This is a genomic window from Paracnuella aquatica (assembly GCF_003332885.2).
Lineage (GTDB): Bacteria > Bacteroidota > Bacteroidia > Chitinophagales > Chitinophagaceae > Flavisolibacter > Flavisolibacter aquaticus.
Window position 1 is genome coordinate 461374 of the sequence record NZ_QOWJ01000001.1, and the last position, 115343, is coordinate 576716.

General features: G+C 48.8%; 97 protein-coding genes and 1 tRNA gene (2 of these 98 only partly in view). 46 read left to right on the top strand and 52 right to left on the bottom strand.

Annotated features, from left to right (window positions below; translation table 11 throughout):
• A protein-coding gene (gene purU / locus DRJ53_RS02065) for a formyltetrahydrofolate deformylase (protein ID WP_114233911.1) crosses the window boundary here: on the bottom strand, positions 1-428 show its 5' portion. Its footprint begins 409 nt before the window's first position; 428 of the gene's 837 nt are visible here — the first part of the coding sequence; the start codon lies at positions 426-428; its stop codon lies off the left edge, out of view.
• Between the two features lie 175 nt (positions 429-603).
• On the opposite strand from purU, the gene DRJ53_RS02070 reads away from it, so the two are divergent.
• Entirely contained in the window at positions 604-1779 is a 1176-nt protein-coding gene (locus DRJ53_RS02070; protein ID WP_114233912.1) for an acetyl-CoA C-acyltransferase, read from the top strand.
• A 79-nt stretch (positions 1780-1858) separates the two neighbouring features.
• Here the strand turns inward: DRJ53_RS02070 and DRJ53_RS02075 are convergent, their stop codons facing one another.
• Positions 1859-2128, bottom strand: coding sequence for a SemiSWEET family sugar transporter (locus DRJ53_RS02075; protein WP_114234418.1), 270 nt, complete (start codon positions 2126-2128; stop codon positions 1859-1861).
• A 191-nt stretch (positions 2129-2319) separates the two neighbouring features.
• On the opposite strand from DRJ53_RS02075, the gene DRJ53_RS02080 reads away from it, so the two are divergent.
• Positions 2320-3306 (top strand): pyruvate dehydrogenase complex E1 component subunit beta, encoded by a 987-nt coding sequence (locus DRJ53_RS02080; protein ID WP_114234419.1) that lies wholly within the window; start codon positions 2320-2322, stop codon positions 3304-3306.
• A 9-nt stretch (positions 3307-3315) separates the two neighbouring features.
• Here DRJ53_RS02080 and DRJ53_RS21220 read toward each other — a convergent pair whose 3' ends face one another.
• Positions 3316-3456: a hypothetical protein gene (locus DRJ53_RS21220; RefSeq protein ID WP_155523188.1), complete on the bottom strand. Its 141-nt coding sequence runs from the start codon at positions 3454-3456 to the stop codon at positions 3316-3318.
• Positions 3457-3757: 301 nt separating this feature from the next.
• On the opposite strand from DRJ53_RS21220, the gene DRJ53_RS02085 reads away from it, so the two are divergent.
• Positions 3758-4918 carry a sigma-54-dependent transcriptional regulator gene (locus DRJ53_RS02085; RefSeq protein ID WP_114234420.1) on the top strand — a complete coding sequence of 387 codons (1161 nt, stop codon included), beginning with the start codon at positions 3758-3760 and terminating at the stop codon, positions 4916-4918.
• Between the two features lie 87 nt (positions 4919-5005).
• Here DRJ53_RS02085 and DRJ53_RS02090 read toward each other — a convergent pair whose 3' ends face one another.
• The 4 genes from DRJ53_RS02090 to DRJ53_RS02100 all read right to left on the bottom strand — a co-directional run bounded on the left by DRJ53_RS02090 (position 5006) and on the right by DRJ53_RS02100 (position 8873).
• Positions 5006-6577 (bottom strand): OstA-like protein, encoded by a 1572-nt coding sequence (locus DRJ53_RS02090; protein ID WP_114233913.1) that lies wholly within the window; start codon positions 6575-6577, stop codon positions 5006-5008.
• Entirely contained in the window at positions 6577-7584 is a 1008-nt protein-coding gene (locus DRJ53_RS02095; RefSeq protein WP_114233914.1) for an MlaD family protein, read from the bottom strand. Before DRJ53_RS02095 ends, DRJ53_RS02090 begins: the two co-directional genes overlap by 1 nt.
• 5 nt (positions 7585-7589) lie before the next feature.
• Positions 7590-7742 (bottom strand): hypothetical protein, encoded by a 153-nt coding sequence (locus tag DRJ53_RS21225; protein ID WP_155523189.1) that lies wholly within the window; start codon positions 7740-7742, stop codon positions 7590-7592.
• A gap of 132 nt (positions 7743-7874) precedes the next feature.
• Positions 7875-8873, bottom strand: coding sequence for an N-acetylmuramoyl-L-alanine amidase family protein (locus DRJ53_RS02100; protein WP_114233915.1), 999 nt, complete (start codon positions 8871-8873; stop codon positions 7875-7877).
• Between the two features lie 142 nt (positions 8874-9015).
• On the opposite strand from DRJ53_RS02100, the gene DRJ53_RS02105 reads away from it, so the two are divergent.
• On the top strand, positions 9016-11676 hold the full coding sequence (locus tag DRJ53_RS02105; protein WP_114233916.1) for a putative LPS assembly protein LptD: 2661 nt from the start codon (positions 9016-9018) through the stop codon (positions 11674-11676).
• Between the two features lie 268 nt (positions 11677-11944).
• Here the strand turns inward: DRJ53_RS02105 and DRJ53_RS02110 are convergent, their stop codons facing one another.
• Complete coding sequence (locus tag DRJ53_RS02110; protein WP_114233917.1) at positions 11945-12682, bottom strand: lysophospholipid acyltransferase family protein; 738 nt, start codon at positions 12680-12682, stop codon at positions 11945-11947.
• A gap of 9 nt (positions 12683-12691) precedes the next feature.
• A complete protein-coding gene (gene ung / locus DRJ53_RS02115) occupies positions 12692-13369 on the bottom strand; it encodes a uracil-DNA glycosylase (protein WP_114233918.1) in 678 nt (225 codons plus the stop codon).
• 391 nt (positions 13370-13760) lie between these two features.
• On the opposite strand from ung, the gene DRJ53_RS02120 reads away from it, so the two are divergent.
• The 4 genes from DRJ53_RS02120 to DRJ53_RS02135 all read left to right on the top strand — a co-directional run bounded on the left by DRJ53_RS02120 (position 13761) and on the right by DRJ53_RS02135 (position 19637).
• Positions 13761-16616 (top strand): glycosyl hydrolase, encoded by a 2856-nt coding sequence (locus DRJ53_RS02120; protein ID WP_114233919.1) that lies wholly within the window; start codon positions 13761-13763, stop codon positions 16614-16616.
• A 77-nt stretch (positions 16617-16693) separates the two neighbouring features.
• Positions 16694-17644, top strand: coding sequence for a glycoside hydrolase family 43 protein (locus DRJ53_RS02125; RefSeq protein WP_114233920.1), 951 nt, complete (start codon positions 16694-16696; stop codon positions 17642-17644).
• 26 nt (positions 17645-17670) lie between these two features.
• The gene (locus tag DRJ53_RS02130; RefSeq protein ID WP_114233921.1) at positions 17671-18456 is read left to right on the top strand and encodes a rhamnogalacturonan acetylesterase; all 786 of its coding nucleotides are present in this window, start codon (positions 17671-17673) and stop codon (positions 18454-18456) included.
• Between the two features lie 83 nt (positions 18457-18539).
• Positions 18540-19637, top strand: a complete 1098-nt coding sequence (locus DRJ53_RS02135; protein ID WP_241558431.1) for a glycoside hydrolase family 88/105 protein — start codon at positions 18540-18542, stop codon at positions 19635-19637.
• A 62-nt stretch (positions 19638-19699) separates the two neighbouring features.
• On the opposite strand, the gene DRJ53_RS02140 is transcribed toward DRJ53_RS02135, so the two are convergent.
• Together DRJ53_RS02140 and DRJ53_RS02145 are read right to left on the bottom strand one after the other, a co-directional pair.
• Complete coding sequence (locus DRJ53_RS02140; protein ID WP_123893303.1) at positions 19700-20437, bottom strand: GLPGLI family protein; 738 nt, start codon at positions 20435-20437, stop codon at positions 19700-19702.
• A 102-nt stretch (positions 20438-20539) separates the two neighbouring features.
• Positions 20540-23284 carry a TonB-dependent receptor gene (locus DRJ53_RS02145; RefSeq protein ID WP_114233924.1) on the bottom strand — a complete coding sequence of 915 codons (2745 nt, stop codon included), beginning with the start codon at positions 23282-23284 and terminating at the stop codon, positions 20540-20542.
• Positions 23285-23493: 209 nt separating this feature from the next.
• Between DRJ53_RS02145 and glgB the strand changes: the two genes are divergently transcribed.
• The gene (glgB, locus tag DRJ53_RS02150) at positions 23494-25473 is read left to right on the top strand and encodes a 1,4-alpha-glucan branching protein GlgB (RefSeq protein WP_175580728.1); all 1980 of its coding nucleotides are present in this window, start codon (positions 23494-23496) and stop codon (positions 25471-25473) included.
• A 99-nt stretch (positions 25474-25572) separates the two neighbouring features.
• On the top strand, positions 25573-26595 hold the full coding sequence (locus tag DRJ53_RS02155) for a tetratricopeptide repeat protein (protein WP_114233925.1): 1023 nt from the start codon (positions 25573-25575) through the stop codon (positions 26593-26595).
• A gap of 629 nt (positions 26596-27224) precedes the next feature.
• Here DRJ53_RS02155 and argS read toward each other — a convergent pair.
• The gene (gene argS / locus DRJ53_RS02160; RefSeq protein WP_114233926.1) at positions 27225-29000 is read right to left on the bottom strand and encodes an arginine--tRNA ligase; all 1776 of its coding nucleotides are present in this window, start codon (positions 28998-29000) and stop codon (positions 27225-27227) included.
• 133 nt (positions 29001-29133) lie between these two features.
• On the opposite strand from argS, the gene DRJ53_RS02165 reads away from it, so the two are divergent.
• Positions 29134-29655 (top strand): GtrA family protein, encoded by a 522-nt coding sequence (locus DRJ53_RS02165; protein ID WP_241558432.1) that lies wholly within the window; start codon positions 29134-29136, stop codon positions 29653-29655.
• A 5-nt stretch (positions 29656-29660) separates the two neighbouring features.
• On the opposite strand, the gene DRJ53_RS02170 is transcribed toward DRJ53_RS02165, so the two are convergent.
• The gene (locus DRJ53_RS02170) at positions 29661-30323 is read right to left on the bottom strand and encodes a DUF4403 family protein (RefSeq protein ID WP_162303784.1); all 663 of its coding nucleotides are present in this window, start codon (positions 30321-30323) and stop codon (positions 29661-29663) included.
• Between the two features lie 199 nt (positions 30324-30522).
• On the opposite strand from DRJ53_RS02170, the gene dnaK reads away from it, so the two are divergent.
• From dnaK to pncB, 3 genes are all read left to right on the top strand, one after another.
• On the top strand, positions 30523-32430 hold the full coding sequence (gene dnaK, locus DRJ53_RS02175) for a molecular chaperone DnaK (RefSeq protein ID WP_114233929.1): 1908 nt from the start codon (positions 30523-30525) through the stop codon (positions 32428-32430).
• Between the two features lie 105 nt (positions 32431-32535).
• Entirely contained in the window at positions 32536-32808 is a 273-nt protein-coding gene (locus DRJ53_RS02180) for a type II toxin-antitoxin system Phd/YefM family antitoxin (RefSeq protein ID WP_114233930.1), read from the top strand.
• 125 nt (positions 32809-32933) lie between these two features.
• Positions 32934-34112, top strand: coding sequence for a nicotinate phosphoribosyltransferase (pncB, locus tag DRJ53_RS02185; protein ID WP_114233931.1), 1179 nt, complete (start codon positions 32934-32936; stop codon positions 34110-34112).
• Positions 34113-34115: 3 nt separating this feature from the next.
• Here the strand turns inward: pncB and DRJ53_RS02190 are convergent, their stop codons facing one another.
• Together DRJ53_RS02190 and DRJ53_RS02195 are read right to left on the bottom strand one after the other, a co-directional pair.
• Positions 34116-35591: a gluconokinase gene (locus tag DRJ53_RS02190; protein ID WP_114233932.1), complete on the bottom strand. Its 1476-nt coding sequence runs from the start codon at positions 35589-35591 to the stop codon at positions 34116-34118.
• Between the two features lie 80 nt (positions 35592-35671).
• A complete protein-coding gene (locus tag DRJ53_RS02195; protein ID WP_114233933.1) occupies positions 35672-36100 on the bottom strand; it encodes a GNAT family N-acetyltransferase in 429 nt (142 codons plus the stop codon).
• Positions 36101-36135: 35 nt separating this feature from the next.
• Here DRJ53_RS02195 and DRJ53_RS02200 point away from each other — a divergent pair, with 35 nt between their 5' ends.
• Both DRJ53_RS02200 and DRJ53_RS02205 read left to right on the top strand, forming a co-directional pair.
• Entirely contained in the window at positions 36136-36486 is a 351-nt protein-coding gene (locus tag DRJ53_RS02200; protein WP_114233934.1) for a YciI family protein, read from the top strand.
• A gap of 287 nt (positions 36487-36773) precedes the next feature.
• Positions 36774-37928: an acyl-CoA dehydrogenase family protein gene (locus tag DRJ53_RS02205; RefSeq protein ID WP_114233935.1), complete on the top strand. Its 1155-nt coding sequence runs from the start codon at positions 36774-36776 to the stop codon at positions 37926-37928.
• Positions 37929-38101: 173 nt separating this feature from the next.
• Here the strand turns inward: DRJ53_RS02205 and DRJ53_RS02210 are convergent, their stop codons facing one another.
• The 3 genes from DRJ53_RS02210 to DRJ53_RS02220 form a co-directional block, all read right to left on the bottom strand.
• Positions 38102-39157 carry an endonuclease/exonuclease/phosphatase family protein gene (locus DRJ53_RS02210; RefSeq protein WP_114233936.1) on the bottom strand — a complete coding sequence of 352 codons (1056 nt, stop codon included), beginning with the start codon at positions 39155-39157 and terminating at the stop codon, positions 38102-38104.
• Between the two features lie 104 nt (positions 39158-39261).
• Positions 39262-39627: a LysM peptidoglycan-binding domain-containing protein gene (locus DRJ53_RS02215; RefSeq protein ID WP_114233937.1), complete on the bottom strand. Its 366-nt coding sequence runs from the start codon at positions 39625-39627 to the stop codon at positions 39262-39264.
• 42 nt (positions 39628-39669) lie between these two features.
• Positions 39670-40446, bottom strand: coding sequence for a TerB family tellurite resistance protein (locus tag DRJ53_RS02220; protein WP_114233938.1), 777 nt, complete (start codon positions 40444-40446; stop codon positions 39670-39672).
• A 234-nt stretch (positions 40447-40680) separates the two neighbouring features.
• Between DRJ53_RS02220 and DRJ53_RS02225 the strand changes: the two genes are divergently transcribed.
• On the top strand, positions 40681-40950 hold the full coding sequence (locus tag DRJ53_RS02225; protein WP_114234421.1) for an acylphosphatase: 270 nt from the start codon (positions 40681-40683) through the stop codon (positions 40948-40950).
• 34 nt (positions 40951-40984) lie between these two features.
• On the opposite strand, the gene DRJ53_RS02230 is transcribed toward DRJ53_RS02225, so the two are convergent.
• From DRJ53_RS02230 to DRJ53_RS02250, 5 genes are all read right to left on the bottom strand, one after another.
• A complete protein-coding gene (locus DRJ53_RS02230) occupies positions 40985-41194 on the bottom strand; it encodes a hypothetical protein (RefSeq protein ID WP_162303785.1) in 210 nt (69 codons plus the stop codon).
• A gap of 457 nt (positions 41195-41651) precedes the next feature.
• Positions 41652-42131: an NUDIX hydrolase gene (locus DRJ53_RS02235; protein WP_114233940.1), complete on the bottom strand. Its 480-nt coding sequence runs from the start codon at positions 42129-42131 to the stop codon at positions 41652-41654.
• 3 nt (positions 42132-42134) lie between these two features.
• On the bottom strand, positions 42135-43073 hold the full coding sequence (locus DRJ53_RS02240) for a magnesium transporter CorA family protein (protein WP_114233941.1): 939 nt from the start codon (positions 43071-43073) through the stop codon (positions 42135-42137).
• Between the two features lie 24 nt (positions 43074-43097).
• Positions 43098-43880 carry a diaminopimelate epimerase gene (gene dapF, locus DRJ53_RS02245; RefSeq protein ID WP_114233942.1) on the bottom strand — a complete coding sequence of 261 codons (783 nt, stop codon included), beginning with the start codon at positions 43878-43880 and terminating at the stop codon, positions 43098-43100.
• 4 nt (positions 43881-43884) lie between these two features.
• The gene (locus tag DRJ53_RS02250; protein ID WP_114234422.1) at positions 43885-44760 is read right to left on the bottom strand and encodes a nucleoside phosphorylase; all 876 of its coding nucleotides are present in this window, start codon (positions 44758-44760) and stop codon (positions 43885-43887) included.
• 100 nt (positions 44761-44860) lie between these two features.
• Here DRJ53_RS02250 and DRJ53_RS02255 point away from each other — a divergent pair.
• From DRJ53_RS02255 to DRJ53_RS02270, 4 genes are all read left to right on the top strand, one after another.
• Positions 44861-44931 (top strand) — tRNA-Cys (locus DRJ53_RS02255).
• 62 nt (positions 44932-44993) lie between these two features.
• Complete coding sequence (locus DRJ53_RS02260) at positions 44994-45326, top strand: hypothetical protein (protein WP_114233943.1); 333 nt, start codon at positions 44994-44996, stop codon at positions 45324-45326.
• A gap of 33 nt (positions 45327-45359) precedes the next feature.
• Positions 45360-45869 (top strand): FKBP-type peptidyl-prolyl cis-trans isomerase, encoded by a 510-nt coding sequence (locus DRJ53_RS02265; RefSeq protein ID WP_114233944.1) that lies wholly within the window; start codon positions 45360-45362, stop codon positions 45867-45869.
• A gap of 205 nt (positions 45870-46074) precedes the next feature.
• Positions 46075-47502: an L-serine ammonia-lyase gene (locus DRJ53_RS02270; protein WP_114233945.1), complete on the top strand. Its 1428-nt coding sequence runs from the start codon at positions 46075-46077 to the stop codon at positions 47500-47502.
• A gap of 205 nt (positions 47503-47707) precedes the next feature.
• Here the strand turns inward: DRJ53_RS02270 and pncA are convergent, their stop codons facing one another.
• Positions 47708-48313 (bottom strand): bifunctional nicotinamidase/pyrazinamidase, encoded by a 606-nt coding sequence (gene pncA / locus DRJ53_RS02275; protein ID WP_114233946.1) that lies wholly within the window; start codon positions 48311-48313, stop codon positions 47708-47710.
• A 72-nt stretch (positions 48314-48385) separates the two neighbouring features.
• Positions 48386-48628 carry a hypothetical protein gene (locus tag DRJ53_RS02280; protein ID WP_114234423.1) on the bottom strand — a complete coding sequence of 81 codons (243 nt, stop codon included), beginning with the start codon at positions 48626-48628 and terminating at the stop codon, positions 48386-48388.
• Positions 48629-49094: 466 nt separating this feature from the next.
• On the opposite strand from DRJ53_RS02280, the gene DRJ53_RS02285 reads away from it, so the two are divergent.
• The 4 genes from DRJ53_RS02285 to DRJ53_RS02300 all read left to right on the top strand — a co-directional run bounded on the left by DRJ53_RS02285 (position 49095) and on the right by DRJ53_RS02300 (position 55469).
• Positions 49095-49550: a hypothetical protein gene (locus tag DRJ53_RS02285; protein WP_114233947.1), complete on the top strand. Its 456-nt coding sequence runs from the start codon at positions 49095-49097 to the stop codon at positions 49548-49550.
• Positions 49551-49693: 143 nt separating this feature from the next.
• Positions 49694-50779, top strand: a complete 1086-nt coding sequence (locus DRJ53_RS02290; protein ID WP_114233948.1) for an efflux RND transporter periplasmic adaptor subunit — start codon at positions 49694-49696, stop codon at positions 50777-50779.
• Positions 50780-50803: 24 nt separating this feature from the next.
• A complete protein-coding gene (locus DRJ53_RS02295; RefSeq protein ID WP_114233949.1) occupies positions 50804-54049 on the top strand; it encodes an efflux RND transporter permease subunit in 3246 nt (1081 codons plus the stop codon).
• The gene (locus tag DRJ53_RS02300) at positions 54039-55469 is read left to right on the top strand and encodes a TolC family protein (protein WP_114233950.1); all 1431 of its coding nucleotides are present in this window, start codon (positions 54039-54041) and stop codon (positions 55467-55469) included. The genes DRJ53_RS02295 and DRJ53_RS02300 overlap by 11 nt, the downstream gene beginning before the upstream one ends.
• 161 nt (positions 55470-55630) lie before the next feature.
• On the opposite strand, the gene DRJ53_RS02305 is transcribed toward DRJ53_RS02300, so the two are convergent.
• A complete protein-coding gene (locus tag DRJ53_RS02305) occupies positions 55631-55993 on the bottom strand; it encodes a cupin domain-containing protein (RefSeq protein ID WP_114233951.1) in 363 nt (120 codons plus the stop codon).
• Between the two features lie 243 nt (positions 55994-56236).
• Here DRJ53_RS02305 and DRJ53_RS02310 point away from each other — a divergent pair, with 243 nt between their 5' ends.
• Positions 56237-56929 (top strand): SIR2 family NAD-dependent protein deacylase, encoded by a 693-nt coding sequence (locus DRJ53_RS02310; RefSeq protein ID WP_114233952.1) that lies wholly within the window; start codon positions 56237-56239, stop codon positions 56927-56929.
• A 34-nt stretch (positions 56930-56963) separates the two neighbouring features.
• Here the strand turns inward: DRJ53_RS02310 and DRJ53_RS02315 are convergent, their stop codons facing one another.
• Positions 56964-58388: a saccharopine dehydrogenase C-terminal domain-containing protein gene (locus tag DRJ53_RS02315; RefSeq protein ID WP_114233953.1), complete on the bottom strand. Its 1425-nt coding sequence runs from the start codon at positions 58386-58388 to the stop codon at positions 56964-56966.
• A gap of 183 nt (positions 58389-58571) precedes the next feature.
• Positions 58572-59414 (bottom strand): hypothetical protein, encoded by an 843-nt coding sequence (locus DRJ53_RS02320; RefSeq protein ID WP_114233954.1) that lies wholly within the window; start codon positions 59412-59414, stop codon positions 58572-58574.
• 211 nt (positions 59415-59625) lie between these two features.
• Here DRJ53_RS02320 and gyrA point away from each other — a divergent pair, with 211 nt between their 5' ends.
• Together gyrA and DRJ53_RS02330 are read left to right on the top strand one after the other, a co-directional pair.
• Positions 59626-62211 carry a DNA gyrase subunit A gene (gyrA, locus tag DRJ53_RS02325; RefSeq protein WP_114233955.1) on the top strand — a complete coding sequence of 862 codons (2586 nt, stop codon included), beginning with the start codon at positions 59626-59628 and terminating at the stop codon, positions 62209-62211.
• Positions 62212-62234: 23 nt separating this feature from the next.
• Positions 62235-63488, top strand: coding sequence for a hypothetical protein (locus tag DRJ53_RS02330; RefSeq protein ID WP_123893308.1), 1254 nt, complete (start codon positions 62235-62237; stop codon positions 63486-63488).
• A gap of 56 nt (positions 63489-63544) precedes the next feature.
• Here DRJ53_RS02330 and DRJ53_RS02335 read toward each other — a convergent pair whose 3' ends face one another.
• Positions 63545-64669, bottom strand: a complete 1125-nt coding sequence (locus DRJ53_RS02335) for a serine hydrolase domain-containing protein (protein WP_114233957.1) — start codon at positions 64667-64669, stop codon at positions 63545-63547.
• A gap of 188 nt (positions 64670-64857) precedes the next feature.
• Here DRJ53_RS02335 and DRJ53_RS02340 point away from each other — a divergent pair, with 188 nt between their 5' ends.
• From DRJ53_RS02340 to DRJ53_RS02355, 5 genes are all read left to right on the top strand, one after another.
• Positions 64858-65889, top strand: coding sequence for a sensor histidine kinase (locus DRJ53_RS02340; RefSeq protein ID WP_114233958.1), 1032 nt, complete (start codon positions 64858-64860; stop codon positions 65887-65889).
• Complete coding sequence (locus tag DRJ53_RS02345; RefSeq protein ID WP_114233959.1) at positions 65886-66653, top strand: LytR/AlgR family response regulator transcription factor; 768 nt, start codon at positions 65886-65888, stop codon at positions 66651-66653. Before DRJ53_RS02340 ends, DRJ53_RS02345 begins: the two co-directional genes overlap by 4 nt.
• Before the next feature lie 106 nt (positions 66654-66759).
• Positions 66760-67071, top strand: coding sequence for an RNA polymerase sigma factor (locus DRJ53_RS21505; protein WP_206609703.1), 312 nt, complete (start codon positions 66760-66762; stop codon positions 67069-67071).
• A 12-nt stretch (positions 67072-67083) separates the two neighbouring features.
• Positions 67084-67263 carry an RNA polymerase sigma factor gene (locus DRJ53_RS21510; RefSeq protein WP_206609704.1) on the top strand — a complete coding sequence of 60 codons (180 nt, stop codon included), beginning with the start codon at positions 67084-67086 and terminating at the stop codon, positions 67261-67263.
• A gap of 2 nt (positions 67264-67265) precedes the next feature.
• Positions 67266-67859 carry a hypothetical protein gene (locus tag DRJ53_RS02355; RefSeq protein WP_114233960.1) on the top strand — a complete coding sequence of 198 codons (594 nt, stop codon included), beginning with the start codon at positions 67266-67268 and terminating at the stop codon, positions 67857-67859.
• A 301-nt stretch (positions 67860-68160) separates the two neighbouring features.
• Here the strand turns inward: DRJ53_RS02355 and DRJ53_RS02360 are convergent, their stop codons facing one another.
• Positions 68161-68415 carry a hypothetical protein gene (locus DRJ53_RS02360; protein WP_114233961.1) on the bottom strand — a complete coding sequence of 85 codons (255 nt, stop codon included), beginning with the start codon at positions 68413-68415 and terminating at the stop codon, positions 68161-68163.
• Between the two features lie 317 nt (positions 68416-68732).
• Here DRJ53_RS02360 and DRJ53_RS02365 point away from each other — a divergent pair, with 317 nt between their 5' ends.
• On the top strand, positions 68733-70391 hold the full coding sequence (locus DRJ53_RS02365; protein WP_114233962.1) for a glycosyltransferase family 39 protein: 1659 nt from the start codon (positions 68733-68735) through the stop codon (positions 70389-70391).
• A 63-nt stretch (positions 70392-70454) separates the two neighbouring features.
• On the opposite strand, the gene DRJ53_RS02370 is transcribed toward DRJ53_RS02365, so the two are convergent.
• Positions 70455-70892: a hypothetical protein gene (locus tag DRJ53_RS02370; RefSeq protein WP_114233963.1), complete on the bottom strand. Its 438-nt coding sequence runs from the start codon at positions 70890-70892 to the stop codon at positions 70455-70457.
• A 127-nt stretch (positions 70893-71019) separates the two neighbouring features.
• Entirely contained in the window at positions 71020-72255 is a 1236-nt protein-coding gene (gene serA / locus DRJ53_RS02375) for a phosphoglycerate dehydrogenase (protein ID WP_114233964.1), read from the bottom strand.
• 123 nt (positions 72256-72378) lie between these two features.
• Here serA and DRJ53_RS02380 point away from each other — a divergent pair, with 123 nt between their 5' ends.
• Both DRJ53_RS02380 and DRJ53_RS02385 read left to right on the top strand, forming a co-directional pair.
• Entirely contained in the window at positions 72379-73536 is a 1158-nt protein-coding gene (locus DRJ53_RS02380) for a serine hydrolase domain-containing protein (RefSeq protein WP_162303786.1), read from the top strand.
• Between the two features lie 84 nt (positions 73537-73620).
• Entirely contained in the window at positions 73621-75120 is a 1500-nt protein-coding gene (locus tag DRJ53_RS02385) for an NAD(P)H-hydrate dehydratase (RefSeq protein WP_114233966.1), read from the top strand.
• On the opposite strand, the gene DRJ53_RS02390 is transcribed toward DRJ53_RS02385, so the two are convergent.
• The 5 genes from DRJ53_RS02390 to DRJ53_RS02410 form a co-directional block, all read right to left on the bottom strand.
• A complete protein-coding gene (locus DRJ53_RS02390; protein WP_114234424.1) occupies positions 75121-76176 on the bottom strand; it encodes a UDP-glucose--hexose-1-phosphate uridylyltransferase in 1056 nt (351 codons plus the stop codon).
• Between the two features lie 90 nt (positions 76177-76266).
• The gene (locus tag DRJ53_RS02395; RefSeq protein WP_206609705.1) at positions 76267-77532 is read right to left on the bottom strand and encodes a BNR repeat-containing protein; all 1266 of its coding nucleotides are present in this window, start codon (positions 77530-77532) and stop codon (positions 76267-76269) included.
• Between the two features lie 352 nt (positions 77533-77884).
• Positions 77885-81178 (bottom strand): two-component regulator propeller domain-containing protein, encoded by a 3294-nt coding sequence (locus tag DRJ53_RS02400; protein ID WP_162303787.1) that lies wholly within the window; start codon positions 81176-81178, stop codon positions 77885-77887.
• A 92-nt stretch (positions 81179-81270) separates the two neighbouring features.
• Positions 81271-81687, bottom strand: coding sequence for a response regulator (locus DRJ53_RS02405; protein WP_114233969.1), 417 nt, complete (start codon positions 81685-81687; stop codon positions 81271-81273).
• 29 nt (positions 81688-81716) lie between these two features.
• Complete coding sequence (locus DRJ53_RS02410) at positions 81717-83153, bottom strand: response regulator (protein WP_114233970.1); 1437 nt, start codon at positions 83151-83153, stop codon at positions 81717-81719.
• 532 nt (positions 83154-83685) lie between these two features.
• Here DRJ53_RS02410 and DRJ53_RS02415 point away from each other — a divergent pair.
• The 5 genes from DRJ53_RS02415 to DRJ53_RS02435 all read left to right on the top strand — a co-directional run bounded on the left by DRJ53_RS02415 (position 83686) and on the right by DRJ53_RS02435 (position 91400).
• Positions 83686-84546, top strand: coding sequence for a formate/nitrite transporter family protein (locus DRJ53_RS02415; RefSeq protein WP_114233971.1), 861 nt, complete (start codon positions 83686-83688; stop codon positions 84544-84546).
• 5 nt (positions 84547-84551) lie between these two features.
• The gene (gene pflB, locus DRJ53_RS02420; RefSeq protein WP_114233972.1) at positions 84552-86789 is read left to right on the top strand and encodes a formate C-acetyltransferase; all 2238 of its coding nucleotides are present in this window, start codon (positions 84552-84554) and stop codon (positions 86787-86789) included.
• Between the two features lie 111 nt (positions 86790-86900).
• Positions 86901-87698: a pyruvate formate-lyase-activating protein gene (gene pflA, locus DRJ53_RS02425; RefSeq protein ID WP_114233973.1), complete on the top strand. Its 798-nt coding sequence runs from the start codon at positions 86901-86903 to the stop codon at positions 87696-87698.
• Between the two features lie 310 nt (positions 87699-88008).
• Positions 88009-90108, top strand: a complete 2100-nt coding sequence (gene pta / locus DRJ53_RS02430) for a phosphate acetyltransferase (RefSeq protein ID WP_114233974.1) — start codon at positions 88009-88011, stop codon at positions 90106-90108.
• Between the two features lie 80 nt (positions 90109-90188).
• Complete coding sequence (locus DRJ53_RS02435; protein WP_114233975.1) at positions 90189-91400, top strand: acetate/propionate family kinase; 1212 nt, start codon at positions 90189-90191, stop codon at positions 91398-91400.
• Between the two features lie 417 nt (positions 91401-91817).
• On the opposite strand, the gene lolA1 is transcribed toward DRJ53_RS02435, so the two are convergent.
• The 5 genes from lolA1 to DRJ53_RS02460 form a co-directional block, all read right to left on the bottom strand.
• Positions 91818-92483: an outer membrane lipoprotein periplasmic chaperone LolA1 gene (gene lolA1 / locus DRJ53_RS02440; protein WP_114233976.1), complete on the bottom strand. Its 666-nt coding sequence runs from the start codon at positions 92481-92483 to the stop codon at positions 91818-91820.
• A 164-nt stretch (positions 92484-92647) separates the two neighbouring features.
• On the bottom strand, positions 92648-95386 hold the full coding sequence (locus DRJ53_RS02445) for a DNA translocase FtsK (RefSeq protein WP_114233977.1): 2739 nt from the start codon (positions 95384-95386) through the stop codon (positions 92648-92650).
• Positions 95387-95528: 142 nt separating this feature from the next.
• Complete coding sequence (locus DRJ53_RS02450) at positions 95529-95927, bottom strand: DUF423 domain-containing protein (protein WP_114233978.1); 399 nt, start codon at positions 95925-95927, stop codon at positions 95529-95531.
• A complete protein-coding gene (locus DRJ53_RS02455) occupies positions 95927-96445 on the bottom strand; it encodes a shikimate kinase (protein ID WP_114233979.1) in 519 nt (172 codons plus the stop codon). The genes DRJ53_RS02450 and DRJ53_RS02455 overlap by 1 nt, the downstream gene beginning before the upstream one ends.
• A gap of 135 nt (positions 96446-96580) precedes the next feature.
• Positions 96581-97759 (bottom strand): acyl-CoA dehydrogenase family protein, encoded by a 1179-nt coding sequence (locus tag DRJ53_RS02460; protein WP_114233980.1) that lies wholly within the window; start codon positions 97757-97759, stop codon positions 96581-96583.
• 188 nt (positions 97760-97947) lie between these two features.
• Between DRJ53_RS02460 and DRJ53_RS02465 the strand changes: the two genes are divergently transcribed.
• Complete coding sequence (locus tag DRJ53_RS02465) at positions 97948-98367, top strand: YciI family protein (RefSeq protein ID WP_114233981.1); 420 nt, start codon at positions 97948-97950, stop codon at positions 98365-98367.
• 96 nt (positions 98368-98463) lie between these two features.
• On the opposite strand, the gene DRJ53_RS02470 is transcribed toward DRJ53_RS02465, so the two are convergent.
• The 9 genes from DRJ53_RS02470 to DRJ53_RS02510 all read right to left on the bottom strand — a co-directional run bounded on the left by DRJ53_RS02470 (position 98464) and on the right by DRJ53_RS02510 (position 111471).
• Complete coding sequence (locus DRJ53_RS02470; protein ID WP_114233982.1) at positions 98464-100476, bottom strand: protein kinase domain-containing protein; 2013 nt, start codon at positions 100474-100476, stop codon at positions 98464-98466.
• Between the two features lie 61 nt (positions 100477-100537).
• Complete coding sequence (locus tag DRJ53_RS02475) at positions 100538-101320, bottom strand: FHA domain-containing protein (RefSeq protein ID WP_114233983.1); 783 nt, start codon at positions 101318-101320, stop codon at positions 100538-100540.
• Positions 101321-101372: 52 nt separating this feature from the next.
• A complete protein-coding gene (locus tag DRJ53_RS02480) occupies positions 101373-105437 on the bottom strand; it encodes an FtsW/RodA/SpoVE family cell cycle protein (protein ID WP_114233984.1) in 4065 nt (1354 codons plus the stop codon).
• A gap of 5 nt (positions 105438-105442) precedes the next feature.
• Entirely contained in the window at positions 105443-106858 is a 1416-nt protein-coding gene (locus tag DRJ53_RS02485; RefSeq protein ID WP_114233985.1) for a PP2C family protein-serine/threonine phosphatase, read from the bottom strand.
• A gap of 132 nt (positions 106859-106990) precedes the next feature.
• Positions 106991-107944, bottom strand: coding sequence for a hypothetical protein (locus tag DRJ53_RS02490; RefSeq protein WP_114233986.1), 954 nt, complete (start codon positions 107942-107944; stop codon positions 106991-106993).
• 75 nt (positions 107945-108019) lie between these two features.
• Positions 108020-108520, bottom strand: a complete 501-nt coding sequence (locus tag DRJ53_RS02495; protein WP_114233987.1) for a hypothetical protein — start codon at positions 108518-108520, stop codon at positions 108020-108022.
• A 206-nt stretch (positions 108521-108726) separates the two neighbouring features.
• A complete protein-coding gene (locus DRJ53_RS02500; protein ID WP_114234425.1) occupies positions 108727-109467 on the bottom strand; it encodes a metallophosphoesterase family protein in 741 nt (246 codons plus the stop codon).
• A gap of 88 nt (positions 109468-109555) precedes the next feature.
• Positions 109556-110302, bottom strand: coding sequence for a nucleotidyltransferase (locus DRJ53_RS02505; protein ID WP_240040606.1), 747 nt, complete (start codon positions 110300-110302; stop codon positions 109556-109558).
• A gap of 188 nt (positions 110303-110490) precedes the next feature.
• Positions 110491-111471, bottom strand: a complete 981-nt coding sequence (locus DRJ53_RS02510) for a phenylacetate--CoA ligase family protein (RefSeq protein WP_114233988.1) — start codon at positions 111469-111471, stop codon at positions 110491-110493.
• Between the two features lie 171 nt (positions 111472-111642).
• On the opposite strand from DRJ53_RS02510, the gene DRJ53_RS02515 reads away from it, so the two are divergent.
• The 4 genes from DRJ53_RS02515 (at position 111643) to DRJ53_RS02530 (ending at position 114666) form a co-directional block, all read left to right on the top strand.
• Positions 111643-112101, top strand: a complete 459-nt coding sequence (locus DRJ53_RS02515; protein ID WP_114233989.1) for a hypothetical protein — start codon at positions 111643-111645, stop codon at positions 112099-112101.
• Between the two features lie 3 nt (positions 112102-112104).
• Positions 112105-112971, top strand: coding sequence for a UbiA prenyltransferase family protein (locus DRJ53_RS02520; protein ID WP_114233990.1), 867 nt, complete (start codon positions 112105-112107; stop codon positions 112969-112971).
• Between the two features lie 74 nt (positions 112972-113045).
• Positions 113046-114173, top strand: a complete 1128-nt coding sequence (locus DRJ53_RS02525; RefSeq protein WP_114233991.1) for a M42 family metallopeptidase — start codon at positions 113046-113048, stop codon at positions 114171-114173.
• Positions 114174-114291: 118 nt separating this feature from the next.
• Positions 114292-114666 carry a hypothetical protein gene (locus DRJ53_RS02530; protein ID WP_123893310.1) on the top strand — a complete coding sequence of 125 codons (375 nt, stop codon included), beginning with the start codon at positions 114292-114294 and terminating at the stop codon, positions 114664-114666.
• A gap of 67 nt (positions 114667-114733) precedes the next feature.
• Here DRJ53_RS02530 and lon read toward each other — a convergent pair whose 3' ends face one another.
• A protein-coding gene (gene lon / locus DRJ53_RS02535; RefSeq protein ID WP_241558433.1) for an endopeptidase La crosses the window boundary here: on the bottom strand, positions 114734-115343 show its final stretch. 1787 nt of this gene lie beyond the right edge of the window; 610 of the gene's 2397 nt are visible here — the last part of the coding sequence; its start codon lies beyond the right edge, outside the window; the stop codon is at positions 114734-114736.

Below are 115343 nucleotides of genomic sequence, written 5' to 3' on the forward strand. Positions count from 1 at the left end.
TCGCGGCTTGGCCCCTCATGCGGCACGTAGTGAAATGGCAGATCGAATTTTTGCACCAGGGGCTGCAATGATTCGTGGTTGGCAATCACCGCCAGTATTTCTGCACCCAGTTCGTTGTAATGATGGCGCACCAGCAGGTCGGCCAGACAATGATGTTCTTTCGATGCCAGCACCACAATTTTCTTATTGCCACCAGCACAAAACTGAATAACCGCTTCTGCAGGCAAAGCTTCCCTCAATTCCTGCAAAATTGGCTCCGGCACAGTGTTTCCCGAAAATTCGGTGCGCATAAAAAACCAATTGCCTTTGCGCTCCACAAATTCATCGTTGCTGATGATGTTGAGTTGGTGCTGAAAAAGAATACCGGTAATGGTGGCAATAAGCCCGGGCCGGTCGGGACATTGAATCAATAAAACATGAGTGGCCATAGCCCAACAAGTTAGGACAGGCAGCTGAATTTTAAAGACACCATGCGATTCCTTGTGGGTAAAGCGGTGCCGTTTTGTCAAAATAATAGACCAAAGACGCCACAGCGTCCGCACTCAGCTTCACCAATTTTTAAGGTATGCCTCTTTACATTTGCACTATAAATACGATTGCTTTATGACATCATCCGTTTACATTGTTAGTACAGCCCGCACCCCCATTGGCAGCTTCAATGGTGCGCTGGCAGCAGTGCCCGCACCCAAACTGGGCGCTACGGCCATCCAGGCGGCCATTGAAAGAGCCGGCATTACTCCCGACCAGATTCAGGAAGTTTATATGGGCAACGTGGTAAGTGCCAACATCGGCCAGGCGCCTGCGCAGCAAGCCAGCATCATGGCCGGCGTGCCCACAACAGTTAATTGCACCACTGTAAATAAAGTTTGCGCCAGCGGCATGAAAGCCATCATGCTGGGCGCACAAAGCATCATGTGCGGCGACAATGACATTGTGGTGGCCGGCGGTATGGAAAGCATGAGCAACATTCCATATTATTTAGAAAAAGCTAGAAATGGTTATCGCCTAGGTCACGATAAAATTATTGACGGAATTATTCGTGATGGACTGTGGGATCCGTACCAGGATTACCATATGGGCAATGCCGGCGAATTGTGCAGCACTACCTACAACATTACCCGCGAGGACCAAGACGATTTTGCGAAAGAAAGCTACCAGCGGGCACAGCAGGCATGGAGCCAGCAAAATTTTGCTGATGAAATTGTGCCGGTGACCATTGAAGGCAGAACGACTACAACCGTTGCCGAAGATGAAGAATACAAAAAGGCCAACTTCGAAAAGATGGGTGCGCTGAAGCCTGCATTTACAAAAGATGGCGCCATTACGGCAGCCAACGCTTCTAAAATAAATGACGGCGCTGCCGCAGTGGTATTGGTCAGCGAAGCAAAAATGAAGGAACTGGGACTAAAGCCACTGGCCCGCATCGTGTCCTTTGCCGATGCATCGCAGGCGCCTGAATGGTTTACCACAACGCCTATAAAAGCCATGCAAAAAGCTTTGGACAAAAGCGGCTTGAGCGTTGCCGACATTGATGCATTTGAAGTAAACGAAGCTTTTAGCTGCGTGGCCATCATCAATGCAAAGGAGTTGAATATAGACACCGCAAAATTAAATAAATGGGGTGGGGCAGTGGCACTCGGTCATCCTATTGGTTGCAGCGGTGCCCGCATTGTAGTAACCCTTGCATCCATCTTGCAAAAAGATGGCGGCCACTACGGCATGGCTGGCATTTGCAATGGCGGCGGCGGTGCCAGTGCCATGATCATTGAGCGGGTGTAGAAAAGTGTTGAGCAGTTTAGGGTTTAGGAGTTTAGTATTAAAATATCACATCACATTTTTAGTCTAAACTTCTAAACCTTTAAACTATTTTCTTTCTACTGTATTTGATTCTAAAAAATACAAGCGCTGAATTCACCGCCACCGAAAACATGTTGGTATAAATCAGCGGCGCATCGTTGCGCATAAACCCGTACACCACCCACAGGCCCAATCCCGCAATCAAAATCAGCAGCATCATTACCGAAAGGTCTTCCACATGTTTTTCCTTGATTACCTTAATCAATTGCGGCAACATTGATGCTGCCGTAAGCACACCTGCAGCAATCCCGATCCACTCCATTGTTTTCATAAATAATGTTGGTTGTATGTTTTGATCTGCGCTGATACATGGTTTGTTTTCTTCATTTTCACCATGAAAACAAGCCATATTCAATAGCTACAAAACAATCGTTCCATTTTTCACGGCACTGTTTTTTTGTTTAGGTAATGTGGCCCTGCTCCGCTAATTTTGCCCCCGTTCAGAAAAAAATTTTTTGCTGCATGAGACAGATTCCATTACGTGAAGCCTTGCGTGAAGCCATGTCCGAAGAAATGCGCCGTGATGAACGTGTATTTCTGATGGGCGAGGAAGTGGCCGAGTATAACGGTGCCTACAAGGTAAGCCAGGGTATGTTGGCCGAATTTGGCCCCCGCCGGATTTTAGATACGCCCATTGCCGAACTCGGTTTTACAGCCGTTGCCGTGGGTGCCGCACAAAACGGCCTGCGCCCCATCGTAGAATTCATGACCTGGAACTTTGCCGTGCTGGCGCTGGACCAAATCCTGAACACTGCTTCCAAAATGCTGGCCATGAGTGGTGGACAAATTTCCTGCCCCATTGTTTTCCGCGGACCAAATGGTTCTGCCGGCCAATTGGGTGCACAGCACTCAACAGCGTTTGAAGCCCTGTATGCCAACATCCCGGGCCTGAAAGTAGTGTCGCCTTCCAATGGCTATGATGCCAAAGGTTTGCTGAAGCAGGCCATTCGTTACGAAGAAGACCCGGTTTGCTTTATGGAAGCCGAATTGATGTACGGCGAAAAGTCGGATATCCCCGATGAAGAATATTACATTCCACTGGGCAAGGCTGATGTTAAAAAACAAGGCACCGATGTGACCATCGTTTCGTTCAACAAAATGATGAAAGTGGCCCTAGGTGCAGCAGCCGAGCTGGAGAAAGAAGGCATATCGGCCGAGGTGATTGACCTGCGTACCATCCGCCCGCTGGATTGGATGACCATCCTGGAAAGCGTGAAAAAAACCAACCGCCTGGTGATTGTAGAAGAGCAGTGGCCATTTGCCTCCGTTTCATCCGAGATCACTTACCGCATTCAAAAAGAAGGCTTTGATTACCTGGATGCACCCATCCGCCGCATCACCGCTGCCGATGCGCCGCTGCACTATGCACCTAACCTGGTTTCACTCGCCCTGCCCGATGTAGGCCGCACTGTGCAACTGGTAAAGGAAGTAATGTACCTGAAGAAATAACCGACTGCCTTAAACGGCATCATTGTACGAAGAAAAAGTTGCACCATTGTGTGCAACTTTTTCATTTTCAGGAAGTATCGCTCCTAAAATAATTTGAAAATATTTTTTGAAATCTGGAATAAAGCGCCCATCTTTGTTACGGTTTTTCATAGGATATTGGATTTTACACGAGGCTGGATTTCTATCCGGCCTTTATTTTTTATCCATCGTCCTGTGCACACCGCCTTCTTGCTTACAGATTTATGCCGGCTCCGGCGCCAGCACACCAAACACAATTTTATTTCGTTTTGACTTTAATGTCATCCATTGGATTTAAACCGGTGAGATGCAAGCGAACAACATTTCTAGCAGAAAATAATTGCTGAAGTGGCTTGTCATTTGGTTTGCAGCTAAACTTAAAAACGCTTGCCCCGGAACGCTTACTTTTGCCCTCCAAATCACCTTTGTACCGATGCCCACGCTACTCATTATTGACGACGAAAAAGCCATCCGCAAAACGCTGAACGAGATTCTTTCTTTTGAAGGCTACACCATCGATGAAGCCGGCGATGGGGAAGAAGGCCTGCAGAAATTTAAAGCGAAAACTTACGACGTAGTGTTGTGTGATATCAAGATGCCGAAGATTGACGGGCTTGAGTTTTTGCAAAAAGCGGTAGAGATCAATGCCGATGTTCCCATCATCATGATCTCGGGACATGGCAATATTGAAACAGCCGTAGAAGCGGTGAAAAAAGGCGCTTACGATTTTATTCAAAAGCCGCCAGATCTCAACCGCATGCTTATTACCATCCGCAATGCGCAGGAACGCAAATCGCTGGTCAGCGAAACAAAAGTGCTGCGGCGCCGGGTAACAAAAGTGCAGGAAATGATCGGCGATTCGCCGGGCATAAAAAAGATCAAAGACACCATTGAAAAAGTGGCACCCACCGATGCCCGCATTTTGGTGACCGGCGAAAACGGCGTGGGTAAAGAATTGGTGGCACGTTGGATCCATGAAAAAAGCAACCGCGCCGACGGTCCGCTGGTGGAGGTAAACTGTGCCGCCATTCCCAGCGAGCTCATCGAAAGCGAATTGTTTGGCCACGAAAAAGGCTCGTTTACTTCAGCCATCAAACAACGCATTGGCAAGTTTGAACAGGCTAATGGCGGTACGCTTTTCCTTGATGAAATTGGCGACATGAGTTTGAGCGCCCAAGCCAAAGTGCTGCGGGCATTGCAGGAAGGAAAAATTACCCGGGTGGGTGGCGATAAAGAAATTCCGGTGGATGTGCGGGTAGTGGCCGCTACCAATAAAGACCTGATGAAAGAGGTGGAAGGAAAAGCATTCCGGCTCGACTTGTATCACCGCCTGAGTGTGATCCTCATTCATGTGCCATCGCTCAACGAACGGCGCGATGATATTCCGCTCTTGGTATCGCGTTTCCTCGATGACATTTGCGGCGATTATGGCATGCCGAAAAAAAGCATTTCGGACGAAGCATTGAAAGCTTTACATCAATACAACTGGACCGGCAACATCCGCGAACTGCGCAATGTTGTTGAACGCCTGGTGATCCTTTCTGGTAAAACAATTTCAAGGGAAGATGTGAAGAGTTACGTGTTCCCGAAGTAGATTAAATGTTTAAGGTCTAAAGTTTAAGGTTGGTCGCTACTGTAGCATCACCTTAAACATTAGACCTTAAACATTAACCCCCAGGTTTTAAAATCCAAACAGCTCGTACTTCGTTTTCGGTCGCCTCGTTTCCAGCCAGCGGAAATTTTCCAGCCGCATTTCTGCCGGCGACTTTTGCTGAATCGGCCACAAGGTTCCATCCACATCGCTGCGGAACACCACTTTATTCAGGTCGCCTTTTTTAAAGTACACATCCATAATTTCCGACTTCGACTGGTTGATGCCCGTGTATGCACTGTCATCGTCCTGCATATAATAAATGGATTGTGCCTGCCCGCGGGCCCGCACCGAATCAATCACGCCTTCAATAAAATACGAATCCATGCGCCGCGAACTCACCTGGTTGTAATAACCCGGTTCTACCTGTTTTACTAAAAACGAGTTGTTGAACACATGCACTTTTTCAGCTTGTTTGTTCCGGGTAAACAAGTGAATGGTATCGCCGGTGATCTGGCTCCCTTGACTCCAGACAATCGGGTTTTGAAACAGCTTGAAAGTCGAGTCGCGGAAATTATAAAAAAGACTGTCGCTCACTGCCTGCACCGAATCGGTAAAAATGCGCACATTCCGGAATGCTTCAAAATAGCGGTTGGTGCTATCACCGGCTTTCAATGTATCAAAACGATTGAGCGAATCGTGCAACCTTGTAAGATCGGAAAGGCGTGCCGAGAACAGCGTATCGGCGGTGATGTAAATCGAATCCTTTTCCTGCTTTACAATCATCAACGGCTTTTCGGTAGCCAGGAACGCTTCTGTTTTTTTGTTGACAAAGATTTCATTTGCCAAAATCGAAAGTCCTTTTGCGGTGTCCTTCAACACACCACGTCCCCTAATCTGTACCACACCGGCTGCATCGTCGTTGGCAATCTGGTCACCAGTTACGGTAAGCGCCCCGTCTTCAATAGTAGTGCGTTGGGTAAAATTAGCATTGCCACCACGCAAGTCGTAAAAACCTTCGGTGGTGCGGATCACCCGGCCACTGGAATCTTTGATAAATGTGGGCGAAATAAAACGGGTGGTTTGTAAACCAGTGTTGTACAAAAGCGAATCGGCTTTCAGGTCGTAAGCCGGGTCTTTGAGCACTACATTTTTTTTAAAATAAACATCCCGCGTATCGGCAAAGTAAGTGCCCTCGCGGCTGGTGAGCACCGACTTTTTATTGACCAGTTTCCCGCCATTGCGATAATCGCCGATGCGGGTGTTCATGTCGTAATCAAGTTCGGCCGTAGTAAGTGTTGCCTGCCCGTCGGACATGCGCACAGCACCCCTGAAATACGCAATGCGCCGGTCGATGAGGTAGCGTAAAGTATTGGAATAAATATGCGCCGTATCGCTGTCGTTGATGTGCACCCGGCCATAAGCCTCAAACACGTTGGCCGCTTGGTTGATGACGCAGCTATCACAATCAAATAAAACAGTGCCTTGCCGGAGCTTTACATTGCCGGATAAAATCTGCAGTGTTTGCCCGCCAGGCGTTTTTTTCAGCGCCAGTTTCCTTGCGTCGATAATTTGCACCAGGCGTGCTGTATCACCTGCAGGCAACTGGGCGCTACACCAAAAAGAAAGGAGTAATAAAATAGGGGTAAGAAGTCGGTTCATCAATCGCCTTCGGTTATAATCACCGTGTCTTTAGCTGAAGGCGAAGTTAGCGGCTCGGCCCCTTTGCGGCCACCGAACAAGGAAATATTAACGTAGCGTTTCGGATGCACCCGCACATCGTCCAGCAGGATTTCCAGGCTCAGTGCCGACTTCTGCAATTGGTTGTACAACTGCTGGTCGTTGAGCAGGCGGCCCACGGTGCCGTTGGGGTTATTTACATTGGCATCCAAAGCGGTGATGGTATTTTTCAACTGGTCAACCGTTGCCTGCAAACCTGCAATGGTTTGCTTGATGGGCGCATTGGCCAGGTTGGCCGTAGTAAGTTCAATATTGCGGATGGAGGAAGTGATCTGCTCGTTGTTGCGGGCAAGGTTGCCGGTAACGTTATTGAGGTTGCCCACTGCCTGCGATACCAAACCGCTTTCTGCATTGAGCAGGCGCTGCAGGTGTGCCGATGAAACCGCCAGGCTTGCGATCATGTCCTGCAGGTTGTGGTTGGTGTTGGGGTCAAAAATCTGGTTCACCGAACCCAATACCATCTTAAGTGAATCGGCTACATCATTTACCCGGGTGATGGTGGGCGTCAGCTGTGTTTTCAGATCGGCAATGATGCCGCCGCTCAAACTGGTGTTGAGTGTATCGCCGGGTTGCAGGTAAGTATTGGATGGCCCTTTTTCAATTTTGATATAAGAAGCTCCTACCAGCGAAGCATCAATAAAAGCAACCGAATTGTCGGGGATGGCTACATCACGGTTGAGGTGAATTTCTACAATAATGCCGTCCACTTCTTTATTGGTTGGGGTAAAGTTGTACACCGTTCCAATAGGGAGGCCATTGATTTTTACAACGTTTGATTTTTCGAGTGAACCAAGGTCTTTGAACACTGCATACAACGCAGGCTGTTTATTAAAAACTTTTGCACCTTTTAAAAAATTAAAACCCAACACCAGCAGCACAATAGCAACTACGGCAAGTATGCCAACCTTGGTTTCGTTATTGATCTTCATGAACTTTATATTTTTCCTGCGGCAGGAACCAGTTGAAGCTTCAAAAATAGCAACAATTTCATCGAAGCTTTTTCCATTTTATTCCCACCTTGTTCAGGTGGGTAAAAAACCATACCACAGGGGAGGGAGGATTTCGGATTGACGATTTCGGATTCCATTCTGGCGGAAAGGACTTTGTGAATCTATGCTTGCAATTTGCACCGAAGGCGATCGTAAATCGTCAATCCCAAATCGTCAATAAAAAAAGCCCCTTGCGGGGCTTCTAAGCGATCGTTTAAGGGAGGCAAGAACTACCGGACGGTTTGCCGCCGGCGTTCCTGTGCATCAATGCTGTTCAAAAATGCTTCGGCGTCTTTTTGTTTTTGCACGCCAGTGGTCAAACCCTGCTGAGCAGAGATTTGGTTTTTCTCCAGCCAGCCCATATAATTTTTCACTGCACTGGTGATGCAGTTCGCAATTTCTTCTTGTCCTTTATCGGAGTTCAGGTAATCTTCCTCAGCGCGGTTGGTGATGTAGCCAGTTTCCACCAGCACACTCGGCATGGCAGTAGCCTGCAGCACCCAAATGCCCACCTGGCGCTGGCGCTGTCCGCGGCTTACACGGCCCACTTTAGCAAACTCTTCTTCCACCAGGCCGGCCAGCGTAGCACTGCGTTTAAAAAACTGTTTGGTTTTCAAAAGCGACAGCGCAATAAAATCAGCAGAGTTTACATCCACGTCGCCGTAGTTCTGCTGGAAATTTTCTTCGGCAAGCATGGGTGCATTTTCACGCATTGCAATTTCCTTGTCTTCATTTTTATGTGCACCCCAAATGTATGTTTCGGTGCCTTTAGCAGGGTTGGGGGTAGAGTAGTAGCGGTATTGCGGCACCTGGCGGGTAACTTTTTTACGCTTCTTGCCTTTACCTACATAGCTCACCACGGTTTTGTTGCCGGTAAATTCTTTGTGCTGCACCGGGGGCGCCGCATTTACGTGGATAGAAATAAACAGGTCGCCTTTGTTTTGATTGGCCATGCGGGCACGGGTATGCAACTCGGGGTACGAGTCGTCGGTGCGGGTAAACAGCAATTTTACATCGGGTGCTGTGCGTGCCAGTTGTTCGCCCAGGCGTGTGGCCACACCCAGGCAAATATCTTTCTCATAGGAAAATGCACCGCGGGCACCTACGTCTTTGCCGCCGTGGCCTGCATCAATAATAATGGTGCGCAGAACTTTTGGTTTTTCCTGGAAAGAAAACAACAATGTGCCCACTAAAAAAAGGGAAACCAGTGCAAGCGTTTTCTTTAGCATAGAGGATTATTTATTTATCTGTTAACAGTATGCTCTATCAGTGTGTAACCACCTAATCAGTTACTTTTGTTGCCGGCTTATGACGGGACTGCACAAATTTACATTTAAAATTTTCTCCTCGGCTCTTCTTCTATTGGCAGCCATGTGTTTCTTAACGCAAACAGGGCATGCCCGTAATATTATTGCCGGTAAATTTGAGGGCAGTTTACCAGTTTGGCAACGTGACACGGTGCCGGTTAAAAAGGCCACCGATACATTACGGAAAATTACAGACAGTACGCGGGCCGTGCGGGATAGTTTGCCCACTACAGATACATTTTCGCTGAAGCTGTCAAAAGATACGTTGAGCGGACCGGTTAATTACAAGGCGCAGGATAGCGCCGTGATCCTGATGCAGGAGAAAAAAATCATCCTGTATGGTAAAACCGAAACCAGGTATCAGGATGTAAACCTGCAGGCGCCAACGGTTATTTTGGACCAGGGCACCAACATCCTTACCGCCATTGCCGACCGCGACAGCCTGGGCGAAATAGCGACCAGGGCTCGTTTCGAACAGGGCGAAAACAAATTCCAGTCGGATACGATCCAGTTTAATTTTAAAACGCAGCGCGGCATTACCCGCAACACCTTTACCCAACAAGGCGAAATGTGGGTGCAGGGCGAAAAGATTAAAAAAGTAGATTCCGCAACGGTGTTTGTCAGTGGCGGCCGCCTCACCACCTGTTCGTTCGATGATCCGCATTTTGCCTTTCGCACCAACAAGCTGAAGGTGGTGAATAATAAAATCGCGGTAACCGGTCCCACGCATCCCGAGTTTGAAGGTATTCCCATTCCCATCTATTTGCCGTTTGGCTTTTTCCCCATGAGCCAGGGCCGCCATTCCGGTTTTTTGCCGCCCACCTTTGCCACCAACGAAGCGTTTGGCCTGGGCCTGGAAGGGCTGGGTTATTATAAAGTATTGAACGAATATCTGGATGTTACTTTCCGTGGTAACATTTATTCCTACGGTGGTTGGAACGCCGTGTTGACGCCCACTTATCGCAAAAGGTATCGGTACAATGGTTCGATGAACATCAGTGTGCAACGTACCAAAATTGCATTTAAAGGCGACCCGGATTACAACCTGACTAAATCCTTTATGGTTAACTGGAACCATACGGTGGACGGGAAAGCAAGACCGGGAACAACTTTTTCTGCTAACGTAAATGTTGGCTCTACAAGATTCAACCGTTTTTTGCCTAATAATCCAAGAGCCAATTTCAACAACAACCTTTCCTCTTCTATTGCCTATTCGAAAATGTGGGCGGGCAAACCTTATAACCTGACGCTGAGTGCCAACCACAACCAGAACAACAACACGAGGTTAATGTCAATTACATTGCCTGATGCTAGTTTTACTGTAAATACTTTGTACCCTTTTCAACGGAAAGAGGCTGTTGGTGCCAAACGCTGGTACGAAAACCTGGGCATTGGATATAATGGCGTAGCACGCAACCAGCTTAATTTTTACGACTCAGCTTTCACCAGTATCACCCGCCTGCTTGACACCATGCAATGGGGCGCACAACACCGTTTTCCCATCACCATGTCGCTGCCCGCAGTTGGGCCCATCATTTTTTCACCGGGCATTTCATATCAACAGGTGTGGTTGCAAAACAAGTATGACCGTAAATGGAATGATGTAACTAAGCGGGTTGATAATAACCGGCAAAAAGGTTTGTACGTCGATCACGAAGTTTCGTTCAGTATGAGCGCCAGTACAAACATTTTTGGTACGCTTCGTTTTCAGCGGTCGCGGGTGCAGGCAATACGCCATGTCATCCGGCCCCAGATAAGTTTCAACTACCGTCCCGATCTGTCGGCCGGCAATTACCAAAATGTGCGGCTGGATAGTGCAGGCAAAGTATGGGATCGTATTTCAGTGTATGAAGGCAACCTGTTTCCTGGCTTTAGTGAAGGACGTTTCGGCGGCATTTCGTTTGGTGTAGATAATAACCTGGAAATGAAATGGCGGTCGAAAAAAGACACCGGAGACAACGCTATTAAAAAGATCCGGCTGATCGATGGTTTTGGATTTACCAGCGGATACAACTTTTTACGCGACACCCAACGCCTCGAACCGTTCAACCTTTCGCTGCGCAGTACCCTGCTCGAAAAGATCAACATCACTGCAAGTGGACAGTTGATTCCCTACAAGCTCGATTCGTTTGGCCGCCGCACCAACGACTATGCGTGGGCCAACGGTTTTAACCTCGGTACCCTGCAATACGCAAGCCTTGCAGTGAGCACTTCTTTTCAAAGTAAATCCAAAGACGGAAAAGAAGCGCCAACGCAAACCACCCCGGGTGATGAGTTGCTGATGCCCGGCCAGCGCCGAATAACCGATCCAACGCTGATGGGCGACCAGCAGATGCTGCTCGATTATATGCGGCGCAACCCTGCTGAGTTCGTGGATTTTAATATTCAATGGCAACTGTCGCTTTCGCTGTCGGTAAATATGACGCGGCGGCGCAGGGCGGATTTTACTGGCTTTGAAAACGATGTGAATGCCAACGTTTCGTTCAACAACAGTTTTAACCTTACGCCAAAGTGGAACTTCAGCACCAATGGTTATTATGATTTTCAAACCATGAAGCTCCAGACCTTTTCCATGTCCATTAGCCGCGACATGCACTGCTGGCAAATGTCGATACAGGTAACGCCGGTGGGCCCGTGGCGGTCATTTTCTTTCACCATTAACCCCAAAGCTTCGCTGCTGCAGGATTTAAAAGTAAACCGCAGCAGGACGTTTTCGAATTTTTAGAATTGCTGTTGATGTTTGTCCGCAAATGCAATTTGAGGACTGGTGCTTTTCGTTCGTGAACACCCTGCCTGATGTCATTGCGAGGCGCAGCAGAAGTTTTGGAACTTGGTAATTCACAGCGCCGAAGCAATCTCCTGCAACGTCTTTTTTTAAATCACTTACGATTGTAAATGGTTTCTTGATAAAAAAGGAGATTGCTTCGGCGCAGGAACTTTATCAGGATATAAAGTCGCCGCCGCGCCTCGCAATGACAGCCGCCCATTAACCATCACTTCCTATTCGCCAAATAATAATCCCGCATCACACCAAACGCTTCCTCTTTCAATTCACTTGCAATTTTGCCTGCCACGGTTATTGGTGCTAAAAAATGCATTTCTACTTTATGTGGCCAGATGTAAAAAATCTTGTTGCGCGGCATTACTTTACCTGTATTAAAAATAACTGTGGGGATAATATCCTTGCCCGATTCAACGGCCAGCCGGAATGCGCCATCATGAAATTTCTGCAACGGTTCCTTTCCTTTGTTGCGGGTGCCCTCCGGGTATATGCACATATGTAATCCCATTTGCAACACCTGGTGCATGGCCACATAGCTTTGCTTGCGGCTTTGCTCACTCTTCCGGTCCACCAGCACCGATCCGCCGCGATAAATGGTTCCAAACAAGGGAATGCTGGCCATTTCGACTTTTGCAATAGTTTTATTGGCACCGGGAATGCCGGGAGAAGAAAGCGGCACATCCATAAACGAATTATGGTTGCAGATCACCACGTAGTTTTCACCTTTTTTAAAGTGGTGGCGGCCCACAAAACGGCGACGGATACCCGAAAGCACAAAGAACACGTTCATCCACGGGTTGAATACACGGAACACATTTTTGGTACGGCGTGGTTCGGGTTGTTTGGAAATGATCCACACCGGGATCAGCACCAGAAATAGGGTAACGACAAACACCAGCAGGGCCCACAGCGCAAACACCCTCCCTAGGATATTCTTCAACCAGTTCATGCAGCAAAGTTACAGCGCCCAGTCGATGGGATCGATGCCATGTTGCATCAGGTAATGGTTGGCTTTGGAAAAATGGCGGTTGCCAAAAAAACCGCTGTTGGCAGAAAGGGGCGAAGGGTGCGCCGATTTCAGCAGGTAATGTTTTTTGCCGTCAATGAGTTCTGCTTTTTGCTGCGCAAACTTGCCCCACAACATAAACACCACGTGCTCTTTGCCTTCCGACACCTTCTGTATCACCGCATTGGTAAATTTTTCCCAGCCAATTTTGCTGTGGCTCATCGGCTCGTTTGCCCGAACGGTGAGGGATGCATTGAGCAACAAAACCCCTTGCCGTGCCCATTTTTCTAGATATCCATGATTGGGAATGGGCATGCCTACATCCTCGTGCAGCTCTTTAAAAATATTGATCAGCGATGGCGGTGGCGCCACGCCAGGCTGCACGGAAAAAGAAAGACCATGGGCCTGCTTTGGATTGTGGTAGGGATCTTGTCCCAGTATCACCACTTTCACCATATCAAATGGTGTGGTCTCAAATGCATGAAAAATATTAGGTCCCGCTGGATAAATGGTTTTACCCTGTGCCTTTTCCGTTTTCAGGTGTTCAATGATTTGTTTGAAATACGGCTTGTTGAATTCATCCTGCAACACAGCTTTCCAGGACTCTTCTATCTTGACTTGCGTGGCCATGTGGGTTTGGGGTTTGACTGCATCAAAAGTATTGAAACGGGAAGTAGCGCTGCATTTGTTTCAATAAATTTTGCACCATGTGGGGTTTACAGTTGTGACGACGTAGCCAATTGCGGGCTGTTTTAATTAATTTAGCCAACTACGCATCGGCAGCGATGCGTTTATCTGAGACAATGCTTGCTCACCATATGAACCAACCCGCTACTTTGCGGACCGCTACTGGCGCCGCAATAAACTCAATATTTTATAAATACAGTTTTGGTAATGTCGCAGTCTTTTCTCTGCATTTGGGTAAGGCGTCGTTGAAGCACTTGGCTGAATTAAAATATACACTTGCAATATCACCAATCAATCTTCCAACTTCGACTTTTTACTATCAAATGCGCTGCGCATGCTATTAAAAAAGTGCTTCTTTGCTATTGCTTGCTTGCTGGCAGCAACTGTCCATGCGCAGGTGGAGTGGCCAGCAATTACGCAACAATCAAAACCCTGGGCCCGGTGGTGGTGGCAGGGCAGCGCAGTTAACCGGGCAGGCTTGGAAAAAAACATGAAGGATTATGCCGCGGCGGGTCTTGGCGGACTGGAGATCACGCCAATCTATGGTGTGCAAGGAGCCGAACAACAGTTCATTCCATTTTTGTCGAACCGGTGGATGGATATGTTGCAGGCCACACTGGCAATGGCAAAGAACTTAGGGCTTGGCATTGATATGGCCAATGGAACTGGCTGGCCTTTTGGCGGGCCCACCATTAAGGACAGCCATGCCAGCAAAACGCTTTTTCACAAAACCTGGCAGTTGAATGGTGTCGAAATAGTAGGAGAGCCGGTCACATTTGCGCAGCAAAGTTTTGTACGTACTGCCAACAACCAAAAGGTAATTGCAGATACAATTCTACAGGACATTGCGCAAAATAAAGACCTGCAGGCACTGGCACTCGACCAGGTACAGTTTAGCAAAACATTGCGGCCTTTTTTGCTGATGGCTTACCCCGAAAAAGGCCAGCCGGTTGATGTTACCAGTAAAGTAGATGCAAATGGTAATCTTGTCTGGACTGCGCCTGCCGCCAAATGGCAATTAGTTGGTTTGTATGAGGGTCTGCACGGAAAAATGGTGGAACGTGCGGCACCGGGTGGCGAAGGATATGCTATTGACCATTTTTCTGCCGCAGCTTTGGATCATTATCTGAGCCGCTTTGATACTGCATTTGCCGGCCGCGATCTAACTGGTATCCGCGCATTTTTTAATGACTCCTATGAAGTGGATGATGCCCGTGGACAAAGTAATTGGACGCCTAATTTTTTAGCTGCTTTCCGCCAGCGCCGTGGTTACGACCTGGCGCAACACCTTCCGGCTTTGCTGCAACAGGATGCAACTGACAAAAACCGCAGGGTGCTGTACGACTACCGGGCAACCATAGACGAAATGATCCTCAAACATTTTACTAAAAGGTGGAAAGGGTGGGGCAGTAAACACGGTAAATCGATCCGCAATCAAAGTCATGGTTCGCCTGCCAACCTGCTCGACCTGTATGCCGCCATTGATATTCCCGAAACGGAAGGGTCCGATATTTTGCGGTTCAAGTTTGCCACTTCGGCGGCACATGTTGCAGGTAAAAAACTCGCTTCGGCTGAGGCTGCCACTTGGCTCAATGAGCACTTCCTGTCGGGCTGGGGCGACGTGAAAAAGGCGCTTGATCTTTTTATGCTGGCTGGCGTCAACCATATTTTTTACCATGGTGTTAATTATTCGCCGCCCGAAGCTGCCTGGCCCGGTTGGCTGTTTTACGCAGCCGTACATTTCAACCAGGCCAACCCTCAATGGAAAGATTTTGGTGCGCTGAACAAGTATGTGGCGCGGTGCCAGTCGTTTTTGCAAATGGGCAATGCGGCCAACGATGTGCTCCTATATTTTCCGTTGCCCGACCGGTACATGGAACCGGGGAAAGAATTGCTGCAACATTTCGACGGGTTGGAAAAAAACTTCGAAGGATCGCATTTTGAGCATGCAGCCAAGCGGATGCAGGAAGCCGGCTATCTATTTGATTTTATTTCTGACCGGCAACTCGCAGCAACAAGTTTTCAGAACGGAATCAAGACAAGCGGCATCCATACATACAAAACCATTTTGCTGCCCGCAAATAAATATATTTCCGACACGACTTTTCAACATTTGGTGCAACTAACAAAGCAAGGCGCCACTATTTTGTTGTATAAGAATGCACCGGAGGATGTGCCCGGTTTTTATCAATTGGAACAACGCAGAAAATTGTTACAAACTGCACTCAGCCAATTGAAATTTGCTCAAGCAGATGGTGCCGGTGTTCGTGCGGCTATTGTTGGAAAGGGTAAATTCCTGATGGCCGATGACATCGATGCATTACTGGCAGCCGGCGGAATTAAAAAGGAGGAGGCAGCAGGCGGCGGCATACAACTGCATCGGCGGAACTATGAAGGCGGTAGCATTTACTTTTTGCGCAATGATTCTTCCAAAGCTTTCAATGGCTGGCTAACGTTGCGAATACCCGGAGCTACAACAAGGTCGGTCGCCTTGTTTAACCCGATGACGGGGCAAAAAGGTTTGGCCGAAACACGGAAAGGCGACGCTGGTGCCATGCAGGTTTATGTGCAATTAAAACCTTACGAAACATGTATTGTGCAAACATTCGACGGCGAGCAAAAAGGCGAACTGTTTCCTTATCGTTTTGCCACCGGCCAGCCACAGGAAATAATCGGAACCTGGCGCATTAGTTTTGAAAAGGGCGGTCCTGAGCTACCGCAACCGGTGAGCAAACAAACCCTTAGTTCATGGGCGCATTGGGGCGATATTACAGCCTCCAATTTTTCAGGTACAGCCCGTTATTCTATTAATTTTTCCAAACCACAGACCCCGTCAAAAACCTGGTGGCTCGACCTGGGCCAAGTTGATGAAACCGCCGAAGTGTTTTTAAATGGAACAAAGCTGGCTACACTCATTGGTCCGCAGTATGGTGTGGAGATAGCTGGGGTACAACTGCAACCCACCAACAAATTGGAAGTGCTGGTTTCGAACCTGATGGCGAATCGCATTCGATACATGGAGCGGCACGGCCTGCAGTGGAAAAAGTTCTATAACATCAACATGTCGGCAAGGAATCGAAGCAACCTGAAAAACGGGGTGTTTGACGCCAGCCATTGGGAACCGCAATCATCGGGATTATTAGGCCCAGTGACGCTTACACCAACCACTGGCGTATTCCCGAAACAGTAAATGCGAACGGTTCGATTATACTGTGCACCGGCACCGATTTGCAAAACAAAAAACATCGTAAATTCTAAATCATACGAATGAGATCATTTGCTTTTGTTTTTTTCTTTTTAGCAGCCATAAATTTCAGTGCGGCTGCGCAGAACGACGATAGCGTTTTCCTGTTTAGTTATTTTAAAGGCAACGGCGACGGACTGCACTATGCGTATAGTAAAGATGGCTTTAAATGGAAGGCGATGTTCAACGACAGCGTTGTGCTGAAGCCTGCTGTGGGGGTGGATAAATTGATGCGTGACCCGTGCATCATTCGTGGTGGTGATGGGGCATTTCATATGGTGTGGACGGTTAGCTGGAATGAGCGGGGCATTGGATATGCCCGCTCTACCGACCTGGTAAACTGGAGCCGCCAGCAATACCTGCCGGTGATGGAGCATGAGCCCGGTGCACGCAACAGTTGGGCACCTGAGCTGACTTATGATGCACGTAGCGGGCAGTATTATATTTATTGGGCAACCACCATTGATGGCCGTTTCCCGCAAAACGATACGGCAGCTGAAAGTAAGTACAACCACCGCATGTATTACACGACTACCAAAGATTTTAAAACGCTGGAGCCAACAAAGCTTTTGTGGGATCCGGGCTTCAACATTATCGACCTGTCCATTGTGCCTAACGGCGATGGTTACGTGTTATTTTTAAAAAATGAGACACGGGCTCCGGAAGAAAAAAACCTCCGGGTTTCGTTTGCTTCCGAAATTACCGGTCCCTTTACAATACCGTCAGAGCCCATACACGGAAAGTACTGGGCCGAAGGTCCATCTGCCGTGCAGATCGGCGGGCAGTGGGTAGTGTATTTTGATAAATACCGGGACCATAAATACGGCGCTGTAACGTCGTCCGACTTGCGAAACTGGACCGATGTCTCGGACCGTTTGCAAATGCCGAAGGGTATGCGGCATGGTACTGTGTTGACTATTTCTGCAGCCGAGTTTGCCCGCATGCAAAAAGCTTTTAGAAAAAAGAAAAAATGATTGTTAAACACTTTTGATAAACCAATATGAAAAAACAATTGCTGGCGTATGCCTGTTTGTTGTTGGCTGTAGTTGTGACCGCTTTTGCTGTTGCACCAAAAAAGCCGGTGCTCTATATCATCGGCGACTCAACGGTGCGCAATGGCGACGGCACCGGCAGCAACAACCAATGGGGTTGGGGTTCGTTTGTGCACCTGCATTTTGATACAACAAAAATCGAGATACAAAATCATGCAATCGGTGGCCGCAGCAGCCGCACTTTTCAAACTGAAGGCCGTTGGGATAAAATAATTGCCACTTTGCAACAGGGCGATTATGTGCTGATGCAGTTTGGTCACAATGATGCGGGGCCGATTGACGACACTGCCAGGGCAAGAGGTGTGTTGCGTGGAATTGGCGCGGAGTCGAAGGAAATATGGAACCCGATCACTAAAAAAAATGAAGTGGTGTACACATTCGGGCACTACCTCAGTAAGTTCGTTGCGGATGCAAAAAGCAAAGGTGCCCATCCAATTGTTTGTGCACAAATTCCACGCAACAGGTGGCAGAACGGGCGGATTGAACGATCGGACAGCACTTGGTCGCTGTGGGCGGAACAAGTGGCGAAAGCGGAAGGTGTTCCATTCATTGACCTAAACGACCTGGTTGCTGAACGCTACGAGGGTATCGGTAGCGATAATGTGGTGAAATTATTTGCGCCGGACCTTACGCATACACTTCGCGAAGGTGCCATGATGAATGCTAAAATCCTGGCTGACGCCATCAGGCAGCAAAAGCCTTCCGGTTTACACCAGTTTTTAAAAAGCAGGTGAGCATGGCTGTTGGTTTACCAAAATAATATTGTCTACTTATGCTGTTATCAAGACGATTTTTGGCCAAAATATGCTTTGTCCTATTGCTAGCTATTTCAGCTGTAGAAATGCAGGCGCAAAAGCTGCCACCCAAAAAGGAAACTTTGGACGCCATGCGCAGGGCCAATGCCTATTTTATGAAGAAATGGCCCGACGCCGGCAAAAGCATCATTACCAATAAAGAACGGCCGTCCAATATTTGGACCCGCGCCGTTTATTACGAAGGGTTGATGGCACTGAACGCCATCGATGCACAAAAGGAATACACCGACTACGCTTTGCAATGGGGTGAAAAACACCGTTGGAGCTTGCGCAGCGGCCCAAGCACCCGCAATGCCGACGACCAGTGCTGCGGCCAAACTTACCTCGACCTGTATGCGATGGATGCACAACCCGAACGCATCCGCGACATCAAAGCCAGTATCGATGCAATGGTAGCCAGCGAAAAAAAAGACGATTGGAACTGGATCGACGCATTGCAAATGGCCATGCCGGTGTTTGTACGGCTCGGCGTTTTATATAACGACACCGCTTACTTCCGAAAAATGTACGACTTGTATGCCCATACCAAATACCGCGAAGGCGGTAACGGGCTGTTTAATAAGCGGGACGGACTTTGGTGGCGCGATAAGGATTTTGTGCCGCCTTACAAAGAACCGAATGGCGCCGATTGTTATTGGAGCCGCGGTAATGGCTGGGTGGTTGCCGCATTGGTGCGCACTTTAGAGGTGTTGCCCAAGACTGACCCGCATTACAACGAATACCTGGACGATTACAAAACGATGTGCGCTGCACTCATCATGCTGCAACGGCCCGATGGATTTTGGAATGTAAGCCTGCATGATCCAACGCATTTTGGCGGCAAGGAAACGACCGGCACTGCGCTGTTCACCTATGGTTTTGCCTGGGGCGTAAACAAGGGTATTTTGCCGGCCCGCATTTGCCAACCCGTCATTGCCAAAGCATGGAATGGCATGCTGCAACATTCGCTTCACTCGAATGGATTTTTGGGCTGGGTGCAGGGCACCGGCAAGGAACCAAAAGACGGTCAGCCCGTAACGGCGAGCTCCATGCCGGATTTCGAAGACTATGGACTGGGTTGTTTTTTGCTGGCAGGTTCCGAAGTTTACCGGATGCAGTAGTTTGTAAACAAAAAAAGCCGAATGCATTAGCTGCATCCGGCTCAATACAATTGCAATGGAAGCTAAATAATAAAATTAATCACCATCTTTTCGCCTTCCTTTCCCCAGTTTTTCAACACCCTTTGTAATTGTTGCTGCAATGTTGCCTTGGTTACTTTTTTTCCTTTGCCTGCCGGGGCTTTCACCTGGCTCATATTCACACCATTCACTTCCACTTTTGTAGCAAACCAGGTAGTATGCAGGCGTGGAATGCTCAAGCCAAGGATTAAACCTGGTAGGCCATGCACACTTTCAGGGCCGGCGGGCATCATCAATTCGTCGGCATAAAATGCAAACACGCCGATCGTATCATTCATGATACCAATTGCCTTGCGGCACTCAAAACCGGCAATGGTTCGCGTATCGGCTGTTAACTTCCATTGAATGCGGCTCAGGCTGTCTTCCACAATAAATGTTTCTTCAAAAACTGGCTTCTGACTGGTGCTTAAGCCACTGCTGAAATTGGTGTACACGGTGTTCTTGGTATCGGCAAGGTCGAAAGCACCGCGGCGGGTTTTATTCACTTCACGTCCGGGCCGAAACAAGGACTGCCCCGAATCTGCTATCAGGTCAAAATACCGGAGTTGTATGGGCTCTGTTTTATCCTTGGTCCATTCAAACCACTCAGGGTCAATTTCTTTAATGAGTTGGTGCACATAAGTTGTTTTTTCATACTCCACTTTTACAGTTTGGAAAAAAGGTTGCTGTGCTTTTGTAGCAAGAGATATAATGATGAATGCAAAGAGAGTGATCGTTTTCATTGCGTTTAAATTTTTATAAACCGATTGAAATATTGTGGCATACACTTCCACGGCTTGAAATGATCTGGGATAAATTTTTACGACGCTGCTTCACCATCCGGTTTAATTGCCGGGTGTTTTATTTAACGTGTACTCCAGTTTCAGCATCACGTAGCGTGCCACTCGGTCGTAGCGCTGGTCGGTAATGGCGTAGCTGTTGATGGTGCGCTGAAAGCCGCGGTTCTGGTCCAGTATATCGTTTGCCTGCAAAATGATCTTTGCTTTTTTGTCTTTAAAAAACGAGCGGGCCAACGATGCGTTCCAGTAAATGATATTGGTGTTTTGGGCAAAGCCGTCCAGCTTTTGCCGCAGGTCGAAATTGCATTCGGACCGCAGTTCCAGTTTACCTGGCAACATCAGCATACCATCAATATTGCCACCATAAGTGTAATAGTTTACTTTCTGATCGGGGCGGAGCGAGTTATTACTCCAGTTGTAGCCAACTTCCGGCGATAGGTAGATCATGTATTTATCGGTTGCCTGGTAGCGCAATCCAAAGCCGCCGATTACATTTCGATAATCGGTGCGGTTGGTAAATCCATTTACAAAGTTGTTGTTGCGGCCACCGTTACCGTTGGTGCGTAGCGAGTAGATCCAACGCTTTTCACCTTCGCCTAAATTCCATTCCAAATAGTAATAATAGTTGTGGTTGCCCGAGATATTCACCGGCTGTATCAGGCTGCGACCTTTATCATCGACAGTTACCCGGTTGGTGATCGCATTTTGCATAAAGTTCACGCCCACATTTGCCCAGATGCCGCGTTGCTTCAGCATTTTGTAAGAGTTGTAAAAGCCGCTGATGTTGTGGTTAAAACCAACTTTCAGGTCGGGATTGCCAACAAACACGTTTAGGGGATCGCTGTTGTTGCGCAATGGCTGCAATTGGTTGAGCGATGGCTGCCGTGTGTTACCGCGGTAGTTGAAAGACAGGGTGGACTGTGCTTTTGGCGAATAGCGGAACGCAGCTTGTGGCGTAAAGTTCAGGAAATGATACAAACGCTTATCACGGTTGTCCAGGTTCAGCAGGTCCAGCGTTGTGTTGGAAATTCCGGAACCTACAGAAATATTCATTTTCTTGGACATGTACCGCGCAATAAGGCTGCCGCTGTGTGATTGCACATCCATTTCAAAATTGTTGGAAAACAGCGGGTTCAGGTTTTCGTATTTGCCGTTGGTGCTTTTGTCGTACGTATTAAACCGGCTGTTCGCGGTATTCAGGTTGTAGCCATAATCAGCAATCACCGAAAGGTGTTCGGTAATGGGCTCCTTATAAGTAACCTTGCCGCCCAGCGTGGTGCTGTTGCCCACGTTGGTTTTTTGCTGGTCGATGGTTTCTACTTCATCAAGCAGCCCGCTTTTGTAAAACCGGTTGGTGGCTTTTAAATAATTGGTGTGATCGTCGCCAACAAAACCATGGCGTAAAACGGCCATGAGTAGCCGATCTTTTTTCTTGAACTTTTGGTTGTAGGTAAGCACGTTCGACATTTGCTGCCGCGTGGCATCGGTCAGGTTGGTGCGGTCGCTTTGGTTCACCGGTGCACGCTCCTCCGAAAGCGATTCACTGTAGGTTACGTTGTCAGATATGTTCGTTTTAAGCGATGCTCCGGACACAAACTTGATCGACCGCAAGGAATCGAGTTTCCACTCGTATTTAAAGTTTGCCGTGTGCTGCCGCACCATTACATCTGAGTTGGTGTATTGATTGGTAAAAAACGAGGTATCGGGTAAAATGGTTTGCGCAAGGGTAGAAGCCCTGTTCACGGTGGCCAGTTGGTTAAACAGGTACGACCCGTTTACTGCATGCCTGTCCTCGTTCCATTTATTAATGAACAATGCACCGGCAGTATAAGCTGTGGGCAAGCCGCGCAGGTTCCAGTTGTCAAATTCGCCGCTTTCGCCAAACGAGTAGTAAAAGCCGCTGATTTCGTCGTATTCATAGTCGTTTTCAATACCCAGTCGTTGCCGGTCTTGCCAGCCCAGGCTACCGGTTGAAGTATTGCTTCGGGTACCGAATGCAGAAAATTTCTTTTTGCCCACAAACCGGTTGTACAGCAGCTTTGCATCGTGCAGGCGGTTAAAATTGGAGCCCAGTTCGGCTTTGCCAAATGCGCCTTTCTTGCTGTCTTCTTTCAGCTTGATGTTTACCGTTTTTCCTTCGGAGCCCGAGGTCATGCCGGTGATTTGCTGTTGTTCAGTTTTATTGTCAAATACCTGCACCTTGTCCACCGCTTTGGCTGCAATATTTTGCGTAGCCATGGTGGGATCATTGCCAAAAAACTCCTCGCCATCCACCAGCACCTTTTGTACCCGCTGGCCTTGCGCCGTTATTTCGCCTTTGCTGTTTACCTGGAAACCCGGTAGCTTTTTCAGTAGTTCTTCCACGGTTGCGCCTTCCCTTACCACAAACGAGTCGGCTACAAATTCAGTGGTATCGCCTTTAATGCGAATGGCGCCGGCACTGCGCACCACCACCTCCTGGAGCAGTTTGCTTTTTAGCGTTAGCGCAATCGTTCCCATTTCCACTGCACCGCCTTCTTTCACGGTAACGTCTTCCACGAAATCGGCGAAGCGGGGAAATGAAACAAGGATTTTGTAAGCACCGGGCTTTGCGTTGCGGATGGCAAAAGCGCCATCGCTACCCGTTCGGGTAAATTGGTGCAAAACGCTGTCGGTGCCAACCAGGGCCACCACTGCGTTGCGAAGCGGTTTGTTTTCGATGGTGTCGCGAACAGTACCGCGAATAGAGGTTTGGGCATTGGCTGTACCTATGACAGCCATGCAAAAAAAGAGCAGCAGGTATTTACTCATTGTGCAGGTTTCGTTGGTGCCGATGGTGTGCCGGCTATTGGTTTTGGAAGCTTATTAAAACAAATAAAAGGATTATAAGATGCAGGAATTGTTAATTTCCATAAGTGGTTTTACCTTCCCCGGAATGGGCCCCGGCGTATGGTTTGAAATAGGTTGATGCTGGCCGGGATTTTTATACACCTTTTGTACGATTACCAAATACAACAACCATGACGGGCAATAAAGCAGCAGCACCGGGCGGCACAAATGCAGGGCGCTTTGAAGACCAGAATTTTGTGAACACCGCACTTCCGGTTTGGAACTACTCGCTGCTGTACGACGATGATGTGCAGACCTTCCAGGCAGGTACCAACTACCAGTTGTATAAAAAGTTTGGCTCCAAACGCCTGACGGTGCTGGAAAAGGAAGGTTACTACTTTTGCGTGTGGGCGCCCAATGCCACCGAGGTTTCGGTGATCGGCAACTTCAACGAATGGAACCCGGCGGCACACCTGCTCCATCCGCGCTGGGATAAAAGCGGTATTTGGGAAGGTTTTATTCCGGGTGTGCCTAAAGGTGAATTGTACAAATACCACATCATCGGCTACCAGGGCCGCATTACCCAAAAAGGCGACCCGCTTGCCAATTATTGGGAACTGCGCCCCAATACGGCCACCATCACCTGGGAGTTTGATTATGAATGGCGTGATGCCGAATGGATGGACAACCGTAAAAAACACAACGCACTGGATGCGCCGTGGAGTGTTTATGAGGTGCATCTGGCCAGCTGGATGCGCCCCGATGCCGGCAACGAAGAATCGTACAACGATTACCATTACCTGGCCGACCGGCTGGTGCCATATGTAAAAGAAATGGGCTATACCCATGTGGAGTTTATGCCCGTGATGGAATACCCGTTCGATGGCAGCTGGGGTTACCAGCTCACCGGCTACTTTGCACCCACATCCCGCTTTGGCCAACCCGAAGGTTTGATGCACCTCATAGACAGCTTTCACCAGGCGGGCATTGGCGTTATTCTCGATTGGGTGCCCTCGCATTTCCCTGCCGATGCACATGGCTTGTACATGTTCGATGGGACACATACCTATGAGTACGCCGATATGCGCAAGGGCTTTCACCCGGATTGGAATTCTTACATCTTCAATTATAAAAGGGGAGAGGTTAAATCGTTTTTAATTTCCAATGCACGGTTTTGGTTCGACCTGTTTCACATTGATGGCATGCGTGTAGATGCCGTATCAAGTATGTTGAAGCTGGATTACAGCCGCAGCCATGGCCAGTGGGAGCCAAACGAATATGGCGGTAACGGCAACCTTGAAGCCATTGCGTTTATTAAAGACCTTAATGAAACGATTTACCGCGATTTTCCCGACGTGCAAACCATTGCCGAGGAAGCCACCGACTGGCCCGGCGTATCGCAGCCTACTTTTACCGGCGGCCTTGGTTTTGGCATGAAATGGATGATGGGCTGGATGCATGATACACTAGATTATTTCAAGTTCCACCCTTACCACCGCGAACACCACCAGAACAAGTTTTCGTTCTCGATGATGTATTTCTTCGACGAAAATTTTATGCTGCCGCTCAGTCACGACGAAGTGGTGCATGGCAAAAGCCCGATGATATTTAAAATGCCGGGCGACGACTGGCAAAAATTTGCCAACCTGCGGGCCCTGTACACTTATATGTGGACACACCCCGGCGGAAGGTTGCTGTTTATGGGCAACGAGTTTGGCCAAACCAGTGAATGGAATTACAAAAGCGAGTTGCAATGGCACCTTTTGAAATATGCATCGCATGAAGGGCTGCGGCAATGCGTAGCCGATTTAAACGCCGTATTGCGTGCACAACCTGCGTTGTACCAGAACCAATTCAATGTGCAAGGTTTTGAATGGATTGACCTGAACCACCGCAGCGATTGTGTGCTGGTGTACCGTCGCAAAGGCCTCTTGCCCGAAGATGACCTCCTGATTGTGCTGAACCTGAAGCCGGAAGTGCGGTGGAACTGGCCCATTGAACTAACCGGCCATACTTACAAAGAGGAGTTATTTAACTCCGACGCTGCAAAATATTGGGGCTCGGGCAACGTTTACAATACCGACATACAAACAGAGCTGCTGGATGAGGATGAAGACCGCTACCGCATGAAGGTGCATTTGCCGCCGCTGGCCGGCATCATCCTCAGGTAAAACACTTATTGCTGTTAAAACGCTGGTAAGCCCGGTCCCTGTTTGTATCAAAAATTAGTTTTACGCATTAAATTTGGGCTTCCAAAAACGCAATATCCTATGTTGAAGATCCTGTTCTCCGTGGCGCTGGCCGGCGCTGCTGTAGCTGCCGGTGCACAATCCGACAGCGCTGCTGTTTACCTCCAAAAAGCTACCGAAGAAAAGGCCAAGGGCCGCACCATGGAAAGCTTTAAGGCTTTGGAAAAAGCTTACGGCTACAATAAAAAAGACACTGCCATTACACGCGAAATGGCCGATGCGTTGATGGCCCTCCGCCGTTATCCGCAAGCCCGCCTTAAATACCAGGAACTGGAAAGCATGGGTGTGGCCAATGCTGGCCTGTACAAAAGCCTTATGGATCTTTCCTTCAACATGCGCCAGTTTGATGATGCGATTAAATATGCAGGCTTCGTAAAAAAATACGACGCTGCGCAAAAGGTTTCGTACATCATCGGCAAGGCGCATTACGACAGTGAGAACTATGGCGAAGCCATAAAGTTCCTGAACGAAGCCATGAAGGAAGATGCAGCCAATGCGGAGGCGCCTTACCTCATTGCCCGTGCATACAGCGACATGAGTAACTTTAAACAGGCGATGCCTTATTTTGAAAAAGCATTGGCGCTGGACCCTGCTAACAACCGCATGATGTACGAGATTGGCCTGATGTACTACGCCAACCACGATGACAAGAACAGCCTGAAATACCTGTTGATGGCCGCAGAAAAAGGCTATAAGCGTGACAATGAATACCTTGAAAACCTGGCCATTGCCTACCTCAATAACAAGCAGTTTGATGACGGCCTGAAGATTATGAAAGAGTCACTGCAGCGTCGCCCGAGTGATGTGGCGTTAATCAACACGGTGGCCGAGGCTTGTTATGATGCGAAAAAATACGACGAAGCCATTGGCTATTGGGACCAGCTGCTGGGCATGGATAAAACCAATGCATCGGCGCTGTATATGATTGGCATGAGCTACCAAAAGAAAGGGGAGAAAGGCAAAGGACAGGCCCTTTGTGATAAAGCCATTGAAATGGACCCGAGCCTTGCGAGCAAACGCAAGAAAATGGAGGCGCCGTTTTAAGACGATCATTTTTATTTGATCAATTTTACTTTACCGTTGTTCCGACATTTTATAAAACACTTTTTATTTATAAAAAGTCACAAGGAATTTATTCCTTGTGGCTTTTTGTTTCCAAGTTTTGGGCTGTTCATTCTATTGCAAGCATTTGCCATTTGTCATGCTGAGCGCAGCGAAGATCTGCGTGTAATAGTTGCAAAATATAATGCTGACAGAGGTTTACTTCTTCTTTGAAAGTGGTGATGAAGCAGGCTCAGATCCTTCGCTGCGCTCAGGATGACAAGCAAAAAGCGTGATTAGTGAGGAAAGAGTACAATTTCAGGCGTGGTGTATGACACTTATTACAATCAGTGTTTGTCATGCCGAACTTGTTTCGGCATCTCCTACACCTCGCGGAGTTTACAAGAGCACAAGGAGATGCCGAAACAAGTTCGGCATGACAGCTAATGAGGGGCAATCGTTTACTAAAGGAGCATAGGATAGGACATCAGAAAAACAGAACGTGCAAGTGTGCGACGCAACAGCAGCTTAATAGGCTTACAAAAGCTGACTACATAAAAAAGGTTCCATCTTTTAAAAAGATGGAACCTTTCAATATTAAAGCATTAAATCTTACCGCTATTGGAAAAGCGTTACATCCTTTCCGGCACCCTAATACCCAGCAATCCCATGGCCGATTTAATCGTATTGGCGGTTAGCTGGCACAAGCGCAAACGCAATTGCTTTTTCTCGTCGCTTTCCGCATTGAGCACCGAATATTCGGTGTAAAAAGTGTTATAGGTTTTGGCCACGTTGAATGCATAGATCGCAATCACCGATGGATTGTGTTCGGCTGCAGCCTGGGCTACAACGCTTGGATATTGCTCCAGCAGAACCAGCAGGTTCTTTTCCAGTTTTTCCAGTCCATTGAACGTTACTTGTGCGCTTTCATCGATCGGCTGCCGGCGCAGAATGGACTTGATCCGTGCATGCGTGTATTGGATAAACGGACCCGTGAAGCCATGAAAATCAATCGACTCTTCGGGGTTGAAGATCATTTTCTTTTTTGGATCAACGCGCAGCAGGAAAAACTTCAGTGCGCCCAATCCGATGGTATCATAGAGTTCGGCCAGCTCCGCTTCTGTAAAATCCTGCACCTTGCCGCTTTCCTGCGTGTGCCTTGCGGCAATTGCCACCATTTCGGCCACCAGGTCGTCGGCATCTACCACGGTGCCTTCGCGGCTTTTCATGCGGCCCGAAGGCAGCTCCACCATGCCGTAGCTCAGGTGAAAAATACCATCGGCGTATGGCTTGCCCATCTTTTTCAAGATCAGCTGCAACACTTTCATGTGATAATTCTGCTCGTCGGCAATCACATAAATGCTTTGGTCGTATGCAAACTCGTCGTACTTCTGCTGCGCCAGGCCCATGTCCTGCGTGATGTATACCGAAGTGCCGTCTTTGCGCAGCACCAGTTTTTCATCCAGCCCTTCCGAGGTCAGGTCGATCCAAACACTACCATCATCCTTGCGGTAAAAAACTCCGGACTCCAAACCCTGTTCTACAAACTGGCGGCCCAGGAGGTAGGTCTGGCTTTCGTAATAAACCTTGTCAAAATCAGCACCGATGCGTTTGTATGTTTCGTCAAAACCGGCGTACACCCAGCTGTTCATGCGCTGCCACAGTTCCATCACTTCGGGTTTGCCAGCTTCCCAATCCACCAGCATTTGCTGCGTTTGCTGCATCAGCGGCGACTTGCGTTCGGCTTCGTCTTTCGGCAAGCCGGTAGCTTCCAGTTCCTTGGTTTGCGCTTTTAATGCGTCGGAAAATTTTACATAGTAGTCGCCCACAAAATGGTCGCCTTTAGCGCCGGTGCTTTCCGGTGTGGCGCCGTTGGCAAACTGTTCCCAGGCAATCATGCTTTTGCAGATGTGGATGCCGCGGTCATTGACGATACAGGTTTTCATCACCTCGTTGCCCAGTACTTTCGAAATTTCGGCGATGCTCCAACCCAAAAATATATTGCGCAGGTGGCCGAGGTGCAGCGGTTTGTTGGTATTAGGCGATGAATATTCCACCATTATTTTCTCGCCCTTGCCGGAAGCCAAGTTTGGCATAGTGGCATACTGGCCACCTAAATGATCAAGAAAAACTTGGTCGGAAACCGAAAGGTTTAAAAAACCTTTGATGACGTTGAAGCCCGTAAACAATTCCGGGTTTTGTGCAACCAGGTACTGACCCAGCGTTTGGCCCAGTGCATCCGGCGCCGCTTTTAATATTTTTACATAAGCAAAAAGCACCACGGTATAATCGCCCTCAAATTCTGGTTTGGTTTCGTTTACCAATACATCGGAGGCAGACACTTTGTGTCCAAAACTGGCTTCGATGGCGGCCGCGGTTGCTTCTTTGATCCTGCTTACTATGGTCATGCTCGTTCTTTTCTTTGCGGCGCAAATTAAGGAAAATGAGGCCAGCGGCAGGCGGCAAGAATTTGGGCACCCTTAACGAAAAACTGCTGCCGCTTTTATTTTTAGCAATTACCTTCGCAAACCGATGCGCAGGATGCACCATTTTTTACGTTCCCTTATTTTAGACGTGGTAGATTTTTTCTATCCCATTTTCCGGCGCATCATGCCATTGCAAACGTACCGCTATGCGGCCTGCGGCGGTGGCAATACCACGCTGAACATTTTCCTGTATTTCGTTATTTACAATTTTGTGCTCGATAAGTCGGTGTTGCATTTGGGGCCCATTGCTATTTCACCGCACATTGCAGCATTTTTGCTGGCGTTCCCCGTCACGTTTGTGTTGGGCTTTTACATGAGCATGTACGTGGTGTTTGCAGGCTCTTACCTGCGGCGCCGGGTGCAGTTTATCCGCTACTTCATCGTGGCGTTGGGTTGCATCGTGCTCAATTATGTACTGCTTAAATTATTTGTAGAAGGCTTTGGCTGGTATCCCACACCTTCCATGATTTTGACCACCGTGTTTGTGGTCCTGTTCAGCTACCTGTCACAGCGGCATTTTTCTTTTAAAACAAAAAAGATCACGCTGGCCAAAGACGAAGTGCTGATCGAAAGCTGAGCTTTTTATAGGTTTATTTCCACTACTACATTTCCGGTGCAAGCCAGTTCCACCACCAAAGCTTCTTTAGTTGCACTGACCGATTGTACGAAAACTTCCTGCACTTTCCCGGTACTCTTTACGGTGGGCGACCATTGTTTTTCCAATGATGAATTGATCGCCGCAGTAGCTTTTTCAAAATAAGGCTGCAGCGGAAAAACGGACCGCGTCATCAACTCTTCACCAATTTTATTGGCCAAAAGCGATTTGCCCAGCCGCAGCAGCAAACTGCTTGATTGAATGTCATAGGTCAGATCGGCCAGGCGAACGGCCTGCAACACCGCATCGTACTGCGGCTTTCCTTTTATATAAATGCTTCCGTAAAACGACCCGCCAAAATGCGCCTGTATCAGCAGGTTGCCCGCACTGTCTGCTTCCACCATTCCTTTTTCAATAATAATATGCGTGCTGATGAGGCCTTCGGAAAGGTCAAAGCGTTTGCCCACAATGGCTGCTTTGAATATTTTATTCATTAACAAATAGGGCAGGGAAGCGGTGGCCTGCAGGTAAAATCCGTCGCTGCCGCCGGTGCTGGCAGGCCCTTCCGGCTTATTAAATTGTAAGGCCGGCGCTGCCGTAAGCCGCAGTTTGATCTCCATTTCTTTTTCCATTGGTTTGTTCTGTTCCATCCCGTTCATTTTATTAATAGCAACAAATCTCCGGCCGGGCTTTCTGCCATCGGGCCTGCCGAAACTGACAAACGGCCGTTCGGTTTAATGCCAACAACGCCATCATTTTCACCCATTTATCCCTAAACTGTCAAAATTGCACATTTCTCCCGGCGGCACGGTCATTGATAAATAGGAGTGAACTTTAAACTTTCAACCAATGGGAAAAATAATCGGTATTGACTTAGGTACTACCAACAGTTGCGTGGCAGTAATGGAGGGAAACGAGCCGGTGGTGATTGCCAACGATGAAGGCCGTCGCACAACGCCTTCAGTGGTGGCTTTTTTGAAAAATGGCGAACGCAAAGTGGGCGACCCCGCCAAGCGCCAGGCCATCACCAACCCGCACAACACCATTATGAGTGTGAAGCGCTTTATGGGCCGTCGTTTCGACGAGATCACTGAAGAGAAAAGCCACTGGAGCTATAACGTAGCCAAAGGCGATAATAATACCGTTCGTATAGATATTGATGGCCGCCTGTACACCCCGCAGGAAATTTCTGCGATGGTGCTGCAAAAGATGAAAAAAACGGCTGAAGACTACCTGGGCCAGGAAGTAACCGACGCGGTAATTACCGTGCCCGCTTATTTCAACGACGCCCAGCGCCAGGCTACTAAAGAAGCCGGTGAAATTGCCGGCCTCAATGTGCGCCGTATTGTAAACGAACCTACCGCTGCAGCCCTGGCCTATGGCCTGGATAAAGGCGGAAAAGACCACCATATTGCCGTGTTTGACTTAGGTGGTGGTACATTCGATATTTCCATCCTCGAGTTGGGCGATGGCGTATTTGAAGTAAAATCAACTAACGGTGATACCCACCTTGGTGGTGATGACTTTGATAAAGTGATCATGGACTGGCTGGCTGAGGAATTCCGCAGCGAAGAAAACGTGGACCTGCGCAAAGACCCGATGGCCCTGCAGCGCCTGAAAGAAGCGTCTGAAAAAGCAAAGGTGGAACTGTCTTCGTCCAGCGAAACAGAGATCAACCTGCCTTATATCACCGCAGTGGATGGCGTGCCCAAACACCTGGTGAAAAAACTGACCCGCGCCAAATTTGAGGCCCTGGCCGACAACTTGTTTGAGCGTTGCCTGAAGCCTTGCGAACAAGCACTTAAAGATGCAGGATACAGCACATCGCAAATCGATGAAGTGATCCTGGTGGGTGGTTCTACTCGCATTCCAAAAGTGCAGGAAATTGTAGAGCGCTTCTTTGGCAAAAAGCCGCACCGTGGTGTTAACCCCGATGAGGTCGTAGCCATTGGTGCTGCTATCCAGGGTGCCGTTTTGACCGGTGAGGTGAAAGACGTGCTGCTCCTCGACGTGACCCCGCTGTCGCTGGGTATCGAAACAATGGGTGGTGTAATGACCCGCCTGATCGAGTCGAACACAACCATTCCTACCCGCAAATCGGAAACGTTCTCTACGGCTTCCGATAACCAGCCCGGTGTGCAAATTCATGTGCTGCAGGGTGAGCGCCCCATGGCTACGCAAAACAAGAGCTTGGGTATGTTCAACCTCGATGGCATTCCGCCGGCTCCGCGTGGTGTACCCCAGATAGAAGTGATCTTCGATATTGATGCCAACGGTATTTTGCATGTAACAGCAAAAGACAAAGGCACTGGTAAAGAACAAAAGATCCGCATTGAAGCTGGCTCTGGTTTGACCAAAGACGAGATCGAAAAAATGAAGGCCGAAGCGAAAGCAAATGAAGCTACCGACAAAGCCGAGAAAGAAAGAGTGGAAAAAGTAAACCAGGCAGATTCGCTGATCTTCCAGACCGAAAAACAACTGAAGGAATACGGCGATAAAATTCCGGCTGATAAAAAAGCGCCCATCGAGTCGGCATTGAACGACCTGCGTGAAGCGCACAAATCTCAGGACCTGGGCCGCATCGATACAGCAGTAACTGCCGTGAATGCCGCTTGGACCGCAGCTTCGGAAGATATGTACAAAGCAACACAGGACGCTGGTGGCGCACAGCCCGGTGCTGATGCAGGACAACAGCAACAACCCGGTGGTGGCGGTGCAGAAAATGTAACCGACGCTGAGTACGAGGAAGTGAAGTAGGAGAACTAGGATTTATTAGATTTAAGAGAATTTAGTTTGATAGAACAGCCCTGCAGTGATGCGGGGCTGTTTGCTATATAGGCCAGTAAAAATTTAAATTGCAATATGAAAACAAAAACAATCGAAACTACAATAGGTAAGTTTTGTAAAGATCCTGATCCTTTACTTGATCTTGTTTGCGATCAAAACCATGAGGTGGTTATTCGTCGTGGCGCGGGAAAGGACGTTGTTTTAGTTTCATTAAAAGAATACATCAGTATAATGGAAACCGGCTATTTAATGTCAACCGAAGCTAACCGTATGCACTTAGCAAAAAGCATCCTTGATGTCAAGGAGGGCCGGGTCAGAACGATCAATCCTGATGAGCTGTGGAAATAAAATGCGCTGTTTTGTCCATGCAAATAAAGAAATGATTTATCGACCTTGGTAGGCTTTTGCCATTTAGTACCCTGTTAGGAACATTTTATCTTGGGTAAGCCTAAAATTTGCAATTACATTTAACCATGCAGCACGCCCAACTACCTTCGATTCTCGACAATGATTTTTACAAGTTCACCATGCAGCAAGGCGTGGTAAAATTGTTTCCACGTGCCCGTGCCCGTTATACCTTCATCAACCGCGGCAAGCACCAAATGCCAGCGAGTTTCGATGAGGCTTTGCAGGCTTCGGTAAATGCGATGGCGGGCTTACAATTAAGCCGCGCCGAGAAAGCTTTTTTGCAAAAAGCTTGTCCGTACCTGGATCCCGTGTACCTCGATTTCCTGGAAGGTTACCGGTATGATCCATCGGAAGTTCATATTGAACAAAATGGCAGCGACGTATCGGTGACGGTGGAAGGCTATTGGTATCGCACCATCCTTTGGGAAGTGCCGTTGCTGTGCCTGATCTCCGAAAATTTTTACCTGCTCAACAACAGTGTGAAAGCTTCCGACGAAGCCGTTGTACAAACAGCGGAAAACAAGCTGGCGCAATACCGGGAACTGGGCGTGACCATCGCTGATTTTGGCACACGCCGCAGGCATTCGTATGCCGTTCAGGATTTGGTGGTAGAAACGATGATGAACAACGCCGGCAGCACTTTTGTGGGCACATCGAACGTACACCTGGCACACAAGCATAACACAAAGCCCATCGGCACCCATGCGCATGAATGGTTTATGTTCCATGCGGCAAAATTTGGCGCTAAAATGGCCAACACAATGGCGCTGGAAAATTGGGTGGAAGTGTTTCGCGGCGACTTGGGCATTGCGCTTTCCGACACGTTTACCACAACTGAATTCTTCGAGATTTTCGATAAAAAATTTGCGAAGCTTTTTGACGGCGTTCGCCACGACAGCGGCGACCCGGTGGCATTTGCGGAGCAAACCATTGCGCATTACCAAAAGCTCGGCATCGACCCACGCACCAAGACCATCATCTTCTCCGACGGCCTGAATTACGAAAAAGTGGCCCGCATTACCGAAGCCTGTCGCGGCCGCATCGGCATGTCGTTTGGCATTGGCACCAACCTTACCAACGACGTGGGTTTGCAGCCGATGAACATCGTGATGAAGATGACCGAGGCCTGCCCGGAAGGCGAGGAGTGGACACCGGTAGTTAAACTTTCCGACGAACGGGGCAAATACACGGGCCCGGCCGAATCAATCAACCTGGTGAAAGCGGTGCTGCAAATAAAAGAATAAGGACTACCCCAACTGGTGCAGCCGGTGCATGGTTTGGCGGAGCAAGGGGTGCAGGTCCTGGTAAATGGAAAAAAGCCCGTTGTATAACTGGTGCCTGCGTCCGTCGGGCAAAAAGCGGCTATCCGCAACCGGTAGTGGCAGTTTGTCAAAATCGGTAAGCCAACCCAAAGCCTTAAAACCAAGATAAGCAGCACCCATCGCCGACGCATCGGCTGTCTGCAACCGGACTACTTCTTTGCCGGTGCAATCGGCAAACAGTTGCAAGGCTGTTTCCGATTTTGCAAAACCGCCGCTCAGGTGCAGTTTGTGCACCAGCCCGGTTGCTTTTTCCAGCGGCTCCAGCACCGACCGCAGGGCAAAGCAAACGCCTTCCAGCACTGCCTTGATTAAGTGTTGTTTGTTATGATGTTGCTGCAGCCCAATAAACGCTGCACTGCTGGCACTGTCCCAAATGGGTGCCCGTTCGCCCATTAAGTAGGGCAAAAACATCAGGCCCTTCGCACCGGGTTCAATATGGCTTAAGGCATCAAATGGCACGTCATCAATCCCGTTTGCGAACAACAAATCCGCAGCCCACGAAATAGCAGCGCCGCCGTTGTTGATGGCACCCCCGGTAATCCACCAGCCTTCGTCGAGGTAATAGTTAAACAATTGCTCGGGCCACTGCGGGCAAGGTTTAGTTGCAGCCACCCGCACCGCGCCACTGGTGCCAACGGTGGTAGCACCGATGCCTTGTTGCAAGGCACCAGTTCCCAGGTTGGCGAGGCACCCGTCCGAAGCGCCAATGTAAAACGGCACATTGGCTGGCAAATCGAGCAACGAAGCTGCATGTGGCGTAAGCTCATTTCGCTGAAAAGTAGTGGGCACCAATTGCGACAGTCGATCGGCATCTAAACTTGCAAATTCCAATGCCGGGCTGTGCCAGACAAACGATGCTAACTCCATCATACCAGTGGCGGCCCCAAGCGAAAAGTCGATTTCAAAAAAACCAAAAAGCCGGTGCCAGATCCATTCTTTAATGCCAATAAACTTATGCGCAGACTGGAACAGGGCAGTATCGTTTTCCCGCCACCAAACAATTTTACACAACGGCGAAAGTGCATGAATAGGCGTGCCGCAAGCTTCGTAAAGTTCTTTACCTAAAGGCTGTGCATACAGGTTCAATGCAATATCGGAAGCCCTTGGATCGGCCCAGGTAATGAGCGGCGAAAGGGGGGTAGCCTGGCTATTTACCGCCATGATGCTGTGCATCGCGCTGCTTAAAACAATGGCGTCCGGCGGGTAGCCCATTTGGCCCACCACTTTATTGATACAGGCAACAAATGCATCCCAAACTACAACCGGGTTTTGTAGCGAGTGGCCTTCATTCTCCGGGTAAAAAACCTGGTGGTCACCAAGCACGTCTCCGCTTTTTGCTACCGCTACTGCTTTGGTACTGCCCGTGCCTACGTCGATGCCGATGATATAAACCTGCTGCATGTGCAAAAGATAGTGGATAGCGGTAAAAGGCTTGCTCTATCAACCATTTTTTTTAAAAAAAGCGCAGCAAATGGAATGGTCTATAAAACCTTCTCCATCCGGTGGTGTGCAATGCCCACTTCGAAAAACTCATCGCCGGCCACAGTGTAGCCGCTTTTTTGGTAAAAAGCCATCACCGGGTTGCGGGCATGTAAAAACAGCGTATAAAATCCTTTGTCGCGGGCCACTGTTTCCGCAAATTGCACAATGGCAGCGCCTAATCCTTTACCCTGGAAAGTAGGATCCACAGCCATTTGCCGCAATTGCACCTGCCCGTTTCCCCGGTTGGTGAGCACGCAACAGCCGATAATTTTTTCACCTTCAAAAGCACCAAGATGAATGTCGGTTGCTTCTGCATGTGGCTGGATATAACTGGACGGAATGCCGCTGGGCTGCAACAAAACGTTGATGCGGAGCTGCAACATCTCGTTGTACGCTTCAGAAAGATGCGGGATAATTTTGAGGTCCATGCAACCCGTGTTATTTTGGTGCAAAAGTAAACGGTATGACCCAACAACCTTTATCGGCCGAGGCAGTGATGCAAAAAGTTGCCACTGGTAAACCCTATACTTTGCTGCACCTGCTTGCTGCCAAAGCCATGCCCCAAGATGAAGCTGTTGCCAACCAGTTGCAGGTGGCCCACCTGGCGCATTTGTTTACGCTGGAACAGCAGGGGAATATTTCGGTGTATGGGCCGGTTGCCCATCAAAAGCTGCGCGGCATCATCATTTTCAACACCAACGACCACGAGGCCATCGCCATGTTGATGGCTACCGACCCGTACATTCAGGGTGGTTACTTACGCTATGAGTTATTTAATTTCTTCAGCATTCCCGGGCAGACATTGGCAGGGTAGGGCGCTTATTTTACCATACAAAAAGTAGCACTCGAGGGTTAGCCAGATTGATTTGAAACGGGCTTATTTTGATGATGAAAAGCGACCGAATTTGCTCGAGCAAATAATCCATTCTTTTCACTTCTGTTTACCCTGAAACCAAAGTGCCTGCTTCCACATATTATCCATTCAAAACCGCCGCTCGTTTTTCGAAAATCATTCAGCTTTTTCAGGTGGAAATACAACGCTTTCTAATTTGAAAGCCGGGCAGTACGGACCCGTTATATTTGTGGAAACATTGCTTGTTTATGCATTTTCAACTCTCAGAAGAACACCTGATGATTCAGCAGGCGGCGCGGGATTTTGCCCAAACCGAATGCCTGCCCGGCGTTATTGAACGCGACGAACTTCAAAAATTTCCCAAAGAACAAATATCGAAGCTGGCCGATCTAGGTTTTATGGGCATGATGGTGCCGCAGGAATATGGTGGCGCCGGCCTCGATACCTTGAGCTATGTGCTGGCTATGGAAGAGATCAGCAAGATAGATGCCTCGGTTAGCGTGTGCATGAGTGTGAACAACAGCCTCGTGTGTTACGGCATTGAAGCGTTTGGCAGCGAAGAACAAAAACAAAAATACCTGGCGCCACTGGCGCAAGGCAAAAAAGACGGCGAGTTGTACCTGGGCGCTTTTTTGCTCAGTGAGCCAGAAGCCGGTTCCGACGCCACATCGCAACGCACCACTGCCGAAGACAAAGGCGATCATTACCTGCTCAATGGCACTAAAAACTGGATCACCAATGGCGGCACTGCATCAGTGTACCTCGTTATTGCGCAGACCGATCCGTCGAAAGGTTCGCACGGCATTAATGTGCTGATCGTAGAAAAATCCTGGCCTGGCGTAGTAGTGGGTGGTAAGGAAAATAAGCTCGGCATCCGTGCCTCTGATACCCACACCATCATGTTCAACGATGTAAAAGTGCCCAAAGAAAACCGAATCGGCGCCGATGGTTTTGGATTTTCGTTTGCCATGAAAACTTTGGCTGGCGGCCGTATTGGTATTGCGTCACAAGCATTGGGCATTGCATCCGGCGCCTACGAGTTATCGCTGGCGTATAGCAAAACCCGCAAGGCATTTGGCACCGAGATCATGAACCATCAGGCCATTGCATTTAAGCTGGCCGATATGGCCACCCGCATTGAAGCGGCACGGATGCTATGCCTTAAAGCGGCCTGGTTAAAAGACCAAAAACAGGATTATACTTTGGCTTCATCTATGGCGAAAGTGTTTGCATCAGAAACGGCCATGTGGACCGCAACGGAAGCCGTGCAAATACACGGTGGCTATGGCTTTGTAAAAGAATATCATGTAGAGCGGCTGATGCGTGATGCCAAGATCACCCAGATCTATGAAGGCACCAGCGAAGTGCAACGCATTGTGATCAGCAGGACGATTCTGAAGTAAGTCGGAAGTCGGACGTCCGCAGTCCGAAGATGTGTTCTAGAGCTACTCAATTAAACCATTGTGCGCATGTTTTCTGTTTATTCAATAATTGAGTAAACAGAAAACATTTTTTCCATAACATGATCTTCTCGTCTTCGGCCCTCGGACCTCGGACTTCCGTCTTCCGACTTTCCCTACTCCACCACCTCCTGCGTTGCCATTTCCTTTGCTTCTTTAATATTTTCCTTTGTCGCTTCCGGTGCCGATTGCTCGGGTTCCAAGCGTGGCTGGTATGCCAGGTGTACAAATGTGGCAAAATGATCAGAGCCGTTTTTGGGCATGCGCTTCATGTGGACAAGGCCAAAATCTGTGGAGCAAAAAATATAGTCCAGCGGAAAGCGCATCCACCAATGGTGTGCGTTGAAAGTAGAATAAAAACCACGTCCAATGCGGGGATCGAGCAGGCCGCTGGTCTTGCGAAACAGCTTGGTGGTATGGCTCCATGCCACGTCGTTCAGGTCGCCGAATACCACGCAGGGCAAGGGCTCTTTACGGGCCAGCAGCGCCACTTTCATCAACTCTTTGTCTTTGGCAGTGGAATATAAATTCTCACCCGGCACGGGCGGCTCGGGGTGCAATCCCCATATTTTTACCTCCTGCCCGTTGCTCATTTTCAGCACCGCTTCTATAGATGGAATATCTTCTTTCACCCGCTGTTTTATCGTGCCCGAAATCATTTTTATGCGGGTGTAAAACAATAAGCCGTAAGTGTTGTCCTGCGGCTGCAACAGGTGGTGTGAGTATTTCTGTAGTAACGGCCGCATCGCTTGTTCCCAACCGTCATCTGTTTCCAGTAGAAAAACAATGTCGGGATCGGTTTCCCTGATTTGTGCCAGCATCCGGTCGTACTCAGTATTGGTTTGCAGCACATTTGCGGAAAAAATTTTCAGGCTGCAAATACCTTCTGCCGCTTTGATCCGTTTGATCTCGGTAGGCCACAGCATGGTGTAGGGAAAAACTTTTCCGGCATAGTAAAATGCTGCACAGACCAGCAATCCAAAGATGACGTAGTGCGCCGGTTTCATTTGATCCAACACCAATGCCCATCCGGCTATTACCACAGCCATGAGAATGAGCTTTTGCAACCGCGGATATTCAAACACCTTGAACACCCAAAAGTCGTTGCGCACCAGCGTTAATGCAGATACTACCAACAAGAGGATGGAACAAATAGTAAGGGCAAGGAGCATAAAAATAGGGATGTATGGATGAGACTATGCAATCCCGTTGCCAAGGCAAAAAAGAAGCGCCCCGTAATTGGTGCGCCTCATTTTACAACGGGAAAAATAAAAGATCAAGCCTTTGGTATTTTCAGTTTCCAACCCGGCTGGATGAGATCGGGATTTTTAATAACATCTTTATTGGCTTCGTAAATGGTCTTCCAATCCACACCGTGTTCCTTGCCAATTTTTGAAAGGGAGTCACCGGATTTTACTTCGTACTCGTCCATGCCGGTGGTTATATTCAGCGCCATATCGGCCGACTTGTAATCGGGGTTCAAAGTATTGTACACATCCCAAACACGTTGCTTGGCTTGCTCGTTTGGCGCGGTGCCCGTTACATGGAGCATGGTGCCTTCCTCGCGAACCTGCAGATCGGTGATGCCTGCTTCCTGGGCTACTTTAATTACCTGTGCGTATTTATCAGTTAATGCTGACATATGGAGAACATTTAAGGTTTAAAAATGAATGGAAAATTTGACTTAAAAACGGCCACCCAACATGCGGCCCAGCATACCTCCAGCGCCGCTCATGCCGCGGCCGCCACTGAGCATACCAATAAGTGAACCCAATCCGCTACCACCACGGTTACCGCCGCCGAGCATGCCACCAAGGCCACCGCTACCACCCAGCATGCCGCCCAGTGCGCCACCTAAACCGCCACCGCCCAACATACCGCCGAGCCCGCCTCCGCCACCGCGGCGGCGCAGCATGGCTGCCAGTATCATTGGGCCGGCAAAGCTCAGCAAACCTTTGAGCAGCCCGCCGGTGTTGATGCCGGCACTTTGCATTTTTTGTTGCAGCCCGGTATTGGCTAAAAAAGTAGGGCTAGCTACTTCTTCCGGCGCAGCGTCAGATTGGATGGCCTTGTCCGTGTATTCATCTAACAGGCCAAACTGCTGCTGGTCAATTTGCAGTGCTTCCGCAATGCGCTGTACATGGTGTTGCTCTGCCTCGGAATAATGTTGATCGGCTTTGGCAAAAGTGATCAGGTCGGTGACCAGCGAAAACTTCAGGTCGCTTGTTTTGAGCGTTTCCAGGTGCTGTTTCAGGTGCGGTTCAGAAGCTTCACGGGCGGTACGCAAAACCTCTTCGGTTTGTGCCTGCGGCAATGCCGCCGACTCGCATAGCGCCGCTATATACTCCAGTTCTTCATCGCTGGCCTCATGGTCGGCGGTGGCAATGGAGGCGATCACGCCTAAATAAGCAGCTTTTTCGCCGTCGGAAGCACCGGCAAGAATCGTAGTTTGCTGGTCCATATAATTTTTTTATTACACGAAAACCGTAAATATTATGCCAGCCTCGGCTGTAAATGCAAAGCATGGAAAGGAGGGCACATACGGCAACCGGGTAATATCCATTTGCTTTGGTTAGCCTTGCTGCAGAAAAACTCTATAACTAAACAACTCCGTTTCTCACCACTGCCGAAACATCGGGTAGTACTATGTTTTGCAGTTGTACATACATTTATTTTTAAAAAAAACAAAAAGCGCATGCCTACACAGGAATGGACCATATCCGGAAGAGTGCAAGGAGTTTTCTACCGTGCATCGGCCCGGCAAAAAGCCGAAACATTGGGCCTTACCGGCTGGGTTAAAAACCTGCCTGACGGATCGGTGCGATTGCGGGCAACCGGCCCCGATGGCGCCTTGGCAGCGATGGAAGCGTGGTGCAAAGTAGGTCCGCCCGGCGCAAGGGTGACCGAGATGCAGGCGCAAATGCTACCCGAAGAACAATTTGACGGCTTCCAAATCATCCGGTAAAAGACAACGCATTGTTGCTGCCATAACATTTTATCTAACCCGCTTCGCCATCGGTGATCTCGCTGCCTACGCCATCTCCATCGCCTTTTACGGGCTTTCCGCCTGCTGCTTCTGTTACATTTTCATTCGCCCTTGGATTTTCGTTCAGGTTCATTTCCAGCCCTTCATTTTGCGCCACATTGGGTTGCTGGTGTACGGCAGGTTGTTGGTTCGCTGGTGGTTGATTGTTGCGTTCGTTGGACATGATTGTTGTTTTGCCAATAGCCGCAAAAATCTGTGCCACGGGCGGGGAAGGGTAATGATGAAGTGGGCGGGCCGTGAAACGTGAACCGTCAGACGTGAAGGGTGTGCGAATCTGGAAAGGAAGTGGGGCAGGTGATGTGTGGCGTTAATTATTGTAAAGTGCTTGTTGAGAAAAATTGTACGAATACATTAGGATCGATGCACTTCAGCAAATGTGCCCTAGTTAATTTCTAGAAAAAGAAATTTTTGGAATGCTGCCATTTCTTTAAAAAAGAAATAATGTAGTCGATCGAATCAAAAGTTTGTGCAGTTTCCTGATCACATTCGAACAGGTGGTTAAATACTGGGTGAAAAAGAACCTCTGCCAGTAAGCAATCACTTACAAACCAGCAATCAAAATTGCGCGGAAATGCTCTAACATGCACGATTGGCCATTCACATTTGACGTTTCACGTTTATCACGCCGCCACCACAATATCGCCTCGCTTCATCAATCCCACCACAATTCGGTCAATCGGCAACGTTAGATCATTTTCGGTGAGTGTGTGCCAGTCAATAAACCGAAAAGACTCGGTTTGGCGTGTGGCATCATATAGTGCCAGCTGGCCCGCATCAAATTGAAAGGGTTCGGTGCTGATGCGCACCTGCAGTGGCTCCAACGCCTGGACGCGGTAATAAATGGAAATGATCTGGTCGCCTTTTTTAAACGCAGACTCCTGGAAAAAATCAGTTGTGTAGAGGTGTTCTTTTACTTCTACCAGCAGGTTCATTTCTTCCTTAAACTCCCGCACCAGGCATTCACGTGTGCCTTCGCCCCACTCAAGGCCGCCACCCGGAAACTTGGTAAAACGTTCGCCGCGGATCAATTCATCGGTGACCAGCAACTGGCCCGCTTCATTGAACAAAATGCCATAAACCCGCAGGGTGATGGTGGCCATGCGCTAAAATATTTTTTTACGTAAAAAAAACCAGCCAATGCCCAGCGAAATGCCCAGCGATAATATGGCAACGATGTAAAATGCGTATGGAGATCGTTCAAAGCCACTCGGTACATTCATGCCAAACAAGGAGGCAATAAGCACGGGAAAAGTAAGCACAATGGTGATCACTGAAAGCCGCTTCAGTACCTCGTTTTGGTTGTTGGCAATGATGGAAGCGAATGCATCAAGTGTGCTGCTCAAAATATTGGTGTAGATGTTCGCCATTTCAAGCGCCTGTGAATTATCTACAATAAGGTCGTTCAAAAATTCTTTTTCATCATCATTAAGCCCCAAAAAATTGGTGCGCTCCAGTTTCATAAACAACAACTCATTCGACCGCAGCGCCGTTACAAAATACACCAGGCTTTTTTGTATGCGCATCAGTTGCAGTAGGTACTCGTTGCGGTTGGCGTGATAGAGCTTTTGTTCCAGGCTGTTGCGCCGGCCGTTCACTTCTTTAAGGCTTTCCATAAAGTTTTGCACCACCTTTTCAAAGATCTTCAGCACCATCATGTTCTTTTTATTGGGGTGCCGGTTTTGAAAGGTGTTTAAAAACTTTTTCATCGCCGGGTTCTCAAACGAATTTACCGTTACGATTTGGTCGTCGGTGAGGATGACACACACCGGTATCGTGATGTAATACGCATCACTTTCGTTGAACGAATTATTGAGGGTAGGGGTTTTCAGCACAATCAACCGCACACCGTCTTCTTCTTCAAAGCGAGTACGTTCGTCAATATCCAGCGAGTCGGTTAGGAAGTCGATCGGTATGTTCAGCGTTTCCGACAGTTCAGTAAATTCTTCCTGTTTCAGCGGTGGCAGCACGTTCACCCAGGTGCCGTTTTGCGCCTTGGGCGTTTGTACTGTTTTCTGATTAACGTTGATAAAATACTGAATCAAAGGAACACGTTGAAAAGGTGGAAACTATAATTGAATGGAACCCTGGAACACCTGCACGGCCGGGCCGGTAAGCCAGATGTTTTGAAACGAATCGCCTACTTTGTCATAATCAACACTCAGGCGGCCACCCAAGGTATCAATTTCTACGCGGTTAAATCCGTTATCGTTGTGGTAACAAACCAGTGCTGCAGCCGTTACACCGGTGCCGCAGGAGTAGGTTTCATCTTCCACGCCCCGTTCGTAGGTGCGTACTTTGATGCGGTAACTATCTTCGGTTTGCTCCACAAAGTTTACGTTGATGCCTTCGGCCACAAATGGCGGGCTATTGCGGATTTCACGGCCGCGTTTGGCCACATCTTCTGCCATTACATTGCTGCTGAATTGCACGAAATGCGGCGAGCCGGTATTCAATACAAAACTGCCCGACTGCTGCTGCATACCGCTTACATCCACCATCTTCAGCGACACTGAACCATCCAGGTCCACCGACGCTTCATGCGGGCCATCCACTGCTAAAAAGCGGTACACGGTTTTGATGATGCCACGGTCGTAGGCAAACTTCACCAGGCAACGGCCGCCATTGCCGCACATGGTACTTTCGCCGCCATCGGCATTGTAATATTTCATTTCAAAATCGTATTCCGCATGTGCATTCAGCATCATCAAGCCATCGGCGCCCACACCAAAGCGGCGCTGGCAAATAGCCTGCACTTGTTTTTTCGACAAACTGCTGTATTCGCCGTTGCGATTGTCCAGGATCACAAAGTCGTTGCCGGTGCCCTGGTATTTGTAAAAATTAATCTGCATGTATTTAAATACTTCGAAGCATTTCCAGCGATTGTTGAATCAGGCTTTCCACAGCGGCCGCACCATCTTTCGAAAACTCCTGCCGCACCCTGTTGGCCACAACGGCATTGAGCGAAAGACAATGATGTCCCAGCAGCCGGCCCAGGCCATAAATGGCTGATGTTTCCATTTCAAAATTGGCAATGCGGTGGTTGCCAAACTGAAATTGAGTGAGTGATGTAATGAGTTGCGGGTTGCGTACGCCCAGGCGCAGCACACGCCCCTGCGGACCATAAAAACCGGGGCAGGTAACAGTGATGCCCTGGTGGTAGCCATGCACAAAATGCTTGAGCAGCGAAGGGCTTGCCGAGCTGATGTAAGGGTTGGTTACCTGCATGTGCAGCTGTGTATGCGTGGCAAAAGACTGCAACAGTTGCCGCTCTTCATCGTTGTGCTCCAGCCGGTAAAAATTGAGCAGGTTATCGAGGCCCAAACCATGCGTAGAAGCAACAAAACTGTCCACCGGCACATCTGCCTGCAGCGAACCGCAGGTGCCCATGCGTACAATATTCAGCGCTGTAAGCGTGGGCTTGATGGTGCGGGATTCAAAATCAATATTCACCAGCGCATCCAGTTCGTTTACCACGATGTCGATATTATCAGGTCCGATGCCAGTAGAAATTACGGACAGGCGTTTGCCACCGATGGTGCCGGTATGGGTAATAAATTCGCGGTGCTCTGCCTTGTATTCGATGTGGTCGAAATATTTGGACACAACGGCCACACGGCCGGGATCGCCTACGGTAATGACGGTATCGGCCAGTTCTTCGGGCCGCAAATCGAGATGATACACGGCACCCCGTGCATTGATGATTAATTCTGATTCGGCAATACGCTGCATGAATGCGGAAATTAGGTACAAAAAATTAGAGGCGATTTTGGTTTGCAAAATTATCTATATTTGCAACCCGCTCAAAAACGAGAAATCGTACAAGCGAAAGGGTACCATGGCCGAGTGGCTAGGCAGAGGTCTGCAAAACCTCGTACAGCAGTTCGAATCTGCTTGGTACCTCACCAAAAAAGCTGTCCCGCGACAGCTTTTTTATTTTTTAAACAAAGGCATAAAATAAATCCATGCCGCTAACCAAACAGGAACAGGATTTTTTGGAGTATTGGGAAGCCAATCGCAACAACAAAAAAAAGTTTTTGCGACAGTTCAGCATCGGCCTGCCATTGGGCGTGCTGATGGTAGTGGCTATTGTTATCAACCTTTTTTCGGGTTGGAATAAAAAAGCGGAGATGGTGGCGCGGGGTAATGCGTCATTTATGTACACCGTTGTTATTGCCGTGGTGGCCATTTCTGTGTTCATCACCGTTTTTTCGAGCCGGCATAAATGGGAGCAAAACGAACAACGCTACCAGGAATTAAAGCAAAAAGAAAAAGCTGCCGGTGCAGCGCATTCCTAAAAAGAAGCGTCTTAACCTTTCAAATAATCCTTGATGAAGAAAACATTGCTGACCCTTGCCATTGCTGCAACACTTGCAGGGTGCCTGAAGAACGAAGAACCCCAAAGAAATTGCAACTACGATGAGTGTGCGCTGAAAGCACCTGCGGCCGAAATCCAGGCTGTAAAAGAATACCTGACGACCAACAACATCACCAACTATGTAGAGCACTGCAGCGGCCTGATGTATGTAATTGATTCGGTAGGCACCGGCGCCACACCGGGTGTATGTTCCGGCGTTTCCATTCGCTATAAAGGCATGCTCACCAACGGTACCGTGTTTGATAAAAGCGAAACTTCGACTCCTTACTGGGAACTGAGTAACCTGATCCGCGGCTGGGTAAATGGCCTGCCCAAGATCAAGCAGGGTGGCGGCATGAAGCTCTATATTCCGCCAACACTTGGGTACGGTGCTGCGCCACAAACCGATCGCAACGGCAACGTAATCATCCCGGCTAACTCCATCACTGTTTTTGAAGTGAAGCTGGACGGCGTAGTAAACTAATCAATCAATACTTTTTTGAAAGCACTATTGCTAAATAGCAATGGTGCTTTTTTATTTTATATAAAACGCATCACGTTCTGATCAACTGTTCAATTTATCAAGGATTAAATAAACATATCACCGTCATTCAACGCTGGTATTGTTTAAACTTTCATTTCATATTCAGCTCACTTTGAAGTATTAATTTTGGCCAAACCTGTAGCAATTGGCACACGAAGCAATTTCCGTATTTGATATGTTCAAAGTAGGCGTGGGGCCGTCATCGTCGCATACCTTGGGGCCGTGGCGTGCTGCCCTGCGCTTTTTGGAAACATTGAAAAAAGCGGACGGAACGCTTGCAGGTGTGCAACAAGTGCAGGTGTTGTTGTATGGCTCGTTGGCTAAAACGGGCAAAGGCCACGGCACTGATATAGCAGTGTTGTTGGGTTTGTGCGGCCTTGACCCGGTAACCGTGGATGTTGCTTCCATTGATGATCGAGTTGCAACAATCAACCACAAACAGACCATCGATTTAGGCGGTACCCATTCCATTCATTTTGATCCGCCACAACATCTTCAATTTCTTTTTTCTGAGTCGCTGCCGTATCATCCGAATGGACTTACTTTTTTAGCTGATTTTTCCGACGGCCGTCAAGTTGCCGCAACCTATTATTCAATTGGTGGCGGCTTTGTTGTGGAAGAAGGTGAGCAGAATGTAGCAAATCCCGTGCAATTACCTTTTCCCATTAATACCGCTGCCGACTTGCTGCACTGGTGCCGCAAAACCGGCCTTTCCATACACGAAGTTGTTTGGGAAAATGAAGGCGCCTGGCGTGGTGAAGCGCAAACAAAAAGCGGCCTGCAACAAATTTTTAAAGTGATGCAGGAGTGCACCTATCGCGGCTGTCATACCGAGGGCATTTTACCGGGCGGACTGAATGTGCAGCGCAGAGCCGCCAGCCTCAATAAGAAATTGCTGCGCGGAAAAACATACAATGATTATAACGAATGGATTGGTGCTATTCGTGCCGGCGGCAATTCGTTTCAATACATCCTCGATTGGGTGAGTTGTTTTGCACTGGCCGTTAATGAAGAAAACGCATCGTTTGGCCGCGTGGTAACAGCGCCCACTAATGGTGCTGCCGGAGTTATTCCAGCGGTGTTGCATTATTACATCGCATTCATGGATGGCGCTACGGAAGAAAAGGCGCTGCAGTTTTTACTGACCGCATCGGAGATCGGTTCCATTTTTAAAAAAGGTGCGACAATTTCTGCAGCCATGGGCGGATGCCAGGCAGAAATCGGTGTTTCTTCTGCAATGGCTGCGGCAGCATTGACCGAAGTAATGGGCGGCACGCAACGCCAGGCAATGATGGCAGCCGAAATTGCTATGGAACACCACCTGGGCATGACTTGCGACCCGATTGGCGGACTGGTGCAAGTGCCCTGCATTGAACGCAACACCATGGGTGCCATTAAGGCGATTACTGCATCGCAACTGGCACTGCAAAGCAGCCCCGATTTTGCAAAAGTTTCTCTGGATGCGGTAATCGACACCATGTGGGAAACCGCTGTGGACATGAATAGCAAATACAAGGAAACGGCCGAAGGCGGCCTTGCCGTCAACATCCCGCTCAGTTTGAGTGAGTGTTAAGTGCTCATGAAAGGTATAGGAAGTGCTTGCAGTTATCTATAATTATATTCTGGAGCTTACCCGATCGTAAGTACTATAACCTTATAACTTAAGTAGTCTTCGCTTTGTCATGCTGAGCGCAGCGAAGCATATGACCCCACATACAACAAACACAATTGTAAATTAAAAATCATCCCGCAAGCTGATCACAGCACGAGCAAAAGCCCTACACAAATTGTGCAGCAATAATATGCCCGCCTTTCTGCACTAAATCTGTCTTTGCCTTTTCAAAACCCGTTGCATCAATTGGCCGCGTAGCATCCACAATAATCGTAGTGTTGAATCCTTCACGCAATGCATCAATTGCCGTAAAATACACACAGTAATCAGCCGCTAACCCACACACAAAAACGTCCTTGATACCTTTTTCCTTTAAATACCCCGAAAGACCTGTAGCCTTGCGGTGGCCATTGTCGTAAAACCCGCTGTAGGAATCAATCTGCGGGTCCATGCCTTTTCTAAAAATAGCCTCAATCAGTGCCGTATTTAATTCTTTAGCCAATTGGGCACCGGCGGTTTCCTGCACACAGTGGTCCGGCCAAAGCATTTGCTGTAAGCCGTTCAAATCAGTCATTTCAAAAACTTTTGCGCCGGCATGACTGGAGGCAAAACTGCCATGACGTGGTGGGTGCCAATCCTGCGTGGCTACCACCAGGTCGAACTGCGGCATCAAGAAATTGATCAGAGGAATTACTTCGTCACCGCCCGGTACGGCCAGCGCACCGCCCGGCAAAAAATCGGGTTGAATATCTACAACAATTAAGGCCCGCATGTACTTTTTTTACAAAGGAATGGCGAAATAGGGTGCCAACAAAAATGCCCGGTATCGCCGGGCATTTTTGTTTTATGCATAAGTGCGGCCACCGGCCAACTTTTCGGCAATGGCCCGCTCCACGGTATCGGGGATGGTGCCGGCATCATCGTCGATGGCGGCAAACCTGCCTAATGAAGTATCGTACGCCATTATATGCTCGTCGCTGCCGTTGTACGTTACGCGAAACCTTGTTTCCTCATTGAACGTAAACGGCTCTGCGGTGATTTGGTAAGGAACTTTGTCTACCAATAATTCAAAACGTTGTTCTGCCATAGTGTTCGTTTTTTCAATTCTGGCTACAAAAAGGGGTCCAAAATAAAATGGCAATTGTAAACCATTAACAGTTGGTAAGCAGTAGATGAAAATTTTGGATCAACTGGTATCGGTCCTTCGAAAGAAATTCTATTACTAGTTGATTTGCGCAAACTGACTTATTTGGTTTTTGATATGCGGCCACCTGTCTTGTAGCAAGTATTATAGATGTCATATTACATTTATGTAAACTAAAATGCATAAACAACTAAGTCAGGCAATGGTTGGCACAATTCAGCAATGGGTACAAACTCAACCGTATATCAGCCATGAATTTTCCCATGTCCAAATAAGCCGAGACATGCATTTCCAAAAGAGTATTGGCCGACTAAATAAAGCCGTTCATCATCGATAAAAGGTATTTATAACATAATTTAAAAACCCCGTTACCCCGGCATTACGGATTTCTGCTACATTTGTTGCGCGAATGAACTTGAAACGGAAAACCATAAAATTGGTACACCATAGCTGGTTGTGGATGAAGGAGCGAAAGTCGCTTCCCGTTTTTATTTCTTTGCTGCTGGTTGCAGCACTTGCTATTCACCAGGCTGATAGAAAAAGCCAAAAGGCCGGTGGCCATTTCCAAAGTTCGGCATTAACGCTGAACGACAACGGCTCTCCATTTTTCAACATCGACCCGCTTGATCCGCTGTCAGAAGATTCCAACGATTCGGACGAGCCGGACGATCAGAACACCCAACAAGGGTTAGACGAGACCGAAGATGGTCCTGATGATTTTTGGAAAACCTGTCATCGGGCATTCCTCGCTTTAAGCGACTACTCCGAAGAATCCAAACCTTCTGTAGTTACGCATTCGGTACAGCATTTAGAAACGCTTCCGCTTTTTATCCTGCACTGCTCCTGGAAGAGTTTTCTTTTCTGATTTTTTGATGCAACAACTGCTTAATCAAGCCTTAATGCACACCTGCATTTAAGCAGCCATTCATGTACCTACTAGTCTATTCGCTTTAGGAACCAAAAGTCATTTCTGTTCCATACCCGTCTTCAAAAAATCACGAACATTTTATGGGAAAGTCGTTCTCCATCATTTGCCTAGCGGCATTTGCTATGGCCAGCTGCAAGCAAGCCGAACATCACAAAGAAGAAGCCACAAAATTTATTGTCACCAGCCCACAACAAAAGGATACAGTCATTTACCAGGAATATGTATCGCAGATCCGCTCCATTCAACACATCGAACTGCGCACACTGGAAAAAGGGTACCTGCAAAAAATATATGTGGACGAAGGGCAGGCAGTAAAGAAAGGCCAGCTGCTTTTCCAGATTATGCCCGTAGTGTACCAGGCCGAAGCACAGAAAGCGCAGGCCGAACTGACAACGGCCGCAGTAGAATATCAAAACACCAAGCTGCTCGCCGACAGCAATATTGTTTCGAAAAACGAATTGGCTTTAGGAAGGGCAAGGCTGGAAAGAGCAAGAGCTGAACTGAATTTGTCAAAAGCGCACTTAAGCTTTACCCAAATCAGGGCACCATTCGATGGCATCATCGGCAAGTTTAATGATGTGCGCCTTGGAAGTTTGTTGGATGAAGGCGAACTGCTCACCACTTTGTCGGACAACAATAAAGTGTGGGTGTACTTCAATGTGCAGGAAACGGAATATCTCAACTTCGCCACCCAGCAAACGGCCAACAAGCCGGTGAATGTAAAGCTGCAGATGGCCAACAATGCGCTGTTTGATAAGGAAGGCGTTATTGAAACCATTGAAGCCGATTTCAATAACGAAACGGGCAACATTGCATTCCGCGCCACTTTCGCCAACCCCAACCGCATCCTGCGCCACGGCGAAACTGGCAACATCCTGATGCCTACTGCATTGAAAGATGCCCTGTTGATTCCGCAAAAAGCCACGTTTGAAATCCTCGATAGAAAATATGTGTATGTGGTGAACAAGGACAATAGAGTTGTTGCCCGGGAAATCACCATTCAACAGGAACTGCCCCACATTTACGTGGTAACGGAAGGATTAAGACCAACTGATAAAATACTGGTGGAGGGCATTCGTAAAGTGAAGAACGGTGACCAAATTCACTACGAAGAGCAGCCGTTCAACGCCATCATCGAAGAGATGCAAGACCTGAAAGCAGAGTAATTACAAGAACCAAAAACCAAAAGCATGTTTAGCAAATTTATACAGCGCCCGGTTCTTGCCATTTCTGTTTCGCTGGCCATCGTATTTCTCGGAATATTGGCCATCACCACAAGACCGGTCTCTCAATTCCCCGACATTGCCCCACCGCGGGTCAATATATTTATTGCCTATCCTGGTGCCAGCGCAAACGTATTGGTCGAATCAACTTTAATTCCGCTCGAACGCGCCATCAATGGCGTGCAGGGAATGCTATACCTCACATCAGATGCAACCAGCGCGGGTGAAGCAACCATCCAGATTGTTTTTGAACCCGGCACCGACCCCAGCGCCGCCGTAGTGAATGTAAAAACGCGGGTGGATGCGATCATGAACAACCTGCCGCCGCTGGTGCAGCGTGAAGGTGTTGTGATCACGCCCATTCAGCCAAGTATGCTGATGTACGTGAACTTGTACAGCACCGCGAAAAAAGTGGACGAAAAGTTTCTGTACAACTACGCCAGCGTGCACATTATTCCGGAGCTGCAACGTATTGGCGGGATGGGGCGTGCACAAATATTGGGCAGCCGCACATTTGCCATGCGTATCTGGCTCAAGCCCGACCGGATGAGGGCTTACAACGTGTCGACCGAAGAAGTGATGAAAGCCATGGACGAACAAAGCATCATCGGCCGGCCGGGAAGGTTGGGCCAAGCTTCGGGAAAAACAGCGCAGTCGCTGGAGTTTACATTGACCTACAAGGGCAGATTCAATAAGCCCGAAGAGTACGAAAACATCATTATCAGGGCCAATCCCGATGGTGAATTATTGCGGCTGAAAGATGTGGCGAACGTAGAATTGGGCAGCGAATTTTTTGACATTTATTCCAACAAAGACGGCCACCCGTCTGCGTCGATTGTTTTAAAACAAAACAGCGGCACCAACGCCAGCACGGTCATTGAAAAAACAAAGGAAAAACTGGAAGAACTAAAGAAGGATTTTCCGGCCGGCATGAGTTACGAGATCAATTACGACGTTTCGAAATTTGTTGATGCGTCCATTGAAAAAGTTATGCATACGCTGATCGAAGCTTTTATTCTTGTAGCCCTGGTTGTTTTCATTTTCTTGGGCGATTGGCGCTCAACACTGATACCGATCATAGCAGTGCCCGTGTCGCTGGTTGGTGCGTTTATGTTCATGCAATTGTTTGGGCTGACCATCAACCTCATTACACTATTTGCGCTGGTATTGGCTATTGGCGTGGTAGTAGATGATGCCATTGTGGTGGTGGAAGCCGTACACGCCAAGATGGAGGAAGAGCATTTAAGCCCGATCAATGCGGTTAAAAAGGTGTTGAGTGAAATCAGCGGCGCTGTCATTGCGATTACGTTGGTAATGACGGCGGTTTTTGTTCCCATTGCATTTATGACGGGTCCTGTGGGAGTGTTCTATCGGCAATTTTCCATCACCATGGCCAGCGCAATCATTCTTTCAGGTGTAGTGGCACTGACGTTAACGCCGGTACTCTGCGCCATGATCTTAAAAAACAATCATGGAAAACGCAAAAAGCGAACACCGGTGCGCATTTTCATTGATTGGTTCAACCAAAATTTTGAGCGGCTTACGGGCAGATACACAAACCTGTTGGAGCGCATCGCTAATCGGCGGTTGATCACAGTGGGCTTGCTGCTGATGTTTGGCTTTGGCATTTTCGAGATCAACCAAACGTTGCCTTCGGGCTTTATCCCGAACGAAGACCAGGGACAGATCTATGCCATTGTGCAAACACCCCCGGGCAGTACGCTGGAACGGACCAACGAAATTTCGAGGCAGCTGCAAGACATTGCCGAAGAGATCGACGACATCCAGTCCGTTACATCACTTGCAGGTTATGAAATATTGACAGAAGGTCGCGGATCGAATGCCGGTACCTGTTTGATCAATCTGAAAGATTGGGAGCATCGAAAACATTCGGTAAAAGAGATCGTAGAAGAACTGGAAGAAAAATCAAAAGACCTTGGTGCCGTGGTTGAATTTTTTGAGCCACCTGCAGTTCTTGGTTATGGTTCTTCGGATGGATTTTCGTTGCGCATGCTGGATAAAAATAGCACCGTAGACTACCAGGAGTTTGACAAGATCAACACGGAGTTTATGGAGGCGCTGAAAAAACGCAAAGAGTTGTCCGGGCTGTTTACTTTCTACGCGGCAAATTACCCGCAGTACGAGATCGTGATCGACAATGAAAAAGCGATGCAGAAAGGCGTGTCGATTGGTGCTGCCATGGAAAACCTGAACATTCTTATTGGTAGTACCTACGAGCAGGGCTTCACCCGTTTCAATACGTTTTACAAAGTATATACGCAGTCCGGACCAGAGTACCGCAAGCTGCCTTCAGATGTGTTGAACCTGTATGTAAAAAACAACCGGGAAGAAATGGTGCCTTATTCCACTTTTGCAACGCTGCGCAAAACACAGGGGCCGAACGAAATTACCCGGTACAATTTGTACACCTCATCTTCCATCCGTGGCTTGCCCGCCGCTGGTTACACTACAGGTGACGCTATTGCTGCGATTAAAGAAGTGGCGGAAAAAACACTGCCTAATGGATATGGCATTGCCTGGGAAGGCTTGTCGTACGACGAAGCCGGAAGGGGCAATGAAGCCATTTATATTTTCCTGGTCGTGTTGATTTTTGTATACCTCGTGTTGGCTTCGCAATACGAAAGTTTCCTGCTGCCCATGGTGGTGGTGCTGTCGTTGCCTGCGGGCATTTTTGGCGCCTACTTATTACTGAAAATAATGGGGCTGGCCAACGATATCTATGCGCAAATCGGCATGATCATGCTGGTTGGTTTGCTGGGTAAAAATGCGGTACTGATCGTTGAGTTTGCCGTGCAAATGCACAACAAAGGCGCAACTGTGTTACAAGCTGCGATTGAAGGTGGAAAGACACGTTTCCGCCCCATCCTGATGACATCGTTTGCGTTCATCGCGGGATTGGTGCCGCTGGTGCGGGCCACCGGAGCAGGTGCTGTGGGCAACAAAACCATTGGTGCTTCAGCACTGGGCGGTATGTTGCTGGGCACGTTGTTCGGCGTCATCATCGTGCCGGGGTTGTACTACATTTTTGGCACCTGGGCCGAAGGGCGGCAACTGATCCAGGGCGAAGATGAAAACCCGCTCACCGAAGATTTTGTTGAACGCGGATCGGAAGCCTCATGGCTGAAAAAAATGCAGCGAATGGGCTTGCTCATGAAAGTAGCAAAACGTAAAAGAATGAACAATGCAAACTAAATCGTTATATAAATTACTCGGGCTTGTAGCAAGCATGCTCTTGCTATGGGGATGTGCACCTACCCAAAAAGCCGTTAAGGTGGAGAACACCACCGTTCCGGAACAATACCTTAATTCAGTTGATACCGTTTCGGTTGCTGACATCGATTGGCGCACCTACTTTGCGGATGATTATTTAAGTGCACTGATTGATACTGCGCTGAAAAATAACCAGGAGCTCAACATTCTGTTACAGGAAATTGAGATTGGCAAAGCCGAAGTAAAAGCGAGGCGGGGTGAGTACCTGCCATCTGCAAAAATTGGTGGTGCTGCCGGTGTAGAAAAAGCCGGCAAGTACACCCGGTTTGGTGCACTGGAGGAGCAATTGGAAATAAAAAAAGGTACACGTTTTCCAGAGCCCTTGCAGGATTTTTTCCTTGGTGCTACCGCCACTTGGGAAGTGGATATTTGGAAAAAGTTGCACAATGCACAGCAGTCAGCAATCATGCGGTACTTAGCCAGCAGGGAAGGCCGAAACTTTGCGGTGACCAAGCTGATCGCGGAGATCGCAGACGCATATTACGAGTTGATGGCTTTGGATAATGAAATGGAGATCGTTCAGCAAAGTGCCGATATTCAATCCAACGTTTTGAAAGCGGTGCGGCTGCAGAAAGAAGCTGCGCGGGTAACTCAATTGGCAGTGAACCGTTTTGAAGCGCAACTGCTCAAAACGCAGAACTATCAATACGAGATTCGGCAAAAAATAGTAGAAGCAGAAAACCGGATCAACTACCTGACGGCAAGATTTCCGCAGCCAGTATTGCGGTCTTCTAAATCGTTCAATGATTTAAAGATTGATTCCATCCGGGTAGGTATTCCGTCGCAACTGTTGGTGAATCGTCCGGATATACGCCAGGCCGAATACGAGCTCGCTGCTGCCAAGCTGGATGTAAAAGTTGCCCGGGCAAATTTCTACCCTTCATTGAGTATTTCGGCAAGCGTTGGCTTCCAGGCTTTCAATGCAGCTTACCTGCTCAATCCTGAATCCCTGCTCTACAATCTGGCCGGCGACCTGATGGCGCCGCTCATTAACAAAAATGCACTTAATGCGGCTTACAATACCGCTAATGCACAGCAATTGCAGGCGGTGTATAAATATGAGCAAACCATCATCAATGCCTATGTTGACGTGTTGAACCAGCTTTCCAAGATCGAGACTTCGGCAAAAAGTTACGAGACGAAACGAAGGGAAGTAGCGGCGTTGATGCAATCGATCAACATTGCCAACAACCTGTTTAATTCGGCCCGCGCCGATTACAGTGAAGTGTTGTTGACGCAACGGGAAGCGCTGGAATCGAAGATGGAACTGGTGGAGATCAAGGCAAAACAGTTGAATGCAAAAGTGAATATTTACAAGGCTTTAGGAGGCGGTTGGAAATAAGTGATGTAATTGGCTGGCTGGGTCTAGCGGCCAGCCAATTTTTTTATTTATTGAACTAGCGTTGCTTGAAAAGGTCAATGAAAAGATTGTCAATTTATCTCGAGTTTTGGCCTGTAATTTTTTGAAACTAAACATAGCATAGTAACCTTCAAACGCAGTTTTTACTCTGCTTCACGATTCACAGTTTCAATATTAAAAGCCGGAAGGCAAACACTCCAATAGCCGCATGGTTCGTCGAAAGGATTGGAGTATCGAACCCTTGTACCTTTTTGTATCAAAATACTTTGGCCCGCTTCGAGCACAATGGTTTCGCCATCGGCTTCAATTTGTTTACGGCCGCTGTTCACCAGCGTGTATTCATCAAATTCCGGTGTTTGAAATGGCTCGCCCCAATGTGGCGGTGCTACCATACGGGCTATGCTCAGTTGCGTTGTGCCGGTACTGGCCAGGCCCGCGTGTTCTTCAATTAATTTGCCATCGGTAGTCGGTACAAGGAACGGATTGTTTTGTATAAAATGGGGCATCGGTGCAGGTTTGATGTTTGAAGATAACAAGTTCGGTGGTTCACAAGTTCACATGTTCACGAGTTTCATGCCTTACCGACGCGAATAGTTTTCTCTGGATTCTAGAGTATAAAAAGTAAGGGATCAGTTAATCCAAACAGCACAACCCTGATCGTTGATGAATACACCCACCATTTCATTTACATTTTGTATTCCTAACTTGTGAACCCGTGAACAAGTGAACTTAAAAGCCATCCGATCACCATGTCGAAAAAGAAACTCGTAGTGCTTACCGGTGCCGGCATCAGTGCCGAAAGTGGATTAAAAACTTTCCGCGATTCTGATGGGTTGTGGGAAGGATACGACATCAATGAAGTAGCCACGGCAACTGCGTGGCGCCGCAACCCGGCGCTGGTGCAGGAGTTTTACAACATGCGCCGACGAAACGTATTGGAAGCATTGCCCAATGCAGCACATTGCGGATTGGCGCAACTGCAAGCCCACTTTGATGTACACATCATCACACAAAACATCGACGACCTGCACGAACGGGCCGGGTCGGAAAAAGTGTTGCACCTGCACGGCGAGATTTTAAAAATGCGCAGCGAGCATTCCGAAGACCTGGTTTACCCAATAACCGGCGATATACAAATGGGCGACAGGGCAGAAGACGGTGCACAACTGCGGCCGCACATTGTTTGGTTTGAAGAGGCGGTGCCGATGATTGAACCGGCTGCGCAATTGGTTCGTGCTGCCGACATATTTGTGGTTGTAGGCACTTCACTGGTAGTATATCCTGCCGCAGGACTTATCGATTATGCGCCAGCGCACATCCCGAAATTTATCGTCGATAAAAGCATTCCGTATGTTGCCCGTATGCCGCACCTAACCAGCATCGAAGCACCAGCAACTTCTGGTGTAGCAGAGCTATCAAAACGGCTTGCTGCGTTGGTTTAATAAAGGCAATAAATTTTTTGACAACTGCTTTTGCTTAAAGCAACTGTTCTGACTCTTTAAATAATATGCCTTCTTGTTCCAGTAGTGAAAGCACCGGTTCATATATTTCTGGAACTACAGGAATATGCAAACCAGTTAAAGGCAACTTACCTTCAAGAATTAATGTTGCAGCAATGCCTAGTGGCAGGCCAACGGTTGCAGCCATTGCTGTATGTGCATCGTTTTTCCCTTCAAGGTAGAGGGCGCTGGTGATTTTGTGTTGCTGGCCTTCCAGCTCATAATCTATTTCGTGTTGCATCACCACCAGGTCTCGGTCGCCCGGTTGCAGCGCCAGTTTTTGTTCCAGCACCAATTGCAGCACGTCCGCTGCACTGCAGCGTCCTTTATTGATCAGCGTTTTCCCGTCTTTAATGCCCAGCCACGAAAGCTGGTCGAGCAGCAAGCCGGAACGATACAATACCTGCTGCACTCTTTCAGCAATGGCCGTTGCGTCTTCTTGTATTTCGTTGCTGCTAAATGTTCCTTCTTCCAAAATTTTATCCTGCGCCGCCAGGTGGTGCACCAGTTTTGTTTGCAGCCATTGATCAAAATGCACCCGCTGAAAATGTTGCTGGAAAAATTGCTGCAGGCTCATGCCGTCGGTATCGTACATCGTTTCGGTATCGGTCAAGCCCAGTTCAATGAGGTGTTTCCAGCCAAATATGAAATCGGGGTGGCGCAGGGTGGTGCGGATGAACGTAGCACATTGCTCCATACCGTAAATAGGTATATAACGAAGCGAATCGCGGTTGGGATACCAGCAATAATTATTGCCTTCAATTTTCACCGGCCGTTCTTCTGCAAACAATTGTTCGTAGGGCCATTGTACCGTCTGGCCGTCCTTGCGAAAAATGGCGCCATCTTTCCCGGCCATCACCACGTTGCGTGGGTTCCAACTGATCTTATAGTGCCACGGGTTGTCGTCGCTTTGTGGTGCCACCAGCCCCCCGCAGTGCGAATAAAAAGAAGTAACCCTGCCGCCCTCTGCCGCAATGTTATCCAGCAGCTTTTTGGCGCTCATATGATCAATGCCGGGATCAAGTCCCATTTCGCATAAAAACAGCAACCCCTTAGCTTCAACTTGCGGCCGCAATTCCTCGATGCCCGCATCGATGTATGAAGCCGTGAGCAGGTTTTTGCCAGCCGCCACACAATCTTTTGCTACTAGTAAATGAAGGGAAGGAGGCAACAGGGAAATAACCAGATCAGCTTCGGCAATGGCAGCCATCCGGTCTAGGGGAGTGGTCACATCAAATGCCTGTGCATGGCCGCGAACATGGTTGCCTAATTTTTGCGCAGCCAATTCTTTATTGGCATCTACTACGGTCAATTGCCAGCCGTGTTGTTCGCATTGTTGCAGAAGATATTGAATCAGTACCGTGGCTGATTTGCCTGCGCCAAAAAGAAGGATATTTTTCATGCTGAAGAATCTGCCCCGAATATAAGCAAACGGGGATTGGGCAGATGCAATGGAGTGAAGAGGCAGCGACTTGCATTAGCTGTTTACACCAACGAATGAAAGTAAATGTTACAGTAACCGAGAAGAAGAATGATCACAACATTTCCGATTGGCGACCACTTTTTTTGATACAGTAAAACGTTTTTATAAACTATATAGCTGCGTTACATGTTTCCGCGAACGCACCTCGTGAATGCGGTAAGCTACTTTTATTCCAGGAGTACCTTCGGGAATGGTAATCACCCGTTCCTGGTGGGGGCCCACCGGCGGCGTGGTATACAATTCGGTTTGCAGCAACTTGCCCTTTTTACCCAAAAAATCAACAGCCACCACCACTTTGTCCAGCGTGCTGGGTGTTCCGTTCACCACTTTAAGTTTCAGGTTGTGCAAGCCTTTTTTCACCGATGACTGGTATTTCGATGCGGTTACCTGGATGCGGGCATCAGTCTTTGCTTTTTTCTTTTTCTCCGGCGCCGCCACCTTGGTTACGCTGGTATCCATTGCCGAAACCATTTCGCGGGTCAACGCATTCTGATATTCGGTTTTGACGGCATCCTGCGGGGCGGGACCTGCACCGCCTCGCCAGCTCTGTGTTTTGATGTAGCCGGCCGGGTAATATTCTGCAAACTGAACGCCTTCCACTAAAATGCGCAACATACCGATGGATGCAAAGATTGTTGCGATGAGTACTGCAATGGGTAGTAGTTGCCAGATTGTTTTCCCCCATTTTTTAGTCGCAGGAGCATGGGCGTATGCGGGGCGGGGCTGGGGGAGTTGGGTGTACACATTGCCCGATGGGGCAAAAAGAAAGGAAACAGCATGTGCCGCTTTGATTCGGCTTTTCCGGGGTAGCGCCACATAAACCAGTGGCGGCGGCTTTTCCGGTGCAGCAGTTGGCGCCGCTGGCGTTCTGTTTACTTTTTTGGAAAATAGGTCGTTCAACAGTTTGAGGCCCTTTTGGTGCCAAACAATTCCCACGCTGTTCATAACACCTCCCTTTTATTGCTACACTTATAAATAGAAAATACTATGCCTATGCAGAAAACGATCAGGAACAGATGTAAAAAAATCTTAACAACTACTTGGGCCAAAGGGTGGCCAAATGTGGGTAAATGCACCGCAGCCCGTCAGGTTTTTAGGCCTAAAAAGGGTACATTTGCAAGCTTAAATTCCGCTTTTTTCTAAGCACCAATAACGCATGGAAGAAAATCTTCAACCGCAAGAAACACAAGATAATAACCGCATTATACCGGTAAACATTGAGGAGCAGATGAAAACGGCTTATATCGACTATTCGATGTCGGTAATTGTAGGCCGTGCACTGCCCGATGTTCGCGATGGTTTCAAGCCCGTTCACCGGCGCATTTTACATGCCATGAATGAGCTGGGTATGTACCATGGAAAACCCCATAAAAAATCCGCCCGTATCGTGGGTGAGGTTTTGGGTAAATACCACCCCCATGGCGACAGTTCTGTGTACGATGCGATGGTGCGTATGGCCCAGGACTGGAGCATGCGCTACACCATCATTGATGGGCAGGGTAACTTTGGGAACCAGGACGGCGACGGCCCGGCTGCCATGCGTTACACCGAAGCCCGTATGGAGCGCATTACCGAGTACATGTTGCAGGACATCGACAAGGAAACGGTCGATTTCCAGTTCAACTTTGATGATTCGCTGGAAGAGCCTACTGTACTGCCCACCCGCATCCCTCAGTTGCTCATCAATGGCTCCAGCGGTATTGCCGTAGGTATGGCCACCAACATGATGCCGCACAACCTGAGCGAAGTGATTGATGGCTGCCTGGCTTATATCGACAAACGCGACATCACCATCGATGAGTTGATGCAGTATGTAAAAGCGCCTGATTTCCCAACCGGTGGCATCATCTACGGTATGGAAGGCGTGAAGGCCGGTTTTACATTTGGCCGAGGCCGGGTAGTGCTGCGCGGCAAGATGCATGTGGACACCAAGCCCAGCGGCCGCGAACAGATCATTGTTACGGAAGTGCCCTACCAGGTAAACCGCGATGCCCTTTGCGACCGCATTGGCCAGCTGGTTACCGACAAGACGATTGAAGGCATTGCCCACATCAACAACGAATCGAACAAAAAGGAAGGCACCCGCATTGTAATGGACCTAAAAAGGGACGCCGTTGCCAATGTGGTGATCAACCAGTTGTATAAATACACTGAGCTGCAAACCAGCTACGGCATCAACAACGTAGCCCTATCAAAAGGCCGCCCCAAGATCCTGAACCTCCGCGACCTTATTTCGGAGTTTGTGGAGTTCCGCCACGAAGTGGTGGTGCGCCGCGCTAAATATGAGCTGCGCGAAGCACAGAAAAAAGCGCACATCCTCCAGGGCTACCTCATTGCCCTTGATCACCTCGACGAGGTGATTGCATTGATTCGCGCTTCTGCAACGCCTGATGTGGCCCGCGAAGCCCTTGTGAATGCGGGCTGGGGACTGGACGAGATTCAGGCAAAAGCCATTCTTGAATTGCGCCTCCAGCGCCTGACCGGTATGGAACGCGACAAGATCAAAGCCGAGTATGATGAGTTAATGAAACTCATTGCGCACCTGGAAGAATTGTTGTCGAACGAAGGGATGCGCTACGACCTGATCAAGACCGAACTGCAGGAAGTAAAAGATAAATTTGGCGATGCCCGCAAAACCGAGATCTCTTACCTCGACAACGAAGTAAGCATCAAGGACCTGATCAAAGAAGAAGATGTGGTGATCACCATTTCACATCTTGGTTATATTAAACGCACCTCCGCAACCGAGTTCCGTTCGCAGAAACGCGGCGGCCGCGGTGCCCGTGGCAGCAGCACCCGCGAAGAGGATTACATTGAACACCTGTTTGTTGCGTCCACGCACCACACCATGTTGTTCTTTACAGAAAAAGGACGTTGCTACTGGCTCAACGTTTATCAAATCCCCGAAGGTGAAAAGAACAGCAAGGGCAGGGCTATTCAAAACATGCTGCAGCTGTCGCCGGATGATAAGATCCGCGCCATCATCGACATCCCGGACATGCAGGATGCCGATTACATCAACAGCCACAACATCATCCTGTGTACCAAACGCGGGGTGATCAAAAAAACAGCGCTGGCCGATTTTAGCCGTCCGCGTACTACTGGTGTAAACGCCATTACGATTGTAGAAGGCGACCAGTTGTTGGAAGCACGCCTCACCAACGGCGACAGCGAGATCATGTTGGCCGTGGCCTCGGGCCGCGCCATCCGTTTCCCTGAAGCTAAGGTGCGCAATACCGGCCGTGGCGCCATTGGTGTAGGTGGTATTGAAGTGGATAATGAGCAGGATGAAGTAATTGGTATGATTTGTGTTAACCCGAGCACGCCTGACCGCACCGTTCTGGTTGTTAGCGAAAAAGGATACGGCAAAAGAACACAGGTTGAAGAGTACCGCATCACCAACCGTGGTGGCAAAGGTGTTAAGACCATTTCTGTTACGGAAAAGACCGGGAAGCTGGTTGGCCTGCTGGATGTGGCGCAGTCGGAAGACCTGATCATAACCTGCAAAAGCGGTGTAACCATCCGGATGAAAGTGGCCGATATCAGTGAACTGGGCCGGGCAACACAAGGTGTTAAATTGATTCGCATCGATGACCAGGATGAGATTGCAGCGATCACGAAAATAGACGTGGATGAAGACGAAGCTGCAGAAGTGCTGGCGGAAGGAGCGGAGCCTGTTTCTACCCCCGACGCAACCGATGGCGCCGAAAATGCATCTGAAGGAGAAGAAGTTCAATCATAACCATTAATTCAAAAAAAAGAACAATGCGTAAGCTTATTTTATCCGCATTATTGCTTGCCAGTGGATCCGGCTTATTTGCCCAGAAACTTTCCGACGTAGAGAAAAAACTCGCCGACGGAAAATACACCGAGGCAAAAGATGGCATCGACAAACTGCTGGCCGATCCCAAGAATCAGAACAACGCCAATGCCTGGTATCGCAAAGGGCAGATTTATATGCAGTTGGCGATGGACAGCACTAAGTTGGACGAATCGCTGACCAACCGCTCCGAAGCCATGACCGCTTTCAAGCGTTATTACGAAATGGATGCGAAAAACGTGATGGGTACGCTGGAGCAAAACGTTCGCCCGTTCCAGGTGTATGAAAGCGCATACAACGCGGCACTGTCTGATTACAACGCACAGAACTTTGCACGTTCGTTTCAGAACTTCAAACAGGCGCTGGATGCAGAAGAATACATCAAGGCTAAAAACCTGACCTACGGTGGCATTACATTCCCTGCGCTGGACACCAACCTGTACCTGAACGTAGCAGCAACTGCGTTGAAAGCTAAAATGGAAGATTCGGCAATGGTGTACTACACCAAGCTGGCCGATGCCAAGCTGAACGCAGATAACTACATCGAGATTTACCAAACGCTTGTGGACTATTACGACCGTAAAGGCGATGCTGCGAACCGCGATAAATACCTGGCACTGGGTAAAGAATTGTATCCTAAAAATGACTATTGGTTTGAAGCCCAGCTGAGCCCGCTCCGCGAAGACAAGCCAAAGCTGTTTGCTAAATACAAAGAGCTGGCAACCGCCAACCCCGAGAGCTACTACCTGAACTTCAACTATGCAGTTGAATTGTTCAACTACGCTTTTGCAAATGACAACAAGCCTGCGGATTTCGCTACTTACGAAGGCCAGGTAGAACCTGCCATCAAAGCTGCGATCAAAGCACAAAATTCGGCCGATGCCAACTACCTGATGGTACGTTACATGACCGAGAAAATCTACCGCACTGAAGATGCGATGCGTGCCATCAAAGGAACAACGCCTGCCGATGCCAACAAACGCAAAGCACACGCTGCAGAAATTAAGCAAATGTGGGCTGCCATGACTCCTTACGCCGAAACTGCCTTTACTGCTTATGAAGGCAAAAAGGACCTGAAGGGTTATGAAAAAGGCAACTTCAAAAACGTTTCCAACGTGCTGATCGATTACTACAGCATGCAGAAAGACGAAGCCAAGGTAAAGCAATACCAGGACCGTCTGAAAGCTGCGGGCATGTAAGCTAGTTGTGATAAAAAATAAGAAAGGCTTCCCCTCGGGAAGCCTTTCTTATTTTATTAATAACCGTCGGGCACGGTTGGATGTTTCAAGCCTTTGATGAATAATGTAGCCAGGCTTTTTGCGAGGTAGGGATATACACCACGGTTGTTGGTGAGCACAATGAATGTGAGGCCTTCCCTTTCAAACCGCACAAAATCGGCCAGCGCTGGGCCGCCGCTGTGCTCCACAATTTTATGTCCCTGGTAATCCTTGTTTACAATCAAACACAGCCCAAAATGACCGGGTGTGCCATCAGCCAGCGCAAGGGGAGTGCTGATTAATTGTTTGGTGTTTGCAGATACAAATGACGCTGCATCCATCACCGCTGCCAGTTTTGCCATATCCTCAATGGAGCTATAAATACCGCCGGCGGTGTAGCCTGTGGCGCCAAACCACATTTGATTGATGCGCAGCGTGCTGTCTTCTTTGAACCAATGATATTCCTGGGCCTGGCCGGGCACAATATCCAGGTCGGTAAGCGCTCCAACTTTTGGATTGTTGACAAACGTATGTTGTAATTGCAGCGGTTGCAACACCCATTTCTCAAGCGCGTCAAAATAGCGCATACCTGTAACCGTTTCAATAATATGTTGCAGCACCCAGTAATCGGAACTGACATACGCTTCTTTTGTGCCCGGGCTGTACTCCATATCCATTTTTGCTGCCAGTTCAAATGCGCCTTTACTGTCGGTAGCTTTACTAAAGTCAGCAATCTTGATACCGGATTGGTGTGCCGCCAGTTGTTGGATGGTTATGGCTTTCCATGCCTGGGGCGACTGCGGCAACAGGTTGCCCAATGTTTGTTGCGGCTGCAAAAGGCCCGCGTCAAAAAGTTTACCCAGCAGCATAGCGCAATAAATTTTAGAAACAGACGCCAGTTGAAAAGTTGTTTCCTTCGTTACCGGAACATTCAACCCAACATGCGCCTTGCCCAGCGTGCCCATGTGTAACACCTTTCCGTTTTTAATCACGGCATAAGCTAGCCCGGGAATATGCTCCTTGTGCATGATCTGTTGCAACAGCTCGTCGGCCCCTTTGTGCGGCTGTTGTGCATCAGCAATGAATTGGGAAAAAACAAGCGCCAACAGGAGCGGTGTTTTTGAGAAAATGAGGAGTAAGAAAGTTTTGGTTGCGGCCAGCATAATTTTCGTTTTAAATGGTTAATAGGGCTAAATTGAAGCAAGTAACGCAGGCTTTAAAAAAGACCTGTATGAAGCTGCCAAAATGAAGCGTGAAGCGGACAACAGCAGGATGCAGGGCCGCTTTTTAACCTGTACTTTTGAGTTGTGGCTTTACCTATAACATCTGCCAACAGCGCCACCACAACTGCATGACAACCCCGCTAAAAGATACCTGGATCCGCATCGTCAACCCGGTGATTTTGATTGCCCTGAGCATCATCAGCCAGCAAACACTGGTGCCGCCGGTTACAACAGATAAGCTGGCCGCCACGGCTCGTTTGATCATTTTGCTGGTGATCAATTTTGAATTAGGCCGAATGCTGGTGATCTATGCACGGCGAAAGTTTCCCGCCATCAGCGCAACCAAAAAGCGGGTGCTGTATGCATATGCGCTATGTGTTGCCGGCACTTTTGTGCTCATCACGATCTCCACTTTAATCAGCAGGTATTATATGCCCAAGCCTGTTTCTTTTTGGTTTGAATCCCTGCTCAATTTCATCCAGTCTTTTTGGATCGGTGCGTTGATCATGGCGCCATACGAGGTATTGTACACTTATGCTTTATCAGTGCAAACCGAGCAGCAGCGGCAGCAACTGGAAAAGCAGCACATTCAAACAAGGCTGCATTCGCTGCAGGCGCAGGTAAACCCGCATTTTTTGTTCAACAGCCTTAATACACTTAGTGCACTTACCACCAAAGACCCCCAAAAAGCGGAAGCCTTTGTACTGGAAATGAGTGCTGTTTACCGTTACCTGCTGCACAACAACAACACGGCGCACCTGGCGACGGTTGCGGCGGAACTTGATTTTATAAGATCTTATCTGCACTTGCTGCAAACCCGGTATGGTAGTGCATTACAGACTTGCATTGAAATAGACGAATTGGTGCAGCAATACCGGTTGCCGCCATTCAGCCTGCAACTATTGGTGGAAAATGCGGTGAAACACAACGAAGTATCCAGCGATACACCGCTCCGTTTGCATCTGTATAATAATGGAACAGACTGCATTGTGGTGACCAATAATTTACAGCCCAAAACAGGAGCGAACCAGCCTTCCGGTTTTGGGTTATCGGGACTGTCTTCACGATACCGCCTGTTAGATAGGCCGGAAATAGAGATCATTAAAACCACCGAACATTTTACGGTGATGCTGCCATTAATCAAACCGTCACATCAATGAAAGTCCTCATCATTGAAGACGAAACGCTGGCCGCCGAACGGCTGTCGCGGTTGCTGCAGGAAATAAATCCGGCGATTGAGCTCATGGGCATTGTGCCAAGCATCCGCGCTGCCGTTGCCATTTTAGGAAATGACCCGCAGCCGCAACTCATTATGGCCGACATTGAACTGGCCGATGGCGCCAGCCTGGAAATATTTAAACAGGTGGCGGTAAAAAGTGCGGTTATTTTTACCACGGCTTACAACGAATATGCACTGCAGGCATTTAGCACCAACAGTATTGCTTACTTGCTTAAACCAATTCGCAAAGAAGACTTGGAAAAAGCCTTGCACAAACTTGCCACAATGCAGGAACAGTTTGCGGCCAGCTATATTGCGGAAAAGGGCGAAAATTTACAACAGGCTTTACAAAACGCAAGTACTCCATTTCGCAAGAATTTTTTGGTGAAAATGGGTCAACGGCTGATCCCGGTGGACGTGGACGAGATCGCTTATTTTTTTGCCGACGGGCGGCTGGTGTTCCTAACTACCTGGGATAAACGAAAAATGCTCATCGATCATTCGCTGGACGAATTGGAAAGCATGTTGGATGGGGAGAATTTTTACCGGGCCAACCGCGCCTTTTTAGTGCACCGCAAATCGGTACAAAAATGCAAAGTGTTGCTGAACCGGAAATTAAAACTGGAGCTGCTGCCGCCGCCAGATCGGGAAGTGTTGGTAAGCAAGGAGAAATTGGGGCCATTTAAAAAATGGTTGGATGCATGAACGAAAAATCTGTCTGGGCAATCGGTCGAAAAATTTACTGTAAAAAAATATGGTTGTCGTTGTGATTTCCTTACCTCAACGTACACTAATAGTATAGCACAAAAGCTTGATCACCGGCGTGGATAAAAAAGAATTGTTTGTAGCGGCTATTGAAGTCAACAAAGCGGCGATCTATAAAATTGCAACGGTGTACACCAATGGCGCGGAAGACCGCGATGACCTTGTTCAGGAAATCCTTTACCAGCTTTGGAAATCATTCGACACGTTTCAACAAAAGTCTTCGATCGGCACCTGGATTTACCGGGTTGCGATGAACGTGGCTATTTACCAGCTTAAGGCTGCAAGCAAAAGGGTTGCAACCGTGGAATTAATAGATGCAACAGCACAACACGGCGATGCGCCGCAGGGTGGGGAATAGGAGCGATGGCGTATGCTGAAAGCGCAAATTCATGAACTGAATTTATTGGAAAAAGCAATCGTGGTGTTGTACCTGGAAGACAAGAGTTACGATGAGATTGCGGAGATCGTCGGCATTTCGGTGAGCAATGTGGGTACAAAATTGTCGCGGATCAAAGAAAAATTGAGGACGAACATTTCAAAACAATTATAATCATGGAACTGGACGATTTGAAAACCACATGGAACAACATCGGCGGAACTGCCGGGCAACAAAAAATGGATGTGGCACAGTTGGTAAAAGATCGGGAAGTAAAATATGGAGCAACATTGCGCCGGATCATTCTGCCGGAAATTTTGGGCAGTATTGTTTGTGTGGCGGCCGCCGTATTTATTGGTGTTCAATGGAGTGGCCTGGAAACAACGTTGATGCAGACTACTGGTATCTTGGCCATAACGTTGCTGGTGCTGATCCCTGCAATCAGTTTTTGGAGTACCGCTGGTTTGCGCAACCGGCCCAATTTAAGCCAGCCACATGCCGACACGCTGCGCCATTTTGCACTGCAAAAACTTCAGTTCTTCAAACTGCAAAAATTGAGCGTGTTATTGAGCTATTTGTTGCTGGTGGCCGTCATTGTGTTGATGTCGGGGATGTACGGCCGCAATGACATTGCCGAAAACAAATATTTCTGGATGTTATCCATCACGGTGGGTTATGTATTCCTGGTGTTTTATGCTAGGTGGGTTGAGAAATATTACCAGAAATCGATTGATGGCGCGGAGGTGCTGTTGAGGGAAATAGGGCTTTGATCTAAATGCTTTAAGTGCATATTTCTTAGAATTAATTAGCCCGACTCGGCATTCTGAATTATTGTTTAGTTTGTTGAATCGGGCTAATTGTTTTGATATTTTACGACAAAAAAAGGACTGAAACAGTGACAAATTTGACAGACGCTGCGCAGCCTAAGTGCGGAATGTTATTGCTATTCGCATCTGGAACGATGGCCATCACATTGACATACCCATCAATGATAATTCGCTGTGTTCGTCTTTGGTTTTTCCTAAAGGCGGAACTACATTTTCTTTTATAGAACCCAAGAAAATTGCATAATTAATTTCTTCTAAACTTACGGGAGAAAAAAGTGTTTATTTCAGATGCGGCATTTGGCGGGCAATGCCATTGTATATCCCAATAAACAACGCCATCGGCATACCAATAGTCTACGTAGGTTTTCTTGCCGAAAAATTCTCCATAACTCATTAGGTTATATCTCTTTTCTAAGTCATGCGCAAACTTTAGCCATTCCTGCCATTTTTCGGCGTCAGGGCCTTCGCCCATATACTTGTAATCATCGTGGTTAATCATTTCGCAGTAGTGGTTTTCAAATATTCTCCCTGAGATACAGTAGGTAACTCTACATTATAGTTCTCTAAAACAGAAGCGCGGGCAAATAATTTCTGAACACACAGCGTCGGTGGAGCAAGCCCTGTGCACCTATTTAACATAATATAAATTATCGGCAAAAGCAATAAAGTTGAGGAGTGAAGCCATTCGGCCTAAACCGGGAAAACAAATATAAATTGCGCTGCCTTTGCATATGACCTAATCGCATTTAAGAAAGACAAATCACCAACGAAACACCCATTGATCATCCGGAATTCATTTCCGGCCAACAACCATACATGCGCCCTATTTCATTACCGCATTCCGCCAATCCGACGCTACCTGCGTACCAACTCGCCGCCGCCAAAAACGTCATTTCCATTTTTATCATTTTGGGCATCGCCTTACGGCTGTTTCATTTTTTCGACAACCGTTCGCTGTGGAACGATGAAATGTACTTGGCATCGAGCCTGGTGCGGCTGAACCTCTGGGAACTGGCCACCAGCCCGCTCGATTACGAGCAAAAAGCACCGCTGGGATTTTTGTGGGCTGTCAAACTGTGTGTGATGCTTTTCGGCAAAAGCGAAATGGCATTGCGGCTGTTCCCGTTGCTGTGCGGCATTGCTACGCTGTTTATTTTCCGTCCGGTTGCACATTACTTTTTAAAACCTGTTGCGGCGGTTGCAGCCATGGGCATCATGGCGTTTTCGCCATTTATTATTTACCACGCGGTCGAGATCAAACAATACAGCACCGAGCTGTTGGCTTCGGTTTTCCTGCTGGCCTTGTATTGCCGGTATCATCAAAAAACGGATAATAAAAGTTTGCTCCTGTACGGCATTTTGGGCGCTGTTGCCGTTTGGTTTTCCTTTTCGTCAGTGTTTATGCTGGTGGGCATTGCCATAGGTACCTGCATCTATTTAATCCTCAAAAAAAATTGGTCGCTGCTCTTCTGGTCCATGATTCCATTCGGCATCTGGGCAGTCAGTTTTGGCATCAGCTACGTGCTGTTTGTAAAAAATCACCCGGCAAAAGAATGGCTGGTGGAATGGTTTGCGCTTTCGCATGGGTTTATGCCACTGCCGCCAAAATCGGCGGCCGATATGAGCTGGTTTGTGCACAAGTTGTTTGGCATTTTTCATTACCCATTGGGACTTTCATGGGTTTCGCTGCCGCCTGAAACGGCGCCGGTACCCAGGCTGCTGGCACGTATGGCCATCGTGCCGCTGGCTTTGCTGGTGGCGGGTTTGGTAGCTTTTTGGCGCGGTGGTAAAAAGCACCTGCTCGTTTTTTCAATGCCTATTTTGTTGCACCTGCTGGCTTCCGGTGTGCAGGCGTTTCCATTTTTGGAGCGGCTTACCTTTTACTTGGCGCCTATTTTTATTTTGCTGATTGCCCGTGGCGTGCAGGTGGTCACCGACTATTTCCCAACAAAACAATGGCTGGCTTACTTGCTGGTGGCCCTGCTCCTGTTCGGGCCCGTGTTCAACATTTTCCGGCAAACGATGGATACCTCGATGTTTGCAGATTTTAAAAAATCGTACGACCGCGAAACTTTGCTCTATATCGACAAGCATGCGCAACCAGGCGATGTGGTGTATGTATATTGGAACAACCTGGTGCCGTACCGTTATTATAAAGACAACTACGGGCTGAAGTTTAAAGCGGTGGAAGGCGCCGATCACAAGTTCTCCGCAACTAACGTCGACGAATACATGAAATTGGTGGAGCAGGATGTGCAACACCTGGCCGGTGCCAAACGGGTGTGGCTTATTTACAATAAAATTTTACCCAACGGCAACATCGGCGACCGCATGTATGACCCCGAATGGTATTTTAAAACCGACATTCACGTGCCCATTGAAAAAGTGCAACCGTTATTTGGAAAGTACGGCAAACAACTTGAAATGGTGGAAACACGCAATGTAAACGTGTTGTTGTTCGATTGGAACAATTAAAATTTTCCAATTTGGAATAGCAAAAAAAGAGCACCAAAAACTTCCCGTCTTTGGTGCTCTTTTTTATTTATTAACGGCTCGCCAGGCGGCGTCGCCTTCTGTGCTTGATTTTTTGAAATCGCCGCGGAGCGTTTTAAGGCCAAACTTTTCTTTATCAATTTCCTGCCGGGTTCTAAAGCCGAGCCGCCGTAAAATGGGCAGCGGCGGGCACCAGCCCTGTATGGCGTGTTGCGCCAAAAACAAGGTGACCACTGCCGGCAATACCAGCCATTTCCGGTTCACAAATGCACCCAGTATTACCCCGGTAAAGGCCAGCGTGGAAGCGTTCAATTCCAGTGCACGCTCCATATCCCATTCGTCGTTGAGCAACTCCAGCCGTTCATCAATCAGCCTGGGGTTGTTTGCGGCAAGCCGCAAATGATACAGGGTTTCCTGGTCTATTTCAGAGTTTAAAGCATCGCTGGTTTGTTCACGTACCAGGTCTTTGTTTTTGGCAGCCATGAAATAAATGGTTTTATAAGTTGTTCTCAAGCAATGTTTTTTAAACAATACACTTAGAACTTCCTGATAAAAATGGCACGGGAAGCATAGCGCTGTCGGCAACGCTCCTGCTTTCCGTGCCCAGCATTTAATACAATAACCGCACCTTTATAGTTTGTGGCACTTCTTTCAGTAATTGAGCGGCCTGCTTCGACAATTTGCGGTCTACATCCACCACCACATACCCAATCTGGTCGTTGGTTTTCAGGTATTGCCCCAAAATGTTGATGTTATTTTGCGACAATTGGCCGTTGATCTGCGACAGTACGCCGGGAACGTTTTTGTGGATGTGCAACACCCGGTGGGCACCTTCCTGCGGCGGCAACGCCAGGCCCGGAACGGTATGCGAACCCCAGGTAATGCCTTTTTCCAAATAGCTCAGCAGTTTATTGCTCACGTCCTCCCCTATGTTTTGCTGTGCTTCTTCGGTTGAGCCGCCAATATGCGGTGTCAGCAATACATTGGGCAAACCCTGCAGCGGGCTTACAAAACGGTCGCCGTTCTTTTCGGGCTCCACCGGGAACACATCCACAGCGGCACCACGCAGCTGGCCGCTTTCCAGGTATTTGCGCAGCTCGTCCAGGTCCATCACTTCGCCACGGGCGTAGTTGATGATGATGGCGCCTTGTTTTACATAGGGAAGATTCGTTTTATTGATGAGGTTTTTCGTTTGCGGGGTGTCCGGCACGTGCAGCGTGATCACGTCCGAATTGCTGAGCAGTTGCTGCAGCGATTTGGCATCCTGCGCATTGCCCATGGGCAGCTTGGTTTGGATGTCGTAAAAAATCACCTTCATACCCATGGCTTCGGCCAGCACGCTTACCTGTGCGCCGATATTGCCGTAACCAATAATGCCCAGCGTTTTGCCGCGCAGCTCGTTGCTGCCGCTGGCATCCTTCATCCAATCGCCGCGGTGTGCCGCGTTGTTTTTATCAATAATCTTGCGAATAAGCATTACGGATGCGCCAATAACCAGCTCGGCCACCGAACGGGTGTTGGAGTACGGCGCATTAAAAACAGCCACGCCATGATGGGTAGCGGCATCGAGGGCTACCTGGTTGGTACCGATGCAAAAACAGCCAATGGCCTGCAGTTTTTCGGCGGCGGCCAATACGGCAGGGGTTACATTTGTTTTGGAGCGGATGCCCAGAATGTGCACATCCTTGATCTTTTCGATCAGTTCACTTTCGGGAAGCGCCTTGGTGAGGCGTTCCACATTTTCGTAACCGTTGCTGGTAAAGCGTTCGGCAGCGGTGGCGCTGATATTTTCCAACAGCAGGATCTTGATCTTTTCCCGCGGGTATGAGGTCTTTGTGGTCTCCATGGTTCAAATATCTTAAATAAACTGCCTGATTCGTTAGATTTTATTCAATAATTGTCCACTTTGTTTTTTCAAACAGCAACCGATTAGTTATACAGGCCTTTTACTTTTGCAAAAATTCGAACATTGAAACCCTATATATATGGATTATGCGCGGCCCTTTTATGCGCCGGGTGCGGCGCAAGTGCGGATAAGGATAAAAAGGATAAAGATCGGGAAGCTGTGTATGCAGCACATTTCCCGGCACTGAAGCCGGCGGAGAAAAAGCGGTACCACGATGCGGTAGACAGTTTTTTAAAACCACTGATCCGGTCGGGCTTCAGCGGCTCCATACTGGTGGCCAAGGAAGGCGAACCCGTATATGAATATTATACCGGCATTGCCAACCCCATCAGCAAAGATTCCATCACGGCCGAAACGCCACTGCAAATTGCATCGACGTCTAAAACCCTGACTGCTGCTGCCATTCTGCAGCTGGTGCAGGACGGCAAGCTGCAGCTGTCCGATTCGCTGCAAACATTTTTCCCCGACCTGCCCTACCCGGGCATCACGGTAAAAACGCTGCTGAATCACCGCAGCGGCCTGCCCAATTATATGTACTTTTTGGAGGGTGGCCTGTGGGATAAAAAACAATACCTCACCAATGCCGATGTGCTGGGCAAACTGGTTGAACTGGCCCCGCCCCGCGCCTTCAAGCCCGATACGCGTTTCCAATACTGCAACACCAACTATGTGCTGCTGGCGCTGATTGTGGAGCAACTGAGCGGACTTACCTACTCCGATTACATGCAGCAAAATGTGTTTGGGCCGCTGGGCATGACCAACACTTTTGTATACACGCCAACCGATACGCTGGTGCATTCGATTTCGTTCAATGCGGGTGGCGGCATCTGGGCACAGGATTATACCGACGGACCTTACGGCGATAAAAATATTTACTCCACGCCCCGCGACCTGCTCAAGTGGGACCAGGCGCTGTACAACGGCGATTTTATTGCGCAGGCCCTGCTTGATTCGGCGTTTACGCCCTACAGCCACGAAAAGCCGGGACAACATAATTATGGGCTGGGCTTTCGGTTGCTGATGTTGGATGGCGGTAAAAAAGTAGTGTACCACAATGGCCGATGGCACGGGTTCAACGCGGCATTTTCCCGCCTGCCGGATGAGCATGTGACCATTATTATTTTGGGCAACAGGTTCAAGAGCAGCATTTATACCCTTGCCCGCAAAATGTACAACCTGTTTGGTCCATACGAGCCCGGCGCCGCAGAAGGCGCGGAATGATGTTTGAAAGGTTGTGTGGCAAATTTGCGGCGCTGTGTTCCGGCGCTGCACATTTGTTACATTAGTCCTTCAATTCATCTATCCGTGAAGTTGTACACCGCTGCACAGATCCGCGATTGGGATGCTTTTACCATTTCCCACGAACCCATTGCCTCCATCGACCTGATGGAACGGGCAGCAGCCAAATGCGTTGCCTGGCTGCTGCAACACTATGGGCCGGCGCAGCGCTTTGCCGTTTTCTGCGGTAAAGGCAACAATGGCGGCGATGGCCTCGCTATAGCCCGGATGCTGCACCAACGCGGCCTGCCGGTTGAAGTGTTCATTCTTGAGTTTGGCGCCATCGGTTCACCCGATTTCCAGGCCAACCTGCAGCGGATGCACCAGTTCGACATTCCCTTCCATTTTGTACAGGAAATCCTGCCGCTGCCCCTACTCCACCCCGATGCGGTAATTATAGATGCGCTTTTCGGAACCGGTTTGAATCGGCCATTGGAAGGTTTGGCGGCAACCATTGTAGCACACATCAATAACGCATTAAACGAAGTGGTATCGATAGACGTACCGAGCGGGATGATGTTGGATGCATCCGTTGAAAATGCTGCCGTCATTTGTGCCCATTATACGCTGAGTTTCCAGGCAACGAAAGCTGCTTTTTTATTGCCGCAAAATGAAACCCAGACCGGTAAGGTCGTTGTGCTGGATATTGGGCTGCACGCAGGCTACGATGCCGATGCACCATTTGAGTTGCTGGAGATTGCGACTATAAAAAAAATAATGCGACCACGTTCGCGGTTTGCACATAAAGGCAATTTTGGGCATGGGCTGATCATTGGCGGCAGCTTTGGTAAAATGGGCGCTGTGGTATTGTCTACACGGGCACTGTTGCGCAGCGGTACGGGGCTTGCTACGGCTTGTGTACCCAAATGCGGCTACAACATTCTGCAAACCACTGCGCCGGAGGCCATGACAATGACCGACGAAGGCCCTGAATATTTGACACAACTAACGGTGGTCCCTAACTGTTTTTCGGCAGTCGGCATCGGGCCGGGGATGGGTACAGATGAAGAGACGCTCAAGGCATTTGCCAATTTTGTTCCGCAGTGTGCCATTCCGCTGGTAGTCGATGCCGACGGGTTGAACTTATTGGCCCGTCGCCCTGAGTTGTTGCACCAATTACCGCCGCAAACCATTTTAACACCACACCCCAAGGAATTTAGCCGCCTGTTTGGCGAAAGCAATAATGATTTTGACCGGGTAAAACTGGCGCTGGAAAAAGCCGCCGAATACAACGTGGTGATTATTTTAAAAGGCCATCATAGTTTGATCGCATCACCTGGCGGCAAAGGATATTTCAACAGCACCGGCAATGCCGGGATGGCCACCGGTGGCTCCGGCGATGTGCTGACCGGTTTGCTCACCGGTTTGTTGGCGCAGGGATATAATGCTTTAGACGCCGCTTTGATTGGTGTGTACCTACACGGCCTCGCCGGCGACCTGGCCGCTGCTCGGTTGTCGCAGGAAGCGATGATCGCAGGCGATATCATTCATCATTTTGCACCGGCTTTCCGCAAACTAACCGCCTGATTATTCCGCTTCTTTTTGTGCCAATTTATAATGTACATCGCTCAAGCCGCGCAACTTTTCTGCCGCCCATTCGGCGGTGATGTCCCGTTGCGGGCTGGCCAGCATTTCATAGCCCACCATAAATTTTTTCACCGTTGCCGACCGCAGCAGCGGCGGGTAAAAATGCATGTGCCAATGCCAGCCTGGGTGCTCACCATCATTTACCGGCGCCTGGTGCATGCCGGCGGAATAAGGAAAGGAAATGTTGAACAGGTTATCGTACCGCGTGGTGAGCTGCTTGAGGATAGCGGCAAATGCTGTTCTTTCCGCTTCGGAAAATTGCAGGATGTTTTGCACGTGTCGCTTGCTGATGATCATGGTTTCGTAAGGCCATACGGCCCAAAACGGCACCACCACTGCAAAATGCTCGTTTCCGATCACCATCCGCTCCCCTTCGTTTTGTTCCAGCTGCAGGTAGTCGGTGAGCAGGCTGCGGCCGTGCTCGGCAAAGTATTGCTCCTGTTCCCGTGTTTCTTTTACAATTTCCAGTGGCAGTGCACTTTGCGCCCAGATCTGCCCATGCGGATGCGGGTTGGAGCAACCCATTATCTCGCCTTTGTTTTCGAAAATCTGAATGTGGTTGATCGTTGGATCGGCGCTGAGCGCCGCAAATTCCCGTTGCCACACTTCCACCACTTTTACCAAACCCTCCATGCTGATTTCCGGAAGCGTAAGACTATGATCGGGTGAAAATGAAATAACTCTGCAGGTGCCCCGTTCGCTTTTGGCCTGCAGCAAACCACCGGCTGTAAACGCACCTTCAGGCGTATCGTGCAGCAGTGCGGCAAAGTCGTTGGTAAACACAAATGAATCGGTATAAGCCGGGTTGGTATCGCCATCGGCCCGCACATTACCCGGGCACAAATAACACTTTGGGTCATACGCAGGCCGGTTGTCGGGCGGCACCGGTTCCACCTTTCCCTGCCATGGCCGTTTAGTGCGGTGCGGCGAAACCAGTATCCAGTCGCCGGTCAGTAAATTATACCGGTTGTGCGGGTGCTCTTTGTAATCAAACATGCCGTTTAATTTTACCCGGAACAAGGTGTAATTAAAATATACACCTTGTTCCGGCGATGATTACAAACGACGGCAAAAAATGGTCCGGCCTTATTTGCGGCTGGTTTTCTTTACATGCAACTTCGGGTTCCATTCCAGCACCTGCACCATTTGCGGCGCTGTTTTGGCTAAGCCTTCGCCATCTACCTGCACTGCGTTTTGAACAAAAAGATGCAACAACCCTTGCTCCCGCCACAGTTCCGTATCAAAAGATGGCTCCCAGGATCCTACGCCTTTTTGCGATAGATCGAATACCTGCCACTTGGTCTTTTTAATATTCTTATTCAGCGCTACCGACACTTTACTGCCACGCTCCTCATCGCGAAAGATCATTGCCGCTGCCGACCGGCGTCCGTTTTTCCAGGCAATGATTTGCGGCCGGGCAATCGGAATGCTTTTGCTGCCGCCACCACTGAGGCTGAATGGCGTGTTTCTAAATGCAAGGTTTTGTGTTTGCCACCGCTGTCCGTTTTTATAAACGAGCCGGTACTGCGGCACTTTGCTCATGCTGTCGCGCCAATAAGTTGCAATGAATGGCTGGCCGCCCGGTGCAGCAAACATGGAAGTCTGGTTAATGAGTTCACTTTTTTGCGGGATCGCTGCGGCCACTTCGGCGGTGGCTTGGGTTATGGGTAGCGTGTATTTATTGCCGTTAGATCGTTGCCACGTAGTGCCGCCGTCGGTTGACTGTGCATACATCAGGTCGTGGTTGGAAGCTACGTCGGGACTTTCGCGCCACACCCACGAAATGTGAATCGTGCCGCTGCCGTCGATGCACGCCTGCCAATACGGATTGCGCTTGCCCTCGCCGCTGATCAGGTTGTTGTGCAGGTTGCGCCATTCACTTTTTACTACATCGTATTTGTTGATCACGAGGTTGCCATTTCCCGAACCGCCATCGCGGTAAAAAAACAGCAGGTCACTATCGGGCATGCGGTAAAATTCTGGATAACTGACACGACCCTCTCCCACCCGAGTCATTGGTATTTTGGGCCCAAACTGCAAGCCGCCCGGTTCCAAACTACGAACATAATTAAGGGGATTATTATGGTGGTCCCACGCCATGTGCAGGTAGCCCGCACCATCTGTTATAATGCTGATGACATTGTGTGCATCTTTTGTATTCCCGGTAAAAGGCGTTTGCTCCAACTGCCAGTATGCTGTGCCCAGTTTGCGTTTTCCCACAACTACATGACCGCTCCCATTATAAAAAGCAATGAACTGCGTATCGCGGTGCGTGACCAACGAATTTTTCCGGAAAACGGTAACGTTGATGGTGTTGGCTGCCCAGCCCGGGGCAACATCTACGAGCTTCACTTCCGGTATAGGTTGTTGTGCATTAATTGTGAAGCAGTAACAAATAAGTACAACGACGGATAACGTCTTAGTGATCGCTTTATGAAAAATATCCTTAGGTATAAACTGGTTTTTTAGCTGCATGAACCGGAATTATGAACCGGAAATGTAAACCTGTTTTGGCAAACGAAATACCGAGCAACTTTTCGAAAAAGTACCGGCTGATGTTTAGATAAATGAATTTATAGACCGTACCATTTGTTTTTGTGAAACCGAAAAATGAAACGCAGAATTCAGATAGGAAGCAATTTGAATTATCTTCTATCTAAATCTTACTCTTCACATAGATCATTTATATAACTAAAAGCTACCGCTAAGCGAATTCAGCAACGGCTTCATTTTGCATCGATTCCTGCGCTGGCGCAGTCCGCCGCTGGAGCGTAAAATAGAACGTAGATCCGCTGCCCAACACAGATTCCACCCAGATATGACCGTTGTGCATTTCCACAATTTTTTTACAGTGCGACAGGCCAATGCCTGAACCTTCAAACTCGCTGCGGGTGTGCAGCCTTTGAAAGATCACGAAGATGCGTTCGTAGTGTTTAGCATCCATGCCAATGCCGTTGTCTTTTACAAAAAACTCCCAGTGGTCTTCCCGCTCGGTGCAACCCACTTCAATCAGCGGCGGCTCAGTTTTCTTGCGAAACTTCAGCGCATTGACGATCAGGTTTTGAAATACTTGTTTCAACTCGGTAGGAAATGCTTCAACAGTCGGCAATGCACCAACCTGCACGTTTGCACCAGCATCCTTGATTGCCAGTTGCAAATCGGCCAGCACGGCCTGTGTTAATTCATTACAATTCACCAGGGACAACTCACCTTTCCGGCCCAGCCTTGAATATTCCAGCAGGTCGTTGATGAGCACTTTCATCCGGTCAGAAGCCTGCGACATGAACGCAAGGTATTTATCCGCCTTATCATCGAGCCTGCCGCCATATTGCCGGCGCAGCAATTCTACAAAGCTTGAAATGGTGCGCAGCGGTTCCTGCATATCATGCGAGGCTACGTATGCAAACTGTTCCAGTTCCACATTTTTCCGCGCCAGTTGTTTGTTGGCTTTATCGGCTTCTTTACGGGCAGCACGCTCCTGCTCGGTAACGCTGGCCAGGCGCTTCGTTCTTTCCGCCACCTGCCGCGCCAATTCTTCTTTTTGCTGGTGAATGCGTTCTACCCGCATCCGAAAAATGGCTACGGTAATGGCCACCAATGCCAAAACGGCCAACAAGCGAAACCACCATGTTTGCCAGAACGGCGGCGTGATGATCAGCCGGATGGATGCACCTTCTTCATTCCAGACGCCGTCGTTGTTGGACGCAATTACTTTCAATACATAAGAGCCCGGTGGCAGGTTGGTGTACGTAGCCGAGCGGTTGTGGCCGATATGGTTCCAGCCATCATCAAAGCCTTCTAGCTGGTAGGCATAGTTGTTTTTTTCCGGCGCCGTAAAATTCAGTGCGGCGAAATCAAAAGAAATAACGGACTGGTGATAAGGAAGGGTTATTTCTTTAATGGTGCTGATATCTTCAGGCAGGTATTTATTTGCATCGCCGGGACGGATGTTTTTGTTGAACAGACGGAATCCCGTAAACACAACCGGCGGCTGGTGGGTGTTGATGATGATTTGAGTAGGATCAAAAATATTAAAGCCGTTAATACCACCGAACACGATTTCTCCCCTGCTGGTTTTTAAGCCGGCGCCTTGCGAAAACTCCCAGCTCTGCAAGCCATTTTCCAACCCATGATGCCGCACTTTTCCGGTGCGGGGATCGAAGCGGCTCAGGCCGTTGTTGGTGCTCAGCCAGAGAAACCCATTGTTGTCTTTTATAATGCTGTTGATGGTATTATCGGGCAACCCTTCTTTCGTGGTCCAGGTGGTGAGTTGGTTTTTCTTCACGTCCAACCGGTTTAGCCCGCCGCCTAACGTGCCCACCCACACAACGCCGTTTCCATCCAAAGCAAGGCTAAAGATCACATCGCTTTCAAATGGCATGTTGTACTGGTTGTAATGTTTGAACTGCCCCTTTTCGGGATCATAAACACTTAGACCAGCCGAGGTGCCCATCCAGATATGTCCCCTTTCATCTTCCAGAAAACAACGTACATAATTACCCGAAATGGAATTGGCGTTGTTCGGGTCGTTCGCAAATTTGGCAATGTTGCCGGTTTGTGGATCGAGCATATTAACGCCACCGCCGTTGGTGCCCATCCAAACCCTGCCTTTGCGGTCTTCCAACACGGCATATACTGCATTGTTGTTTAAATCTTTCGGGCCGGGTCCGGCATTGTAGTGCGTAAATTTTTGCGTAACCGGGTCAAAGCGGTCCATACCGCTGCCATACATGCCAATCCAGGTGTAGCCGCTTTTGCGGCCTTGGCTTACACACAACACACTGTAGCTTGCCAATGCATGGGGGTTGGCTGGATCTGGATTAAAGCGTTGAAATATGTTCTCTTTTCTTTTCCAAAGGTTCAAGCCGCCGCCGCCGGTGCCAATCCACATATCGCCATCCCCTCGTTCCGCCACGGCAGTAACTACGTTGAAACTAAGGCTCGTCCAGTCAACAGGATTGTTGCGGTAGAGGTAAAAATTATTCAGGCTCGGGTCCCAAACGTTGATGCCGCCTTGGTAAGTGCCCACCCAAAGTGTGTTGGTATTATCCTGGAGCAATGCAGTAATGGTAGCGTTGCGCGACAAACTTGAGGCATCATGTACATCGCTGCCAATATGGGTGAATTGGCCGCTTTTCAGCTCAAAAAGTTCTAGGGAATTTTTTGTACCGATCCACATGCTGTCGCCAATAGGTTGGATAATTGTAACCTGGTTATCGCCAAGGCTAGTTGGATCAGCAGGATCATTAAGAAAGCGCCTCCAAGTGCCGGTGGCGCGGTCCAGCAAATTTAGGCCCGATTCGGTGCCCACCCATAGTCGGCCAAATCGGTCTTCCCGTATTGCCTTGATGCTGTTGTGGCTTAAACTGCGGGGATCGGCATTGGAAAAGAAACGACGGAACGTGCCCCTTCTGCGGTCCATCAGGTTGAGGCCGTTGTTGGTGCCTACCCATAAGTTGCCTTTGCTGTCTTCAAACAAACAAGTAATGCCGTCATCACTGATGCTGGCTGCATCGGCGGGGTCGTGTCCGTATTGCTTGACCTTGCCGGTGCGCCGGTCCAGCAGGTTAAGTTTCCAATAAGTGCCCACCCAAAAATTGCCCTGCCGGTCTTCCAAAATGGCGGTAGCAGTTTTCTGGCTCAACCCTTCTTTGTTGCCGATGGTTTCGTAGTAATGCACAAATGCATCGCGTTTGCGATCGTAACGCGATAAAGCACCATTGTTGGTGCCAACCCATAGCGTGCCGGAACGGTCTTCATACAGGGAAATTATATGGCTTCTGCGCAGGCTGGTGCTGTCGGTTGGCTCGTGACGGTATACCTTAAATTTGTTGCCATCATAGCGGTTTAAACCATCCTGCGTGCCAAACCACATAAAGCCGTACCGGTCTTTGATGATGGCTTGCACAGTGCTTTGCGACAAGCCATCCAGGTTGGTGAGGTGGTTAAATCGATATTTCGTTTGTGCCGTGGCGTTATACACCAATAACTGTAGCAAAAAAAACAATATTGTATTGCGCAGAAGCTGCACCAAACGAAAACGGGCGGGTTGTTTCAAGGACATGATCGGGTTAAACCAAAAGATTACGATCAGTTAGCAAAATATTCCTGGAGGATGCGTTCTACTTTTTCTTTTGTCAGCGGCTTGTTTTCAAAACCGGCCACTTCAGGAATTTCCATGGCCCGGTGCTGGTCCTCGGGGAACAGCGATGTGGTGAGCATCACCACCATAACTTTCCCTTTATTATTTTGCGGCAGCTGGCGGTACTGTTCCAGAAACTCCCAGCCATTCATTGCCGGCATATTGATGTCTAAAAAAATAAGATCCGGTCCAACGGGCTGGGCCGCATCATCAGAAGCGGTATGGAGCAATTCGATTGCCTCTGCACCACTTTGCGCCACTTGTACCGACTCGGCACAATCCAATTCTTCCAGCACCATTGCATTGATAAAATTGGTTGGCTCGTCGTCGTCGATCAGCAGTACGCTTTTTAATTTTTTGTGCATCGGTTTTTATTTAGAATGACTGAATAATATTAAAACAGCACCAGGTTGGTGGCTGCGTTTGGCGTTGAAATATTGGGTTGGTTGAGCGAAAGCACCACCTGCAGGTTGCAACCGCCACCGGGGTATGAGTTGATGGTGACCTGTCCTGAAAACAGTTGTGCTCTTGAAATAATGTTGGTCAGGCCTACGCCTTTGTGTTTTACCAAAGGGTCGAAGCCACGTCCATCATCGGTAATGTGCAGATGCACCTGCCCGTTCTTTTCAAATAGCTGGATGCTTACGCTGCTGGCCGCGGCATATTTTACAATATTGCAAAGTTGCTCCTGCACCATGCGGAAAATATTCAGCTTCAGGTCTTCGGATTGTTCCACCCGCGGAATGGTAGCAATGTTGCAATGCCGCTGAACGCCCTGCGGCTCCAGCATTTCCTTCGCAAGGTCTTCCACCGAATACACCAGCCCCAATTCTTTCAGGTTGCCCGGAAGGATCAGTTCTTTCGCCAGTTTGCGAATTTCATCCATCACCTGCGCTACATTCTGAATGCTTTTAGACAGCAATTTTTCCTGAAGGTCTGGATGGTCCATTGCCAGTCCGAGGTTCAATTTAACCGCGGTTAAAATCTGGTTGATGTTGTCGTGTAGTTCGCGGCCAATATTTTTGCGTTCGTTTTCCTGCGCTTCCAAAACGGCTTCCACCAGTTCCTGCTTTTTTCCTACCAGTTCGTTTTGCAGCCTTATTTTTTCCGATACATCATTTACCTGTGCCTGCATCGCGGTGCCGCCGTTGAACGGAATAACATGGCTGGCAAATTCAACGATGATGTGACTGCCGTTGTTGGTGCGGTGCAGCCACAATACTTCGTTGCCATCGTGCACCATCGGGCTTTTCGATACTAAAATATCATTGATGGAAAGAGACAAAAAAACATCACGGGAAAAGCCATATTTCTGCAATGCGGCATTATTCACTTCCAGGAAACGGAAAGTTTCCGGTTCGTAAATCCACATCGGGAACGGGTTGCGGTAAAACATCTGCCGGTATTTCTCTTCCGACATCAGAATGCGTTCTTCCACCTTTTTCCGTTCAATGCTGTATTCAATGGATTTTAACAGCAGGCCGGCATCGAATTGTCCTTTTACCAGGTAGTCCTGTGCATTTTGGTTCAATGCTTTTAACGCCGTTTCGGTATCGGCATAGCCGGTGAGCACAATAATGGGGATGCGGCAATCTGCCTCGGTAATTTCCAGCAGGGAGTCCAATCCAAAACTATCGGGCAGCGAAAGATCGAGCAGGGCCAGGTGCACTTCATTGGTGCGCAGCATTTCCTTGGCTTCGCTCATGCGGGTAGCCTTATAAATAGCACCAATCCTTTTGCCAAAGGATTCGAGCATATCCTCGATCAGGTAGATATCGGCGGGATTATCTTCAACAATTAAAATATTCAATTGGGTTGCTTCCAACTGCATAAGACGGTTAGGATTCGGATTTTGGTAGGATGACGGCAGGCGGGTCTGTAGCCACGCCGGGATTTTGCTATTGATGCAACCGTAAAATTACAGCGAACGTTTGATTATCTCATCAATAATCGGCCGTGTTTTACAACAAAAACCGGGCGTTTAGGGTTATCCCTTACCCTACTTAATTACTTGCGCAATGACACATTTTGCTTATCAATAATTTAATGAACGAACCTTCTGCAGATTTGATTTGAAAAAGCTTAAAAGCTTTTCGTTCCGGTCTATATGGTTGCGACCGATGTAATGCTAAGAAAGAGCAATTGCTCGATTGAAGAACATCTAACTTGCCAACTAGCATTATTCAGCTGCAAACGCTTCTTTTTGTAAAACTTGAACCTCTTCTACAGCGGTCCAATCGAGATAGACCAAATTGCGCTGAGCGTAAATACTTATAACACTCACGTAATGCGTTGATGTTCGTCATGCCCCACCGCTATGGCTAAGGGTAAATTGCAGCCATATTCAACGATTTACCTACAAAATGTCCCTCGCCACGCCTCCCGAAATCGCTGTCCTCTTCAACAAAAGCGCTGCACAAAAAGATGCTTTTTCAACTTCCCGGCTATTGGTGTATTCCTTGCTGGGCGGTGCTTTTATTGCATTGGGTGGTTTGCTGGCATTGGTGGTTACAGGCGGCATGCCACAGGTAGCGGCAGCCAACCCGGGCATCATAAAATTCATATTTGGTGCCCTCTTTCCCCTGGGCCTGGTATTAGTCGTAATAGCCGGCGCCGAATTGTTTACTTCCGATTGTGCCGTGATACCGTTTGCATTGCTGCACCGGAAGACGAACATTAGCCGTTTGTTGCGCATATGGACTATTGTATATGCTGGCAACTTTGTCGGTGCACTCATCGTGGCTTACCTTTTTGCTTATCAAACCGGCATTCTTAGTTCCGGCCCCTGGCTTGAAGCTGCACAAAAGATCGGCATCAACAAAACATCGCACCATTTCTGGGAAACATTTGTGAAAGGGATTGGCGCCAACTGGCTGGTGTGCATGGCTGTTTGGGCAGCGTATGCCGCCAAAGATGTAACAGGCAAAATACTGGCCCTTTGGTTTCCGGTGATGTGTTTTGTAGCATTTGGCTTTGAGCACAGCATCGCCAATATGTTTTTTATCCCCACCAGTATGATGCTGGGCGCCGATATCAGCATGTACCAATTTCTAGTGGTAAACCTTCTGCCGGCTACGCTGGGCAATATTGTAGGCGGGGTGGTATTTGTGGCCCTACCCTACTGGTTTATGTTTAAAGAAAATGCGGCACCATCTGCCGATACCCATATTGCGACTAACGAGTATAGCCACCAAATGGAAGCTTTAGAGAATCAATTAAATTAAAAATCATGGAAAGCTTAGCAACCATCAGCGCACCTTTTGTTGCCGGAAACTGGAACAATAGCATTGATGTAAAGGACTTTGTTCGCAACAATATACAGCCCTACTACGGCGACGCCTCGTTTTTGGCGGCACCTACTGATCGCACAAAAGCACTATGGCAAATTTGCCTGGAAGCAATGAAAGAAGAGCGCCAGCGCAATGGTTGCCGTTCGGTGGATGCGGAGAAAATATCGACCATCACCAGCCATGCCGCGGGTTATATCCGGCAAGATTTGGAAGTAATTGTTGGCCTGCAAACCGACGAACTGCTGAAGCGTGCCATCAAGCCGTTTGGCGGCATCCGCGTGGTGGAAGGTGCTGTTGAAGAAAAAGGCGGCGAGGTTGCGGAAAATGTAAAAGAGATTTTTAAGTACGTTAAAGACCACAACAGTGCTGTGTTCTCGGCGTACGATTCAGAAATACTAAAATTCCGGTCGAAAGGCATTCTTACCGGCCTGCCCGATAACTATGCCCGTGGCCGCATTATTGGCGATTACCGCCGCCTGGCATTGTATGGCGCCGACCGCCTGATTGCTGCGAAAGAAGCCGACAAAAAAGCGGTGGAAGGCGAACTGACCGAGCACACCATTCGCCTGCGCGAAGAACTGTTTGACCAGATCACTGCATTGAAAGACATCAAGGAACTGGGCAACATTTACGGCCTCGACCTGAGCCGCCCCGCTCAAAATGCACAAGAGGCAGTACAGTGGGTGTACATGGCGTACCTGGCCGCTGTAAAAGAGCAGGATGGCGCCGCTATGTCGCTGGGCAACGTTTCTTCTTTCCTCGATATTTATATAGAGAAAGACCTGGAAGCAGGCCTGGTTACTGAAGTAGAAGCACAGGAACTGGTAGACCAATTTGTAATGAAACTGCGCATGGTGCGCCACCTGCGCCCTGCAGCTTACGATGAAATTTTTGGTGGCGATCCAACCTGGGTTACCGAAGCCATTGGCGGACAGTTTGAAGACGGCCGCACCAAAGTTACCCGCACATCGTTCCGGTTTTTGCAAACCTTGTACAACCTCGGTGCATCGCCCGAACCTAACATCACCGTGCTTTGGTCGAATGCACTGCCACAAGGATTCAAAGAGTATTGTGCACAGGTTTCCATCGATACTTCGTCCATTCAATATGAGAACGACGACCTGATGCGGCCGGCCCGCGGCTCGGATGATTACGGCATTGCATGCTGCGTATCGTACCAGGAAATTGGCAAACGCATCCAGTTTTTTGGAGCCCGCACCAACCTCCCAAAAACCTTGCTGCTGGCGCTGAACGGTGGTAAAGAAGAATTTTCGGGTGTGCCGCTGGTAAAAGGAATTGCACCGCTTCCGTCCGACGAACTGGATTATGAACAAGTGCTGTTCCGTTTTAAAACTGCCATGAAAGAAGTGGCCCGTGTATATGCCAAGTCGATGAACATCATCCACTACATGCACGACAAATATTACTATGAAAAAGCGCAGTTTGCATTTATCGATACAGACCCCGGCATCGACATTGCTTACGGTGCAGCGGGTATATCCATCATTGCTGATTCGCTTTCTGCCATTAAATATGCGCAGGTAAAAGCGATCCGCAACGAAGAAGGCCTCACTGTTGATTTTGCAGTGGAAGGCGACTATCCAAAATACGGCAACGACGATGATCGTGTGGACAGCATTGCACAGGAAATTGCCGAATTTTTCTTCAATGAGCTGGCATCGCACCGCACCTATAAAAACGCAGTGCCCACCATGTCGCTGCTCACCATTACTTCCAATGTGATGTATGGTAAAAAAACCGGCGCCACACCTGATGGCCGCAAAGCCGGCGAGCCGTTTGCACCGGGAGCCAACCCCATGCATGGCCGCGATAGCAACGGTGCTATTGCATCGCTTAACTCGGTAGCCAAACTGGAATACCGTTATGCGCAGGATGGTGTTTCCAACACTTTCTCGATGGTGCCTAAATCATTGGGCAGTATTCGGGAAGATCAGGTAGAAAACCTGGTGAGCCTGCTGGATGGATATTTTACCAAAAATGCACAGCACCTGAATGTAAACGTGCTGAACCGGGAAACCCTGGTGGATGCGTACAACCATCCCGAAAATTATCCGCAGCTAACGATCCGTGTGTCGGGGTACGCGGTAAACTTTATCCGGTTGAGTAAAGCACACCAACTGGAAGTGATTGCCCGGACCTTCCACGAAAGAATGTAGTGCTCAGGGGTTTTAAATAAAAGAACGGGCTGCACATTGTGGCCCGTTCTTTCAAAAATTTCTCGCTGATTTTTTCAAGCAATTGTAGTCGAAAACGAAAACCATTTACCCATGTGCCTCCATATAAAAGACGGACTGCTGGTAGCGCAGGAAGCAGATCACCTCAACATCGATACACCTGAACAACTCAGGATCCACTCCATAGAAACATTTGGCACCCACGACGGGCCCGGCATTCGCATGGTAGTGTTTACACAAGGCTGCCAGTTTCGTTGCCTGTATTGCGCCAACCCCGATACGCTGGATGTGCACGGCGGCCGCTTTGTCGGCATTGAAGAAATAGTGCAGCGGGCCGTTCGTGAAAAACCTTATTTCGGTAGAAAAGGCGGTGTTACTGTGTCGGGCGGCGAGCCTACGTTGCAGCGCACAAAGCTATTGACGCTGTTTCGCAGGCTGCATGAAGAAGGCATCAATACGGCGTTGGACTCGAATGGTAAATTGCTGAACGATGATGTAAAAGCATTGTACGCTGAAACGGATTACCTGCTGCTGGATGTAAAACATTTCGACGATGAATGGCATCATAAAATCACTGGTCTTACCAACAAAAGCGTGTTGAAATGTGCCGAGTACCGCGAAAGTACCGGAAAGGCCATGTGGCTGCGTTATGTGCTGGTACCGGGTTGGAGCGACCAGGAAGAACACCTGCATGCGTTGGGCAATCATTTCAAAGATTACCAATCAATCCAAAAAATAGAGATCCAGCCATATCATGTGTTGGGTGTGCACAAATGGGAAGGCCTTGGCATGAAGTACAAACTAAAAGGTGTAGAGCCGCCCACTAAAGAGCAAGTGAAAAAAGCTGCGGATATTTTCGGGCAGTATTTTAAGGAAGTAAAAGTGAATTGAAAACAACACTTTTTAAAAAATAAAGCAACCACTTGCCGGCAATATCGCCGGCATTTTTATGTACAATAAACTGCCATTTACGGCAATACGACAAACCGCAAGTGGTGAAGCGTTATTCATGCACTCCCTCAAATGACTACGGAATGGAATCTTTATTGAATAAAATATATTTGGGAACAAGAATTGTAGCGGCATAGGGTCATACAAAATGGGCGGAAGGAATAATCTTTTTCAAGGCTGAGTATGATTAAGATTAACCATATTCAATGTTGGTACACACAACTTTGCACAAATAACAGCGCAATTACTTATGGCGAAAACAATATTCATTGCAACGGCAGAACCATACAGCGGCAAATCGGTAGTAGCCTTAGGCCTCATCAATATGCTGCTGGGCAAGGCACAAAAGGTTGGCTATTTTAAACCCATCATCAACAGCGATCCCCGCGAACAAAAAGACGTGGACATAGAGACCATCGTTTCGCATTTTGCGCTGCCCATCGCTTATGAAGACACCTATGCGTTTACGCGGCAACAGGCGTTGCAGCAAATGGAAACGGATTCGCAAGGTGTGCTGATTGATACGGTAATTCGTAAAGTAAAAAAGCTGGAAGGTGCCTTTGACATCACCGTTATTGAAGGCTCTGATTTTATTGGTGAAGGCACTGCTTTTGAATTTGAAACTAACGTCACTATCGCCAAGAACCTCGGCGCTCCAATGGTGCTGGTTATTTCTGGGCAAAACAAAACCACTGCGCAGATCATAAATACGGTGCACACTGTTTTGCGCAACATCACCACCCGCGATGTGCAGGTGTTATCGGTAATTGTAAACAAGGTAAGCCAGGACCAACTGACCGATGTTCGTGAGTTGTTGCAGTCGCAATTGAATGGTGGATTGATCTATGCAGTCATTCCTGAAGACAAAGGCCTGCTCAACCCCACCATGAAAGAAATTTACCAGCAACTGAACGGCAAGTTGTTGCTGGGTGAAAATGAATTGGCCAACCAGGTTGATACATTTATTACAGGCGCCATGCAGGTGCCGCATTTTTTAAACCACATTAAAGACAATGCGCTGATTGTTACACCGGGCGACCGAGGCGATATCATCATTGCGTCGATGCAGGCAAACCTTTCGGTTAACTATCCCCGTGTGGCGGGCATTGTGCTCACTGCCGGTATTGAACCCGAAGAACCGGTGCTGCGGCTGCTAGAAGGTTTGCAAACGGTGGTGCCCATCATTGTTGTAAAAACCGGCACCTGGCGCACTACTACGCAAATAGGCGCCATTCAGTCGCGCATTTCCGCAGATAACACAAAGAAGGTGCAACTGGCCATCAGCACGTTTGAAAAATACGTGGACGTAAAAAGGCTGGATGAAAAAATTGTAACCTACCGCACCGAAACCATGACGCCGCATATGTTTCAGTACCAACTGGCACAATGGGCAAAAAATAAAATCAAACACATTGTGTTGCCGGAAGGCAATGACGAACGGGTGTTGAAAGCTGCTGCACGACTGGTGGCGCAAGAAGTGGTACGCCTCACCATTTTGGGCGATGCAGCACAGATTGCAGCCAATGTAAAACGGCTTGGATTGAACCTCGATCTGAACCATGTCCAAGTAATAAATCCTGCTACATCCGAGCAATATGCCGATTACGTGGAAACGCTGTACGAGCTGCGTAAATCGAAAAATGTAACAATGGAAATGGCCCGCGATCTCATGACCGATGTATCGTACTTCGGTACCATGATGGTATATAAAGGCCATGCGGACGGTATGGTTTCTGGCGCCATTCATACAACGCAGCATACCATCAGGCCGGCATTGCAGTTTGTAAAAACAAAGCCTGGTATTTCCACTGTATCCTCTGTATTTTTCATGTGCCTGCCCGATCGTGTATCGGTATTTGGCGACTGCGCCGTGAATCCCAATCCTACTGCCGAACAACTTGCCGAGATCGCTATTTCATCGGCTGAAAGCAGCCAGCGATTTGGCATCGAGCCACGCATAGCCATGCTGTCTTACTCCTCCGGCACTTCCGGCGAAGGTGCCGACGTAGAAAAAGTGCGGCAGGCAACTGAGATCGTAAAACAACGTCGTCCCGATTTAAAAGTCGAAGGCCCGATTCAATACGATGCTGCGGTTGACCCCGCTGTCGGTAAGCAAAAATTACCGAATTCGGAAGTGGCCGGACAGGCAAGCGTGTTGATTTTCCCTGATTTGAACACAGGCAACAATACTTACAAAGCAGTGCAACGCGAAACCGGTGCGCTGGCCATCGGGCCAATGCTGCAAGGGTTAAACAAGCCGATAAATGACCTAAGTCGCGGCTGTACTGTAGAAGACATTATTAATACCGTTGTAATCACTGCACTGCAGGCGCAGGACGCCGATAAGTAAACGTTCAAAGTTTAGCGTTGTAAATGCTTCAGGAAGCTCCCAACGTTAAACTTTAGACCTTAAACATTAAATCCCACTTCATGAACATATTCGTAGTCAATTCCGGGAGCAGTTCCATTAAATACCAGTTGTTTAAAATGCCGGACACCCAGCCGGTGTGTACCGGTCTGGTAGAGCGCATCGGGTTGGATGGTTCCATCATCACCCACAAAATTTTTACTGAAGGTGAAGAACAAGTGGTGCGCAAAACGCTGTTTTTAAAAAATCATGAAGCGGGACTAAAAGAAGTGGCGCTGTTGCTCACCGATCGGGAAATTGGCGTGATCCAAAACCCTGATGACATTGAAGTGGTGGGCCACCGCGTGGTGCACGGCGGCGAAAGCTTTTCTGCAACAACGGTAATTACGAATGAAGTAAAAGAAGAGATCAGCAAACTGTTTTCGCTGGCGCCGTTGCATAACCCGGCCAACTATGTGGGCATTGAAGTGGCGGAAAAGATATTTGCTCGTGCACAGCAGGTGGCGGTCTTTGATACTGCATTTCACCAAACCATGCCCGAACGTGCCTTTCGCTACGCACTGCCCGAGGCGCTGTACACCGAGCAACGCATCAGGGCTTATGGTTTTCATGGCACATCGCACAAATATGTAAGCGAACGTGCAGCCGAATACCTGCAGAAAAAAGATGCGAAGATCATCACTATTCACTTGGGCAATGGATGCAGTATGGCTGCCATTAAAAACGGGGTGTGCATCGATACGTCGATGGGGTTTGGCCCACTGGCCGGACTGGTAATGGGCACCCGTTCAGGCGACCTAGACCCTTCCATTATATTTCACCTCATTAATCAACTGGGTTATACCCCCGACCAGGTTAGTGGCTTGCTGAATAAACAAAGCGGCATGGTGGGGCTTACTGGTTATAGCGATATGCGTGATGTGATAAAGGCTATGGATAGTGGCAGCAAACAAGCCGCGCTGGCCTATGAATTGTACGCCTACCGCATTAAAAAATACATTGGTGCTTATGCCGCTGCACTGAATGGATTGGACGCGATTGTGTTTACTGCCGGCGTTGGTGAAAACGACAGCCGCATCCGTCAAATGGTGTGCACGGATATGGAATTCTTCGGCATCCGGATGAACGTTGAACGAAACAGCCAGCGTACACCCGGCATCCGCGAAATAAATGTAGATGCCAGTGCAGTAAAAGTATTAGTAGTACCAACTAATGAAGAGTTAGAGATCGCGCAGCAATGTTTTGAGTTGTTGGTGCCGATGGCTGTAGCGTAACAATATCATTTTAAATTAAAAAAGGGATGCAAATGTTGCATCCCTTTCTTTTTGAGTGTTGTGTTATTCGGTTTCTGTATTGAAGTTTATGGGCAAAAACGTCTTACAGTTTCTTTTGGTAAACCGATCCGAATGCATACGGTGTTAAAAAAGATAAAGCACTTACATGCTGTCGTGCCCGCATTTTGTAGCATAGTACATGTCATGCCGAACTTGTTTCGGCATCTACTTATGCTTTGATAAACCTTGGCGGAAAAAGGAGATGCCGAAACAAGTTCGGCATGACAACTCTGCATTTCGAAAAGACATTCTGATAGCAAGCTGTTCTAAAAAATTTTGTACAACATTCGCGTATTGTTTTACACGCAAAATAAAAGCCCGGTTAAACCGGGCTTTTACAAAAATGAACAGTAACGTTTATCGAAGATCAACCACTTCTACGCCGGGATACTTGGCTTTGTCAAAAACAAAAGCTGCATCAGTAACAGTCGCATTGGGGTTGAGCGAATTGATGGTATAGCTGTAGCGGTTGCCGCTTTTTTCCAAAAACCGGGCGCTATAGATTGTTTTCGTGGCCTTGTCAATCAGCACATATACTTTATGGAAAGGCTTTGTTTTATCGGTCGGTGTGAGTTCCACTTCCTGAACTGTTTTACCAGCCACCTTTTTTTCGCCATTTAATTTGTAAAAGAAATCACGGTCGTAAAAATTGGTGAATAGCCGTTGCGGCGTCATGGCAGTACCGTTCAGGTCCACGCCGCTTACCGTTACTTCATTCGCATTTTTGTCATAGTTCCAGGATGTGCGGCCGTCGGAAAATATTTCCATACCGCCCATATTCACTTTGTACTTGTTACCCTTCATATTCACGGTGCCTTTGCGGCTGCTGAGCACTTTGCCTTGCGCATTTTCTACTTGGTAAGTAAAAGTTGCTTGCGGCGCTTTAAAGGTGCGGAACTTGGCACTAACTGCATCGAGTACCTTTTTAGCATCCGGGTCGTTCCTGGTTTCCCTGCTATTGGTTTGCGCCCCGCTGCTTAAAAATCCAACAAGCAAGGCCATCAAAACGTACATTTTTTTCATTGGTAAGTAATATTATTTGGGTGGTCCAATCAATTCAATAAAATGAATTAAGGTAATGCACCCAGTGGTTTTAAAAATGCCGGCGTTAAAGATAGCCGTTCAATACCAGCTATATTTCAAGTTATGTACCGTAATTGATGGCTACCCGCCTTCTTAACGGCATTCTAACCAAAGTTTTCTAAAAATTCTTCCAGTTCGTGCTCGGTTTTGTACAGCACCTCGCGGGCTTTACTGCCCAGGTTAGGCCCTACCACACCGGCTTGCTCCAATTGGTCCATCAGGCGACCGGCACGGTTGTATCCCAGCTTCATCCGGCGCTGGATCAGCGAGGTGGAACCCACCTGGTTTTGCACAATCAGGCGGGCTGCATCGGCAAACAGCGGATCGCGGTCGCCGGCATCCAGGTCACCACCTTTTTCGATTTCTTTTTCATCAGTGTATTCAGGCAGTTGAAATGCCTGCGAGTAGCCCCGTTGTTTGCCAATATATTCCACAATGCGCTCCACTTCCGGAGTGTCCACAAAGGCACACTGAAGGCGGACAATTTCGCCGTTGTACGAAATTAGCATGTCGCCCTTACCAATAAGTTGCTCGGCACCGCCGGCATCCAAAATGGTACGGGAGTCAATTTTCGAAGAAACCTTAAACGCGATGCGTGCCGGGAAGTTGGCTTTGATGGTACCGGTAATGATATTGACCGAAGGGCGCTGCGTGGCAATAATCAGGTGAATACCCACGGCTCGGGCCAGCTGCGCCAGGCGGGCAATGGGCATTTCCACTTCCTTGCCGGCAGTCATAATCAGGTCGGCAAACTCGTCCACCACCAGCACAATAAACGGCAGGTATTGATGGCCCTTTTGCGGGTTCAGGCGCCGTTTGGTAAACTTCTCGTTGTATTCTTTGATGTTGCGGGCACCCGCTTCTTTCAACAGGTCGTAGCGGTTGTCCATTTCAATACACAGGGCATTGAGGGTATTGATCACTTTTTTTGTGTCGGTGATGATTGCTTCGTCTTCGTTGGGCAACTTGGCCAGGAAGTGCTTTTCAATCAACCGGTACACACTTAGTTCCACTTTCTTTGGATCGATCAGTACAAACTTGAGTTGCGACGGGTGTTTTTTATACAGCAGCGACACCAAGATCGCATTCAAGCCCACCGATTTACCCTGGCCGGTGGCGCCCGCCATCAGCAAGTGCGGCATGGTTGCCAGGTCTACAATGAAGTTTTCGTTGTCAATTTTTTTACCCACGGCAATGGGCAGGCTGTAGGCGTTGTGCTGGAATTTTTCCGAAGAAAGCAAAGTACGCATGCTCACCACGGTCTTTTTCACATTGGGCACTTCAATACCAATGGTGCCCTTGCCTGGGATGGGTGCAATGATGCGTATGCCCAGCGCCGCAAGGCTCAAGGCAATATCGTCTTCCAGGTTTTTGATCCGCGAAATGCGTACGCCAGCCGCTGGAACAATTTCATATAGCGTAACTGTTGGGCCAACCGTGGCGCTGATCTTTTGGATATCGATGGCGTAGTTCTTCAGCGTACTGAGGATCTGGTTTTTATTGGCTTCCAGTTCGGCGGCGTCCTGCACAATGCGTTCCGAGCCGTGGGCCTCCAACAGGTCCACCACCGGGTATTTATAATCCCGCAGGTCGAGTGTGGGTTCGTATGGCGGCAGGTCGCTGTAGTCTTTGTCCTCTTCAGCTTTCTCCTCCGTTTCTTCCTGCGGCGTATTTATTTCCAGGGCAATCTGCGGTAAGTTTGCTGGCGCAGCCGGCGGCAATACCGGTTCGGGAACGATTTCCGGCTCGGGTTCGGGTGTGTTGATCACCAACTGCGGCAGCGGCTGCTCTTTTTTCTTGGGCATGATCACCACCGGGGCAGCGGCTGCACGTTTCGTCGCCACCTCGGGTTCTATGTCGAAAGCAGCAGCTTCTGCTTCGTGGGTTAATTCTTCAACTACTGCTTCTTCTACCGGGTTGGCAATGGGCATCGCAAACGGCTCGTCTTCTTTTTCGATCACCGAAAAAGAGACGCCGGCCGTTTCTTCTTTTGGCAGGTTGAGGATCAGGGGTACGTCGCCCTTCATGGCGTTGGGTTTTGCCTCATGATGTTGTTGCACCACTTCCGGTTCCTTTGTTTCGGCAACAATGCGGGTAGGCCTGGAGATGGGCTGCTGTACCGCAACCGCCGGAATTGCAGGCTCCAGTTCTTCGTCCTCTTCTTCCCATTCATCAACGGTTTCTTTGGGCTTCCGTTCGGGTATTTTGAATGTTGGATTGAATTGCCAGATCAGGTAACTCGAAGCGACTACCAGCAACAAAACCGAGGTGCCGACCGAGCCCATAAATGAGCCGAGCCAATTGGCGATCATATCACCCACGCGGCCACCAAACGGAAATGCGGCTGCGCCAAAAAGGAAAGAAAAACATACCGAAGCAATGACAAGGCCGATGGTTACATAACGAAGGTTGCGCCACAGCGAAAACACTTTGCGTGTGGTAACCAGGTTGATGCCGAGTACAAAAAAGAAGGTGCAGAAAAGCAGGGCTGCAATGCCAAATCCTTTAAATATAAACAGGTGTGCTGTCCAGGCACCAAGGCGCCCCAGCAGGTTGGCCACCACCAGTTCGTCGTTGAACAAAAAGCTGCTCCCCGACATGAGCTTGTCCTGGTCTTCTTTCCAGGTAAAAAAATACGAAACAAATGCAATGAACAGAAATATGGAAACAAGCAGCGACACCGTGCCCAGGATCTTCCAGGTACGTTCGTCTTTCGCCAACTTTTTCAGGTCAACGGATTCTTCCCGGTCTTTCTTGAATTTTTGGGGAACCGGCGCCTTTTCCTTCACTACCGGCTGCTCCTTTGGCTGGGGAGCAGCGGGCTTCTTCAGCCTGTTAGCCATGTGGACAAAGATAAGGTTCAGGGGGGTGTTTGCCGCTACTTACATGGGGTAAGCTTTGGGTTTTAGGGGTAAAATTTGCCGCCGGTTGGTTGATACAATAAGCGCATTGCAACACCCGTTAATAAAGGTTCCACCAAATTTTTTACGCCATTTTTTTGGCAATGGCAAGTGCCAGCAAAATCCATCCGGCGATAAAAAACAGCCCGCCAATTGGGGTAATGATGCCGATGCCACCCAGGCCGGCTTTTTGCGCAGCTTTGAGTGCCACCAATGCATACAAGCTGCCCGAAAAAAGCAAAGTGCCAATGAGGAACGACCAACCCGCACCATTCAACTGGCCGGCAGCGCCTAACCGATCGGCCAGCAACCCCACAACCAGCAATGCAAAGGCATGGTACATCTGGTATTGTACGCCGGTCTGAAAAGTAGCTACGGTTTCGGGTGCCACCAGTTTTTTCAGTCCATGTGCGCCAAATGCGCCCAACGCTACGCCCAGTCCCGCAAACGCGCTACCCACCATCAGCCATAATTTTCCCGTCATTACAACCTATTTTCTTCGTGAAAGATTTTATCTAAAAATGTGTCTAGGCTTAATTCGTGCTCAAAAATAACTTCAGAAGCTTGCTGGTAAAAAATTTTTCGGTCGCCCAGCTTTTTGATGATGTAGGCCCGCAGTTGTTCGCTATCCAGATCTTTTACCAATGGCCGTTGCGCCTGTTCGGATGAAATGCGCTGGTGCAGGCTGTCGATGGAACTGTTGATCCAGATGGTGGTACCCATCTTGTTCATGTAATCTATGTTGTTGAAAAAGCAGGGCGTGCCGCCGCCGGTGGACATCACAAAACTCTCGTGGGTTTCCGAAAGTAGCATCAACGTTTCCTGTTCTTTTTGGCGGAAGTACTCCTCTCCTTCCTGTGCAAATATTTCGGTAACGGGCCGCCCATCGGCCTGTTCTATTTGTTCGTCGAGGTCAAATTCGGGCAGCTCCAGTTTTTGGCCCAATTGCCGGCCCCAGTATGTTTTACCGGAGCCCATAAACCCGATCAGATAAATTCTCATGGTGGTGCTTTTGTTTCAGGTACGTTGGGCAGGATCACCCGGATTTAAATAAAAGCTTTTTCCGGTAAAAATTATAATGGCTTTAAAATTTAACGCGGTGGTGTGCAACAGCATGATTGTTTTGTAACAACATTTTTACCCAAATGCATTGATGCCCGTAACATCCATGCCGGTGATCAGCAGGTGAATGTCGTGGGTGCCTTCGTATGTAATCACGCTTTCCAAATTCATCATGTGCCGCATGATCGAGTACTCGCCGGTGATGCCCATGCCGCCCAGCATTTGCCGCGCCTGCCGCGCAATATTGGTGGCCACGTCGCAGCTGTTTCGTTTGGCCATCGACACCTGTTGCGGCGTAGCCCGGCCTTCGTTCATCAGCACGCCCAGCCGCCAATTCAGCAACTGCCCTTTGGTAATCTCGGTGATCATTTCAGCCAGCTTTTTTTGCTGCAATTGAAAAGCACCGATGGGTTTGCCAAATTGTTCGCGTTCCTTGCTGTAGCGCAATGCCGTATCGTAGCAATCCATGGCTGCGCCCAATGCTCCCCAGGCGATGCCGTAGCGGGCTTTGGTAAGGCAACTCAATGGTCCTTTCAAACCTTTTACGCCGGGCAAAATATTTTCTTTGGGCACCCGCACATTATCGAAAACCAGTTCGCCGGTAGCCGATGCACGTAGGCTCCATTTGCCATGCGTGGTAGGCGTGGTAAAACCTTCCATGCCCCGCTCTACAATCAGCCCGCGAACATCGCCGGCTTCGTCTTTAGCCCACACCACTGCCACCTGTGCAAACGGCGCATTGGATATCCAAAGTTTGGCGCCATTCAGCACCACGTCATCGCCGGCGTCTTTAATATTGGTGATCATGCCTGCCGGGTTGGAGCCATGATCTGGTTCGGTTAAACCAAAGCATCCAAGCCATTCGCCGGAGGCCAGTTTGGGTAAATATTTTTGTTTTTGTTCTTCGCTGCCATAAGCATGAATGGGAAACATGACCAGTGAGCCTTGCACCGATGCGGTAGACCGCACTCCGCTATCGCCACGTTCCAGCTCTTGCATCATCAAACCATAGGAAATATAATCGAGGCCGCCACCGCCGTATTCGGCAGGAATGGTGGGACCAAAACAACCAAGGTCGCCCAACTGCGGCACAATCTGTTCCGGAAATTCGGCCCGCTGCGCAAAGTCTTCAATGATGGGTGAAATTTCTTTTTTTACATAACTCCGCACTGTTTCCCGAATGAGTTTTTGTTCATCAGTGAGCAAATCGTCTACAAGAAAATAATCTGGCGATTGAAATTGGTCTGTGGCCATATTGTTTGCACTTTTTCGTACAAGCAAGATAGGTATTTCGGGCTTGCGTAAGCCATCACCAACGCCCCTGATAGGGTTTAACTTTTACCGAAAGCTAGATGCAATTCAACGCCACAGTGCAAGTGCTGATCATTTTTAAGCTGAACTATAAAAGGAAAATATTATTTTGAAAAACTAAAGCTGCCATAATGATCCGGATTATGATGTTGTCCGCCGTTTTGCTGGCGGTATTTTGTTATGCCGCCGACCAACTTGCTGCAAAGGAATACCTACCGCCACTGGCAGGTGCATACGAACCCGCGGCAATGAAACAATACTGGCTGGTATTATTGAAACGGGGCACCAACCGAACGCAAGACAGTGCCGCCGCTGCAAAGATCCAGGAAGCACATATGCGCAACATCAACAGCATGGCGCAGCGCGGTGCGCTGGTGATGGCCGGGCCCATTGGCCCCGACGACGACCTGCGCGGCATTTTTATCATCGATGCGCCTGATTCGGCAACGGTCTCACAAATGGTGCAACAAGATTCGGCGGTAATTACCGGCCGGCTTCGGATGGAAATTTATCCATGGTGGACCGAGAAAGGCGTATATACATTTAAATAAAACAGGCAGCGCTTTTTTATAAGCGCTTTCTTTTTCTTTAAGCAAATGGCTTCAAGAACATCTTTCGCTTGAATTAGATAAACCCACATTCATTTCTTACTGCCCTTCTTCGCTACTATCGGTTTCGTCGTTTTGATTATTGAAATCATTTAAAATACGGTTGGCAGTAGAATCGCCTTCGGTGGCTGCTTGCACCAGCAGGCGTGTGCCCCGCACCACGTTGCGTTCAAACGTGCAGCGCTGGTAGTTGCTCATGCGTAGTACATCCTTATTTTGACCGAACAAGTATAAAAAACCAAGCGTTCGTTTTGCCGGTGTATAATCGTTTTCAGCAGCACGTCGTACCAAGTCAAAACCTTCATCACAGTTCAATTGTTCGTGTTCCGATTTGAGTGCCCGGTTGCCCCATTCGTACATGGCTTCGGGCACATCCTGTTCCGCCAGTTTCCGGTAAATAGCAAATGCGGCATCGCGGTTGTTGGTATTAATAAATGCTTTTGCTTCCTGCAATTGCTGGTTGATCTCGATCTTCGTCATCGGCCGTTGTTGTTCCGCCTGCTGTTGCAGCCATTCCGAAAGTGGCATCAGGTCTTCCCGCAACAACCATCCCTTAGAAGTTTGGTTGCGGTTGTTGGTAAACTCCACGTAGATGAAACCATTTTTTTCTTCCAGTCCCTTAATGATTTCTTCCGATGGGATCATGTATGCACTGCGACGTGTAGCCTGGTCGGCTTCGTTATGGAAATAAGCCCGCTCCGATACCACTTTATATTCGCCAATCACACGGCGTGGTTCGGGTGCCGGCTCCGAAACTTTTTTTGCGGGCCGTTCCCTTTCGGTTATTCGCTCGTTATTGCCAAACAAATTATTGCCCGCCAAGTACAGCAATGCGGCCGCAAGAAACACAGCCACCAATATCATCGGAAGTTTCATACCGGAGGAACGTTTACCCACTGGCGCAGCCGGCGTGAGGGGTGGCGGCGCTGCATAGGCAGGTTGCCGTTCCCGCTGTTCGGCCAGCTCACGGTCTTTGCGGGTAAGTGCCACCCGCAGGTTTACCAATTCCGATTCTTTTGCCGCAGCCAGTTCCCGTTGCTGTTGCAATGTTTTTTGCAAAATGGCTAATTCATTTTTCAGCCGCTCATTTTCCAGTGCAGCAAAAGGATCCTGTTGTGCCCCAACAGCTGCAGCTTTTTGCGTGGATTGCACCATGTGCTGCGCCACAAAATCGTGCAGCTCCATCCCCGATGCGAAACGGTCTTCCGGTCTTTTTTGCAGGCATTGTTCTACCAAATGCAGCAGCCACGATGGCACTGCCATTTCCCGCGCCTGTTTTTCGCTACTCCAGTTTTGGGGCAAAGCGTCTTGGCGCAGCTGCATCGGGTCGGGTGGCGGCGTTTCCATATGCTGCAGCCGCACTTCGTTGCGGGCACTTTCGGTGCCGCCGGTTAACGGAAACGGAACCCGCCCGGCAATGAGTTCATACAGTATGATGCCGAATGAATAAATATCTGTTTGCGGCAGCATGCGGCCTTCGTTCTGCTCTGGCGCCATAAACTCGATGGCACCGGCATGGCGCAAACTGGTACGCCGTTGTTCGTCGCTCATTATGGCCAGGCCAAAATCGAGTAGGACGTAATTGCCGGTGTGTATGTTGAATTTTACATTGTTGCTTTTAATGTCGCCATGCCTGATGTCGAGGCGATGGCAATGCGCCAATGCATTGGAAAGGTGGTCGGCCACCTTCATTATTTCTTTGATGGAAAAAACCGGGTCGTGCGGCGGGTGCAATAGTTCTTCGAGGTCCGGACCTTCGATGAATTCCATTTCGATAAAAGGCAGCGAACCGCTTTCGGTAATGCCCGAACTCAGGAATTTCACCACGTTGGGATTGGGCTGTGCATTGGCCCGTTTCAGTTTCGCCACTTCGTTCTGAAAGTCGCGGTAATGACGGTCTTCCTCCGATTCGGTATGAATGGGTGTGGGCAATAATTTCACAGCGGTGATAATTGGCCCAATACGCCGCGCCTTGTACACCGATCCCTGGCCGCCCGTTTTCAGGGCGCCCATATTTTCGAGCCCTTCCGTTATGGTAAATACTTTTGACATTTATTCTTTTTTCCCTGGCAGCTACAAGCAATGATGTTCTTCCATGTAGCTAAAAAATTGCTCAGGGTGTTATTCCAAATTCTAATAACGCAGAATCGCCCAAAATAATTTGATCGCCGTGCTGGAGCGTGTAGCCAATGTGGGTGCTTTGCAACTTGACGGCCTCGCCGCCTCTTGGTCGCACTTTTACTTTGTTGCGTGGCGGCACACCGCCTTCATCGGCGTACAACATAAATACACCGGCTTCGCCATCCCACTCCACATGCGCATGTTGGCGGCTCACAAAACGGTTGCTTTCGTGCTGGCTGGTGGCCAGAAAGGCCACCCAGTTTTCGCGGTAAAATCCGTCGCCGGCCTGCACCTTTTTGTCGCGGCCAATATTGATGCGACCGCTATCAGAATCAAACTGGTACAACTCCTGCTCGGCCTCGCCGTGCAACACTTTAATGAATGCTTTTGCACTCAATACCTGCGCGGGTTTGCGGCTGCCGCTGCGCACCAGCAATGCCGCAGCAAGATTGGCAGCAACCACCGCATCGGGCGGAACATTTTCAGAAAAATATACCTCGAACTGCCAGTCAGCGGGCAGGTCAATCGCATAGTCGTCGGCAATGCGCTGCACTTCTTCTTTCAGCCTGGCTTCCTCCGATTTGTATGCTGCGGCTTCGTACAATTCCTTTTCCTCGTCGGCCGGATTGATGTACAAATGCAGAAAACGGATGTTGCCCCCTTCACCTCCCTCCCATTGCTGCAACTGTTCTTTGACGAACCGCAGCAACTGGTCGCGGATAGATTTTACGTCGGGCGGTATGTTGTTGTTTTCTTTTTTAAACAGCGAAAACATAGCGGTAGATTAATGATTTAAAATGGTTGTTTCAATGAATGCGGATGTAGCGCTATTTGTCAAAACCCTTGATGTAGCCCATGCGCAACAAGTGCGGAATTACATCGGTACCCGCTAACTGAACGGCGATGCTGCTGCCCCTGGTATCTTCGATGCGGATGCAGGTGGCGATATGGCCACCGCCAGACGCTTTCGGCGCAAAGAATACGTACCATCCGTCGTTGATGCGCTTGCCGCGAATGATGCGTTCCGGGGTGCCGGTTTTCCCTGCAACAGCAATGCCCAAGCGTCCTACTTTTGAAGCGCTTTGCTGCTTCATAAACTGCGTGAGCAGCGCCGTATGCTGCGCATTTTTTGCCAAAACAATACTATCCTTTACGCCCACCAGCGAATCGGCAATTTGCAGCACGTACCGGTTGTCCATTAAAATGCCACCGTTGGCAATGCCTGCAGCCAGCCGCGCCACCGAGGCCGGTGTGCCCACCAGTTCGCCTTGTCCCCAGGCCATGCCCGAAATGCCCAAACCCCTTGTTGCCCTGATGTTGTTAGGGTCGTATCTTCTTTTGCTGCGGAACTCGGTATCCCGCCAGAGATTGCGCCATTCGGCTGCTCTAAATGCGTTGCCGCCATCGAAGCTATAATAATATCCGCCCACACCCCGCAAAAACATACCGGTTTGGATGTACAGCGTAGCCATTTCTTCGTGCAGGTTCTCCTCGTTTGCCAGCTTAATAAAATACGGGTTGTTCGATTTTACGATTGCCCGCTGCAGGTTGATGGAACCCGCTTCATCAGGTTCATCTCCGCGGGTACGCACCAGGTCGTTGGGCGAAATGCGGAACGTCTTATTGGCTGCAGCATCGCCCAGTTTATTAAATGCAGCTAACGCGGTCAATAATTTTACCGTAGAACCAGGCTGTGTGGCATGGGTAAAACCAGGATCCATCGTATTGACCCACTGGCCGAATTTTGCAATTTCCCGTTGCGGCAGCGTCAGCAAATCCCAGTTATCAACCGGTGGCAGCGGGTACATTGACGAGGCAAGGACATCGCCATTTGATGCGTCCATCACCACTACCGAAACCCTGCTTTTGCGCACCGCCTCATTTGCCTGCAGCGATTGCTGGATGCTCATTTGCAGCGCAGCATCCAGTGTCAGGCGCATATCGCGGTTGCTTTGTTTAGCCGAGTCCACTAATTCGCTATTAACTCCGGCGAGCAAGAGCGGCGAAATGGCCCGGTAGTCTTTCCGCGCCACCATCATTTCGCGGGTTGTTTGCGGCAAAAATCGGTCTTCGCGATAGCGGCTGGCCACCACCTCAACACCCGATGTAGGAATAGGAAAACCACGCAGTTCCGCAGCATGTTGGTATTCGGCAAAATAGGCATTGTTGCCGCCGGTAAAAACGCCGCTGTTGGCATCGCCGGTCCAGAAAAACATCTGTTCGCCAAACGGGTAATAACGTTGCAGCCGTTTGTGCGACAAGGCTTCCAGCAGGTGTGTTTGCAAACCTGCTTTTAAAAGCGTGTCCCTGTTCTGCACGATGGCTTCCGGTTTGCTTGTTGCCAGCAGCAGGTTGTTGCGGTCATAGAGGTTGCCGGCCTGCAGGCGGTTCATTAGTATTTCAATCCGCGGGTTGTAGCTGTACATGCGGGCACCGCTGCGTTCGGCCACCAGTGCGGGTTCTACTACCCAGCGTTTGTTGTTGAACAGGTATCGCGATACGTTGGCACCCAACAGTGTAATGCCAATAAATGCTGCCGCCAGTGCGGGCATCAGGTTGCGGTCTTGCTGTTTTTTTATATAACCCATTTGTACCGGCGAGCCCTGCACCATCGACACCGACAGCAGGAACCCGGCAGCCAGCATATTGATGATGAGCGACGAGCCACCATAACTCACAAATGGAAGTGCCACACCCGACAGCGGTAGGGCACCAGTGGAGCCGCCGGCAATCAACACAAATTGTACAAACGTGCTGATGCCGATGCCGGCACTCAGGTAAAAAAGAAAAGGCCTTCCGGTTTGCCTGCCGATGACTATGGCCCGGTGCAGCAGGATGACAAACAGTAAAAAAATGGTAATGATGCCGGCCCAGCCAAACTCTTCGCCAAAAGCAGGCAGGATCATATCGGTGTGGGCTTCGGGAATTGTTTTGGCAAAACCTTCGCCGATCCCCTGCCCATGGATGCCGCCGCTCGACATGGCCCAAATACCATTGGCTACCTGGTCGCCACCAAACACTTCGTTGTTCCAAGCATTTTCCCAAATGGCCTTTCTGTCGGAAAGCCGCTGGATGGGGCCGGGAAACAGGCGGTCTAAAAAGGGCACTTCATCGAGCAGTAAAAAACCAGCGATCACGGTTAGCGCCATAATAGCCGATTCGCTAATCTGCTTGCGGATGAACAAGAAAACAAGTGCCAGCAGCGCTGCCGTGATGCCCGTTGCCAGCCACACATTTTTCACCAGCCATACCAGTAATGCATAGCCGATAATGGAAGCTATCATGTAGCCAAAATCGCCGCGGGAAAATGAAAATAAAATAATGAAGGTGAAACATACCACCATTGCCGGACCTAGATCGCCCAGCATCAGGAACAGGAAAATGGCAGCCAAAATAGTGGCAAGCGCCAGATAGAAAAAGCGCCACCTTTTTTGCGCCGTAGCATAGCCTGAAATAAATGCTTCGTTGGCGGTGAAAAACCCCGCCAGGAAAAACAAGAGCAGAAAACGCACCAGCTCGCTGGGTTGAAAGCCAAACAGGTTTACTTTTACCCCACTGCCCTCGGGGCCGGAGCCAAAAATAATGGTGAGCAACAGCAAACCCACGGCTGCTGCAGCCCAGGGCCAGCCCGTTGCGGCAGATGGCTGATCTTTAAAATAAAATAACCTGTATAAACCGGAGTCCGTCGTGAATTTCCGCAGGTCGAACAGGAGCAGGATAAAAATGCCAGCCATGCCGATGCTGAAAAACAGCAGCATGTCTTTTGCCAAAAACCGGTCGCGCAGCGGATCCTGAAGGCTTAGCAGGGTTAAAAAAGAAAAGCCAACAAGCAGGAAAATTGCGGGCACAATGAGTTGGTCAACACGCGGCAATTTCAACGATAAGAAAACGTGCAGCAACCAAAAAGATGCAAAGAAGACTGCTGCCAGGATCCAATACCATTTGTTTACCTCATCGGGCATGCGCACAATTAAGGCACCCTCTTTTTTTAAATTGTTGAAGTCGCGGGTGGCCAGCAGCCGAATGGTATGCGGTTGCTGCACAAAAGAAAAAGACTCCTTTCCATCCAACGCCTCAACTCCTTTTGACGCACCAAACTGGAAACCCGGCTGCAACGGCAATACTGCGAAAGCCCGCTCCTCGGGCAGGCCTTCAAACTGCACTTCGCCATCGGCATTGGTGCGAGCATACGCCACCAGTCCTTGTAGTTGTTTGGCGCCCAACGAATCAGTGATCCATTCTTTTTCAAACCCGGCACCTTTTTCGGTTTGTAGTTGGGCCACTTCTACCACGCGATTGCTATACAAGCTGTCCTCCGGCAATATCATTTGCAGCCGCACCAATACACCGGCCACAGCATTTCCATCCCTGTTTTCAATTTCCACTTCAATACGCCCCGAACCTGCGCCGGCGTTGACTTGCGGCGCTAATGGGGCTGGAGCCTTTTGCTCGGCTTCGTAGCGCAGCGAATCGCCGCCGGCAAAGCCCAATAGCCCTCTGGAAACTTTTACTCTTTTTTGAAACGATGCACCGCCTTGGGCAAAGGCCTGGTCGCCATTGACAAAATATTTGCGTTTGTTCAGTTCGCCAATATTATCAATGGTGGCTTCATCGCTGCGCAGGTTTTGCGTAACGGTAGAAGTGATGAGTGCAATATCGCGGCGGTCATCAAAATAGAATCCTTTTTGCAACAACTGCTTCAATCTTTGGCCCGGATTGTCGCTGTTTAAATTGACCATCGACCCATCAGCAATGCGCTGGGGCACCTGGGTAAAGTCGCGCTGCAATACCGAATGTAGCTGGTAAAAGAGCAGGCCAAGCACCACAGATGCCAGTAACAAAAACAGCCGTTCGGTGTTGCGTTTGGGATTATGTATGGGAGCAGTAGCCATCTCGTTTAGCGGGATAAGGTGTCGGTGGTGAAAAATACAGAGTCCTTGATGGTCAAGTTGTGCGGACTGTTGACAGGAACCGAGGCCCCATGTTTTACCGGCACGGCGCAATTAAGGAACTGCACATTTTTTAGCCGTACGGTTTGTTGGCCAATTTGCAAACCAACGGTAAATCCTTCGAGCACTACATCTTGCAGTATTGTTAGTTTGTTTCCCGGCAATAACGAAATGGCAACACCTTTAAATTGCTCGGACGCTTTGAGGTGCATGCCGTTTCCATTAATAAAAACTGTGTCCTGTGCCACTTTCAGCGAATCAGCCAACACAACAGGTTGTGCAAGTGTGTAAGCCGGCAGGTCCAAAGTGTCGCCGTTGTTTACAGCAAACAAACGGGCCAATTGGGCACCCTCTTCGGTGCCCGCCAGTTCATCCGTTTTTAATGCCGGGCCGTTTTGCCGCCACAAAACAAAGATGAGTGCAATGGCTAAAACTGTTGAAAGCAGTGCCAATGCAATCACCGTGTTACGGCCACTTCGTTTAGGCCTAACCGTTCCTTTTACTGGCTGGTCTTTTGCCGGCGTTACTGAAACTGCGCTTTTGGCCGGTTCCGGCTTTTTTGGTGCCCGTTCCTTTGGTGCTGCTTTTTTTTTAGGTTTCAGGGCACGCTGCTTTTGCGGCTGGCGGCTGTGCTGAAGTAATACAACAGTGATGTTGTCTTTACCGCCTTGCTCGTTGGCGGACTCAATCAAAGTCATTGCTTGCTGTTGCAATGTATCCCCTGATTCGAGCACCTGCACAATGCCTGCTGCAGGCACCAGGTCGGTTAGTCCGTCGCTGCACAGCAGCAACACATCGCCCGGTAAAAACGGAGAACTGCCAAAATCAAAATAGTCGCGTTTAAGATTGGGTTCAAAGCCAAGCGCTTTGTCGATTTCGTTTCTTTTCGGGTGGGCCAACGCTTCGGGTTCCGACAGCCGGCCGTTGTCTTCCAGGAAGCCAACAAATGAATGATCCTTTGAAACTTTTACAAGCGTACCATCGCGAAAAAGATACAGTCTCGTGTCGCCCACATGTATGTAGTGCAAACTATTTTCTGCTTCGTTTACCAACACCAACGTAGCCACGCAGGCCATATCGGCCAATGCTGGCGCCTGTCGTTTTTCCGCAATGATTTTTTCATTCGCCGCCATCATGGCTTCCAGCATCATCGTTGGCACATCACCGGATGGTATGCGCAAATAGTCGGGCAATACTTGTTGGGCAATGGCTGCTGCCACTTCGCCGCCTTCGTACCCGCCTACGCCGTCAATAACGCAGCCGGCGAGGTAAGCGCCACCCAGCACGGGTTGCACAAAAAATGCATCTTCATTGTTTTGCCGCATCCGGCCCACATCGGTGGCCCCGAAGTAATGTTTACTCATGGGTGCGGTGTGTCTTTTTTATATCGCGGAAATGTGCGGCCAGCAGCAATACAACGATCACTAAAAGCGCTATGGGCAAATACTCCATGCAGGCAATTTTATGCGGTAAAACTTAAACGCCAACGATGCGGCTTATCCCTTATACAGGTTGATACCCACAATACCATTCAACACCATTCGGCTGTTTACGGGCACTTCGGTCCAGGAAGGTTGCGTGGCAGGGCTGCGCTTGATTTCCTGTTCGTTCACCATTGTTTTTTCACCAAATGATGCCACGTAAAATTTATCTTCCTGCCGGTTGAAACGAATGCGCAGGTGCGGCGTATTCACCCATTCAGACGGCACTTTAAAAATGTTGCCTGCTTCCCTCGTTTCATCTTTCCCCGATACTACAATTTCTTCGTCCTGCATCAGGTATTCCAGTTTTTTACCGGCAAATGCTTTATCTGGTAAAATGGTTTCGAGCCTCGCCAACGCCGACGAAGGATGGTTGCTGATCTTGCGGCTGTCGTATTGCAGGTCTTCCGTGTACGGCACTTCGTAGTAACCTTCGCTGTAAAAATTAAAGCCTTTGAGTATCTCCGGATTAATGTCAAAAGTTTGTGCAATGCCTGTTTGGCGCGGAATAAAAGTGACCCGCAAATTTTCGCTGGCACTAGCCGAACTGCCGGGCAGCAACTTACCGATAAAACCCATATCGCCACGGGCATAATCGGGGTGCGATACAAAGCGGAACACCCATTTAGATGCAGAAGGTTCTACCGTTTTGCCACCGGCCCGCAGGTTTTTCAATTCTTCATAGAAACCGCGTACCGCTTCCTGGACAATCAGGCCGAAGATGCCTTTTTTATTGTCCATAAAATCTTTGTAATCCTCGGTGTTGAAGGACACAATGTATTCGTGAAAAAACACCACCCGGTTGGCAAAAGAAAGCTGGCCGATTGATTCTTTGAATTTAGCACCAATGTATTTAAACACATCATTAGGCGTAAGCGCCGGCGCCTGAACGGTAGTATGTTCGGGATCTTTTTTCAGGAACCATTCGTGCAGGCCCATGCGTTGCCAGATAGAAGCTTTTTGTTTCATAACAAGGTGATTGGCTTAAAGATAGTGCGGGTTTGCTGCATCCATCTATTGAAGTTCGCGAAACAAAAGGCCCATTTATAGAAGTGTCTTTGATTCGTTCACCACACAGTTCACCAACTGCATCATCTGCTCCTGCTGCTGTTCGTTCAGGGCAACTTCGAACTCGGTTTTATTGGCTCCCACAAACTTCATGCTCACAACTTTTTTAGTGGCCAGCCGTTGCAGAATGGACGGCGTAACCGTTTGGTTTTTGTGGGTAAAATGAAACAGGCCCTCACAGTTCATCGAACCGGTGTTTTTAAACGTGCTTTTGAGTTTGCCACCTTCAAAGGTCACCACCACGTTCGACTGGTCATCGAAACACTGGCCATCCGCGTTGGGAAAAGTGAAGAAAAAATCGATTTCCTTTTTAGTGCCGTCCAGCGACAACTGGAACCGCTTGGTGGTTTTAAAAGAAACGAATCCAGTGGTTATTTTAGGCTCCTGGCTAAACTGATCCTTTTCTTTTTTTACCGGGCAATCCTGTGCCAAGCTGGCCACGGGCAGGAACATCAACAAGATAAAAAGTTGCTTCATGTGGGGTAACATTGAACTAAAAATAGATAAATGCAGATTTACCCCAGTAATTGTTTGTGTTAAATGTGACGCAAGGGCGGTTAAATGGTACGAGCAGGAAAGTAAGCAAAGTCAAAAGGGAAAAGTAAAAAGTCAAAATTCGTGATAGAGATATTGCCGCGCATTTTGAATTTTGCCTTTTTACTTTTGAATTCTTTCCTGTTGGTCTACACATCAAACAGGTAATACGGTGTTTCCATTCCTTCTTTTTGCAAAATGTGCCGGGCAACATTAAACACCTGCACGGTGCCGTTGATGGAGCTTTGCAGCGTGCCTACATGTGCATGGCCATGAAATGCGGCTACCACTTTTCTCCGGGTCAGCGGCTCGGCCAGCCGCGAAGAACCTAAAAATGGAAAGATGGCTTCCGGCTCGCCAACAACGGTGTCTTTGATTGGAGCGTAGTGCATCACCGCAATCTTTTTTATCCCTTCCCGCTCGGCGTCGAGCCGGGCCAGCGCACGGTCTAGGTGCAGCGCCTCGTCAACCGCTTCCTGCACAAAAGCCTTCATAGCGCCTTCGCCAAACATGGATAACATATGGTTATCAAAGCCGCCACCAAAACCTTTTACACCGGCAAAGCCAATGTCTTCCAGGATCACCGCTTCGCCATCAAGCATGTGCACACCTTCTTTTTGCAGCATGGATCGGATCAGTTTGTGCCGGCCTTTTTCATAATCGTGGTTGCCCAAAACAGCCACCACCGGGATGGTGCAGGCACGCAGCTCTTCGGCCAAAACCTGTGCCTCGCCTTCATCGCCGGTGTCGGTAAGATCGCCGCAAATAACGAGCACTTTGGCTTCGGTGGAAACGCGTTTAAAACAATCCACCCATTTGCCTTTGTCGGTTTCCCGAACATGAATGTCGCCTACTGCAGCTATGCGAACTTTGCCGTTTTGTTCTTCCATGCCTGTATGTTTCATTATCTATCATCGATGAGCGGTTTTTTTGAAACCGAATCATCAATAACCTGTAATCAATAATCTTTAGCGCCGCTTACACCGTTTTAATGGTGCATACTTTATAATTCCATTCTTTAATATCCACCTGATATTGCGTTTGGTCGATGATGGGACCGCGGCAAACCTTTTCGGTTGGCGATGGCAAATCATATTGCTCCCGTGCCCGTTCCATCAACTCTTCAAACAGCCAGCGTGGGATGATTTCGTGGAATTCAGATGGGTACACAAATTGAAACGAAAGAATCTGCATCAGTAGCAAGTGCCAGTGCGGGTCCATGCGAAACAGGAGCCGCTTCCAATCCAATTTTTTACCCCATTTTAATAAGATGTGGTTCACGTCCGAGCCATCAAACCGTTCCCTGTTTTGCACATAAATTTTACACCAAACCAGTTCCTCGGCCGGCAACACTTTCACTGTTATGTTGCCAAATGCACACTCGGTTGCATGTTCATACCAGGTATCGTCTACGGTGCAAATATTGTTGACGGTGTTGAAAATGATGTCGATGTAATGCGGTCCATCAAACACTTTCGCCAGCCAGCGTACATCGGTTAATTCAGTTTCAAAACCCTTGCTGGCAAAATGTTTCAGGATGCGCGGATACTCGCTGGGTTTGCAAAAAACATCCAGGTCTTTCATGTCGCGTTCAATACCGGTGTACTGGTACAGGGCAAAGCCGCCGCCCATCATAAACTGGGCTCCGCTTTCGGCAAGCCCCTCCAGCGCTTCTTCATAAAAAGCCCTTGCCTGCAGCTTTTGTTCCTCGGTTACAATCATCATGGCTCACAATTTCTTTGTTTTCAAATGTCCACTCCATGGGCAAGGCCGGGTACAAGACCGTCATGTTTGCCGTTCGGTTAGGAAGGAACATATTAAAAGAAACGTGCCAGAAATAAGCTCACCGGTTGGTATGAAACGAGCTATGATACTGGACAGCCCAGTTTTTTACCAAACATTTTTACAAATAGCTAAATGGCCAGCAGGCTGCATCCGCGGATGTCGGTATTGTCCATGCGGCCCAATACTTCAAACTGGCCCGATGGATGGAGTCGTGCCACATCTTCGGTGGCAATGAATGCGCAGGAATGTATATTGGCCAGGTCGATGATGTTGAGGGCACCGGTGGCAGGTTTTGCCGTGTCGAAATGTAGCGCAAAAGGGTCATCCTCTTCCCGCAAAACGGCTTTCATCCAGTGTGGTGTTTGGAATAATCCGTCGTTTTTGGCATAAGCCTGCGATAGCAATTCGGTCATGCCGTATTCCGAATGAATTTGCTCCAGGTCAAATGCATTTTTTAAAATGCCATGGACCTCGCTGCGGAGCAATTCTTTTTTGCGGCCCTTCATGCCGCCTGTTTCCATCACAAGAGTGTGCCGCAGCTGTTGCGGAAAACGTTCAGCAAAATCAAGCAGGGCATAGGTAACGCCAAGCAGTAAAACGGGCTGTTCCGCAGCCTCCAATTGGCGCAGCGTCTGGTCCAAGCGCTTAAAATCATACAGGTAAAAGCCGCTTTGCGGATGCCCGCTCCATTCAATCAGCTTTTCCGCCATGTACACCAGCGACGAGCCGCTGCGTTCCAGGTAATTGGGCAAAAGCCCTAGTACGCAATAGTTTTGGGCCGGTCCATAAAACTGCTCGAACGCAGTGCGAAAGCTTTGTTCGTACAATTCCACAAACGGAACGTAGTGATAGCTGGTGTTGGTGCCGGTGGTGCCGCTCGACGAGAAAACAACCTGTGGCCGGTAGAGGCCAGTTTGCATGGAATGCGTCTTGAACAGCGATATGGGTAGGAAGGGGATTTGGGACAGTTGGCGAACTTTGTTGGGATCGCAATTTATGGCCTCCATATAACGTTGATACACCGGGTTGTTGGCCGCCTGAAACTGGAACAGGGCAATTGCCTTTTCATCGAAACTAATAGCTGGGTTAAAAACAATATCCGGCGTCATGACGGGCAAAGTTCGGTAACCGACGCAAATAGTGTTCACCGCTTTTTTGATTGTTAAATAGCTGCCGTTGCACAAATGGGATGCAACGTTGTTTAGTGGCGGCAGGTCACGTTTTTATATAGCGCTCCAACGCCGAATAAGATTAAATTTGAACCAGCATAATACAAATACATGAAGGCAGTATTAGGAATCTTTGCAGCAGGTTTGTTGCTTGTAGCCTGCGAAAAAAACAACCTGGAGACCAAGCCGGAAATTGAAGTCAAATCGATCAGCACTGAACAAGTGCCCATTGGCGGCAACCTCATTGTAACGCTTGAATTCCGGGACAAGGAAGGCGATGTAGACGACTCGGTAACCATTATCCGCAAACGTTTGAATGCAAGGGATATCGATGCGCAGCCTTTTTCAAGGCGCTTCAAAATTCCGCCGTTTCCCGATAAAACCACCGGAGAAATGGATGTGTCGCTTTCCTGGGCACAGTTCTTAACGCTGCAAAACAGCCCGCTGCGCATACCCGGCGAAAACCGCAACGAGAACGATACCCTGCAATTAAGTTTTTCGGTGCGTGATGCGGAAGGCAACCGCAGCGATACGGTTACCATTGATCGGAATATCATTGTAATCCGGTAAGCTTTGGCGCTTGCAACTATTGGATTGCTGTTGAAAAAGCTGGTGCGCTTCGTTGTATTCACCAGCTTTTTTTTGGCCCTATGTGCCGTGGCGATGGTGTACCTCACCTACCTCGTTTTTCATCTCCAGCCAGATTATTTATTCCTGGCTTTTACATTTTGCGGCACGCTGTGCAGCTATAATTTTCACTGGTACCTCACGCCGCAATCGTACAGTGGTTCCAAAAAAGCGGCCTGGTCGGTGCGCAACAAAAACCTGCACCTGGCGCTGTGTATTGCCGGTGGTTTAGGCGCTGCTTTTTTCGGTGTGCAATTGCTGCAGCATTGGCAATGGCTTACTGCCACTGCTTTTCTGACCTTTTTATATTCGGCGCCGCTCATTCCGCATCCGGCGGCGCGGTGGCTGCAAAAAATAGCCATTGGCAAAACGCTTTTCCTGGCATTTGCGTGGACGCATATCACTTCGCTGCTGCCCATTGTGCTGCAACAGCCAATCATTTCTGATGTAGAAGTGGTTTACGTGGTGCAACGCTTTTTCCTGATCTACAGCATCTGTATTTTATTTGATTACCGTGACCGCGAACAGGACCTGCGCCAGGGCATCCGTAGTGTCATCACTGCATTTGAGCCGGCCGGCGTGCACCGTTTTTTCTGGGGTAATATCATTGCGCTTTTATTATGGAGTGTAGCGCTTTTTTATTTTCACTTTCATTGGACTACCGTCGCTGCACTGGCTCTTCCGGGCATTGCAGTAGCTGCGCTTTCTGATTACAGTTTGAGCCACCCCGGCGATTTTCTTTTTTATGGTGTGCTCGATGGGCTCATGGCACTATCATTGCCCCTGCTCCTGCTGTTTCAATGGTGGCTCTAAGCAACCGTTGTTTCCAGCCTCGAACCCGTTTGGGCAAAAATTGTTTTCTACATTTGACCGATAAATAAAAGGACATGGCAAAAGCTAAAAAGATAGCACAGGCAGCAAGCGATACCGGCGTGTTGACAGCAACATCCATGGAGTTTTTCCGCGATTATATCAACAACCCTTCGCCTGTTGGTTTTGAGGCAGCGGGGCAAAAATTATGGCTCAATTACCTGCGCCCCTATGTGGATGAAACCTTTACCGATCCTTACGGAACGGCTGTGGGTGTGATCAACCCGGGCCAGCCGTTTAAAGTAGTGATAGAGGCCCATGCCGATGAGATCAGTTGGTTTGTCAATTATATTACGGCAGAAGGTTTAATTTACCTCAAACGCAACGGCGGCGTGGACCACCAGATTGCACCGGGCCAGCGTGTTTTTATACATACACGTAACAACGGTTTGGTCAAGGCAGTATTTGGCTGGCCCGCTATTCACACACGATTAAGCACACCCGATAAAGAGCCGACACCAAAAGTGGAAAACCTTTGGCTGGATACCGGTGCACGCAGCCGCAAGGAAGTGGAAGAACTGGGAATACAGGTAGGCAACGTAGTAACCTACCAAGATGGCTTTGATGAACTGGCGTATAACTATTTTATTGGCCGAGCATTCGACAACCGCATAGGTGGATTTATGATTGCCGAAGTGGCACGACTGCTGCAGCAGGCTGGTAAAAAACTACCTTATAGCCTGTACATAGTAAACGCGGTGCAGGAGGAAATTGGTTTGCGTGGCGCCGAAATGATTGCCCGGCGCATCAAGCCCAATATTGCCATCATTACCGATGTTACCCATGATACTTCCACGCCGCTGATCAACAAAAACATTGAAGGCGAAACTTCGTGCGGCAAAGGACCATCGCTTTCTTATGGCCCGGCGGTGCACAACAAATTGCTGCACCTGGTGCAGGATGTGGCAGCGCAAAATGAGATTCCGGTGCAGTTGCGAACTGTGTCGCGGAGTACCGGCACCGACACGGATTCGTTTGCTTATGCTAACGACGGTTGCCCATCGGTGCTCATTTCCATACCTCTGCGCTACATGCATACTACAGTGGAAATGTTGCACCGCAGCGATATAGAACAAACCGTGCGGCTGATGTACGAAACACTACTCACACTGACGCCTGAAACAAACCTGAGTTATTTTGATTAATATAACGAACCGGAGCTTTTGCTCCGGTTTTTTTTTCGTGGTTGTGACCGCCTTCGGTAAGGTTTTAACCCAAATTAACCGCTGCTGCCGCTACCTTACCGTATTAAAATTAAACACCATGAAAAAGTGGATTGCTTTAGCTGCGCTGACACTGGCGCTGACCACCACCGAAGCCCAGGCACAACCCGGCGGCGGCGACCCGGCAGCAATGCTGGCCCGTATGAAAGAACGCGTTAAACCCGAGTTGGTTGAGAAAGCAAAACTGACCGATGCGCAGGCCGATAAAGTTGTAGAGATCCAATTTGAGTCGCGGCAGCAAATGCGTGGACTGCGTGAGTTGTCGGAAGATGACCGCAAGAAAAAAATGGAAACCATCCAGGCCGACCTGGATAAAAAGTACAAAGCCATCCCGCTGACGGATGAGCAGATCAAATCGGTAAATGCTTACTACGAAGAAATGCGCCGCAATTTTCAACAGCGGCAAGGCGGTTAACCGGCCGCAGCCAAAAACAAAAAAAGTTGCTCCAGGGCAACTTTTTTTGTTTTAAGGTTTTTTGCAATTAGGGCATCAGGGCCTGCTCCAGCACCTGGCTCATATGCCGCACATAGTGAAACTTCATGCCTTTGATGTATTCCGGATTGATGTCCTGCACATCCCTTTCATTCTGCCAGCAAAGAATCAGTTCTTTTAATCCTGCTCTTTTTGCTGCCAATACTTTTTCTTTAATGCCGCCTACCGGCAACACCTGTCCACGTAAGGTAATTTCACCAGTCATGCCGAGGTACGGCCGCACCTTTCTTCCGGTCACTGCCGATGCCAATGCAGTGAGCATCGTTACACCAGCACTAGGTCCGTCTTTTGGCACAGCGCCTTCCGGCACGTGGATGTGCACCGTTTGGGTTTCAAATTTTTTAGGGTCGATGCCGTATTTTTTAGCGTTGGCACTTAAATAACTCAATGCCGTTGCCGCACTTTCCTTCATCACGTTCCCCAGGTTGCCGGTAAGCCGCAGCTCCGATTTGCCTTCACTCATTGTGGCTTCTATAAACAAAATGTCGCCGCCCACATAAGTGTAGGCCAGGCCCACCGCCACACCGGGGATGGATGCCGCTTTGTACATTTCATTGCTGTAGCGGGCACGGCCCAAAATTCGCTCTACATCGGCCGGC

Bases quoted from the DNA above. Each gene is read 5' to 3' on its own strand.
- DRJ53_RS02485 (WP_114233985.1), bottom strand. From the start codon at position 106,858: ATGAGTAAACATTACTTCGGGGCCACCGATGTGGGCCGGATGCGGCAA.
- DRJ53_RS02105 (WP_114233916.1), top strand. From the start codon at position 9,016: ATGTGTTTCTTAACGCAAACAGGGCATGCCCGTAATATTATTGCCGGT.
- DRJ53_RS02170 (WP_162303784.1), bottom strand. From the start codon at position 30,323: ATGGAACAGAACAAACCAATGGAAAAAGAAATGGAGATCAAACTGCGG.
- DRJ53_RS02500 (WP_114234425.1), bottom strand. From the start codon at position 109,467: ATGGAAGAACAAAACGGCAAAGTTCGCATAGCTGCAGTAGGCGACATT.
- DRJ53_RS02460 (WP_114233980.1), bottom strand. From the start codon at position 97,759: ATGGCCACAGACCAATTTCAATCGCCAGATTATTTTCTTGTAGACGAT.
- DRJ53_RS02285 (WP_114233947.1), top strand. From the start codon at position 49,095: ATGAACTTGAAACGGAAAACCATAAAATTGGTACACCATAGCTGGTTG.
- DRJ53_RS02280 (WP_114234423.1), bottom strand. From the start codon at position 48,628: ATGGCAGAACAACGTTTTGAATTATTGGTAGACAAAGTTCCTTACCAA.
- DRJ53_RS02260 (WP_114233943.1), top strand. From the start codon at position 44,994: ATGCCGCTAACCAAACAGGAACAGGATTTTTTGGAGTATTGGGAAGCC.
- DRJ53_RS02085 (WP_114234420.1), top strand. From the start codon at position 3,758: ATGCCCACGCTACTCATTATTGACGACGAAAAAGCCATCCGCAAAACG.
- DRJ53_RS02435 (WP_114233975.1), top strand. From the start codon at position 90,189: ATGAACATATTCGTAGTCAATTCCGGGAGCAGTTCCATTAAATACCAG.
- argS (WP_114233926.1), bottom strand. From the start codon at position 29,000: ATGACCATAGTAAGCAGGATCAAAGAAGCAACCGCGGCCGCCATCGAA.
- DRJ53_RS02495 (WP_114233987.1), bottom strand. From the start codon at position 108,520: ATGAAGCAACTTTTTATCTTGTTGATGTTCCTGCCCGTGGCCAGCTTG.
- DRJ53_RS02200 (WP_114233934.1), top strand. From the start codon at position 36,136: ATGACCCAACAACCTTTATCGGCCGAGGCAGTGATGCAAAAAGTTGCC.
- DRJ53_RS02300 (WP_114233950.1), top strand. From the start codon at position 54,039: ATGCAAACTAAATCGTTATATAAATTACTCGGGCTTGTAGCAAGCATG.
- pta (WP_114233974.1), top strand. From the start codon at position 88,009: ATGGCGAAAACAATATTCATTGCAACGGCAGAACCATACAGCGGCAAA.
- DRJ53_RS02445 (WP_114233977.1), bottom strand. From the start codon at position 95,386: ATGGCTAACAGGCTGAAGAAGCCCGCTGCTCCCCAGCCAAAGGAGCAG.
- pncA (WP_114233946.1), bottom strand. From the start codon at position 48,313: ATGCGGGCCTTAATTGTTGTAGATATTCAACCCGATTTTTTGCCGGGC.
- DRJ53_RS02475 (WP_114233983.1), bottom strand. From the start codon at position 101,320: ATGTTTTCGCTGTTTAAAAAAGAAAACAACAACATACCGCCCGACGTA.
- DRJ53_RS02190 (WP_114233932.1), bottom strand. From the start codon at position 35,591: ATGCAGCAGGTTTATATCATCGGCATCGACGTAGGCACGGGCAGTACC.
- DRJ53_RS02525 (WP_114233991.1), top strand. From the start codon at position 113,046: ATGGCAAAAGCTAAAAAGATAGCACAGGCAGCAAGCGATACCGGCGTG.
- pflB (WP_114233972.1), top strand. From the start codon at position 84,552: ATGGAAAGCTTAGCAACCATCAGCGCACCTTTTGTTGCCGGAAACTGG.
- DRJ53_RS02250 (WP_114234422.1), bottom strand. From the start codon at position 44,760: ATGCAGCGTATTGCCGAATCAGAATTAATCATCAATGCACGGGGTGCC.
- DRJ53_RS02405 (WP_114233969.1), bottom strand. From the start codon at position 81,687: ATGCACAAAAAATTAAAAAGCGTACTGCTGATCGACGACGACGAGCCA.
- DRJ53_RS02510 (WP_114233988.1), bottom strand. From the start codon at position 111,471: ATGACGCCGGATATTGTTTTTAACCCAGCTATTAGTTTCGATGAAAAG.
- DRJ53_RS02530 (WP_123893310.1), top strand. From the start codon at position 114,292: ATGAAAAAGTGGATTGCTTTAGCTGCGCTGACACTGGCGCTGACCACC.
- DRJ53_RS02080 (WP_114234419.1), top strand. From the start codon at position 2,320: ATGAGACAGATTCCATTACGTGAAGCCTTGCGTGAAGCCATGTCCGAA.
- DRJ53_RS02070 (WP_114233912.1), top strand. From the start codon at position 604: ATGACATCATCCGTTTACATTGTTAGTACAGCCCGCACCCCCATTGGC.
- DRJ53_RS02450 (WP_114233978.1), bottom strand. From the start codon at position 95,927: ATGACGGGAAAATTATGGCTGATGGTGGGTAGCGCGTTTGCGGGACTG.
- DRJ53_RS02415 (WP_114233971.1), top strand. From the start codon at position 83,686: ATGTCCCTCGCCACGCCTCCCGAAATCGCTGTCCTCTTCAACAAAAGC.
- DRJ53_RS02345 (WP_114233959.1), top strand. From the start codon at position 65,886: ATGAAAGTCCTCATCATTGAAGACGAAACGCTGGCCGCCGAACGGCTG.
- DRJ53_RS02140 (WP_123893303.1), bottom strand. From the start codon at position 20,437: ATGAAAACGATCACTCTCTTTGCATTCATCATTATATCTCTTGCTACA.
- DRJ53_RS02370 (WP_114233963.1), bottom strand. From the start codon at position 70,892: ATGGCTGCCAAAAACAAAGACCTGGTACGTGAACAAACCAGCGATGCT.
- DRJ53_RS02205 (WP_114233935.1), top strand. From the start codon at position 36,774: ATGCATTTTCAACTCTCAGAAGAACACCTGATGATTCAGCAGGCGGCG.
- DRJ53_RS21220 (WP_155523188.1), bottom strand. From the start codon at position 3,456: ATGAAAAACCGTAACAAAGATGGGCGCTTTATTCCAGATTTCAAAAAA.
- glgB (WP_175580728.1), top strand. From the start codon at position 23,494: ATGACGGGCAATAAAGCAGCAGCACCGGGCGGCACAAATGCAGGGCGC.
- lolA1 (WP_114233976.1), bottom strand. From the start codon at position 92,483: ATGAAAAAAATGTACGTTTTGATGGCCTTGCTTGTTGGATTTTTAAGC.
- DRJ53_RS02180 (WP_114233930.1), top strand. From the start codon at position 32,536: ATGAAAACAAAAACAATCGAAACTACAATAGGTAAGTTTTGTAAAGAT.
- DRJ53_RS02130 (WP_114233921.1), top strand. From the start codon at position 17,671: ATGAAAAAACAATTGCTGGCGTATGCCTGTTTGTTGTTGGCTGTAGTT.
- DRJ53_RS21225 (WP_155523189.1), bottom strand. From the start codon at position 7,742: ATGGAATCCGAAATCGTCAATCCGAAATCCTCCCTCCCCTGTGGTATG.
- DRJ53_RS02100 (WP_114233915.1), bottom strand. From the start codon at position 8,873: ATGCTAAAGAAAACGCTTGCACTGGTTTCCCTTTTTTTAGTGGGCACA.
- DRJ53_RS02155 (WP_114233925.1), top strand. From the start codon at position 25,573: ATGTTGAAGATCCTGTTCTCCGTGGCGCTGGCCGGCGCTGCTGTAGCT.
- DRJ53_RS02365 (WP_114233962.1), top strand. From the start codon at position 68,733: ATGCGCCCTATTTCATTACCGCATTCCGCCAATCCGACGCTACCTGCG.
- DRJ53_RS02360 (WP_114233961.1), bottom strand. From the start codon at position 68,415: ATGATTAACCACGATGATTACAAGTATATGGGCGAAGGCCCTGACGCC.
- DRJ53_RS02215 (WP_114233937.1), bottom strand. From the start codon at position 39,627: ATGTCAGCATTAACTGATAAATACGCACAGGTAATTAAAGTAGCCCAG.
- DRJ53_RS02490 (WP_114233986.1), bottom strand. From the start codon at position 107,944: ATGAAACAAAAAGCTTCTATCTGGCAACGCATGGGCCTGCACGAATGG.
- DRJ53_RS02470 (WP_114233982.1), bottom strand. From the start codon at position 100,476: ATGTCAAAAGTATTTACCATAACGGAAGGGCTCGAAAATATGGGCGCC.
- DRJ53_RS02465 (WP_114233981.1), top strand. From the start codon at position 97,948: ATGATCCGGATTATGATGTTGTCCGCCGTTTTGCTGGCGGTATTTTGT.
- DRJ53_RS02390 (WP_114234424.1), bottom strand. From the start codon at position 76,176: ATGTTTGATTACAAAGAGCACCCGCACAACCGGTATAATTTACTGACC.
- DRJ53_RS02145 (WP_114233924.1), bottom strand. From the start codon at position 23,284: ATGAGTAAATACCTGCTGCTCTTTTTTTGCATGGCTGTCATAGGTACA.
- DRJ53_RS02210 (WP_114233936.1), bottom strand. From the start codon at position 39,157: ATGCTCCTTGCCCTTACTATTTGTTCCATCCTCTTGTTGGTAGTATCT.
- DRJ53_RS02230 (WP_162303785.1), bottom strand. From the start codon at position 41,194: ATGTCCAACGAACGCAACAATCAACCACCAGCGAACCAACAACCTGCC.
- dnaK (WP_114233929.1), top strand. From the start codon at position 30,523: ATGGGAAAAATAATCGGTATTGACTTAGGTACTACCAACAGTTGCGTG.
- DRJ53_RS02165 (WP_241558432.1), top strand. From the start codon at position 29,134: ATGCACCATTTTTTACGTTCCCTTATTTTAGACGTGGTAGATTTTTTC.
- DRJ53_RS02090 (WP_114233913.1), bottom strand. From the start codon at position 6,577: ATGAACCGACTTCTTACCCCTATTTTATTACTCCTTTCTTTTTGGTGT.
- DRJ53_RS02235 (WP_114233940.1), bottom strand. From the start codon at position 42,131: ATGGCCACCATCACCCTGCGGGTTTATGGCATTTTGTTCAATGAAGCG.
- DRJ53_RS02120 (WP_114233919.1), top strand. From the start codon at position 13,761: ATGCTATTAAAAAAGTGCTTCTTTGCTATTGCTTGCTTGCTGGCAGCA.
- DRJ53_RS02075 (WP_114234418.1), bottom strand. From the start codon at position 2,128: ATGAAAACAATGGAGTGGATCGGGATTGCTGCAGGTGTGCTTACGGCA.
- pncB (WP_114233931.1), top strand. From the start codon at position 32,934: ATGCAGCACGCCCAACTACCTTCGATTCTCGACAATGATTTTTACAAG.
- DRJ53_RS02110 (WP_114233917.1), bottom strand. From the start codon at position 12,682: ATGAACTGGTTGAAGAATATCCTAGGGAGGGTGTTTGCGCTGTGGGCC.
- DRJ53_RS02340 (WP_114233958.1), top strand. From the start codon at position 64,858: ATGACAACCCCGCTAAAAGATACCTGGATCCGCATCGTCAACCCGGTG.
- DRJ53_RS21510 (WP_206609704.1), top strand. From the start codon at position 67,084: ATGCTGAAAGCGCAAATTCATGAACTGAATTTATTGGAAAAAGCAATC.
- DRJ53_RS02335 (WP_114233957.1), bottom strand. From the start codon at position 64,669: ATGCTGGCCGCAACCAAAACTTTCTTACTCCTCATTTTCTCAAAAACA.
- DRJ53_RS02515 (WP_114233989.1), top strand. From the start codon at position 111,643: ATGAAGGCAGTATTAGGAATCTTTGCAGCAGGTTTGTTGCTTGTAGCC.
- DRJ53_RS02290 (WP_114233948.1), top strand. From the start codon at position 49,694: ATGGGAAAGTCGTTCTCCATCATTTGCCTAGCGGCATTTGCTATGGCC.
- DRJ53_RS02480 (WP_114233984.1), bottom strand. From the start codon at position 105,437: ATGGCTACTGCTCCCATACATAATCCCAAACGCAACACCGAACGGCTG.
- DRJ53_RS02410 (WP_114233970.1), bottom strand. From the start codon at position 83,153: ATGCAGTTGGAAGCAACCCAATTGAATATTTTAATTGTTGAAGATAAT.
- DRJ53_RS02305 (WP_114233951.1), bottom strand. From the start codon at position 55,993: ATGCCCCATTTTATACAAAACAATCCGTTCCTTGTACCGACTACCGAT.
- serA (WP_114233964.1), bottom strand. From the start codon at position 72,255: ATGGAGACCACAAAGACCTCATACCCGCGGGAAAAGATCAAGATCCTG.
- DRJ53_RS02320 (WP_114233954.1), bottom strand. From the start codon at position 59,414: ATGAACAGCGTGGGAATTGTTTGGCACCAAAAGGGCCTCAAACTGTTG.
- DRJ53_RS02295 (WP_114233949.1), top strand. From the start codon at position 50,804: ATGTTTAGCAAATTTATACAGCGCCCGGTTCTTGCCATTTCTGTTTCG.
- DRJ53_RS02225 (WP_114234421.1), top strand. From the start codon at position 40,681: ATGCCTACACAGGAATGGACCATATCCGGAAGAGTGCAAGGAGTTTTC.
- DRJ53_RS02220 (WP_114233938.1), bottom strand. From the start codon at position 40,446: ATGGACCAGCAAACTACGATTCTTGCCGGTGCTTCCGACGGCGAAAAA.
- DRJ53_RS02355 (WP_114233960.1), top strand. From the start codon at position 67,266: ATGGAACTGGACGATTTGAAAACCACATGGAACAACATCGGCGGAACT.
- gyrA (WP_114233955.1), top strand. From the start codon at position 59,626: ATGGAAGAAAATCTTCAACCGCAAGAAACACAAGATAATAACCGCATT.
- pflA (WP_114233973.1), top strand. From the start codon at position 86,901: ATGTGCCTCCATATAAAAGACGGACTGCTGGTAGCGCAGGAAGCAGAT.
- DRJ53_RS02315 (WP_114233953.1), bottom strand. From the start codon at position 58,388: ATGAAAAATATCCTTCTTTTTGGCGCAGGCAAATCAGCCACGGTACTG.
- DRJ53_RS02125 (WP_114233920.1), top strand. From the start codon at position 16,694: ATGAGATCATTTGCTTTTGTTTTTTTCTTTTTAGCAGCCATAAATTTC.
- ung (WP_114233918.1), bottom strand. From the start codon at position 13,369: ATGGCCACGCAAGTCAAGATAGAAGAGTCCTGGAAAGCTGTGTTGCAG.
- DRJ53_RS02195 (WP_114233933.1), bottom strand. From the start codon at position 36,100: ATGGACCTCAAAATTATCCCGCATCTTTCTGAAGCGTACAACGAGATG.
- DRJ53_RS02455 (WP_114233979.1), bottom strand. From the start codon at position 96,445: ATGAGAATTTATCTGATCGGGTTTATGGGCTCCGGTAAAACATACTGG.
- DRJ53_RS02310 (WP_114233952.1), top strand. From the start codon at position 56,237: ATGTCGAAAAAGAAACTCGTAGTGCTTACCGGTGCCGGCATCAGTGCC.
- dapF (WP_114233942.1), bottom strand. From the start codon at position 43,880: ATGCAGATTAATTTTTACAAATACCAGGGCACCGGCAACGACTTTGTG.
- DRJ53_RS02265 (WP_114233944.1), top strand. From the start codon at position 45,360: ATGAAGAAAACATTGCTGACCCTTGCCATTGCTGCAACACTTGCAGGG.
- DRJ53_RS02505 (WP_240040606.1), bottom strand. From the start codon at position 110,302: ATGATGATTGTAACCGAGGAACAAAAGCTGCAGGCAAGGGCTTTTTAT.
- DRJ53_RS02095 (WP_114233914.1), bottom strand. From the start codon at position 7,584: ATGAAGATCAATAACGAAACCAAGGTTGGCATACTTGCCGTAGTTGCT.
- DRJ53_RS02330 (WP_123893308.1), top strand. From the start codon at position 62,235: ATGCGTAAGCTTATTTTATCCGCATTATTGCTTGCCAGTGGATCCGGC.